The sequence below is a fragment of the Paenibacillus sp. FSL L8-0708 genome (genome assembly GCF_038009325.1).
GTDB lineage: Bacteria > Bacillota > Bacilli > Paenibacillales > Paenibacillaceae > Paenibacillus_AQ > Paenibacillus_AQ odorifer.
In genome coordinates, this window is the sequence record NZ_JBBPBC010000001.1 from 1,612,812 (window position 1) to 1,728,154 (window position 115,343).

The following is a 115,343-nucleotide window of genomic DNA, read 5'->3' on the forward strand; positions in this document are numbered from 1 at the left end:
CGTGCCGTTTTCCAGTGCTTCGCGTAATGTTTCACGGTCTACGCCTTCTTTAAGGCCGTAGATGATTTTTGCATCTGGCTTAGCGTCTAGTACGTACCACATCTCTGTTTTACCCAGTTCACCTTTAGGCAATCCTACATAATCATCCGTAGGGTGGACTTGAACGGAAAGGTTGTCGTTGCAATCCAACAATTTGATCAAGAGTGGAAATCTTCCGCCAGCTTCTGATATTCCCTTGCTTCCGAACCACTCATGACCAAATTGCTCACGAATTTGATCCAGACCTTGTCCAGCTAATTCTCCATTAACCACCGAAGATGTTCCATTCGCATGATCGGCAATCATCCAGCCTTCACCAATATGACCTTCTGGTAGATTCAGGCCGAATTTCTCCAGCGCGCGGCCACCCCAGACACGTTCTTTAAACTCCGGTTGAAATTTTAAAGGATATGGTTGTGTCATTCATAATCTTCCTTCCCAATTACAAGATTGTTTGATTGTTTACAAAGCTTAAGATGGGGAACCTTTTTTCTTCTCGAGGGCAATTACATACGGTGCGTCCGTGCGCTGCAGCTGGCGATATACAATGCTCTGCGCTACCTTAGGGGAAACAGTCGTTGCCCAAGCTTCAACAGCGGCGGCTTCGAGATCTCCGCCTGCATGGCCAGGATACAGTACAGCTGTAATAATTCCCCCCGGACGCAGCAGCTGAAGTGAAGCTTCCAGGGCTGCAATAGAGCTGTCCGGCTCAGTAATGATATTCTTGTCGGCATCGCCTGAAGGCAGATAGCCAAGATTGAACATTACAGCACCAACGGTGCCTGGCCAGTTAGCCGGGACGGCTTCTGCCATTTCGGCATGGCTGCGTTCCAGTAAGGTAACGCCAGAGAGTGAAGAAGTTTCCTCCCGCGCAAGCCGGAGACGTTCTTCTGCCAGCTTCAGCGCCGCAGCTTGAATGTCAAAGCCGTAGACTTTGCCACGAGCTCCGGTTGTTTTGGCTAGAAAAAGCGTGTCAGCACCAGTACCTACAGTTGCATCAATCGCACGGTCACCTAAAGTCAGCCGCTCAGAGATTAATTTATGAGCAAAGCTTAGAACGGACATAAAGCCCATTAGCCCTTCCTCCAATACTTACCCTGCCAAGTATCACGAGCAACAAGCTCATCGTCAATGGCATTTAGCACTTCCCATTTCTTGAGACTCCACATCGGTCCAACTAAGAGATCCCGTGGGGCATCTCCAGTCAAGCGATGAACAATCATCTCAGGGGGCAGAATTTCAAGTGAATCAGCAATCAGCTTCACATACTCGTCCTGTTCCATGAATCGGAGCAATCCTGCTTCATACTGCTTCACCATTGGTGTTTTGCGCATGAGATGCAGAAGGTGAATCTTAATTCCCTGCACATCCATGCGAGCTACAGCAGATACCGTTTCAAGCATCATTTCGTGCGTCTCCTGTGGGAGACCGTGAATGATATGGGTACAGATTCGAATATTGTGACGGCGCAGCTTCTCTACAGCCTCCACATAACACTGCGTATCATGCGCCCGATTAATAAGCTCAGAAGTGGAGTCATGTATAGTCTGAAGACCCATCTCTACCCAAAGATACGTACGCTTGTTGAGCTCTGCTAAATATTCGACTACATCATCGGGCAGACAGTCAGGGCGGGTAGCAATAGACAATCCAACGACACCAGGCTGCTGCAAAATAACTTCGAAATATTCTTTCAGTTCTTCGACCGGAGCGTACGTATTAGTATAGGCTTGGAAGTAACCGATATATTTAGCATTTGGCCATTTCAAATGCTGTCTGTCACGGACGTTATTGAATTGTGTGACTAGGTCATCTCGGCGGCTTCCGGCAAAATCACCAGAACCTCTGGCACTGCAAAATGTGCAGCCTCCCTTAGCGATGGAGCCGTCACGATTGGGACAGGTAAAGCCTGCATCAAGCATAACTTTGAATACCTTGGTGTTCATGTGTTCACGCATTTCGTAATTCCAAGTATGAAAACGTTTATCTCCCCAAAGTTGCGGAGGAGAAGTGTATTGAAGATTAGACACGAGAAGCCCCTTTCTGAAAATATAATTATGGATAAGTTCCCTTATCCTTATATTTTTCTGAGACAGATGGCGTCCTTATCCCAGAGAACGCACAGCCGTTTCTTATAATCCAATACATTGTATCAAAAAACCGAGCTCGGCGTAACATTGACTCCCCATAACGGCATGAAAAATAGGCAGGAAATAAGGCGCTTTCGGCTTGAAAATGCTTACATAGTATGTTATATTCAGAGTGTGAAAAGCTGCTGTGGCATAAAGAAATTCATCCAGGAGTTCATAATTTCGTGTCGTCCGATCCATAATAATAACCGTGAGGTGATAGCAATGAATTCTCAAACGGTATATGCTGAGGGTAAAGATTCGATTGAAGTGCATTTAACGCCAGATGAAGCCCTTGCACTAACGGGCGTGGAATTTAACGGCAACCCTAAGATCAAGACAGATGCGCAGCGTAAAATTCGTAGCGCATTCGAAAAAAAGACATTTGCCACAAACACAAAGTAAATCCTGATCTGCCAGACAAGAACGAAATTTATTTCCAATATACAACAACGAAGGAATTCCTCTGAACAGCTCATTTAAGAGCTGAACCAGAGAATTCCTTTTTCTTTTTTACCGCAATCCCTTTACTTTTTGGGACAATTTCGGCACAATATTGCAAGTGACAGTTATCGTATAAGAGATAATCGGAGGAATACCTATGCGTTTACGCGGAAGAAAAGGAATACGTGAAAGTTTGGAAGAACAGACGGATTTAGTCATTCTAGATCCTCGGAGTTATAAAGGTGAGTGGTCCAAGCTGTTCGGTAACGATCATCCGATCCATGTGGAGTTCGGAATGGGCAAAGGACAGTTTATCAGCCAAATGAGTTTTAAATATCCTGATATTAACTTTATCGGAGTGGATATGTATGATGAGCTGATCCGCCGTGCTGGAGATAAGGCTAGAGCAGTATGGGAGCCGGCAGGACATGAAACACCGCCTAACCTGAAATTGGCACTTGCAAATATCGATTATGCTGAGGAAGTATTTGCTCCGGGAGAGCTTGAACGGATTTATCTTAATTTCAGCGATCCATGGCCTAAAAGCAAGCATGCCCGGCGTCGTTTGACACATCCGCGTTTTCTTGACAAATATCGCGGTTTGCTTAGCGATCTAGGTGAAATTCATCTGAAAACAGATTCCCGCAGTCTTTTTGAGTTCTCATTAAATGCCTTTGCGGACTTTGGCTTGCAGATGAAAAATATTTCTTTGGACCTACATGCAGATGGCATCATCAACGAGGATCATATCATGACAGAATATGAGACGAAATTTGTCGGACGTGGCGTGAATATCCATCGTTGCGAGGCAATTGTAGGCGCAGAAGCACTCAAACAGTATCAGGCTACCCGATTGGATAAATATCGGTTGTAGTTACAAAGCACTGCTCCATAAGGCATGCTTCAATAAAAAAGCGGCAAGTCTCCATGTGGTTTGGAGGCTGCCGCTTTTTTTATTAACTATTCCAATAATTCGATGATACTCTGAGCACATTGTAACGGGTGATAGCGAGCGATTTCTTCAAGGTGGAGTTTGCGCTTGTTTTGCACATCCTCATAGTTGTTCAAGAGGCGCTCCATCCACATTTCTACAACCTCTAAAGATTCGATGGGTTCTCCGAAGCCGGCTGCAGTAAAGTAGCGGCAATTCTCCTCCTCCTGACCGGGAAGAGGGTGATGGAAGAGCATCGGAATACCCTTTGCCAGCCCTTCACTGCAAGTCATTCCACCCGGTTTTGTAACCAGCAGATCGGAGACCTCCATTAGCTTGTGGATTTCACGCGTAAAGCCGATTAAGGAAATATTAGGATGATTATAATGCGGGTCTTCTTTCATTTCCTTTAGCAGCAGCTCATTTTTGCCGAGACAGAAAACAATTTGAATCTTGTCACGCCATTCCGCCAGACAAGCATTTACCACTTGGTCGTTCATGATTCCCCAGCCGCCGCCCATGACTAGAACGGTTGGCATCTCCCGCAGATTGAATTGCTCTCGAATCTCCTGCTTTCCGGGATGCTTCCAAAAATTAGGGTGTATTGGTATGCCTGTTACCTGAATTTTTGTGGCAGGAATATTTCGGCTGCGCAATTTGGATTTAACCTCAGGTGTTGAAACCAGATAAAGGTCTACCTCTGGGCTAATCCAGGTAGCATGCGCATCATAATCTGTTATAACGGTGACGAGCGGCACTTTTAAGGTAGGATCTAGTCTCTTTAGGCGGGATACTACAGCACCTGGAATAAAATGAGTGCAGACAATTACGTCAGGTTTCAGTTGTCTCACAATATTTTTGGCATGCGTATAAAATATACGATGCAAGGCAAGCGTGGTAAGACGATTAAATGATTTCTGGTGACGGTAGACATAACCCATTAATTTTGGCTGTGTCGTTACCGTCTTTCGGTAAGCAGACAGAATAATAGGTGCCATCTTGGGGTTTAGAAAATTTCCAAGTTCTAGCACCTTCGTTTGTAAATTAGGCGATAATTGGCGCAGACTGCTCGACAACGCATAAGCTGCTTGTGTATGTCCGGCGCCAAAACCTTCCGAGAGTATTAAGATTCTTTTTTTACGCAATGTTGATTCACCTATTCTCAAGGGTTTTCCCGGTTATTAACAATAAATGCTTCACATCCATAAGGCTATAGTACCAGCTGCTACGCAGGAACCGATCACTGCGCCAGCTATAACATCTGATGGATAATGCAATCCAAGATAAATACGAGAAAATCCGACAATACAAGCTAGCGGCAGCAGAATAACGGTCATAGCAGGAAACGCCAGCATATAAGGGACCGTAGAAGCAAAGATAGCTGTAGTATGACCAGATGGAAAAGAATGATCCTTTAATGGATTACGAAAAGTATTGGTTTCCGGTAACGCCAGATATGGACGCATTCGCGGGTACAGCTTTTTGGCGATAGCTACGGGTATATGGCTGACAGCTAGTGCTGTCAAGGCTTGTAAACCTGTAGTTCTCCAAGGCTCAGGAGCTAATACCCATATCAGTATATTGATAACAATCGTGCTTGTAGCTCCACCCAAATGAGTAAGGTAAAAGAGCCAAAAGTTCAAAAAACGATTATGCATTCGTCCGTTGATCCACTTAAAAAGATGCCGCTCCCAGAGATGTAGTTTCATGAATAAATGTCTCATATCTAATTCCCTCCGCTAGTCCGGTTACCGTTAACAGATGTTAATGCAGTAATCCGTTCTATAGCTTAGATCTGTCTTAATCATACTTTTTAAAGGTAGTTCATTTCAAGGAAAAGCTCAGGTTTACTCGAAATTTGCCAGTTTTGACTTAGAGCACTATTACGCTTTACAATGATTCAAGCAGACTAAACCTGTTTAAAAGGGTAAGAGATAAATAAGGATTCAAAAAAAGGAATCCATAGAATTCTTTTAAACAGCATATATAAAAATTGTGAAGTCTGCCGAGAATAAGAATACTCTTGGTCTATTGTTAAGGGATGCAACAAAAGGGTCAGAAAGAACGTCAAGCAAGCTAGAGAGAAAAAAAAGAACACCAAGAGTGAAAAAAGGGGGCATCAAAAGGTCATGACAGACGCACTGTTTGTTACGCTCCAAGTGATCTTGGCAGCAATCGCAGTCTATCAGTTTACGTTTTCATTATTCGGGCTGCACAGGAAAAAGAAAAAGACGCAGTATAAGCCGGAAAAATCTTTTGCCGTACTTGTTGCCGCACATAACGAGGAAGAAGTTGTCGGCGCATTAATGGAGAATCTGAAGCAGCTTAATTATCCATCAGAACTGTACGATGTATTTGTAATTTGTGACAATTGTACAGATGGTACAGCTCGCATCGTTAGAGAACACGGCATGAACGCTTGTGTCCGCACCAATGCAAATCTGAGAGGTAAAGGCTACGCAATAGAATGGATGCTTAAAGAGCTGTGGGCTATGCCGCGGCAATATGATGCTGTTGTCATGTTCGATGCCGATAACTTGGCGCATACTGAGTTCCTGATGGAGATGAATAATGATCTTTGTTCAGGTGCACGGGTAATCCAAGGTTATATCGATACCAAGAATCCAGAGGATTCCTGGATTACAGCTGCTTATGGTATTTCGTACTGGTATATTAACCGTTTGTGGCAACTTTCACGCCATAATTTAAATATGGCTAACTTCCTTGGCGGAACCGGAATGTGTTTTGAGACCACACTTCTTAAAGAAATGGGCTGGGGAGCTACAAGTTTGGTCGAGGACTTGGAGTTTACGATGCGTAGTGCAGCACATGGTGTATATCCTAAGTTCAATTATGATGCAAAGGTATTTGATGAGAAGCCGTTAACCTTCAAGGCCTCCTCAAGACAGCGTCTGCGTTGGATGCAGGGGCACTTCACTGTTGCTCGCCGTTATTTTTTTCCATTGCTTTGGCAAAGTATTAAAGAACGCAGCTTAACGAAGTTTGACCTCGCGCTTTATGGAGCGAATGTATATATTGTATTGCTCACTTTTTTAATGACGGCGGTAATGTGGGTGGATATGGCGTTCTTTAACGGACCGAATATCGCTAACATTTACGGCAGCTTGCCGATCTGGCTCAGCTTCCTAGCTATTGGCGCCAATCTGGTGACTTTTGGTATTGCGATGGCATTGGAGAAGGTTACGTTCAAGAAAGTATATGCTTATCTTGTATTCTTCCCGATCTACTTGATCTCGTGGTATCCGATTACGTTCTATGCGTTCTTCACGCAGAACAATAAGCAATGGAGCCATACCAAGCATACTCGCGTAGTACGACTTGAAGAGGTACAAAGTAAGCAGGTATAAAGTTCACGAAATTTCTGCATAAAAGGATTGACACCCCAAATAGTGTGGTGTATAGTATTCAAGTACGCAAATCATAGGGATTGCAAGAAGAAGCACCTGCTTCTCACCTGACTGGCATATTCGCCGGCTGGTTTTGATCTCAATGCTTTATGAATGTTAATGTTCATGAACGTTGATCAAACACGGGGTGTCGGGTGTTACCGGCACCCCTTTTTTATGGAGTTACGTGAGAATAGTTGTTAAAAAGATCCGGAGGTGGAGAGTTATCAGTAAGGAACATATGATCAATGATGAAATTCGGGCCAAAGAGGTACGGTTGGTTGGTGCGGAAGGTGAGCAAATCGGAATTAAACCGATCCGCGAAGCGCTGCAAATGGCGATCGATCTTAATCTGGATCTAGTCAATGTAGCACCACAGGCTAAGCCGCCGGTATGCCGCATCATGGATTACGGCAAGTTCCGTTATGAAACGCAGAAGAAAGAGAAGGAAGCGCGTAAAAACCAGAAGGTCGTTGATATCAAGGAAGTCTGGTTCCGTGCTAACATTGAGGAACATGATTATCAAACTAAGTTCCGCAATGTGATCAAGTTCTTAGGTGAGGGCGATAAAGTGAAGTGCTCCGTACGTTTCCGCGGACGTGAGATTACACACGCGAATATCGGCCAAAAAATCCTCGAACGAGTGAAGAACGAAGTGGCTGATATATCTGTTGTTGAGCGCCAGCCAAAGCTGGAAGGCCGCAGCATGATTATGATTTTGGCTCCTAAAGCTCAATAAATCTGGAGTCACTTGCTTATCTGCAATTTGGCGCCGCATAATATTCAAGGAGGAAACACCATGCCTAAGATGAAAACACACAGCAGCCTGAAAGGCCGCTTCAAAATTACCGGAACTGGTAAAGTAACACGTTACAAAGCTCACAAAAACCACTTGCTGTCCCACAAATCTAAACGCGCTAAGCGCGTTCTGAACGGAAATCCAGTAATGGCCCCTGGGGATGTAAGACGTTTGAAACAAGGATTGGCTAACTTGAAATAGTTTATTACACATTTTTGGGAGGTTTATTAATATGGCAAGAGTTAAGGGCGGATTTGTAGTTCGTCGTAAACATAAAAAAGTGTTGAAATTGGCAAAAGGTTATTTCGGTTCTAAACACCGTATTTTTAAAACAGCTAAAGAACAAGTAATGAAATCGATGGTTTACGCTTACCGCGACCGTCGTCAAACTAAACGTAACTTCCGCAGACTGTGGATCGTTCGTATTAATGCAGCAGCTCGTTTGAACGGTCTTTCTTACAGCAAGCTTGTATACGGCCTGAAATTGGCTGGTGTAGAAGTTAACCGTAAGATGCTGGCTGATCTGGCTGTGAATGATCTTAACGCATTCAACTCCTTGGCTGGTATTGCTAAAGAGAAAATCAACGCGTAAGTGTTGTAATATAACCGAAAAGCACCGCCTGCGGGTTGCCCATGCAGCGGTGCTTTTTTGTGCGGTAAGATAGGTAGGAAGCAGCATTGGGTTTCCCTACATAAAAGAAAAAGCTCTGCGGATGCAGAACTATTCCCAATACTTTATGGTATTTAATTGAGCAGCGAGCTTTTTGCTGATGTTGCGGCGTACTTTTCGCAGCTCGGAACGTTCATTAGCGGATTCATTGATCAGCTTCTCTTCGTCTGTCTCTGGGATAATAGCTGGAACCGGAGTAGGTGTGCCATCCTCTTCGACTGCGACAAAGGTTAGAAATGAAGTGGCAGCGACAGCGCGCTCTCCAGTATATAGATTTTCTGAAATGATCTTTACAAACACCTCTATGCTTGTCCGTCCAGTCCAGGAGACGAAGGATTCAAAACATACGGAGTCAGTAGGCCGAATGGGTCTCAAGAAGTCTACAGAGTCTGTAGAGGCTGTGACGACGTTAGTTCGACAATGGCGCATAGCTGAAATGGAGGCTACTTCATCGATGCCGCTCATAAGCTTGCCGCCGAATAATGTTTTGTGATTATTGACATCATTAGGAAAAACGCGTCCGGTTTTGAAGACACGGGATTCTCGGCAATATTTGAAGGCCGGTGTTGTTTGTGGATGTATTTCTTCGGTCATGATCTGATAACTTCCTTTCAGTGCAATTACTAAGGAATCATAATAATAGAAAACACTTAAGTGTGCAATAATATTTGTAATGGGTTGGAATACTATACAGAGTAAAATCAGGGTTTCTGACATTAACCAGACATAACTGTAACATGCTATGTCATGGAAAGCGGTTACTTGCTAAAAAGTGCAAATTATTATTGACCTGAGGTCATTTATGCACTGGATTTTAGATTTTATTGCAGTTATAATTTGAACTAATGGAATGTCCAAGCAGAACACAGAAGACATCCAATATTTTAAGGGGGATTACATTCAATGAAAAAAGGTTTAAAGCTATCTCTTGCAATGTTGCTGTCTCTTACAGTCGTTTTGACAGGCTGTGGAAACAACAATAACAACGCCGCTAAAGGTGAAACTAATGCAGGAACCAATGCAGGAACAAACGCACCTAAATCCGATTTCAAATTTGGTATGGTTACTGACATTGGTGGCGTAAACGATAAATCGTTTAACCAATCCGCATGGGAAGCATTGCAAGCTCTTGAAAAAGAAACAGGTAGTGGCGTTAAGTACTTGCAAAGTAAATCAAATGCTGACTATGAGCCAAACCTTAACTCCTTCGTTAAAGATGGATACAACTTGACTTGGGGTATTGGTTTTGATCTTGGCGACGCAATTAAAAAAGTAGCTACTGAGAACCCAAATGCTAACTTGGCTATCATTGATAGCGTAGTTGAAGCTCCTAACGTAGCTTCCGTTACTTTCTCCGAAAATGAAGGTTCCTTCTTGGTTGGTGTGGTTGCTGGTCTGACTACAAAAACTAACAAAGTTGCATTCATCGGTGGTCTGGAAAGCCCTGTAATCAAACGTTTTGAAGCTGGCTTTAAAGCTGGTGTAGCAGCAGTTAACCCTTCAGCTAAAGTAACACCTACTTATGCTGGTGGTTATGACAAACCAGACGTTGGTAAATCTCTTGCAGCTACATTGTATAACGACGGAAACGACATTATCTTCCCTGCTGCTGGACAAACAGGAAATGGCGTATTTAACGAAGCTAAAGCTCGTAACAAAGCAGGCGGTTCTAAAGTATGGGTTATTGGTGTAGATAAAGACCAATCCATCGAGTTTGGTACTGACGTTACTTTGACTTCCATGATCAAACGTGTAGACGAAGCTGTTCTTAAAGTTTCTAAAGAAGTAATTGACGGTACGTTCAAGGGTGGTACTACAACCGTTCTTGGTCTGAAAGATAATGGTGTAGGTATTTCTGATACTAAGGACAACGTTTCTGAAGAGATCCTGGCTAAAGTTGAAGAATACAAAAAACAAATCATTGATGGAACAATCACTGTTCCTTCCGAGTAATAGTTAGTCTCCATTTATTGCATTACAATAAGGATCAAAGAATAAGGCCGGTGTTGTGCTGGCCTTATTCCTTGTTAAAGCACTGGTTATGATATGAGGAACATAGATATACCGCCTTACAAAGGGCGGTACATCCGTGTCTATAAGGTAGTTATATATTCTGTGATGAGGGTGATTCCATGAGTGCTGCGGCTCCTGTCGTAGAGTTGAAGCAAATCACAAAACGCTTTCCCGGTATTGTTGCTAACGATTCCATTAGCTTGACGCTTAAAAAGGGTGAAATTCTTGCATTGCTTGGTGAGAATGGTGCAGGCAAGTCCACTTTAATGAATATTGTATTTGGATTGTATCAACCGGATGAAGGCAGTATTGAAATCGACGGGAAACCGGTTATTATTGATAACCCCAATAAAGCTATTGAGCTTGGTATTGGTATGGTTCATCAGCATTTCAAGCTTGTGGAGCCTTTTACGGTGACCGAGAATATTGTTCTTGGGATGGAGCCGAAAAAAGGTCTTAAAATTGACTATAAATCCGCTGCGGAACAGGTTCGGAAGCTATCGGAGCAATATGGCCTGCAAGTGAATCCAAATGCCGTTATTCATGACATTTCGGTAGGTATGCAGCAAAGGGTAGAGATTATGAAGACCCTGTACCGTGGAGCGGATATTCTCATATTTGATGAGCCGACCGCAGTACTTACGCCTCAAGAAATTACGGAACTCATGGCGATTATGAAGCGGCTTGTTGCAGAGGGAAAATCCATTATTTTGATCACGCATAAGCTTAAAGAAATCATGCAAATATCTGATCGGGTCACCATTATTAGACGTGGGAAAGTAATTGATACTGTGAATACCGCAGAGACTAACCCTAATGAGCTAGCTGAAAAAATGGTTGGGCGTGGCGTAACTTTCAAAGTGGACAAGAAAGCTCCTGAGGTTGGTCAATCTGTACTCAAACTGAAGGATGTCAGCAGTAAGAGTAAAGACGGGGTCTCCGTACTGGATGGTCTTAGCTTTGAAGTTAAAGCAGGGGAAATTCTCGGGATTGCTGGCGTAGATGGCAATGGACAAAGTGAGTTGATCCAGGCCATTACAGGTCTGCGCAAAATTGATTCGGGTTCGATTACCGTGTCTGGCAATGAAATTGCTAATTTATCACCGCGGAAGGTTTCAGAGATGAATGTCTCTCATATTCCTGAGGACCGCCACAAGCATGGGTTAGTGCTTGATTTCACCATGAGTGAGAATATGGTTTTGGAAACTTATTATAAGAGTCCTTACAACAAAAATGGCTTTTTGCAAAATGATGTCATTGATAAGTACGCAGCGAAGCTTATAGAGCAATTTGATGTACGTACACCTTCAATAGAGACCAAAGCCCGTTCTTTATCCGGCGGAAATCAACAGAAAGCGATTATTGCGCGGGAAATAGATAAAAATCCGACATTGTTAATTGCCGCACAACCTACACGCGGTCTAGATGTTGGGGCTATCGAATTTGTTCAGAAGCAACTCATAGCTCAGCGTGATCAAGGAAAGGCTGTTCTACTTATTTCCTTTGAATTGGACGAGATTATGAACGTCTCTGACAGAATCGCTGTTATCTATGAAGGGAAAATTGTCGGTGAAGTGTTCCCGCAAGATACGAATGATCAGGAACTGGGTCTTATGATGGCAGGCAGCTTGCAGCGGGGAGGTAAGGCAGTTGAATAAGTTCAAAAAAATCTTCACAACTGACAGCTACATCGTTCCTCTGGTTGCCATCGTGCTTGGTTTTCTTGTGGGAGCAATAGTTATGCTTCTGGGCGGTTATGATCCGATAACTGCTTACTCCGCACTGTTCAAACGGGTGTTTGGTAATTTGTATAACTTTGGTGAAGCTGTGCGCGAAATGACACCATTAATGCTTACAGGGCTAGCCGTAGCTTTCGCATTCCGTTCAGGGATGTTTAATATCGGGGCAGATGGCCAAGTAATGATTGGTATGACAGCGGCAACAGTGGTGGGTATTAAGATGGCAGGTCTGCCGTCCTTCCTGCTTGTCCCGCTTGCTGTAATTATTGCGGGTCTCTGCGGTGGTTTATGGGCAGGGATTGCCGGTTATTTGAAAGCAAAACGTGGGATTAATGAAGTTATTACCACAATCATGTTAAACTGGATCGCTCTTTACCTGTCGAATTATATCGTTAGAAACTTTTTGTTGCTTCCAGGACAAAATCGTTCCGAGGATATTCCGGCTTCACTTTCCATGACCTTTTTGAATTCGATATTTGATAATGCACGTCTACACTGGGGTACAGCTATTGCTCTTGCTGCAGCGGTATTCTTCTATGTGTACTTATGGAAGACCAAGCAGGGCTACGAAATGCGTGCAGTTGGTTACAATCCACATGCTGCCGAATATGCAGGGATGAATGTTGGACGTAACGTTATGAAGGCAATGTTCATAAGTGGTGTATTCGCCGGTCTGGCCGGAGCAGGAGAGGTGCTTGGTGTATTCCATTATCAAGCTATTTTCGCGGCATCGCCAGGATATGGATTTGATGGTATCGCCGTTGCTCTTCTTGGTTTAACACATCCACTTGGTGTTATTCTGGCTGCGATTCTCTACGGTACGCTGACTTATGGTTCTGCGGGTATGAGTTTTGCTGCAGATGTTCCACCGGAGCTTATTCGTATCGTTATTGGTTCAATTATATTCTTTATTGCGGCACAAGGGATTGTGCGCTGGGTGCTTAAGCCCTTTTACTTCAAGCGCAAGAAAGAGAAGGTGTTATAGATGGATCTGCAGACGTTAGGTCAACTGCTTAATACAACGCTTGTTTTTTCCACAGCGCTCATTTTTGCCTCACTTGGCGGCATCTTCTCTGAACGTTCCGGTGTCGTAAACATTGGACTTGAAGGTTTGATGATGTTTGGTGCCTTTGCGGCAGCAGTAGGCGGTTATTATGCTCAGGACGCTGGAATGGGCGAATGGGCTCCTTGGGTTGGTGTACTCTGTGCTATAGCTGTTGGTGTGCTAGGCTCACTAATTCATGCGGTTGCATCTATAACCTTTAAATCTGATCAGACGATTAGTGGTACGGTTATTAACTTTTTAGCTGCAGGCAGCACGCTCTACATGGTAAAGCTCCTGTTTGATGGATCTGCTGAAACTCCGATCATTGACGGATTCAGCAAGGTTGCAATTCCTGGGCTCTCCAAAATCCCAGTGATTGGTGAAGGGATTTTTAATTCCTATCCTACAACTTATTTGGCCATTATACTGGTCATCGTTATTTATTTGGTTCTGTTTAAGACGCCATTTGGATTGCGTTTGCGTGCTGTAGGTGAGCATCCAAGTGCTGCAGATACACTGGGTGTAAAAGTTAATCGGATGAGATATATCGGTGTAATGTTGAGTGGATTGATGGCGGGTATTGGTGGGGCTACAATCACTTTAACAACAACCGGAACCTTTGGACATAATACAATCTCTGGTCAAGGTTTTATCGCCATTGCAGCGATGATCTTTGGGAAATGGAATCCACTTGGTGCCTTTGGTGCAGCGGTATTCTTCGGATTCTCCCAAGCGATTCGCAACTATGTTCAATTGTATGAGTGGTCACAAAATATTCCTCAAGAGTTTATCTTTATGATCCCTTATGTATTGACTATCATCGTACTGGTAGGGGCTGTAGGCCGTTCCTCTGCTCCTAAGGCATTAGGACAGCCATACGATCCTGGTAAGCGATAGACATGTAACTATTCAAAGCCGTATTTCCGGTCTTTTCCCGGAAATACGGCTTTTTTATTAGGATCAGCAAGGATAAACATTGAGGTAGGAGGGCAAGTGTATAGGCGAAGGTCCTTTCCAACGAATAGACTGTTTTGTAGATGATGCGAATGAGAGGCGTACAAAACATTTAGGAGGGGATCATATGACTAAGCCAGTTACGAAGAAGCAAGTTATGAGACTCGTAGGTAAGGAGATCATTGCAGTAAAAAAAGACGGTACTCAGGTGACAGGTAAACTGCTGCGTGTATCCGGAAATCGTCTGATATTACAACGCGTAAGTGGTAAAAAAGTACAAACCAAAGCAATCATTCCTTTAGTGTTGTTTGATTTGCTTGCCATTGGTACAGCACCTTATGCTTTTGGTGGTGGCTATGGCGGTGGAGTGCCTTATGGTGGAGGTCCTGGCTATGGCAATCCTTATGGAGGCTATGGGTACGGAGGCACACCCTATCCACCTTTCGGATTCTTTTAAGTTCAGTTGAGTTTTGATTTAATTAGATGAACCTTTTTTCCAGTTCGTAACAGAAGCTTAGGGATTGATAACGGGCTACGCTGTAGCCCAATTTTTGATAAAAGGCAAGAGCTGCTGTATTTCCTAAATCGACGGATACCTTAGCCCGATGACATCCGCGTGATAGTGCAAATCGTTCTGCTCGATCCATGAGCATATTCCCCAAGTGTTTGCGCCGTGCTGCGGGTGCTATGGCTAACATATCGATATAAAGTAAATCACCATGCAGCAGGAAATGGACAAACCCCATTGGATCACTCTCATAGTCGGGACAGGCGACTAAGGTGATACCGTGTCCCAGACGACGGGGGATATCTTTTTTGATTTTGGCAATTTCAGTCTTTGGCAAATGAGATAATGGTACAAGCTGTCGCTCGATTAAATCAAGGATAATGACGTCATCCTGCTTGGGCCGACGATAACGGATCATAGAGCGCCCCCTTTCTACGCATTGTCGTACATCATATGTCGGGAGCGGGGTGGGGGTTCCAAGCACGTAGAAGTAGGAGTTGTGACAATATTAAAAATAAGGGTATTGACTTATCCATGTTAGGAATCATATAATGTGTCTAAACATTTTATCGAACATACATGTATCGGCAATGATGAGGACGAAGTTTTAAGGGCTCTTTTGCTCAGAGAGTGTGAGGATCTGCTGCAACCTCCACCGAAATCCCTTATATACGAGCTCACCTCGGAGCTGTTTTCCTGAAAGGTCCACTGGCTAGAGTGGTGGAATTATTAGGGGAAATCGTTTAGTCCGCGTTAGGGACTTCAGGTTACAGAGATTAGGGCCCTTGCCTACATCGATGGATTTTTGTATACCTGATAAGGCGTTGCATCGCGAGATGTAATGCAAACATGGGTGGTACCACGGAAGATCAACCTTTCGTCCCTCACGCGCTAATACTGTGCGTGGGAGGCGAAAGGTTTTTTTGTTTTATAAGGAACCATTTGCTGATGTATAAAGGACGGTCCGTCATTTGCATAATGAATGTTAAATATCGGAGGAGGAATACTGATGAGCGCGCAAATACCGGAATTACGGTCTACTGAGCAGTTAAAAGAAAAATGGATGGAGCCGGAGGTCATTTCCGGTTCCGAGATATTACTCCGCAGCCTTGTATTAGAAGGTGTAGACACTGTATTCGGATATCCGGGTGGAGCTGTATTGTACATCTATGATGCATTGTACGGTTTTACGGATTTCAATCACGTGTTAACACGTCATGAGCAAGGCGCTATTCATGCAGCTGACGGTTACGCTAGAGCAAGTGGCAAACCAGGGGTATGTATAGCTACCTCGGGTCCCGGAGCAACGAATCTTGTAACAGGTATTGCTACAGCATATATGGACTCCACTCCATTGGTTGTAATCACAGGTAACGTATTCTCCAGCCTGATCGGTACAGATGCTTTCCAGGAAGCAGACATTACCGGGATAACGATGCCAATCACTAAGCATAGCTACTTTGTAAGAGATGTTGAGGATCTCCCGCGTGTTATACATGAAGCTTTCCATGTGGCGAATACCGGTCGTAAAGGTCCAGTGTTGATCGATATTCCGAAAGACGTGTCAGCAGCGAAGACGTTGTTCACACCAGTGAAAACAGTGAATCTTCGAGGCTACAATCCTTGTACAGTTCCAAACAAACTGCAGCTTGATAAATTGGTTCGTGCGATTGCGGTTGCTGAACGTCCGATTATCATTGCAGGTGGTGGAGTTATTTACTCCGGAGCACATGAAGCTATGTTCGAATTCGTGAAACGGACAGAGATTCCAATTACTACAACCTTGCTGGGTCTCGGAGCTTTCCCTAGTGCAGAAGAACTTTGGATGGGAATGCCGGGTATGCATGGTACGTATACCGCGAATAATGCAATTCAACAGTGCGATTTGCTCATTAATATCGGTGCACGTTTTGATGATCGTGTTACTGGCAGACTGGACGGCTTCGCGCCAAAAGCCAAAATCGTGCATATCGATATAGACCCTGCAGAAATCGGGAAAAATGTATCGCCTGATATTCCGATTGTAGGCGATGTGAAAACTGTATTGGAAATGCTGAATCCTGAGGTTGGACGCGCATCTAATGCTGATGCTTGGAGAACACAGATTGCTCAGTGGAAGCTAGATCAGCCGCTTCGGTATAAGGATTCAGAAACAGAGCTTAAACCACAATGGGTGATTGAAATGATCAATGACACCACTAAAGGTGAAGCGATTGTCACAACGGATGTTGGTCAGCATCAAATGTGGGCTGCACAATACTATAAGTTCAATCATCCGCGTTCATGGATTACTTCAGGTGGTCTTGGAACGATGGGCTTCGGATTCCCGTCAGCTATCGGTGCACAGATGGCACATCCTGAACGGTTGGTAGTATCGATTAATGGTGATGGCGGCATGCAAATGTGTTCCCAAGAGCTAGCAATATGTGCGATTAACAATATACCAGTCAAAATTGTAGTAATTAACAATCAGGTGCTTGGCATGGTTCGCCAATGGCAGAATCTTATCTATGATAAACGTTACAGCTTTACAGATCTCGCAGGCAGTCCGGACTTCGTTAAGCTGGCTGAGGCCTATGGCGTAAAAGGTCTACGGGCGACGAATAAGGAAGAAGCACGTGATGCATGGCAGAAGGCACTGGAAACACCGGGTCCAGTATTGGTAGAATTCGTTGTTCCAAAAGACGAGAATGTCTACCCGATGGTAACTCAAGGTTCAACCATCGATCATATGCTGATGGGGGATGAATAACAGTGACAAGACATACGATTTCTGTACTCGTAAATGACCAGCCGGGTGTGCTTCAACGGGTGTCGGGTTTGTTCGGTCGCCGCGGATTTAATATTGAGAGTATTACGGTTGGCCAGTCTGAAGAGGTTGGATTGTCCCGGATGGTTATCGTTACTCTTGGAGACCAGCATACGCTTGAACAAATCGAGAAGCAGCTCTACAAGTTAATTGATGTAATTAAAGTCGTTGATCTTGGATCTAAGCCAATGGTTGCTCGTGAGCTGGCTCTGATTAAAGTGAATGCTGATCCAAGTGAGCGTCCGGAAATTATGGGCGTTGTAGAAACCTTCCGGGCTTCAGTTGTTGATATTGGCAGCACTACATTGTTAGTACAGGTAGTTGGAGATACAGTGAAGATTGATGCGATGATCGAGCTTTTGAAACCTTATGGAATCAGAGAGCTGTCTCGCACGGGTATTACGGCTATGGTACGCGGTAACTCTTAAATATTTTATTTTGCGACTTTAACGGATTACTGCTTGATTGCATTAATCTGATATGATATGAATGAACTTCCCGCTAAAGAGCGGGAGCTTGAGGAGCAGCTAGATCTTCTATGAATCCAGTTCTCTTGAAGCACCCGCTCTTTATGATGGGTCTCAAATTAAAGGAGGATATTGACAATGGCAGTTACAACGTACTATGAACAGGATGCAGAACTTAGTGTATTAAAAGGAAAGACAATTGCGGTAATCGGGTACGGTAGCCAAGGACATGCCCAAGCACAAAACCTGCGTGACAGTGGTCTTCAAGTTGTCATCGGTCTTCGTGAAGGTAAATCTTTTGAAACTGCGAAAAATGACGGTTTTGAAGTATTGCCAGTAGCTGAAGCAGTATCCCGTGCAGATGTTGTGCAAATCCTAATGCCAGATGAAACACAGGCTTCGGTATATAAAAATGAAGTAGAACCAAACCTTAAAAAAGGCGCAGCTTTGATGTTCTCCCACGGCTTTAACGTACACTTTGGACAAATCGTTGCTCCTAAAGATGCAGACGTGCTGCTTGTAGCACCAAAATCTCCAGGTCACATGGTTCGTCGTACTTATGTTGAAGGCTTTGGCGTTCCTGGCTTGATTGCTATCGAACAAGATGCAACTGGAAAAGCTAAAGAAATCGGTCTTGCTTATGCAAAAGGTATCGGCTGTACACGTGCAGGGGTTATCGAAACTTCTTTCCGTGAAGAAACCGAAACTGACTTGTTCGGTGAACAAGCTGTACTTTGCGGTGGTGTATCTGCACTGATCAAAGCTGGCTTCGAAACATTGACTGAAGCAGGATATGCTCCTGAAATGGCTTACTTCGAATGTCTGCACGAATTGAAGCTGATCGTTGACATGGTATACGAAGGCGGATTGTCCAGCATGCGCGATTCCATCAGTAACACTGCTGAGTACGGTGACTATGTAACTGGACCACGCATTGTAACTGAAGATACTAAAAAAGCTATGAAAGCTGTTCTGACAGATATTCAAGAAGGTAAATTCGCTCGTGACTTTATCCTTGAAAACCAATCCGGACGTGCTTTCCTTACCGCTACTCGCCGCAACGAAGCTGCTCACCCAGTAGAAGTTGTAGGTAGCCAATTGCGTGAAATGATGCACTGGATTAAGAAATAATCATAATCATACTTATGATTAAATAGTATTACCTTCAAATGCGGCCGTGACTTTGCGAGCCGCATTTGAGAGTTTCAGCACAATTTTTGGGAGGTGCTTAGCATGCGGAAAATTTATGTGTTCGATACGACACTGCGAGATGGAGAGCAGTCACCAGGTGTGAACCTCAACACGCGTGAGAAAGTGGAGATCGCTTACCAGTTAGAGAAGCTGGGAATTGATCGCATGGAAGCGGGTTTTCCTGCAGCTTCTCCAGGTGATCTAGCTTCTGTTAATGCGGTGGCAAGAGCTGTGAAGAACGTCACGGTAATCGGCCTTTCTCGTTCTAGAGAGACAGATATTGATGCTGTAAAAGAAGCACTACAGGGAGCGCAGGACCCTTGTATTCATATTTTTCTAGCTACATCTCCTATTCACCGCCAGCATAAGCTACGGATGGATAAGGCTCAGGTGTTGGAAACTGCACAGTCTGCTATCCGATACGCTAAAAAATATTTCCCTAAGCTCGAGTTTTCATTAGAAGACGCGGGCCGTACGGAGTATGATTTCATGGCTGAAATGGTCGGCATGGCTATCCGGGAAGGCGCTAATGTTGTTAATATCCCGGATACTGTAGGTTATTTGAATCCTTCGGAGTACGGAGCTATCTTTAAATATCTAAAAGAGAATGTGCCTGATATTGAACGCGTACAGCTTAGTGCCCATTGTCATAACGATCTTGGTATGGCTACAGCAAATACGCTGGCTGCGATTCAGAATGGTGCAGATCAGATCGAAGGAACGATCAACGGTATCGGTGAACGTGCCGGGAACACAGCGATTGAAGAAGTTGCGCTAGCGCTTGAGACACGGGCTGAATTTTTTGGCGCAAAAACATCGCTTACGTTATCCGAGATCTCTCGCACAAGCCGTCTGGTCAGCAAGCTGACAGGTATGGTGGTTCCAGGGAATAAAGCGATTGTAGGAGCTAACGCATTTGCTCATGAATCGGGTATTCACCAGGACGGGATGCTGAAAGAGAAAACTACCTACGAGATCATGACACCGGAGACTATTGGACTTAAAGAGAGCAAGCTGGTACTCGGCAAACACTCTGGACGTCACGCTTTCCGCGATAAGTTGAGTGATCTAGGGTATGATGTGTCCGAAGAAGAGCTGAACACCGCTTTTTCTAGATTTAAGGATTTGGCAGATAAGAAAAAAGAAGTATCAGATGAAGACATTTTGGCTTTGATTGAAGAGAAATTAATTGATACGCCAGAAGTCTTTAAGCTGCAAACGATGTTCGTTACTTATGGTAATGAAGCTGTTCCAACCGCCAAGGTTATTATTGCGGGTCCGGAAGACCAGCCGATTGTAGCTGAGGCAGAAGGTAATGGTTCAGTAGATGCCATCTACAATGCTATTGATAAAGCCACGAATGAGGAAGTTACCCTTGGAGATTATTCGATTAAATCGGTCTCCCGTGGTAAAGATGCGCAAGGTGAGGTTCATGTAGTACTGTCGCAGGGAGAAGTAGCTGCACAAGGCCGTGGACTTAGCACCGATATTCTGGAAGCAAGTGCCCGCGCTTATATTGATGCGCTGAACAAGCTTCTGGAGAAGCGTAAGACTTACACCAAACGTGATCACGCTAGTCTATAAGATGTACAATGTTGTTATTTTTATTTTCCACTAAGTAGTAAATACGACAGGGATATGCGAGTTATTGCGCATATCCCTGTTTTTTTTTGCAATAAAAAGATCTCCAAGACTGTAATAGGATGCTGTTCAGATTATGTATAGATGGACTATTTACAATAGTTGTTAGGTTGCAAATTTATATCATGAAAAAGAGTCAAGGAGGTTAATGCGGGGGAGTAGAGTACGGGAATCAAAGGATAAAGCTTAGGAAAGCACGATAAACGGAGTGACAAAGGAGGCATTTTTAATAATGTTATCAAAAAAGAAAATTAGCGCATTGCTCGTAGTATTCTTGCTTGTGACGCAATGGGCTTACAGCTTTGGCTTTGGAGTCAATTCGCAGGCATATGCGAGTGGCAACGGTACTGTAATTGGAGATGACCTCATTACTAGTGTTACGCTTGCTGTATACACCGATGATAAATACACAAATACGGTTACAGAAAGCGTATATGAACTTGATTCCTATTCGGAATTGAACTATACATGGTCACTTCCAGATGGGCATGGATATAAGGATGGGTCCACCTATACCTTTGATCTTCCAACACAGTTTGAACTTTATAACGATCTGAATGGTGATCTTATTTTTGACGATGAACCTGTAGGAACTTATACCGTCGACAAAAATACTAACCGCGTTGTATTTACATTTAATGCTTATATCGAAACCCACGATAAGGTGGGAGGGACTTTCTCCGTAAGGTCACTTTTGAGCTCCAAGAAGATTACTGGCTCCACGAAGCAAACCCTGATTTTCCCGATACAAGGCGGTACTCAGACCATTGAGCTTAATTTTAAGCCGAAGGTTAGCTCTACTATAGAAAAAGACGGTTCGCCTAAGCCGCAGTATTATAACCCAACAAGCATCGCTTGGACGGTTGATGTGAATAAGGCACTGGAAAGCGTAAAAAATGCAGTTGTCACAGACACACTCCCTGCGGGATTATCACTGAATACGGTATCTATTGCTGTTTATGAGCTTGATGTGAAGGTCGATGGGACTGTGAGTCTTGGCAATATAGTGGACAGCAGCAAGTATGATGTGACAGGATCCACTTTGGGAGAGTTAAAGCTGAAATTTGCGGATAACCCGCTTACTAAGGCCTACCGGATTGGCTTTTCTACGGATATTACTGGTACTGGTGTAGATGCGAAAACCTTTTTGAATGAGGCAGTCTTAACAGGAGATAACGGATTTTCTAAAAAGGCTAGCACTACAGTTACAGTAGGACGTGGCAAACCACTATCGAAAGAGTCCACTAAATACGATGCAGCGAATCAGGTGATTTCCTGGGCTGTTAATTTCAATTACAATGAAAAAACAATTTTAGCGGCAAATGCTATTTTGAAGGATACATTCAATAACACCCAAGATCTGATTCTCAGCTCGGTTAAAGTTTATCCTGTAACGATCGACAGTAATGGCAACGGGGTTAAAAGCGCGGAAATCGCTTCAAGCGAATATACAATAACTCCAACAACTGCAACGGGATTAAATGGTTTTGATCTGAAATTTAACAATGATATTAATTCTGCCTACCGTATTGAATATCAGACAAAGGCAAATGGCAGAGTATTTGATGATGGCAAGATTACGAACAAGATTACTTATGATGGAAAAACAGAAACGGGTTACAGTGATATCAAGCAGCAAATTCTCCATAAAAATTATAGCAACGTTAATTATGCGACTAAGACCCTCGATTGGACTATCCAAATTAACGACGACAGCAAGACTATGGAAAATTTAGTGGTGACAGATACTTTTGGCAATGCCGGATTAAAGCTTGTCCCGGGTACATTAAAGGTTCAACCAACTAAAGGTGGAACTGCTACCGTCCATAGTGTTGTTTACAATGCGCATGATCCGGTTGCAGTAAACGATGGATTTGTGATTACTTTTAATGCGCCGATAAATGAGCCTTACACAATTACTTATACAACAAGCTTTAACTATGATTGGCTGGCTCCGGGCAAAACTCAATTCACTAATACAGGTGCACTCGATTGGAAAGAAACGGTTAATGGGGTGAAGGAGTCTAAGCATAAAGAAGCGACCGCAACCTTTAATCCAAGAGATGAGGTTAAAAACAATGGGAAGAAGAGTGGTTCCTACAATGCTGTAACTAAGGAGATCACTTGGAACATTGGGGCTAATTATAATCAGAAAACGTTAAGCCAAGCTCAACTGGTTGATACCATTTCAGCTGGCCAAGTTGTAAATATGGATTCTGTGAAAGTGAATAAATGGGAGTATGGAAAGGATGGAAATCCTTCTCCTCAAGCTAGTGTGAATTCCGCTGATTATAAAGTGGAGCTGGATGGCAGTGAGCTGAAGGTGACATTTAATAAAACGATTAATTATGCGTTCTACGTCACTTTCAAAACAACGTTCGCGGATCAAGCGATTGATTCAAATGAAATTAAAAATACAGCTACGTTATATGATGGTACGAAAGTAGAGTCCGCTAAACTGCAAGCTTCTGTTAATATCCCTCAGGGCGGGGAATATGTTAACAAAGAAGGTGCGCAGGATGGCAATAAAATACATTGGACGGTTTACATCAACCGTAACCAATCTTTTGTAAAAGAAGCGGTAATTACGGATATTCCAAGCGACAATCAAATCTTGCTGTCCAATACATTCCATGTCTACAAAACGAAAGTTGCAAGCAATGGGGATGTAACATCCACCAACCAAGAATTGGTGAGTGGTACAGATTATAAGCTGGAAATCACAACGGATAATGACGGAAAAGAAAGCTTTAAGCTTAGTTTCCTGAAGGATATTTCCGAAGCTTATATTTTAAAATATGATTCCCTGATCACAGCACAAAACAATGATAAGGTAACCAATCAGGTTAGTTTTGATGGTAAAAACATCAAGGTAGTTCCAGGTGTAAGCACCGAGGAAATTATCGTTAAGCTCTCTAGCGGCTCCGGTACAGGAAGCGGCGTAAGAGGACCGTTGACGATTACCAAAGTAGAAGACGGGAATACCAGCAAGGTGTTAAGTGGGGCCGTTTTTGATCTGTATCGCGTAGTTGATGCCGATAAGATCTGGATTAAGGAAGGCACGACGGATACAAACGGGATACTTGAATTTACCAAACTGACAGGTGGGAAATATGTATTAATTGAGAAAACAGCACCTGCTGGTTATGTTCTTGATCAAACACCACATGAAGTGACTATTTCTTCGACGACAGGGATAAGCCTTCAGGTTAAAAACAAAGTTCCGACACCAACAGCAACGCCTATACCGACCGTAACGCCAGCACCAACGGTAACACCAACGCCAGCGCCAACAGTAACACCAACGCCAGCGCCAACAGTAACACCAACGCCGACAGCAACACCAACGTCGACGCCGACAGCAACACCAACGTCGACACCAACAGCAACACCAACGTCGACGCCGACAGCAACACCAACGTCGACACCAACAGCAACACCAACGTCGACGCCGACAGCAACACCAACGTCGACGCCGACAGCAACACCAACGTCGACGCCGACAGCAACACCAACGTCGACGCCAACAGCAACACCAACGTCGACGCCGACAGCAACACCAACGTCGACACCAACAGCAACACCAACGTCGACGCCAGAGGAACCGACAGGTCCTATCTGGACACCATCACCGACTCCGGAAGTAGTCGTTACTTCTACGCCAACACCAACACCAGTTGTGGTGGCAACACCTTCACCAACACCGATGGTAACGCCAGTGTCGACAGCAACGCCAACAGCTACTCCAAGCCAGCCTGTGGCAACTAGTACGCCTGTTGTTCCGCAGGTAACTCCACCTGTGCAGAAAGAGATTACCAATGAAGATGTTCCTATTGAAGGTGAAATTCCACTTGGGGGAGTGCCAAGCCTGGGAGATGAGCCGGGACATGGTAAAGTAATTATTACTAAGGATGGCAAATGGGTCTACACACCTGATCCGGGCTATATTGGTAAAGATAAGTTCACCATTATTGTTACAGATGAGAATGGAAATGAAGAAGAAATCCTCATAGAAATTGATGTGGAGGAAGTACCAAAGGGTACAGTTACTAAGCCAGGAAATAACAGCAATAAACCGACTCAGCTTCCGAAAACGGGAGAAGACAGCGCATTTCCGATCTACTTGGTAGGTGGAAGTCTGGTACTACTAGGGTTTGTATTAACAAGACGATTCAAACGTAATAACTAGGAAGGTAATAATAAAGACACCCGGTTTTATCCGGGTGTCTTTATTATGTCTTGATAGGGTATTTAGCTCATCGCACTCTATGGTTAAACTGTTCCCATTGCTCGTACCAGTGCTCAACGCTGGCTGGAAGGCCAAGGTTAAGTTCCTTTTGGAACAAATCCTTGAGCAGCTTGTACTGCTCTTCCACAGCGGAACGTTCTCCAATACTGTCGTAGACCTTCATTAATCCTAAATGCCCTTGTTCAAAATAAGGCTGCAGCTGCACTACTCGTTGATAGACAGTAACGGCCTCGGCAATTCTGTTGCTTTCTATATAAAATTGGGCAATGCCCATTGCATGGTGCAGCCAAATGGTACGAAGGCGTTGCCGCTCACTTTCGGCCCATAAATAATCATAATCGTCAAAGTAATCTCCAGAATAAAGCTCGAATAAAACTTGATGCTCCGCACAATTAACTTCACTAATGGTTTCCAGAGCCAGAATCCCCTGTTCCCACTTATCTACATCGATCAACATTGATCCGGTTTCAAGGGTATAGCCTTCCCCCCCGCTAAGGTTGCTGATATGCAGGTCGACTTCATTCTGCTTTAAGCATTGCCGGACTTGATAAATTGTTGTATAGAGATGGGTAGAAGCCTTTTTCAGATTAAAGTCAGGCCACAGCAGTTCAATCAGCATGTCTTTACTTACAAAGCGGTTGCGATTATGGAGCAAAAAAGCAAATAACTCTTGGGCCTTAGAGGTTCTCCAACGCAGATTATTCAGAGATTGTCCGCCTCGTTCAAAACGAAGCGATTGAAGACAACGAATGGTTACCTCTTCTGTTGCAATGATGAGTTTTGGGGCAAGTGACAATCTTTCTTCTAACCGTTGGACGGCCTTCAGTAGTCGGTCATTTCGCACAGGCTTCAAAATATAATCGAGCGCATTGATCTCAAAGGCTTCCACAGCATAATGGTTATACGCGGTAACAAAGATAATATTTGCGTTTGGACAGGTCTCTTGGAGCATCTCCGCAGCTTGAAGACCATTAATTTCAGGCATTTCAATATCAATAAAAATAACGTCAGGATGATAAGACGGAGCCTCTTGAATGGCCTGCGAGGGGTCCGTATAGGAAGCGGCTATATGTATGGATGGTATTTTTTTTAACATAAACTCTAATTTCACAAGGGCAAGCCGTTCATCGTCAACTAATATTGCCTGAATCATTATTAATCACCACTCAGATATAGTATTTTAGCCAAAAATACGTCGAATCCTTACTTGATATTTGGGTTCACAATAGTTTGTCTGTTAATCAGAAAGTTTTCGAAGCGGATTTTTTTTGTCAGAAGGAATAATAAAACTCACAGAAGTTCCTTTCCCTTCGGAGCTTTTAATTTGCAGCCCTTTTCCGTAGACCCGCAACAGCCGTTTATGTGTATTTAAAAATCCGATTCCTCGTACATCATTAGACGGATTGCTGAGCAACTGCTGGAGTTGTTCGTTTTTCATGCCTTGGCCATTGTCTGATATCGTGATTTCAATATCGCCAGCTTGTTCCTTGATGGTTATGGACACCGTTCCTCCTTGGGAGCGACTCAAAATACCGTGCCGGACAGCATTTTCAACCAGTGGCTGTATAGTCAGAGGCGGCAGCTGAAAATGCAAGCTTTCCTCATAATCCCAATGAATGGTCATCCTATCTTCAAAGCGCTCCTTCTCTATGTAGAGGTAGGCACGAACAAGCTCAAGCTCTCGTTCAATCGGTATCATAGGCTCAGCATTCAGGAAATTGAAGCTTAAACGCAAATAAGAGCTGAAGGCATCCACAAGGTGACTCATTCTATTAATATCAAAAGAGGCCAGCGCGGATATTGAATTTAATGTGTTGAACAAGAAATGTGGTTGTATTTGCGCTTGAAGATAGGCAGCTTCCACACGAAGCCGTTCGTTTACGGACTGTTTTAGATCTGTTAAGGAGCGTACACGGGCCTTCAGCTCTATTGCATTCATAGGCTTCATTACATAGTCATTTGCACCTGAAATGAATCCGGTATAAATATCTTCTGGTTGGTTTCGTGCCGTCAGAAGCAAAATGGGAAGCTCAGCAATGGTGTAACGTTCACGAATTCTATGCGCCAGTTCATACCCGGACATTTGTGGCATCATTACATCTGTAATAATTAAATCCCACTGAGCGGTATCCAGCAATAGTAAAGCATCGTTTCCGCTGGTCACCGTAACGATTTCATAGTCCTTGATGGAAAGTACGTTGGTAAGTATTTTTAGATTAACCGGATCATCATCTACAGCCAGAAGCTTGGGTCTCCTTCCATGGGCTGATGAAACGATACCCGGCGCGGTTAATTTGGATAAAGTGATCATAGATGGCGTGTCCGAGAATTCAGTCATAGAGGGCAGTTCTGAATTCAATACCCGGCTGGTTGAATCGTATAACGGCATTGTGAATGTGAAGGTAGTACCTTCTCCAAGTGTAGAGACTACACTGATTTTCCCGCCGTGAAGTTCAACTAACTGCTTGCTGGTGCTTAATCCAAGCCCGATGCCACCGCTAACTTCGTTCATGCTGGAGTCGCCCTGTTCATAGGGCTGGAAAGCTCTGAGCAACGTCTCCTCGTTCATGCCAAGACCAGTATCCGTAATATGAATCTGCGCCGATTTTTTATGAATATCTGCATGGATTCTTATCGTGCCTACAGTCGTATATTTAACAGCATTTTGAAGCAGATTGAACAAGATCTGAATGAGTCTTTTTTCATCAGCCACAATAGAAGGGAATGAATCTGGTATTTCTGAGATTAAGGTTAAAGATTTCCCTTCTGTTAAGAATTTGAACATATCAAGCACACCCACTGCGAAGGATTGAATCTTAAGTTCTCTGAGCTGCAATTGTATATTGCTTTCACGGAGCTGGGATTGATCCAGCAGATCGTCTACCAGAAGGGACATACGTCTTCCAACAGTAATGAGCAGTTTTAAATTCTCAGCATTTTGATGCGTTACAGTGTCACGCTCGCTGTCCAGAACAGTTTCGGCAATGTTAATGATACTGTACAGCGGATTTTTTAATTCATGTGAGGTGTTAGCCAAAAAAACATCCTTTTGCGTAACACTTCTCTGCAGGCTGTGCGCCAGTTTTTCTGTCTCCTTAGTATTCCAGTGATATCGCTTAAATCCAAAAGTCGCAAAGCACAAAAAGGCGATAATTAGATCAAAAGGATAATAGGTAACGTTGACCCAGTTATAATTCTTGAACATTCCCCAAAGTGTGCTGTTAACGATGGCAAGCATGGATAACAACAGGAAAATAGAGCCTTCGTAATTTTTAACAATAGATCTCAGAAAAAGAATTACGACACCTAATGCTAAAACTAATAAATTTATGCCGAAAATCAGTGTGTGAAATTCATAATAGTGAACAACGGGTCCAAATAATATGAACAGGATGTCTACTATGGACAGGATGGTTAGGATACGAATACTTTTTATTTTTAAATCCGCGAACAAAAGATGTTTGCTTGTCTGCAGGATAAAAATAAATACAGCAATATAAGAGATAAAAAATAGTTTGAAATTCCATTGATAGTTCAAGGGAAATACGTGCAATAAAAGCCTGTCATCATCTATGAGTACGGTAGTTATAGCGGATATTACCAGCAGAAAAAAATAGATCAACATCTTTTGCCGCAGCCCAATTATATATAAAATAACAGCATATACAGCGTGCAGCAGTAGAACAACACATAATAGCAACTGTAGGCTAATAGATAGCAGTCTTTCCTGTGTTAAAGCTTTTTCGCTGCCAAATACAATCGTTTTAGAAATTCCCCCCGTTTGGGAGAAGGAATAGTTGGCTACATGGATCACAATTTCAATCTCACTTTTATCGGTTGTAAAGGATACTGAATAAGGCAGTATGTATGGGATATAGTGCTCTTTATTCTCAGCAGGAGTGCCAGAGCTGCCCAGCCGTTCACCATTGATATACACTTCTGAAGAAGAGCGAGCTCCGGAAATGAGAAGACTATAAGATTGCTTCTTATTATTATCTGTAAGCACACGTAGTCGATAGGAGCCGTAGCCATAAGCAGATTTATCACTATCGCTATCGCTAAGTGCATCTTTCCAGTTCCCCGGGACTTGTATATATTTTGTAGGAGCAGAGGTTAGAGATTGTTCGTTGAATGAAGGAAGCAGCATACCCGGGTAGAACTCCCACTGCCCATCTAAAATAAGAAGTTTGTCCGGATTCATATTTTGATCCCGTAAATCCAACACCCCATTGATCAATGTTGGTTGTGTGGTGTGTGGAGAAATCATTACCCATAGGATACGAAATCCAGTGAGTATAATAAGAAACAATGCGATAATTAAGAAGAGTTTTCTTTTAGTCATAATAGTTAAACATTATTCGACAACAAACTATATATTCCTCTCTTCGGCCTATTTCAAAAAATTCAAAAAAATTTATGCATAGGTTGCAGGGGGGAAGGATTGTCTGGCGTCTAACGTTATGAAGGTGAAGGAGGGGAGAAAGCTGGAAGAGGCAGAATGGATTGCTGCTGTGCTGAACGGTCAACATCAAGCCTTTGGGCATTTGGTGACACGTTACCAAGGCATGGTATACAGAGTATGCGTCAAAATCACAGGGGAAGCCGAATCGGCCAAAGATATGGCCCAGGAGGTTTTTATAAAAGCATATAAAGCGCTCCCCTCTTTCAGAGGACAGTCCTCCTTCTCGACATGGCTGTATCGGATTGCCTACCGCACCTGTCTGGACTGGAAACGGGCCAACGATAGGGAGTGGAAGTACCGAAGTGCAGCTGATTACACAGAAAATGATTGGGTAACGTCTCAAACTCCGGAGCATGAGGTACTTGAGCAGGAAACATCAGCTGAATTAGGAGAGAATGTGAACAGTCTGGCGGAACCGTACCGGTCGGTCGTCCAGCTGTACTATTTTCAGCGGAATTCCTACCAAGAGATTGCAGAGCAAAAGGGAGTTTCCGTGAAAACAATCGAATCGCAGCTTTATCGAGCCAGACAGATGATGCGTAAACAAAGGGAGGAATGGCGATGAATTGTGCAATAGTGAAGGAATGGATGCCACATTATATAGACGGCCTACTGTCTCCAGAGATGGAGCTGAGTATCCGATTGCACATAGAGTCATGTCCTGATTGCGCAGAGTGGCTGGAGGAAGCCAAAGCAATGTCGGAGCTGTGGTCGGAAATGGATGCTGACAGAGAACAGCTGCAGGCGCAGATGGACTTCCCGGATCTCGCAGCAGATGTTATGACACATATTGAGCAGCTCGAAACAGGGCGCAGATCACGAGCGACTAAGGCGACAAATGTAAGACGTCGTTCTGCCCCAAAAACCTCATGGATTCATTATGGAGTGGCTGCTTGCCTCAGTTTGTTATTGTTGCAGTTTGGGGTATTTGAGAATTTGGCCTATGGCATTACCGAAATAAACGGCCATATGTCGAATTCAGTAACCCAGTGGTTTGGTGGCTTTTGGGAGATAGAAATAAAATAATTGATCATTAATAGATGTTTAAATTGGCTAAAGTTTTGCTACCCAAATTTTAGGAGGATGTATTATGATTAAGAAGAGACGTTGGCTCACTTTTATGCTGGCTATGGTACCTGGAGTAGGTCATTTGTACTTAGGCTTTAAAAAGCAGGGTTTACAGTTTATGATCGGGGCGTCCTTATGTATAATGTTTATTCCGTCCGAGCCCTTGATCTTCCCGTTTGCCCTGGCGGCGCTGTGGTTTTATCAATTGTTTGATGCCCTGCAGAAGGCGGCTTGGATGAAAATAACTGCTGCTGAACACGAACGAATGATGTTTCATCCAGACAGCTTCGGAGCCCCTTGGACCATGGGGATGTCCTCTATGCCTGGATATCCGCATGAAGAGATCAATCCAGCTTGGGTGGGAATCGGCTGTGTTGTTGCTGGATTCCTCATGTTGGTAATCACAGCTTTCCCTACCCTTTGGGATATGCTGACTGAGATCAACATCGGCACGATCTTATTATCAGTGGGTCTGATTGCGTACGGACTGAAGATGTTAAGGAACAATACGAGAGCATAAGAAACGGGGATTTAACTATGGGGAGATGGAAAATAGGAAGTTTCACAGCAGCCTTGGGCTGCATTGCCCTTGGTGTCATTATCGTGATGGCTCAGTATGATATGATCAGCTATGAGGTGCTTGGTTTTTTATGGCCGGCGTTGTTGGTCTTATTCGGACTTGAGATGTTGATTAGACTTTTTATCAAATCCGATGTCAAAAGCCGTGTAAGCGGCTGGGCCATCCTGTTAATTATTGTGCTGATCGGAGCAAGTGGTGCTCAGACAGTAATGGCCGGAGGTTCACTCAGCAATCTGATCGGTAATACACATCTAACTCCGCTTAGTGGGAATGTGGAAGTGAAAGAGAATATTACGACGCTCAAAATTGTACTTCCAAGTGGAAAAGTAAAGGTTGAGGGTGTAGCTGGAAGCTCTTTGGATTATGAGGGAAGTTTACTGCTGCCTGGAAAATCGCAAAGTGATGCTGAAAGTGCACTAGAAAAGAAATGGAAGGTTAGTACTGAAGGAGATACACTGATTATGGAGCTTGATACCGATCATAATTGGTTCTCTAACATTCAGTTTGGATTCAATACCAAAAGTCCTTATCTAAATGTAAGTGCACCCAATAACCTTGCTGTTGAGGTTGAGACAAGTGATGGCTCTATAGAAGCCTGGAATCTAAAGTCAGGTATAGAGGTTGAGACAAGTAATGGTGCATTAAATATTCATGATATTGTCGGCGAAGTGGATGCGCATACCAGCAATGGGTCACTATCCGTACAGAATATCCAAGGTGAAGTTGAACTCGTGAGCTCTAATGGAGCCATAGTATTGGATAACATTGATGGGGCGTTGTCAGCCAAGAGCAGCAACGGCAAAATTACTATAAACTCAGCAGTGACCGGAAACTGGAAATGTACATCCAGTAACGGGAAGATTATAGTGGGCTTGCCGGCCGTGTCGGATGCGAAGATTATTGCAGATACAAGCAATGGCTCGCTGAAGGGGAATGTACCCTGGGATCGGGACGGCGATAGCTATGGTACCGCTGTGCTTGGTAAAGCCACTTATACTGTGGACTTAAGCACGAGTAATGGAAGTGTGACCGTGGACACAGCTGAATAAGAATGAATAAAAGGGAGCTGGGCTTCAGCGTATTGATTCTGCTGAGGCCTCAGCTCCTTTGTGATAGAACTTACCTACCAAGCATACGCTTTAGGGGCTTCACCGCCGGGTCCAGGGAATATTTCATCTAGTCGTTTAAGCACAGCTTCATCTAGCACAATCTCAAGACTGCGCAGCGCACTCTCAAATTGCTCCAGGGTGCGGGGGCCGATAATTGGAGCAGTTACAGCAGGATTAGCCAGTAACCAAGCAAGAGCGACATTATCCTGTGGTTCTCCCAGCTCCATACATAAGCTGGCAAAAGCCTCAAGCTGGCTCTTGTGCTGCTCTACACGATCTGCATTTCCGCCACTTCGGCTGCCCTCTATTTTTTTGAGTGCATTTCTTCCGAGAAGACCTCCATCGAGTGGGCTCCAAGGAATAATACCTAGCCCCAGATGGCGAGCGGCTGGCAAAACTTCAAGTTCAGGAAGCCGACAGGTCAGGCTGTATTTATGCTGCTCTGAGACTAGTCCAAGAAAACCACGAGCCTTAGCTTCTTGTTGAGCTATGGCGATATCCCAGCCTGCAAAGTTACTGGAACCGACATAACCAATCTTGCCTTGACTCACAGCCAGCTCGAAAGCCCCCCAGAGCTCTTCCCAGGACGTACTGCGGTCTATATGATGCATCTGGTACAATTCAATATGATCGGTCTGAAGACGCTGCAGGGACCCTTCAAGATGGCGGCGAATGATATATGAGGATAATCCTTCTTCATCATTAGGACCATCAAGGTTATCATTCATGGCTCCATAAACTTTGGTGGCTAGTACAACCTTTTCCCGCCGCCCGCCGCCTTGTTTAAACCAGCGTCCGATAATGGTTTCAGTCAGGCCAGAATTTTCGCCCCAGCCGTAAATGTTAGCGGTATCAAAAAAATTAACACCTGCATCCAGTGCAGCGTCCATGATGCGGAAGGCTTCTTTTTCATCCGTCTGCGGGCCAAAATTCATCGTTCCTAGACATAGGCGACTGACCTTCATGCCGGATTTGCCAAGCTTTGCATATTGCACTTCGCATTCACTCCTTTGATAGATGACTTCATATTAATTGTAAACATCTTCAGAACTAAGAGCAAATATGCTCAGCATTGAGGGTGGTGGTCTGATCCTGATTGTTTATAGGCTATACCTATCAGCTCAATAGAATCTATATCTTTGTCCTTTACGACTGGGTATGATACAACAATATAAAGAAGAACTATGTCTGTTAGAGCAGAAAACTTGAGGAGTGACTGAGATGAGTGAAGTTAAAAAAATCGCCGTAATCGCAGGGGACGGTATTGGACCAGAAGTTGTAGCAGAAGCGGAAAAAGTATTAAAAGTAACAGAAGAAGTATTCGGTTATGCTTTTGAAACAGAGCACGCATTATTTGGCGGTATCGCAATAGACGAGAAGGGGACTCCGCTGCCGGAAGATACACTTGAAATCTGTCGTAGCGCAGATGCTGTGTTATTGGGTGCTGTTGGTGGACCAAAATGGGATAATAATCCAAAGGAGCTTCGTCCCGAAACCGGACTGCTTGGAATTCGCAAAGCACTGGGGTTGTTCTCCAACCTGCGTCCAGCTGTCGTATTTGACTGTCTTAAGGATGCTTCGACTTTGAAGCCTGAAGTCCTGGAAGGCACAGATCTTATGGTAGTTCGCGAACTGACTGGCGGGATTTACTTCGGAGATAAATTGCGCCGTCAAGGAGAACATGGTGAAGAAGCTGTGGACACCTGTGTGTATAACGTAATGGAAGTAGAACGAATTGTCCGCCAAGCTTTTGAGATTGCCGGCAAGCGCCGTAATAAACTGGCGAGTGTTGATAAAGCGAATGTACTTGAAACTTCACGTTTGTGGCGTGAGGTTGTGAATAAGATTGCTCCAGAATATCCGGAGGTAGAGGTAGAGCATGTACTGGTTGATAACTGCGCAATGCAGCTGCTGCGCCGTCCATCTAGCTTTGACGTTATCGTTACTGAGAACATGTTTGGTGATATCTTGAGCGACGAGGCTGCTATGCTGACAGGTTCTATCGGTATGCTTGCTTCAGCTTCGATGGGTGACGGCAACTATGGTCTCTACGAGCCCGTTCACGGCTCTGCTCCTGATATTGCCGGACAAGGGCTTGCGAACCCGATCGCAACAATCTTGTCGCTGGCCCTGATGTTCCGCTTAACCTTTGGTTATGAGGATGCTGCTGCTGCAATCGAAGCGGCAGTTGCTGCAGTATTGGATGCAGGACACCGTACAAGTGATATCGCCGTGGATAAGAGCAAAGCGATCAGTACAACTGAAATGGGCGACCTGATTGTTGCAGCAATCCGCAAAGCCTAATACTTTATTTATAATAATTATAAATAAATAATTGATCTAATCTTGACTTTGATTTTGTGCGATGATACCATTTGTTAAGTAGACAAGATATTATCTATTTCAGCATTTTTCAGTATATTGAGAGATACAAATGGTATTTTTTCTTACATAATCAGAGGGAGGATTCTAGCAATGGCGGACCGTTTAGTAGGTAGACCGGCTCCCGATTTTACTATGGAAACCGTATCAGGTGATGGTAAGGATTTTGGTAAAGTAAGCTTGTCTGATTATCGTGGCAAATGGCTTGTATTCTTCTTCTATCCGCTTGATTTCACATTTGTATGTCCAACTGAAATCACAGCTCTCAGTGACGCAGCAGCACAGTTTGAAGCACTTGATACAGCGATTCTCGGCGCAAGCATCGATTCGATCCACAGCCACAAAGCTTGGATTAATACCCCTAAGGATTCCAACGGCCTGGGTCGTTTGAATTTCCCGCTTGCAGCTGATATTACGAAACAAGTCTCTAAAGACTATGGCATTCTGATTGAAGAAGAAGGTATCGCATTGCGTGGCTTGTTCATTATCGATCCTGAAGGCGAATTGAAATATCAAGTCGTTAACCACAATGATGTAGGCCGCAGTGTGGAAGAAACTCTTCGTGTTCTGCAAGCCTTGCAATCTGGTGGTTTATGCCCAATGAACTGGAAGCCGGGCGATAAGAATCTGTAAATTTTAGACCGTTATCATAGTGATCTTTGATATTCTGATTTCTACCTCCTTGCAGAAAATTTTCTGTAAGGGGGTTTTTTGCACCAAAAGATCTTGTATATCTAAATAGATTTGAAAATAGGCGCGAAAAGTTATATTATGTCCTCGAGTGGAGGAATCTCCATTGGGGTAATGTAATACAATAATAAACAATCAAAGGGTTATTTCTAAGGAGGGCGAACAAATATGAGCTTTTGCTGTGGAGCGAGTATGGTAGGAACAAAGGGGACCCTAAAACATTATCGCACGCAAGTCCATAATGTTCCCCTGCTTTTTTGTCCGGTATGTCATCGTGTGGAGGTTCACTACAAGGTCGAGAATGAATATGAGATCTTAGCGGAATATGCACATGGAGATGGTGTTACCGACGTGGACTTTCAGGACTATGTCATGGAAGACGAAACTGCAATTTTCGAGAACGTCATTAACGTCGAGAGTGAAGATCCTCTAGCCGTTGTACGCAATCAAATCGATATGGCGCTTGATCTGCTAGCTGTAGCCAAACAGATTGAGGATACCAAGTGGGAACGGGAATTGAAAAAAAGGTTAGCTGTGATGAGTCAGCGCCGTCTACGCCTGCAACAAAAGGCATAAGTTTATTACTAATTTTTTGGGCATGCCCCATTTCCATGTAAGCCTCCGCAATCGCGGGGGCTTTTTAGCTTTTTATAATCCTTTTTAGTTTTTCGTGATCCTTTTTAGATTTTTTTAAATCATTTAGGCGAATAAATAGCGATAAATATAATTTGATGTGATGTTTCATATGTCTTTGGAATCATTTTATGAATTTTTTTACCATTCGACAGTTTCTCCGATTGCGTTGTCTAGTTCTCTTGGATATGATTGGAATATAATTGAACCGGTTGGAAAAAGTGCAACGATTACCGAATGTTCTGGCGGCTTCGTCATACACTCAAATACATAGTAATTTGATGTCGCTTAAGCGTCTTCGTCAAATGCAGTAAAAGGGGGAACTTCGTATCGTGATTAGCCAATATCAAGAAAGTCTTCTATTACCGGGAAGAACCTATCAAACTGGACCTGTGGATACTACATACGAGGATGTTCTAGAGAATATTGACAGCGGAATCATGCTTTTTGATGAAGAGGGAGTTATAAGTTTTGTAAATAAGCAAATGTACGGGATGCTCGAGCTTACCCGTCACTCTCTTGTGGGCTGCACATTTTCCCATCTGCTGTCTAATGTTCGACTGAGCCGTTCCAAGAAAAAACAAGTAATGCAGAGCTACAGAGAGATGGTATACAAAGGAAAATCAAATTATGAGTTTCTAGACGAGTATGGCCGTTACTGGAAGGTTACTTTATGCTGCGGAGAGCAAATGAAAGGCTGTTATTTGTTCACTGTCAAGGAAATCTCGGATTATAAGTTAATCGAACAAACGGCTTACCAGAACGATAGCTTAGCTATGCTAGGCAAATTATCCGCATCTATTGCCCATGAAATCCGGAATCCGTTGACCGCGATCCGGGGATTTATTCAACTGCTTCATCCATACTTGCACCAACTGGGGAAAGAGGAATATGCCAAGATTATATTGGCCGAGATCGATCGTGCGAACGATATTATCCATGAATTTCTCTCCTCCTCTAAGCCGTCAGTTCCGCAGGTGGGGATGATACCCGTGTCCGCATTGCTCAAGGAGGTTGTTCTCCTTACAGAGAGCGAAGCTTTAATGAAGGGCTGCCAGATCAATCTTCATCCTCTTCAAGAGGACATGGTGATTTCTGGAGATGTCAAACAGATGAAGCAAGTTGTGCTTAATATGATTAGAAATGCGATGGAGGCTGTAGCGGATCGAGAAGATGATTCGATGGGGAAAATCGAGGTTGGTGCCCGCAGAGAAGGCTCTGAGGTCCGTATGTTCATATCTGACAACGGTAAAGGAATGGATATTCGTACACTGGACAGGTTATTTAATCCTTTCTTTACTACCAAAGAGAATGGTACAGGATTGGGTCTTTCCGTAAGTGACCGCATCATCAAAAATCATGGCGGATGCATTTCTGTTAGCAGCAGAGTTAACGAGGGTACTCATTTTGTGATCTCTTTGCCATTAATCCATTAGAATAAGTAATAAGAGGCTGATCCCTGCGGATAATACAGATGCGGAGATCAGCCTTTGCTTATGTTACAATGGGTGTTGGTTTTGGGAAACAAATGGAGGTAATCACAATGAATATAGAATACAACAGTGGTGTTGCCAACAATGTGCAGGGTGATGCCCTTATCCTTATTATTTCTGAGTCTGAGGTCGAGAATGGAGGCTTTTCCGAAGGATGGGATGACAGAATTCGCCTATTGGGAAAGGCAGGTCTATTTAAAGGCAAGCTTAATCAGACTTATGTACTACCTGCTGAGAATTCATCTGGTTGTCCTGTTGTTATTTTGGTTGGCAGGGGGGACCAACTTCTCACGACTGAGGATCTAAGGCAAATGGGGGCTCAGACAGCCCGTGCAGCGCTTCGTTTGAAGGCGCTCAAGCTGGTATTTGAAGTGCCGGACACCTTGCAGGAGCTTACCGTAGAGAAGGATGTGACTTCTATTGCTTATGCGCTGACGGAGGGGCTAATGCTAGGTTCCTATCGTCGGGCTACCTATAAGCAGGTGCAGTCTTTTTATACAGGCCCAACAGCAGTTGTTTTCACTATAAAAGAGAAATTAGAGGGTAATGCCGGACGGGATTGGACTCAAGGCATTCAGAAGGGGCTAGCTTTCGGTGAGGCCACGAATTTGGCGCGGAGCTTGACCAACATGCCTGGTAATCTATTGACCCCCTCAGACCTTGCTGTGGCCGCTATAGAGGTTGCTGAGCGATATGGCTTTCCTTCTGAGGTGCTGGATGAACGGGAAATTGAGCAAAAAGGAATGGGCGGATTGCTCGCAGTCGGAAAAGGAAGTGTAAACCCTCCACGAATGATCGTCATCCGTTATCAGGGGACAGGGAATTGGGATAACGTAGTGGGGCTTGTAGGGAAGGGAGTTACCTTTGACACCGGCGGGATCTCCTTAAAAAGAGCACCAGGTATGGAAGAGCTGATTAGTGATATGGGCGGGGCAGCGGCTGTACTCGGAGTAATGGAGGCGCTTGGCCGCTTACGTCCACGAATTAATGTCGTTATGGTTATTCCATCTGCGGAGAATATGCCATCGGCCAATGCTTTTAAGCCTGGAGATGTTATTACCTCCATGAGCGGACGAACGATAGAAGTGTTGAATACCGACGCTGAAGGCAGAATTGTACTGGGAGATGCGCTGACTTATGCTCGGGAATGGGGAGCGAAACGTATTATCGATGTAGCTACACTGACAGGCGCTGTGTTGTCCACTTTGGGAGATATAGCAACAGGTGCTGTAACTAATGATGAAGCGTTTCTGGAGCGATTTCTGGCCGCTTCAAGCTATTCAGGGGAAAAGGTATGGCAGCTTCCGGCATACCCGGAATTTCGTGAGATGCTAAAGAGCGAGGTTGCCGATATCCGTAACACTGCTGGAAGATATGGTGGAGCCACTACAGGCGGATTATTTGTAGGTGAGTTTGCTGAGGGCTTGCCATGGATTCATCTAGATATTGCTGGCACTGCATATGTATCTAAAGAACGTGGAGTTAATCCTAAGGGAGCAACAGGTGTCATGGTTCGTTCTATCATTCAGTGGCTGCTGAGCGAAAGCGAGATCTAAACATCCGGGGAGCTGTCCGTTCTAAACAACAAGGGGTGTTCCCTAAACCAGAGTCTGGTTTAGGGAACACCCCTTTATTGAAATCCAAGAGCAGAAGCTTAAACAGTACCACTGGATTTTTTGGCCTTCGATTGGGAAGTGTAAGATTGAATGCCGTTCATAATTTTATCGCGAGTTCCCTTATTCTTCAGTAAATATGCTGCTCCCAATGCGACCGTTGTAAATAATGTCTTTTTGGTATTCATAGGAATTACCTCCTTGGTATTGTCTGTAGTTGCTTATAACAAACATACCCGTTAGTTAAGGAGGCTAAACGATAAATCACTATTTATTGCCCATTTTACAAGCCTACTTCTTGTTGTTAACCGGTGTTGAACAACAAGAAAGCGGGGAATCCATCGATGCTGCCGAGCAGCTTTTTCCTTTATCACAGCCTGCACAAGCGCCCTGCTTTCCCTTTTGCACATGTCGATAGATGGTCCAGCCAGAATAACCGAAAATTAAGGCGACAATCACAACATTTATCATAATGGTACCCCACTTTCATCATGAGAATCTTATAATTTACAAGTCTACGACCATCCTAATAACCGTCCGCCTTGAAAAATAATTAAAGATACGATATACGCCAGAACGAGAGAATACCCCATGGAGAAGAAGGTCCATTTCCAAGACGCTGTTTCTTTTTTGATAACCCCTACAGTAGCCAAACAAGGAATATAAAGCAGGATAAAGGCCATGAAGCTGATCGAACTTAGCGGTGTGAAGACTTGAGAGATTTGATTTTCTAAACCAGCAGCATCTGGTGCATGATAGATGATATTCATGGTAGAGACTACTACCTCTTTTGCCAAAAATCCCGGAACCAACGTAGAGCCAGCCTGCCATGTTCCGAAACCAAGCGGTGCCAGTAGCGGTGCGATCATACCCCCAAACTTAGCCAGGAAGCTGTGATCCATGTCCACATCAAACCCGCCAGGACCGGCATAAGACATAAACCAAATAATTGCTGAGCCTGCAAGAATAATAGTTCCAGCTTTTCGCAGGAAACCCTTGCCCTTTTCCCAAGTGCTGCGCGATAAGGTCTTGATCTGCGGCATACGATAAGGTGGAAGCTCGATCATGAAAACTGAGGATTCATTTTTGAATAAATATTTAGAGAATACCTTACAAAGAATCAGAGCAAACACAATACCCATCACATACATGGACAGAACTGCTACGGCCTCTTGCGCCGGAAAAAACACAGCTGCGAATAAAGCGTAAACAGGCAGTCTCGCAGAACAGGACATCAGCGGCATTAGCAAGGTGGTCAGCATGCGGTCTTTGGGCTGTTCGATGCTGCGCGCCGCCATTATGGCAGGTACATTGCAGCCGAAGCCAATGATGAATGGAATAAATGCTTTTCCGTTTAGTCCCATACGTTCCATCGTGCTGTCCATTAATAAGCAAACCCGAGCCATGTATCCTGAATCCTCCAAGAAGGAAATGATCAGGAAGAGAATGAAGATTTGCGGGACAAAGACGAGGACGCCACCTACACCGCTAATTAATCCATCGACAATCAGGGCATGCGTGAAGCTGGATGCTCCAAGCGTCTGAAGCAGGGAATTGGCTCCATCACTAATCGGTCCGGAGATCAGGCCATCGAGGAGATCTGATAGAGGTCCGCCGACCCAGTCAAATGTGGTCTTAAAGAGAGCATACATAAAGAAGATAAATAAGGGCAGTCCTAGAAAACGATGCGTCAATATGGAATCTAATCTTTCTGTTAAGTTATGAGGTTTCTGCGTTGTTGTATCAAGTACAACCTCACAAATGGAGTGGATATAATCCATCCGCTGTGAGCGAATCCATTGGGGGAGCGTCAGGGCCAGCTTTTTGATCTGTAGCTCACTCTGACAGGATTCACAGATGTTTAGCAGGCGAGTGGTGTCCATACGTGTCTTCAGAAAATGAAGAATAACCGGATTCTGCTCCATAAGCTGTAAAGCAATCCAGCGGTGATTGGGTAAGTCCTTGATAGGAAGTAATTCCTTTTCTATAGAAGATATCGCATGCTCTACAATCTCACCGTAGTTCAACTTGAACTTTACAGCGGGAATCGCAGAGGATTTCTCTAAAATACTGAGGACTTGTGCGCAGCCTTTTCCCGTTCTTGCAACAAGCGGGAGGACAGTTATACCCAGTCGTGATTGTAAGACTTCATGATTGATGCGAATTCCACGTGCATTAGCGACGTCAATCATATTCAGTCCGAGTAAGGTAGGTTTGCCATACTCAAGTAATTGAAGCGTGAGCAGCAGATTTCGTTCCAGCTGTGAAGCATCCACGATATTAATTAAGGCTTCTGGAGATTCTTCTATTAGATACTGGGCAGCAACCCCCTCATCGCGTGAGAGTGGGTGCAAGGAATAGATGCCCGGCAAATCAATGAGCTTGCCAGCGCCGTTCTTCAGGCTGCCGATCTTCTTTTCTACAGTTACCCCTGACCAGTTACCAACATATTCGTATGAGGAGGTTAACGTATTGAAAAGAGAGGTTTTACCTGTATTGGGGTTACCTACAAGAGCTATTGAACTCAAGACACGTTCACCTCAATCAATGAAGCTTCCTTCCGGCGGATGGCGAACAGTTGTCCATTGCACTCTAAGGTAATAGGTCCTAAAAAAGGTCCTTTTCCTTTCAGGCGAATGCTCACACCCTCGGACACTCCAAGATCAGCCAGACGACGGCGTAGGATAGGATTGATTCCTTCTATTTTATGAATATATCCGGTCGAACCCGGTTGTAGTCGCAGCAATGAGCAAGAGGTAGAAGCCATTTTTATCCCTCCAAAAGAGACTGATAATCAATCTCAATGATTTTCTTGTAATGTAGCATTTTTAGGGCTTATTTACTGTGATCATTGTCGCTGACACGATGTGGTAATAGCATTAAGGAGAAGAAGATGAAATTCCTTTACATTTTATTCTTCATTAAAGTATGATTATACGATATAAATTGCATAGTAAAGCTATATTCGCGGTTATAATGATTGCAATAGTTGAAGGGAGATAATTATGAAGACTAATCAATGTAAGATTGTTGACTGCACCATCCGAGATGGGGGCCTAGTGAACAACTGGGATTTTAGTGTGGAATTTGTACAAAACTTATATGCCGGCTTGAATGAAGCTGGTGTTGATTATATGGAAATCGGTTATAAAAATTCACCAAAATTGCTCAAAGGAGCAGAGGGTGCCGGACCATGGCGTTTTCTGGACGATGATTTCCTGCGTAAAGTGATTCCGCAAAAAGGTCACACCAAGCTATCTGCTTTGGTTGATATCGGCCGCGTGGATGAGAATGATATTTTGCCCCGCAGCGAAAGTATGCTGGATTTGATTCGTGTGGCATGCTACAGCAAAGATGTAGAAAAAGCCCTCCAATTGGTACAAACTTTCCATGATCTAGGCTATGAGACAACGATCAACATTATGGCTTTGTCTAATGTTATGGAGAATGAATTGTTGGAAGCTTTTGAAATGATCCGTGAGAGCGTTGTTGATGTGGTATATATTGTAGATTCATACGGCAGCTTGGATCACAATGACATGAATTATCTGGTTGAGAAGTTCAAGACACATCTGCCAAACAAACGTCTAGGCGTACATACTCACAATAATCTTCAGTTGGCGTTCTCCAACACGTTGATTGCTGCTGAGAATGGTGTAGAGTTACTGGATGCTTCTTGTTATGGGATGGGACGAGCTGCAGGAAATTGCCCTACAGAGCTGTTAGTAACTCATTTGAAGAATACACGTTACTCCTTGCGCCCTGTGCTTGATATTATTGAACGCCTGATGATTCCTTTGCGTGAGAAAGAGGAGTGGGGCTATATCATTCCTTATATGATCACAGGTACACTTGATGAGCATCCACGTTCAGCAATGGCACTTCGTGCATCTGCAGACAAGGATAAATCCGTTGATTTTTTTGATAAGCTTACAACACCAGAAGTAACCTTTGGTGACAAATAAACCTGAGTTTCTTAGAAGCACTGAACCCTTTCGTAGGGGGAAGTGCTTTTTTGGTTGCCTGCTAGCAGAAAATGGTTTATATTTATGCAAGATTTATGAATATATAACTTATAAACGCGCCTTCCATTTGAATGCCGATAAAAGAAATGTAACTTAAAAGTCCTATCCCGCCGATATTTATACGTAGGACATAACTATACTTGAATGTTAATTAATAGATATTATTTTCAGACGCGAGGGACTTATGAGACAAGAAGAGAAAAAGACAATTCAAGCAGCTGCTGTAGGCGCCTTGCTGTTCCTTTTAATTCAAATTTTCCATACATCGCTTAACCGATTGGACGATTGGGATATTATTTCTTCTCTCTATCTCATTGTCGGCTGCTGTAATGTTGCTTTTGGATTTGCAATATTTGCACAGGGCTGGTTATTCTTCTCTAGCAGATTATCTAAAGGAAGATTATATGCCGCTGCTCTTTTTGGTGGAATATGTATTATTGATTTTTTGCATACACTGGGTTTTGTGGGCATCCCGTTGATTTCATCATTCATAACTTTTGAAGAATCGTTGTGGCTGCGAACCCTCTCACGACTAATCAGCGGTTTAGGAATGTTGTTTATTTTTAGCAGGGAAGATAAGCCCGTGTCTGTCTCTGAAAAAAGAAAGTTGTTTAGAATAGCCTTCATGCTGATTGTGCTTTCCATTGTTTTGTTTATATTCAGCCACTCGGCGTTACCTCAGTTTTTAACTAAACCTTGGATGAATCCTTTGAAGCAGATTGCTGATTTGGCAGTTCTTTTTGTTTACTTGGCAGGTGTTGCAGTTATTGTATTTCCTGAAAAAAGTGAAAAGTCAGCCTCCCTGCTTATTATTATTCGAGCACTTATCTTTTTCTCTTTGGGCCAAGCCTTTTTTATGAGTCCGTTCAGTAGTGGCAATATAGATGATCTTTTTGGAATGGTGTGTAGCGGTGTTGCATACTATTTGCTTCTTACTGGAGTATATCGTCTGACGATTGAAGAACCCTTTTACGAAAAGCAGTTGGCTGAGGAGCGGATCAATTATTTAGCCTATCATGATGATTTAACGGGACTTCCCAATAGACGTCGACTGACGCAGCGTGTAGAAGAAATGATTATTGCTGGGGAAAAGAATACGAGCGATAAATTCTCAGCGTTAGCTATTATGAATATTAATCATTTCAAGAATATAAATGACTCCCTGGGCCATTTTGCCGGAGACCATTTATTGAAGCTGGTGTCTGAGCGGCTTGTGAATGAGGCCAAATCTACTGAAGAGCTTTATAGTATGGGGGCAGATGAGTTCGCTTTTCTTATGATGGAGAGAGCAAGTCTTGGAGAATGTTTGGTTCGAGCTACGGAGCTGCATCGATTGTTTGAGGTACCTATTGCCTTAGAGTCGGGGGAGTACCATATTTCGCTTAGTATGGGGTTAAGTATTTATCCCGGTGACGGTGAAACTGCGGAACATCTAATTCAGAATGCTGATACGGCGGTACATAATGCCAAGGAACAGGGAGTGGAGATTCGCCGGTATATTCCAGCTATGCAGATGAAAGCAAAGGAACGTCTAAAGCTGGAAAATGACCTCCGCAGAGCGCTTGAACGCAATGAATTCTTTCTGGTGTATCAGCCAAAGGTTTTGCTGGAGACGGAAGAGATCGTAGGAATGGAAGCTCTGCTCCGCTGGAATCATCCGAAACGTGGTCTGGTCTCTCCTGCGGAATTTATCCCGTTAGCTGAGGAGAGTGGACTCATTGTTCCGATTGGGGAATGGGTACTCAAAACAGCTTGTCTGCAGAATAAAAAATGGCAGCTGGCCGGCTATGTGCCGATTTGCGTCTCCATCAACCTATCTATGCGGCAATTCCTTCAGCCTAATCTAGCAGGGAGGATTCATACCATCTTAACCGATATTGGTTTAGATCCGTGTTATGTGGACCTTGAGATTACTGAGAGTATGACCTTGGATAAAGAAACAGCCTTTGATCAGCTGAAACGTCTGAAAGAGCTTGGTGTCTTCATCAGTATTGATGATTTTGGTACAGGCTACAGCTCCCTGCATTATCTAAAGAACATGCCGATCGACAGATTGAAAATCGACAGGTCGTTCGTATCAGAGGTTATGGAGGACAGCAACAATGCTGCTATAGTCTCTACAATCACTTCTATGGCGCATCATTTGAAGCTGAAGGTTACGGCTGAGGGTGTGGAGAACAAGGAGCAGCTGCAATTTCTGCGGGAGCAGCATTGTCATGAAGCTCAAGGATTTCTGTTCAGCAAACCTATTCAACCAGCAGAGTTTGAGGCGATATTTTTAAAAAAGGCACCCCTCGGCGCTTCCCTGTAAACTAAAAAAATGTTGATTTTTACTTGTAGAGATGATACAATAACTCTTGTATTCACTTTCTAGTGCGGGTGTAGTTCAATGGTAGAACTTCAGCCTTCCAAGCTGATAGCGTGGGTTCGATTCCCATCACCCGCTCCATAATTCAAACTTCCAAATCCTTGCGATGCAAGGGTTTTTTTATATCCCATCAGCCTATATTGGTTGGTGGGATTTTTTTTGTTTATACTATTTGCCTAATGGAAAAACTTTAATATAGCGTACTTTTAAGAAAAGGTTGTGAAAATTTTGAATGGTGCAAAGATTGCGTTCCTATCTGTACTTAGCAATACATTTATCGTTTCTTTAAAGCTTATAGTCGGAGTACTTACAGGTTCAGTAGCAATTATCTCGGAAGCGATCCACTCCTCCTTAGATTTAGTTGCTTCGTTGATTGCTTTTTTCTCGGTCCGATGGTCAAGTCGTTCTGCGGATAAAACTCATCCTTATGGTCATGGCAAAGTGGAGAATATCTCAGGGACGATTGAAACGTTGCTTATTTTTGTAGCTGGATTCTGGATTATAGATGAGTGTGTTCATAAAATAAGGAATCCAACCGCGATCGAACTTCCCTTTTTGGGCATTATTGTGATGGTGGTCGGAGCGGGGATCAATTATATGGTTTCACGCAAGGTTAAAAAGAAGGCAGACGAACTTCACTCTGTGGCTATGAAATCGAATGCTCTGCATTTGCTTACGGATGTTTTCACCTCTTTGGGTGTTGCATTCAGTTTATTATTGGTTACCCTCACTGGATGGACGATACTCGACCCTGTCATTGGGATTGTGTTGGCTCTGTATATTATGGGTGAAGCCTATAAGCTTCTAAAGGAGTCATTTCCTCCGCTGTTGGATGCACGATTAACTGAGGCAGAAGAAAATGAAATATTACATGTCATAAAGTTATTTCAAGGGCGATATATTGAATTTCATGATTTTCGTACCCGCCGATCTGGTCCAGAAGAGTATGTCGACTTTCACCTTGTGATTCCTTCTAAAATGAGTGTTGCTACTGCGCATCAATTATGCGACGAAATTGAACTAGCCATTCAAGGCATATTTGAACGTGCCCAGGTGTTGATTCACATTGAACCCGAACATGAACAGTTGGCTAACAAACCTATATTACATGAAGGCTAATATTTGTGATAGCAATGGTATGGTGGTTTTATAAATGGACTAAGCAATGATGCTCTTTTGTTTGGCCGCATACTAAAAAGCCAGGCTCCCAACTTAGGGAACCTGGCTTTATTTGTTTGTAGCTTGTGTAGCTTAAACAGTCTTTAGGAACTCAACAATGGTGAGTAATCCCTTGTCGAAGTTCTCTAGGTTGAAATGCTCATCCGGTGCATGCAGGTTCTCATCATCGAGACCAAAGCCCATCAGAACGACAGGTGCTTCCAGCACACGGGAGAAGCTCTCCATGATCGGAATGGAGCCGCCGTCTTTGGTGAAGAGGGCACGGGTTCCATATACTTTGCCATATGCGTCTGCTGCAGTTTGCAGAATAGGATTCGACGGATCGATGTTAAAGGCACGTGCCTTCTCCATTTGCTTAACATGCACTTTCGCTCCGGTCTGAATATTAGCCTTCAGATGTGCTTCAACGGCATCGAGGATATGCTGTGGATCCTGATCGCCAACTAAGCGGCAGGTAATCTTCGCATGTGCTTCTTTAGGGATAACCGTCTTACTGCCTTCCCCTTGGAAACCGCCGTATACGCCGTTAAGCTCAAGCGTAGGACGAGCGCCAATCCGTTCTACAAAGGAATAACCTTCTTCGCCGTATAACGATTCCAATCCAAGACCTTCGCGGATTTTATCTTCATTCACACCTTGCTTCACGAATTCTTCCCGCAGCATTGGGGAAAGTTCAGGAACGCCATCATAGAATCCGTCTACAGATACGCGTCCTTTGTCGTCATGAAGCGAGCTTAGCAAAGATACTAGGGCATGCAATGCATTCGGAACGCCACCGCCGTAAGAACCAGAGTGCAGGTCTGTCAAAGCGGTAGTTACATCAACTTCAAGGGAAGCTAGACCACGTAGCCCAGTGCAGATGGCAGGACGACCGCGTTCCAATAGGGATGTATCGGAGACTAACACCGCATCCGCAGCGAGCTTTTCTTTATTGGCTTCAAGGAACGGAGGCAGATTCACACTGCCGATTTCTTCTTCACCTTCGATGCAAAGCTTGAGATTCACAGGAAGAGTACCTTCTTGTTTCAGGATCGCCTCAATGGCTTTGAGGTGAACGAATACTTGTCCTTTGTCATCTGTTGCTCCGCGTGCATAAAGCTTGCCATCACGAATCTCTGGTTCAAATGGAGGTGAGGTCCATAGGTTTAATGGATCTACTGGTTGTACATCGTAGTGACCATACACGAGAATAGTTGGTTTGCCTGGAGCATGAAGATAATCGGCATATATAACGGGATGTCCCGCTGTCGGATGCAACTCAATGTTCTCAAGTCCGGCTTTTTTCAGGGTGTCTGTCAGCCAATGGGCTGCCTTCAGTACATCGTCCTTATGTTCAGATAAGGCAGAAATACTTGGAATTCTGAGCCATTGTTTTAGTTCTTCGAGATGTTCATCCCGGTGGGTTGAAAAATACGTTTCGTATGACATAGTGAGTATGTACCTCCTTAAGTTTTGCTGCGCAAAACCGGCTTTGTAAGCGCCTGGGCATAAGCTTATTGGCCATGCGTGACCGTCTTGTTTAGCATTCTATAGGAACCATTATACTGGAGAACTCACTATGGATCAAAAGCGATGGGGCAAACCTCTCACCAGATGATTGTAGCCGGTGTCACACCTTGGGGAAAAGTATCCTCAGCTTTGCTTTTGTTCATATACATCTCATACCAAACATTAGCGATGAGTTCTGGATCTGTAGCGGTGCCGGGTTTAATGAATACACCAAGTGCTAAATGACCTACATAGATTCCTTGTGGAGCCAAATCTGCATGCAGGTTAAGTGCGTAGTTTCTTAATCCGCTAAGCGCAATGCCTACATTACCCATCATCTGCATGGGATAGATGGAGGACAATCCGGTTGTGAACAGCAGTGCGCCGCTGCGTTTCTCCAGCATCTCAGGCAAGACCTGTGCTACGCTGCGGATAGCGGCTACAACCAGTGCCTGAAAGGCATCCTGTGCATTTTCTTCTGTTACTTGTGAAGCAGGAGTAGGAGGGTAATTTCCACTTGTCGGGCTGAACTCGAGCACATCGATAAAGCCGTATTTTTTCTTGATATTATCGAAGGCTGTGGCTACTTGTTCTTTATTGTATACGTCGGCAGGAAAAGCAGCAGCCTCGATATTCAGTGCTTGCAGTTCCTGAACAAGGGTGTTCAGCTTCTCTTCATTTCGAGAGATTAATGCCACTTGAAATCCGTTGGCTCCGAATTTTTTGGCGATTGAGAGTCCTAAGCCGGGTCCAGCACCTATGATGGCAATGGTCTTTTTCATGATTTATTAGTTCCTTTCCGGTTGTTGATTACTAACAGTAACCATGATAAGCTGAATAGGCTTGAGGGACAAGAAGGCACTATTACATGCTTAAGTTACATGGAGGTAACCACAGTTGGAACATTCAAAGGAAGAACCCACCCGGTTCATGCCGATGCTGGAGGATTGCTCCATTACCCGCCAGATTCTGGACAGGGTCGGAGATAAATGGAGTGTACTGATCATAGTCAATTTAGGTGCTGAAGCTTTGCGGTTCAAAGAGTTGCAAAGGCGCTCTGGAGGGATATCACAACGGATGCTGACCCAGACCCTGCGCCATTTGGAACGGGATGGATTAGTTTGGCGTAAAGCGACGCCTACAGTCCCATTGACTGTGGAATACGGTCTGACGAGCATAGGAGAATCATTGTTGGGACCTTTAACCTCGCTTGTGGACTGGGTCAACAAAAACAATGGGAAGATCGCCAAAGCGCGTATAGATTATGACCACCAGCACGACACACAGGAGTAACAAGACAGCAGAACAATTCACTGGGATAGAGGATGGATTATATTGCATAAGGAAAGTGGAACAAACACATTTATTTATACTTACACCTGTTCAGAGGACGAGTTATCGCTGTGTCAGATGGAGCTGCGATGTCTTTTTGGTGAGCAGGTGCCGACTGTTCTTTTTAAGAGTGAGGTTGAGGTGGATGTCAGCCGCAGTCCCTTCATTAAAGAGCGGATAGATGTAATGTATGAAGGGGACAGTCTGCCTGAGATTTATGATCAAACGGAGCAGGTGGAGCTTGGCGGCAAGACGTTTAAGGTTATTTTTGTGAAGACCAACGATCTGGGCCCTGCAGACAAAATAGAGTATGATGAGCGCAGAGTGATCGAGCGGGAAATTGGGTTGCGGATTGAAGGAGAAGCGGATGTTAACCATCCGGAGCTGGTATACGGCATTGTTACGCTGGGTGGACGCTGGTACTTCGGATCTTATCATAAAAACAAGGCAACTTGGTTCCGCCAAATGAAGAAGCCACGCAGCTATTCTATCGCGCTTAGTACACGTGTTGCCCGTGCCGCGGTTAATATGGCTATTCCGAATCCTGAAGGTATACGTGCTATAGATCCTTGCTGCGGTATTGGAACTGTAATGGTAGAAGCCTTGTCAATGGGAATCGATATGGTTGGACGTGATATTAACCCTATGATTGCTATCGGTGCGAGAACAAATATTGCCCATTTTGGATTCACCAGTGAGGTTACGCTCGGGGATATTGCGGATATCACTGATCATTACGATGTAGCCATTGTAGATATGCCATATAATCTATATTCTAGTATTACACCTGAGGAGCAGTTCGCGATTCTAGTGAATACGCGCCGGATTGCAGATCGGGTGGTTATCGTTGCGATTGAACCGATGGACGAGATGATCACTGAAGCTGGATTTACAATCATAGACCGTTGTGAAGCTAAAAAAGGAGCCTTCTCGCGTCATTTAATGCTTTGCCAGTAATCCTAATCAAGGTACCGAAAAAGGGGTGCAGCAATGGAGCAGAAATGGTTAACGTGGGCCAAAGAAATTCAGGCCATCGCACAGACTGGATTAACTTATGCTAAGGATGTTTATGATATAGAACGGTATCAAGCTTTGCGTGAGCTCAGTGTAGATATCCTCGCTAATTATACCTTCGAAAGCAAGGAGAGAATTAGACTCTCCTTTGCGGGTGAAGGGGGTTATGCTACCCCAAAAGTTGATGTCCGTGGTGTTGTATTCCGGGAGGATAAAATTCTACTTGTTCGAGAGAAGTTGGACGGGAATTGGGCGCTTCCTGGTGGCTGGGGGGACATTGGGCTGTCGCCGAGCGAAGTTGTTGTGAAAGAAATCAAAGAGGAATCGGGTTTTGAGGCAGAAGCAGTTCGCTTACTGGCTGTACTGGATAAGAAATTTCATAACCATCCGCCGGAGCCTTATCACGTGTACAAGTTCTTTATTTTATGCCGCATCGTGGGCGGAGAGGCAATGGAAGGGGTAGAGACAAGCGAAGTTTCGTTTTTTGCTGAAGATAAACTGCCTGAGCTTTCAGCAGAGCGGAATACAGAGGCACAGATTCGGACGATGTTTGAATATTTACGAAATCCGGAAAAAGTAGTAATATTGGACTAAGAATCTGCATATACTGTATGACTTCCGCAAATTTAAGTTTTTAATTATTCAAAATTTGGTTAATAACTAATATGTAAGCACTTACAACGGTTTGGCCGCTGAGCCTTTATATCTACCAAAATTCAAAATTTTAATTTTTTGGGTCGAGCGGTCTACATTTTTTCCTCTACTGTGACGATAAGATATTTTAGGAGGGGATCGCATGGAACAAGAAGAATTGAGCATTCCATTGAAACAGGAAAATGTGGTGCGTCCTGCAGAAGGCAATATTGCCACTGGGCTGGTTTGGGGTATTTTAATCAGCATTCCGTTATGGATCTCTGTTATTGGCTGGATTTTGGGATTTTGGCACTAAACCATAAATTAATGAGGATCTAATTCTGTTGATTTTATAGTATACACAAAAGGCTGTCCCTTCCTTGTGGAAGAGACAGCCTTTTGCGTTTTCTGAAGATCTTAGTCTTTTGTATATACCACTCTAAAGTTCTCACAAACAACTTTCATCTTTGGATCAAAGGGTTTGTTTAAGAATTTTAAGGATTCTCTGGTGAAGAACTGCTCATGATCATGACGCCATGACTTAAGCGTCCGGTCACCTTCTCCTTCAGTATAGGCAAACTCAGCGCTAACCTCATCAAAAGGTATAATTTGTACATTTGTAGTAACAATTATTGCCCGCGGATCACCAGATCCATCCAGCACGATACTGTGACCGCCAACTTGCGGAAACGTCTCGTCACAAGTTTCAAATATATCATAATTTGAAGCAGTTCCTGTCTTGATCCCACGAATCACCAGATCGAGCAGTTCATCGGCCATCTGGGGACTATCACCAAAGGCCCAGGCGTCATAGTTATCCGCTGTTTGTGGATGAAGCTGGGTGTATTCTTTCCACAATAACTTAATCTTCTCTTTGTTGCTCATATGCTCATCTCCTTATAGATCAATCTATTCTATAGACCAGTTGTCTCCATCCATCCTGTATAGAGCTCATCCAACTGTTCCTGTATCGCATCACGTTCTTGTTGCAGCTTAGCAAGTTGAGCTGCATCGCTGCTGATCAGGGGATCTAACATCTTAGCATCGATCACGCCAAGGCGTTCCTCTACCTCTGCAATGGCCGTTTCCCAGTCGAAGGTGGTGTTTTTCCTACGGGAACTGGTGGATTTAGCGTTGGTTTCTTTCCCTGAATCGTTAGATTGAGGCTTATCAAGGCGTGAACTTGTTCGTTCTGCAGAGACAGGTTTAGCTTGATCCGCAAAAGAGGGAGCTAGTAATGCTTTTTCAGCTTGTTTTTCCTTGTAATATTCATAGTTTCCGTTGAACACTCCAAACCGCCCGTCTTCAATGGACCATAGTTTGTGAAATAGGCGATTGATGAAATAACGGTCATGAGATACCGCCAGAACCGTGCCTGGAAATTCCTCTAATGCTTCTTCGAGTGCTTCACGAGAATCTATGTCCAGATGATTGGTCGGCTCATCCAGAATCAGCAGATTTGGCTTGCGATGCATTAGTACAGCGAAACGCAGGCGGGTCCATTCACCACCGGACAGATTCGTAATGTCTTTGAATACATCGGGACCATAAAATAGGAAACGTGCAAGCTGCCCGCGTGCTTCACCTTCTTCAAGTCCAGCTTCTTCGCGGAAGTAGCGGAGTACAGACTGTTTGTTATTTTCAGGAACAGCCTCTTGTGCGAGGTAGCCGACCACAGTTCTTGAGCCGAGTGTACAGCTTCCGCTGTCCGGGGTTTCCTGTCCTAAAATAATTCTTAAAAGTGTACTTTTACCTGCCCCGTTACCGCCGATGAGTGCCGTAGTCTCTCCGTAGCGAAGCACTTCGTTTGCCTCTGCGAAAAGGCTTCGCTGACCATATGCTTTTCCGATATCCTCCAAAATGACAACCTGATTACCGGAACGGTCATTTTGCTGTAGCTGCAAATCCATCGATTTGCGCTCCAGTATAGGACGTTTAACCTTCACCATACGATCCAGTGCTTTTTGCATGGATGCTGCTCTCCGGTAAAAGGAAGGGTTAGGAGGTGTCCCGCGATTGCCAAATTCAATGAGACGTTTGATGCTTTCCTGCATTTGTTTTATTTTTTTCTGCTGCTCTTGATAATCGGCAAATTGTTGAAGAAGTCGTGTTTCCTTCTCCACTTGGTAGCCGCTGTAGTTGGTATGGAAGGTAAAGGCCTCGCCATCCTCAATCTCGATCACTTTCTTGACTACAGCGTCCAGAAAGTAACGGTCATGGGAGATCGCAAGCACTGTTCCATCATAACTCTGTAAAAATTGCTCCAACCATTCAATGGCGTTCATATCGAGATGATTGGTTGGTTCATCCAATAGAAGGATGTCTGGACGGCGCAGCAGCAGCTCCGCTAGTCCGACTTTTGTTTTTTCTCCTCCTGAAAGAGAGGCGAACAATCGGCTGTATTGTCCGGTTCCGATCCCGAGACCCGAGGCTACGCGCTGAATAGAGGATTCGATCTCGTAACCTCCGGCATCCTCGAACTTATCCTGCAAGCTGCCATATTCTTTCAGCAGCCGATTCCAGAGGGTTTCATCCGTTCCGCTGTTAAAGCTGGACATTTCCAGCTCAAGCTCCCGCAGGCGGTGCTGCCATTGCAAAGGTTCGGCAAAGCTGCGCTGCAGAACATCATATACGGTTTCTTTTTCGTTAACTTCTTGAATTTGAGCTAACAGACCTACTACGCTGCCTTTGCGTATTGAGATTTGCCCTTCATCGGGGCGTTCCTCCCCGTTCAGCAGGTGGAATAGTGTCGTTTTGCCACAGCCGTTGCGGCCGATCAGGCCGATTTTTTCCCCTTGGCGGATATCGAAGGTAATGCTATTCAGCACGAGTTGTGCCCCGTGGTATTTTTGAACATTTTGGCATTGGATGATCATATATATTCTCCTTTAAGAATGCCCTTCGCACCGCCAGTACCCTAAATGGCTCCGAAATCCTGTAAAAAACCATAAAAAAAGACCGTAGGGAAATTTCCCCACGGCCTTATCATTCTCCGGTTAACTGATCCGTCCGGGTGATGGCAGGAAAGGCATTTCACAATTGTGTAGTGTTATTAAATTCATACAAATGGACAGACTTCTCCCGTTATCGCCATTTACATGAGCAATGCCAGCTATCGCTTTAGGTAGCCGACTCATAACACTGTTGGTCCAATTGTGATCCATTCCTTCCACACCCCTCTCTTAGTAAATTTAATGACAGTGTAATCAAAAATCAGAAAATAAGCAAGTAAAAAGATGTCAGAGAGTATTTTTACACAGCATAGAATATGAAAAATAGAATAATATGGTTCTGTAGTGGGGGGCAAGTGGCTAAATTTAACGGATGAAAAGAGGAAGAGATATGGCACTTTTTGACGGATTAATGGGCAATGCATCACAAGTAAATCTTACGGAGGTCCAGCGGGAATACGCACAAATTCTTGCTCCTCAGGAGAAAATCGAACGCGCCTATAAGCTGATTAGAGATATGTTCATTTTTACGGACAAGCGGCTTATTCTGGTGGATAAACAAGGTCTGACGGGCAAGAAAACAGAATATCATTCGATCCCTTACAAAAGCATCTCGCATTATTCCGTGGAGACGGCAGGGCATTTTGACCTGGATGCGGAGCTATGTATCTACATTTCCAGCAGCACGCTTCCGGTGAAGAAGACCTTCAATAAATCCGTAAATATTTACGAGGTGCAGGCCGTGTTATCGCAATATATTTTAAAATAAATTGTTTATTCGGTGTTTCAAAGCACAAGCCCCCCTCTAAAAGTGGCTAAGATTACTAAGGTTAGATGCAGCTATACATATTTGAGATAGGTAGCCACTAGACATAACCGAGATAGGTAGCCATTTGGTGGCAAAAGGTGACTAGACATATCCGAGATAGGTAGCCATTTGGTGGCAAAAGGTCACGGTAGTACGCCATGGTAGTATGCGGCTCCCTGTAATTAAAATGATTTTATAATATTCGTAGGCGTGAATCTACAAGGTTAAACAAAGATGACCTCTTATTTGTGCATAGCTCACAAAAAGAAGAGGTTTATTTTGCGTTTCAGCGTAACCGATTGACAAAGGATTTTCGTGTAATGTTAAATGACACTAATTAAGTCAGAAGTTATAGGGGGCTCGCAGAGGAACCTGCCGCAAAAGATAGGAAGATTGAATATGTTGAAGAAACCCGCCGCAAAAAATAAGGAGTTGGGACATGGCGGAGCGGAGAAACCCGTAAAAGATAGGGGGACGGAACATGGCGGAGAAACCCGTAATAGGCACAAAAACTATGGTAGTTAGCCCCCATTATTTAGCCTCGGCTGCTGGTGCACGTATGTTGGAAAAAGGGGGTAATGCCTTTGATGCAGCGGTGGCGATCAGTGCGACACTAGCTGTTGTATATCCGCATATGACGGGGCTAGGCGGAGATTCCTTTTGGTTGACCTATAACACGCAAGAGGCGCGTGTTCGGGCCTATAACGGAAGCGGGCGCTCCGGGTACGGAGTCCGCAGAAGCAGCTATGCCGGGGAAGCTTTCATCCCGCGGCGGGGGATTCGCAGCGCCATTACGGTGCCGGGGATGGCGGACAGTTGGGATGCCATACTGAGTAAGTATGGCCGCTTTATGCTGGCGGAGGTACTGGAGCCTGCCATTGGTTATGCTTTGGAGGGATTTCCGCTGTCGCCGGATCAGCGGAATAACACGGCTGTTGCGGGCTCTGCGCTGTCGCCGGAGGCGGCAGCGATTTACACGCCAGGCGGCGTGATTCCTTGTGCTGGATCGCGATTCCAGCAAAAACAGCTGGCGGCCACCCTGCGGACATTGGCGGCGGGTGGGCGGGATGCTTTTTATAAGGGGAAGATTGCGGAGGACATCTGTGACTATATGCTGGCAACTGGCGGGTATTTGACTCGGGATGACTTTGCGGATCATCAGGGGGATTGGGTCGAGCCGATTCATACGGATTATCACGGGCATACGGTATATCAAGTGCCGCCTAATTCTCAAGGTTTCACTGGACTAATGAGTCTTAATTTATTGGAACATTACAATTTTGAAGCAATCGGGCATGGTTCGTATGAATATTATCACCTGCTTGTTGAAGCGTTGAAGCTAAGCTTCCGCGATCGGGATAGGGTGCTTACAGATCCGGATTTTAGTGCTATTCCTTTGGAGCAGCTGCTGGATAAACGTTATGCAGGACAATTAGCGTCTACCATCTCGATGCAAAAAGCTGCGCAACTGACAAGTCAGCCTATCGGCAGTGATACAGCTTATGCTGCGGTTGTGGATGAGGACGGGAATGCGGTCTCTTTTATTCAGAGTCTGTATTTTGAATTTGGTTCGGGTGTGGCCGCTGGGGATACTGGGATTCTGCTGCAGAATCGAGGTTCGTTTTTTTCGCTGGACCCCGGGCACATCAATACGCTTGAGCCGCATAAGCGCAGCTTCCACACACTGATGCCAGCGATGGCCTGCCGCGAGGGCAAACCTGCGATTCTGTACGGGACGCAAGGTGGCGAAGGTCAACCACAGACTCAAACCCTGCTGCTCACACGGATGCTGCATTATGGCATGAATCCACAAATGGCTGTGAATGAGCCGCGTTTTGTGTGGGGGAGAACGTGGGGAGAGCCTACGCAAGAACTGAAGGTGGAGAGCAGGGTAGCTGATGAGGTGCTGGCAGATTTGGCCGCAGCCGGTCATATTGTCCGGAAAGTAGATGACTATGATGGGATTATGGGTCACGCTCACATGATTTCGATAGATGACAATGGATACCGCAGTGGGGGAACGGACCGACGCTGCGATGGTGCGGCGATTGGGTGGTAGGTATAGGTGTGATGGAAGGATTGGAAGAACTCTGAAGGAATCGTAGGTGGAATGATGGATGGAAAAGCTGCTGATGGGGTCGTAGGAGGAAAGATGGAGAATTGGAAGGACTGCTGGAGGAATCGAAGGCGGGATGGTGTGGGATCCGAAAGGCTGATGGAAGAATCGTAGGTGGAATGATGGATGGAAAAGCTGCTGATGGGTCGTAGGAGGAAAGATGAGGAATTGGAAGGAACGCTGGAGGAATCGTAGGAGAAGCGTGGGATCCGAAAGGCTGATGGAAGGATTGTAAAAGTAATGGTCTAGGGAGGAGGGGGATTATGGTTTTGGATAATCGGTATGGTGCGTTTATAGATCCTGAGCTTACGGTTGAGAGTTTAGAAAGCGGGATATTGGATGGACTGACCTTTGCAGTAAAAGATGTATTCGCTGTAACTGGACACAGCTCTTCTGCAGGTAATCCTGATTGGCTGCGTAGCCACCATCCGTCCACGGAGCATGCGGTGGCTGTACATCGTTTACTGTTGTCGGGTGCTACACTTCGTGGTGCTGCCCATACGGATGAGCTGATGTATAGTCTGGGCGGCGAGAACCATCATTATGGAACGCCGATTAATCCGCGTGCTGTAGGTCGTATCCCAGGCGGATCTTCAAGTGGTTCGGCAGTAGCGGTAGCTTCTGGTAGTGTTGATTTTGCGCTCGGAACAGATACCGGTGGCTCAATTCGAGTACCTTCCTCTTATTGCGGAGTATATGGCTTCCGGCCAACGCATGGAGCTGTGGATTTTCAAGGTGTTATTCCATTATCTCCGGCTTTTGATACAGTTGGCTGGGTGTCGGATCGCTTGGATGTGCTCCAGAAGGTAGGGGAAGTGTTACTTGTGGCTGGGAGTACATCTGTGAAGACGTCGAAGAAAATAGGAAGTAGTCTAGAAGAAACTGTAGGGAAGAGCATAGAGAAGAATGTATTGGAAAATTTAGAGAACAACTTAGAGGGAGACATGGTGAAGACTGATAAAAATAATTTAGAAAAGAGCCAGAAGGAAGGTTTAGAAACGATTTTGGAGAAACGTATTGAGAAGAGTACTGAGAAGAGTACGGAGAAAATTTTAGAGATTGGCCCGGAAAACAAGGTAAAAAAGAATATGGAAGACAAAAATAAAATGGGTACTTTATTTGTTGCTACTGACTGCTGGGCTTTGGTTAATCTGGAGAATGCAGCTATTTTATCGGAGGGATTAAGTTGTTTGCGATCCGGGGCAGATCATCTCATGGAGATAGAAATTGCTTTGGAGGGGTTAAGGGTCTGGATGGATGTTTTTAGAGAATTGCAGGGGAATGAAATTTGGGAAACTCATGGCGTTTGGATTGAGAACGAGAAACCAGTCTTTGGACCTGATATTGCAGCGCGATTCTCGTGGGCTGCCAGTTTGGCGGAAGAGGATCATAGCGTTGCACAATGTAAGCAAAAAAAGATTTCTAATCATTTGCGCTTGCTGCTAGGAGAGGACAATTGTCTTGTGATTCCGACAGTTCCGGGACCAGCGCCGCTGCGTGGAGGGGATTTGCGCCAATTGGAGGTGAATCGTAGTGGTGCGATGATGTTGAGTTGCATAGCTGGGTTGGCAGGTTTGCCTCAGGTAACATTACCTATGCTCTCCACAAGTGGATTGCCACTGGGATTATCCGTTATTGCCGGACATGGTCAGGATCTCCGGTTACTCTCTTGGGTGAATGAAGTGTGGCAGCAGTCTTGAGAGGCTGAGTGCAGTGGTCTTGAAAAAGCAGCGATACTAAACAGACCGTAGCTACGAACAACATATCTTGACACTTTTCTAGTTACATTTCTAGTTACTTTTCTAGTTACTGTTAACCGATACTCCTCCATTATTCTCTTGGAATACACTCTAGAAATACATTCTAGGAAGACGCTTTAGGATTACACTCTAGAAATACACTCTGGGAATACACTATAGGATTACACTCTAGGATTACATTCTAGCAATACACTCTAACGCCACACTCACTTATTGATTCACAAATTAACGAAATACACATGTCATTCCCTCCTACTCTTAGTTTTATTTACACCGGGGAGCCCAGTGGAGTTGCTTTAAAAACTAAGGTAGCTTAAGTTGGCTCAATATTGGAGTGGTAGAGTGAAAAAGATAAATTCAGCGCTCGATTGTGTTGTGTAAGACCAGTTGAATTAAGTGAATACGTCGCTGGAGAGAAAAGAACGGTATAACTCCCGCAGAAATCGGGGGAAGTGCTTAAGTAACTAAAAAGAACGGTATAAATCCCGCAAAATCCAGGAAAGTGGAACAAGTAGCTAAAAAGAACGGTATAAATCCCGCAGAAACCGGGAAATGGCACAAGTAGCTAAAAAGAACGGTATAAATCCCGCAGAAATCGTGGGAAGTGCTTAAGTAACTAAAAAGAACGATATAACTCCCGCAAAATCCAGAAAAGTGGCACAAGTAGCTAAAAAGAACGGTATAAATCCCGCAAAATCCAGGAAAGTGGCACAAGTAGCTAAAAAGAACGGTATAAATCCCGCAGAATCTGGGGAAATGGCTCAAGTAACTAAAAAGTACAGTATAAATCCCGCAGAATCTGGGGAAATGGCTCAAGTAACTAAAAAGAACGGTATAAATCCCGCAGAATCTGGGAAAGTGGCCCAAGTAGCTAAAAAGAACAGTATAAATCCCGTAGAAATCTGGGAAAGTGGCCCAAGTAGCTAAAAAGAACGGTATAAATCCCGCAGAATCTGGGAAAGTGGCATAAGTAACTAAAAAGAACGGTATAAATCCCGCAGAATCCGGGGAAATGGCTCAAGTAGCTGAAAAGAACGGTATAAATCCCGTAGAACCCAGGAAAGTAGCATAAGTAACTAAAAAGAACAGTATAAATCCCGCAGAATGTGGCGAAGACGCCTATGTAGTCAAAAAGAAGGGCAAAAAGGCCCTTCATCCCGGCAATTCCGGCCAAACAGCCAAAAAGAAGGGCAAAAGTGCCTTTCACCTCTACCGGCAGCAGTGGATCTATAATAGCTTGTACCTCCGCCACAGCTATAGTGGGGTGGTATTATCTCTGCTCGTACGGATCTCATACACCGCTCAATTCCCCGTCTTGCAGCGCTGGTGTGCCTGCGACTTCGATCCGATGGCCAATTCGAATAGCGTGAGAATACCCTGCCACCTATTCCGACTCCCTATTCAGATTCCCGCGTGAACCCGTAAAAACTTGTTTTTACTCGAAAGCCCTCCCTCAACTCCACCTACTATTTTCCAATCCCCTTATACAGTTCACATGAACGATATGAGCTAAATTTCAATAATTAATAATTAATAATTAATAATTCATAATTCATAATTCATAATTCATAATTCATAATTCATCATTCATCATTCATAATTAATAATTAATAATTCATAATTCATGATCCATGTTCATTTTGTGTTAAGTTTATTTACATACAATCATGGAATTTTAACTTTCCTCTATTCAACACGGTTCATTTTAATTATAATGTTACATAAAATAACATTATAAATCAGAAATGGTTCTATTGATCCTAATAAGGAGGGGTGGCATGCATCTTACGGTTGAAGAAGCGTTGTCCATTTATCCTTTGTCCGAGGCGAAGCTTATCGCTGGGTCTAAAGGGAAACATCGAATTGTGAAGTCAATTAATGTGATGGATGCCCCCGATATTTCGGATTGGATCAAAGAAGGCGAGATGCTGCTAACGACAGCCTACTTGATAAAGGACAATATGGAGGAAGCCTCTGCCTTGCTGCAGACTTTAAATCGCCGGGGATCTTCGGCCTTGGGCATTAAGCTGGGGCGGTTTTGGGATGAAGTACCAGAGCAACTGGTCGCAGAAGCGGAGAGTCTTAACTTCCCTCTAATCCAGCTGCCGTTCGAGTTTACTTTTTCGGATCAGATGAATGGTCTGTTTCGCGCCGAGCTTAGCCGCAGCACTCACGTTCTGCAGAGCATTATGGAGAAGCAGAAAAAGCTGATGCAATTCGCCTTAAGATCTGTCCGCAGCCGTCCGTTGTTTGACTCGGTGTCTGAAGTGATTGGTCATTCACTTGTGGTGGTTAGCGCACGGGGGGATGTGATCTACAACAACTCTGAATACCATCCTTCACAGCTGCTGGAGGGGTGGCCATGGCAGAAACGGAATCAGCGCTTTCGTGTTGGAGATCATGTGGGCTACCGTACACCACTTTTGCAAGGAGAGAAGTGCTCCGGATATCTATTGTTTTGTGCCATCGACCCTTTATTGCTCCCAATGGAAGAAAGTTTGTTCGTTCAGGGAGCTGAACTTATTTCATATCATATTCATTCAGGATACGAAGATTATTTTGAACAGGCAGAACACAGGGAGTTTAGCGGATTGCTGAGACGTTGTTTGAGCGGTAATTTATCTTACACAGATTTGGCGCAGGCTGCTCTCGACTTGGAGATTGAGCTGCTTCAATCACCATTTTTTCTCTTATTGACCGATACAGCTGCGACTGGGGAAGAACGCCAAGGTGAGCTGCTCAGACTAAAAGAAGAATATCTTGAACATCCCGGGCTACGGGAAGTAAAGGGAATTCATGTGATCATAGATCAAGGACTTTTGTCTATATATCCGGGAGATCGTCAGCGTCCTGAACAATTCCGGGATATAATCCAGGTTTGTTTTAACAACATGAAGTTTGATAAGGGATATTATCCGCGAGCTGCGATAAGCAGTTGTAAAGCGAAGCCGGAGGGGCTGAAGGAGGCTTTTGCGGAGGTAAAGGATTGTATGGGAATGCTTCAGGGCGGGGGAGTAAAAGGGAATGTTGTGCATTACCGGCAGCTTGAGCTTAACCTGCTACTCGGGCAAATTCCGGCAGAGGTTATGGAGAAATATTGTAATGGAAGTCTTAGAGGGTTGCTTAACCGAGAACCGGAGTATGTCAGGGAAATGCTGCGGACGCTGGAAGTTTATCTAGAGAACGATGGTCATGTTAATGAGACGGCTAAGAAACTGTTTATTCATCGAAACACGGCTACCTACCGGATCGAGAAGCTTAGTGAGCTGCTGGACGTCGATTTTAAAAAAATAAATGATCTAATGAGGTTGAAGTTAGTATTCATGTTTCGGAGGATGCTCGGAAGGGACTAAGGTCTAAGGTCTAAGTTCTAAGTTCTAAGTTCTAAGTTCTAAGTTCTAAGTTCTAAGGTCTAAGTTCTAAGTTCTGGGTTGAAATGCAAACACGGAGGAGGGGAACCTCGTGAATACACATGAAATCGCAATGCATATTCAAACCCATCAGGCGCCTGCGGTGCTGGCAACGCTGATAGAGGTGGAGGGACACTCGTATCGTAAAGCCGGAGCGGTGATGTTGTTTTTTGAAGAAGGTACGATTGGGAGCCTGAGTCCAGGTTGTCTGGAAAACGATCTGCAGCTGCGAACTTCTGAGATCTGGGAACGAGGGCTGCCCGAAATTGTGGAATACAACATGCTGTCTCCGGATGATCTGTCCTGGGGTGAGGTTGTCGGCTGTGGAGGCAAAATCAAAATAGTGCTAGAACCCGTGCAGGGACAGCTCTACAAGCTTTTAGTGCAGGCGAGTGACAGATTGGCTAGGGGAGAGAAGCTAATTTTGTTCCGCGAAGCAGTGGAGAAAGGTTTTATCTATAAGCTGGAGCTGGATCCAGACATTGTACTGCCGCAGAGCAAGAAACATCCGAAATTATCCCACTCGGCAAAAGAAAGCCTGGCGGCAGGTCGCTTTATGGCCGCTCCAGCAGAATTGACAGCATTCCATACGTCTTTCGTGCCCAAACCGCGGCTTGTGATTTTTGGCGGGGGATTTGATGTGGTTCCTATTGCGGAACTTGCTGACAGAGTTGGCTTTCGGGTAGCGGTTGCGGATTGGCGTGAAGGAAGCTTGCACAATAAGTTTCCTCGAGCTGAACAAGTAATTTGTTCCCCTATGGAGGTTGTTCAGCGATTGGGCGTAGCTCGGGAGGATTATGTATTGATTTGCAGTCATCAACTTGGGCGGGATAGACAGTTCCTGGAGAGTGTGATTCCGCTTGCTCCTCTATATATAGGGATTATCGGTTCGAAGGCGCGGATATCTCTTTTACTGGAAGGGCTTGAGGCTCCTGCATCTTTGCATGCACCTGTAGGGTTGCCGATTGGAGGAGAAGGTCCGGAGGAGATTGCGGTCAGTATTATAGCGGAAATTATTCAAATTAGAAGGGTGGGCTCACGAGAGCTGCCCAAAGGAGCGGATAGTATTGAAAGTAGCAGGAATATATTTGGCAGCGGGGCAGAGCAGGCGGATGGGCGTGTCCAAGGTTTCACTGAAATTGTCGCAGGAGGTCTCACTCGGGAGCGTCGCGCTTAGTGAATTGGATCGTTGCAATCTAGAACCGCTAATCGTGGTAGTGCGTGCGGATGACAACTTGGAATGGCTGCCACCCGCGATTGAACCGCAAGCATCCAGACGTACCGAAACTTGCTTAACCGCACATCTAGGATTGTCTTTTTCACTGCGCTGCGGCCTTAATGCGGTATTACCTTTGCAGCCCGATGCAGTAGTTGTGGCGCTTGCGGATCAGCCATTTATTACTACAGCATTAGTGAACCGTCTAATACAAACGTTTGAACAATCTCCGGAGATGGACTATGTCGCTAGCGTCAGCAATGGGTCGGCTATGCCCCCGGCTTTGTTCTCGAAGACGTTGTTTCCAGCACTACAGGGATTAGATGGAGATCGAGGAGCGGCGGGGATATTGCGTTCACCTGATTATAAGGGGATTGTTCTGGAATCTGAGTCTGCCCATTATTTCATGGACGCAGATACAAAAGAGGATTTTGGTGAGATCCAGGAGCAATGGATTCTGAGAAATGGAAAGTGAAGTAAAGAATAGTCTGGAAGGTAATCTGAAAAGTAATCTGAAACAGTGTTCCTTTTCCACTTCTGGTCATATAATGTGACACGAAACTCACCATACAAAAACCAATTAGTGCATTACACACAAAAAAAGTTCTGATTCTTATATTCATATACAAACGTATGTTATATAAATTTACGCCAAGGCCACCTCTAAGTATAGTAGAAGTACATTAATGGTTGCAGCCATGATGAGAGATGATTTGGAGGAGGAGAATTATGAAAAAAAGGGGTCAGTTCATAACATCTTGTCTTGCATTAATGGTTCTAATGACGGTGGCTTTGGTGGGGTGTGGCAGCAATAATAATACTTCTACAAATGCAACGGGGGCACCAGCGACAACTACAACGGCAACAGAGGCAACTGCAACAACAGAACCGGCTGCAAAGAAACCGACGGTTGCTTTTGTTTATATCGGACCTCCAGGGGATGGCGGCTACACGTACCAACATGATCAAGGACGGCTGTATATGGAGAAGGAGCTTGGGATTAAAGCTGACTTTGTAGAAAATGTCCCTGAAAGTGCTGACGCCGAACGAATCATCACCGAGCTTGCACAATCACACGACATCGTGTTTACAACGAGCTTCGGATATATGGATTTTACATTAAATGTAGCGGGCAAATTCCCCAACGTGAAGTTCCTGCATGCTTCGGGTTACAAAACCGCAGAGAACATGGGAACCTACTTCGGGAAAAACTATCAGGCCAGCTATCTGAGCGGCATAGCGGCAGGAAAAATGACCAAAAACAATCAGCTTGGTTATGTGGGCGCTTTTCCGATCAGCGAAGTGATTTATAACTTGAATGCTTTTACCCTTGGAGCACAAAGTGTCAATCCTGATGTAAAGGTGAATGTGGTATGGACGAATACATGGTATGACCCGACGACTGAACGTCAAGCGGCAATCAGCTTGCTGGATAAGGGTGCGGATGTGCTTTTGGCCTATCAGGATTCACCTGCAACACTGCAGGCTGCTGCTGAACGAGGGGCTTTTGCCGGGGGGAATGACTCGGATATGAGCAAATACGCTCCGGACAATTATTTGACGAACCCGGTATGGAATTGGGGGCCGTATTACGTAAAAGCTGTGCAGGCAGTTATGGATGGAACCTGGAAGAGCGAGCAATATTCCGGTGATATGGCTGACGGTATGGTGGAGCTGGCTCCTTTCGGGAACAAGATCCCAGATGATGTGAAAAAGCTTGTCGAAGACGCCAAAGCCAAAATTATCAGTGGTGAGCTGGAGGTTTTCACAGGTCCGATCTCAGATAATCAAGGGAATGTGAAGGTTCAGGAGGGTCAGAAGCTGACCTTGGAGGAAGTGCTGGGCATGAACTGGCTCGTAAAGGGTGTGGAAGGAACTATCCCGCAATAATGTTTAAAAATAGGGAATAAGATGTGCACAATCTATGGGTGGGGCGGGTTCCGTTAAGCGGAAACTTCCCCACCCGTACTACAACTTGAAGGAAGGAGGGGTTCAGGCCATGCGGGGAACTTCAGTTGAAATGCGGGGGATTGTGAAAAAATTCGGCTCGGTAACCGCCAGTGATCAAGTCGACTTTTCGGCAAATGCGGGTGAGATTCATGCGTTGCTTGGGGAGAATGGGGCCGGAAAGAGCACGGTGATGAGCATGCTGTCAGGGGTGTATAGAGCAGACGAAGGAGAAATTTTCATTCAAGGGAAAGGTACTCAGATCCGTTCTCCTAAAGATGCTGCGCAGCTGGGTGTAGGTATGGTGTTTCAGAACTTTAGGCTGGTGCAAAGCCTCACAGCAGCAGAAAATATCGTGCTTGGCGAAAAGTCGTCTTTCTGGCGCGGCCGTAAGTGGATGAAGAAGAAACACAAGGAGATCGAGGCATTAGCGGAACGGTTTGGACTGAATTTCCCGGTGGATCGCCCGATCTGGCAGTTGTCCGTGGGTGAGCAGCAGCGTGTTGAAATCGTTAAGACGCTGTATCGCGGGGCTGACATTATTATTCTGGATGAACCAACCTCTGTACTGACCCCGGGAGAGGTGGAACAGCTATTTGAAACGCTGCGGGTCATGAAGCAGGCAGGAAAAACGGTCATTATGACTACTCATAAAATGAAAGAGGTTATGGCGTCCTCCGATCGGATTTCCGTCATGCGCAAAGGAAAAATGATCGCCACGCTGACCACAGCAGATACAGATGAACTGGAGCTGGCTCGTCTGATGGTGGGCAAGGAAGTAACCATCACCCGTCAAGAACGGGAAGCCACTGAAGGGGATTCTTTATTAGAAGTGAAAGATGTGGACGTATATGCCGATCACGGGCGAAAAGCACTGGATCACTTCTCTCTGAACGTATGTAAAGGAGAGATTGTAGGCGTAGCTGGGGTAGCTGGCAATGGGCAAAAGGAACTGGCTGAAGTGTTAACTGGTCTTAGAGGCTGGAAAAGTGGTGAAATCACGTTTGATGGAAAGACGGTGAAATCGGCTTCGGTTAGAGGGGCAATTGATTCAGGAATCTCCCACGTGCCGGAGAACCGGATGAAGAGCGGTTTAGCTGGACGCCTCGGATCGGTGGATAATCTTTTGTGTAAGTCTTACCGCTCAGAGGAGCACTCCAAATTTGGTTTCTTGAAGTCCGCGAAGAACCGTTTGTGGTCACAGGAGCTGGTCCAGCGCTTTAACGTCAAGACACCTGAGCTGGAGACGCCAGTACAACAGTTGTCAGGTGGTAATCAGCAGAAGCTGCTCTTTGCACGTGAGATCAGTCATCGGCCTAAGCTGATGGTCGCCGTTCATCCGACACAAGGGCTGGATGTAGGTGCCACGGCAGGTGTTCACCACCTTCTTATGGAGCTGCGTGGTTCAGGTAGTGGCGTGTTGTTAATTTCGGAGGATTTAGATGAATTGCTTCAGTTGTCCGACCGGATTCTAGTGATCTATAACGGCTCAATTATTGGTGAGAGTACACATGAGGAAGCGAATCGAGAGAGCATCGGACTACTAATGGCTGGTATTCATAATAGAGAGGAGAGCGCCGTATGAGTCTGGAGAATGGAAGAAATACCGCAGCAGCTGTACTGGAACCCCTCCCCTCCCACTCCGGAAAACGATTCTCTCTACGTTTCGAATACGATGCCAGCCGCATCCGTTCTCCTTGGTGGACACCTATTGTATCTATAATTTTAGCGCTATTGTTGTGTGCCCTATTTATTGCGGCGAATGGCATGAATCCGGTGCTGGTCTATGAAAAAATGTTCCGTGGCGCATTTGGCACTGCGTATGGGCTCACGGAAACGATGGTTAAAGCGATCCCGCTTCTTCTATGTGGGCTTGGGATTGCTGTGGCTTATCGCATTTCGGTATGGAATATTGGAGCAGAAGGTCAGCTAACTGTTGGGGCTATGGCGGCCACAGCGGTCACGATTTATTTTCCTGACTTACCTTCATTCTGGTCCCTGAGCTTAATGCTGCTGTTCGGGATTGCCGCGGGTGCGCTTTGGGGATTGCTGACTGCTATTCCGCGGACACATTTTGGAGTGAATGAGCTAATCACTTCATTAATGCTGAATTATGTTGCCCTATTGGCGCTCGATTACGTGGTATTCGGACCCTGGAAAGATCCTAAAGGATTTAATTTCCCGGGATCACCTATGTTTACTGCGGCTCAGTCGCTGCCTGTTCTCGGAAGTACAAGATTGCATATTGGATTGTTATTTGGACTTATCGCCGTTGTGATTTATTACTTAATGATTCGTTTTACCAAGTGGGGTTACGAGCTCCGGCTGATTGGGGCCAATCCTGTTGCAGCCAGATACGCGGGGATTCCTATCAAGCGCCATATTATTATCGTCATGCTGATCAGTGGGGGGCTCGCCGGGATCGCTGGCATGGCGGAGGTCTCCGGTGTTACACACAAGCTGATGCAGGGCATTTCACCGGGTTATGGATACACCGCCATTATTGTAGCTTGGCTGGCCAAATTGAATCCACTCGGTCTAATCGTTACTTCTATTTTATTCGGTGGCTTAATTGTTGGCGGATATAGTGTTCAAACCATCGGGCTGCCCTCATCGATATCAGAAATGCTGCAGGGCTCCATCCTGTTTTTCTTGATTGCTGGCGATATGATCTATCGTTTCCGCATTCGCCGTAGCCGGGTTCAGCTGAAAGGGGGGAGATAGGCAATGGATTTTACAACACAGCTACTTATTGCCGCTATTTCCGCAGGGACCCCGCTGCTGCTGGCTACGCTGGGAGGCATTCTAAATGAACGAGCCGGCATTATACAGCTTGGGGCTGAAGGTCTGATGCTGATGGGAGCGGTCATCACTTGTATCGTGTATATTCGCTCCGGAAACCTGCTGCTCGCTCTGTTGGCTACCGTAGCTGTAACGGCTGTGCTTGGTTTGCTGCATTCTTTTCTCTGTGTGACCTTGCGGGCGAATCAAACGATGTCCGGTCTTGCGATGACCCTGTTTGGCAGTGGGTTGAGCGCTTATCTTGGTAAACCGATCAGCGGCATTCCTTTGCCGGGAACCTCCCCTAAGCTGCATCTGGCTTGGCTGGAAAATGTACCGTTCATCGGAAAAATATTCGGCAACATGGACTACCTAACCTGGTTCAGCCTGCTGCTAGTGCTTGCTCTGCATCTGCTAATTCACCGCACTTCATGGGGCCTGCATTTGCGGGCAGTCGGAGACAGTCCGGCTACCGCAGATGTGATGGGGATCCGTGTACAGCTTATCCGCTACAGCTATGTGATCACCGGTGCTGCTCTCATCGGCCTGGCCGGAGCGGATATGGTATTGGCCTACGCGCCAACCTGGAATGAAGGGCTGACAGCCGGCCGGGGCTGGATTGCGGTAGGGCTGGTGATTTTCGCCAGATGGAATCCGCTGCGTGCCTTGTTCTGCGCCTACTTTTTTGGGGCATTGGATTCACTTGGCTTCCGTATTCAATTGCTGGGCAGTGCAGTTCCGCCCTATTTTCTCAAAATGATTCCGTACCTTGTGACCATTCTGGTCCTGATGTACCTGGGGTACCGCAATCGCAACAAACCATCCGGCACACCGGAGGCGCTCGGAGTTCCTTATATTCGGGAACAAAGGTTTTAAGGCAGGCTATACGAGAAGGGAAGCGGCAATCTGGTACTCAAAAAGGGAGGCGGAGTGTATGGGAGCTATACGGGAAGAGGAAGGAAGGCTACCTGAAGTAATTCAACCCCGCAGCCTGCACGAAGCTTGGGAGAGAAAGACGGCGTTTGGAGACAGTGCCCGATATGTTGCAGGGGGAACACTGCTGAGAACAGGGTGGGAAAATGGAACGACTCATATGCCCAAACAGCTGATTGATCTTCGGCAAATTACAAATCTCGGCGACATTACCTTAACGGAATTTCACTTATCTCTGGGCGCTCTTGTTCCACTCTCCCAGTGCCGCAGTAATGAGCATTTGCAGGCCGTAGCTCCTGCGCTGCAAGAGGCTGCACGTTGCATAGCGGCTCCGTCGGTGCGTAATCTTGCCACGCTCGGGGGCAATATCGCTTCTGGCTTCGGAGATATTCTACCTGCGTTACTGGTCTATGACGCGGAGTTAATCTCCTTTGACGGCAAATTTATGACGGCACTACCTTTGATAGAGTGGCTAAACAATCACTGGAGCGGGATAAAATCTGCGGCGGATCTTGTGGCTGAGATTCGCATCTCACCTACTCGCTTAGAGAGTCCGTTAACGGATAGGCTAGAAATTTTTCGTAAGGTTGGCCGCAGGGAAGCGTTCACCCCTTCACTTGTAACGGTAGCAATCTCAGCATCAATCGATGAGGAACACCGTTTCCGTGAGGTGCGTATCGCCGCAGGTGGGGGCTCTGGTCGGCCACAGCGACTAAGTAGGGCTGAAGTTATGCTTGAAGGTGTGAGGTATACAGATGAGCTGTTGGCTTCTTTATATGAAGGGGTTGAGAACAGCTTTGAGACGTATAGTGATCCCTTTGCAACAGAACTTTACAAGAAAAAGACTGCTGGGAATTTGGTTGTATCTGAGCTGTGGAAGGCTATGAATATACGGAGTTTAGAGGTGAATAACCCGACGAAAGGAGAGAGGGAAAATGCTGCTGAATAAGGAATCCAGCGGTAGCCGCTGGCGTACACGACCTGATGGAGAGGGCAAGGTATCCGGTAAGCTGCAGTATTTGACCGACATGAGGGCAGAAGGAATGTTGATCGGCCGCGTGCTCCGCAGTGAGCAGGCACATGCTCGTATTTTGTCCATACGCATTGAGAAGGCCATTGAAGTCCCTGGTATACACGCTGTAATCACTCATGAGGATGTGCCCGGACTTAACGGCTTTGGCATAGCTTTGCCGCATCAACCGGTATTTTGCAGTGATCGTGTGCGTTACACTGGCGATGCGATTGCGGCAGTCGCGGCTGAGACGGACGAAATTGCGGAATACGCCTTATCTCTTATCGAAGTGGATTATGAGCTTCTACCCTTGCTGGAGAATCCGGAAGAGGCGATGAAAAAGGACGCAATTTTGCTGCATGCCGAGGGAAACGTGCTTCATCATACGGAATATCGGAAAGGGGAGCCGGAAACGGTATTTACGGATTGCTGTCATGTGGTAGAGGAGACTTACTATACACCACGCCAAATGCACACCTATATGGAGACTGAAGGTGGACTGTTTATCCCAGAGGATAACGGACGGCTTACCGTATATTCAGCTACACAACATGGGTTGATGGATCGCCTGCAGCTATCCAGAATTCTGGCTATTCCTCAAGAAGATATTCGCGTCATCTCGAGTCCTATCGGCGGGTCCTTTGGAGGAAAAGACGAGCTGAATGTACAGCCGTATGGAGCGCTGCTCGCCTTGCGGACACTCCGTCCGGTAAGACTGCATAATTCGAGAGCTGAATCGGTACGTGCAGGACTAAAACGCCATCCCATGAAAATCACCATGAAGACTGGCTGCGACCCCGAAGGAATCATCAGGGCACATCAGGTCAGAATTATTTCGGATACGGGAGCTTACGCAACACTGGGGGCGGAGGTGCTCAACTTTGCGACAGAACATGTGATGGGCCCCTATATCATCGATCATGTGGATGTGAAGGGTTTTGCTGTATATACCAATAACGGTGTATCTGGTGAATTTCGCGGGTTTGGCGGCAATCAGGCGATTTTCGCTTTGGAGGGACAAATCGATCGGTTGGCTGAGCGATTGCAGATCGATCCGTGGGAAATGCGCCGCCGCAATTTGCGTAAATATGGAGATCTGGGGCCACTGGGTCAGGAAATTGCTCAGACCGATGGTGCCTTTCAGGTGTGGGAAGCGCTGGCGGGTTCGCCTCTTATGACTGAGGCCGCATCTACAGACAGTGATTCAGGTGTTGTGGAACCTTGGATCGTAACTGGAACGGGTGCTGCTATAGCTATGCATGGTGCAGGACTTGGTTATGGTATTCCCGATCCGGCGGGTGGCAGGCTCTCTTTGACGCTAGAGGGCAAGATTGAGGCGGTGTTTGGTTACGAGGAGTTTGGTCAGGGGTTAATCGCAACAATGGAACAAATGCTGATTGAACAGTTTGGCTTGGCGGCAGAGGATCTAAGCATCGTCATTGGCGATACGGATGTTGTGCCTGATAGCGGATCTAGTACGGCTTCCCGATCAACCAGCATGATGTGGATGGCCTTGAAACGGCTGCGTCCAGACTTCACCGCTCGAGTGCTGCAGGCAGCTGCGATGATAAAGCCAGAGCTGGATAACTATGAAATGAAGCTCGGCCCTGGCGGCATTTGGCTAAAAGACGGCGGTCTGCTTCTGACTTACAAGGACTTGGCACAGCGTATTTCAGAACCCATTGTCTGTAATACAAAGTTTACTTATCCAACCACACCCTTTAAAAGAGTGGGGGCACATTTCCTATACACCTATTCTGCAATCGCAGTCCGCGTGGAAGTTAATCTACTTACTGGACGTGTCCGTGTACTGGACCAATATCATGCGGTAGCGGCGGGACCGGTGGCTAATCCGCAAGGTTATCTCGGGCAGATCGAAGGTGGCAGCAGTATGGCGGTAGGCTTCACCTTGTCAGAGGATGCTGTGATGTCAGGCGGCAGCTATGTCACCAAAAATTTAGACACCTATTTGGTGCCGACCATTGCCGACATGAATGGCAGCATTCAGGTGCAGCCGATAGAGGATTTGCCGGATCATGACACGTACGGTCCTCGCGGCATTGGAGAGGTGGGTTCCGTCAATTTAGCTCCGGCAGTCGTGTCAGCCATATTTCAGGCTGTAGGGAAGCATGTAACCAAGCTGCCCATTGATCCCGAATGGCTGCAGTCTACACCGTTTATTCCACAAAAGGTGGTGAACATCCATGCCGAGTCATAATTCAGATCACAATCTAGATGAAGAGAACCCAATCCCAGCTTCGTCTGAGGAAGCCTTCACAGAAGAGAGGTTCACCTTTAATTGCAATCTTAATGGGAAAGCGATATCCATGGAGATTCCACCCTCCCGCCGGCTTTTAAATGTCATACGTGAAGATTTGGAGCTGACCGGCACAAAACGTTCTTGTGAGATTGGCCGCTGCGGGGCATGTATGGTGCTGGTGGATGGACGTCCAGTGAATTCATGTCTGGTCATGGCCTATCAATGCTCAGGTGCGGAAATTACAACGATTGAGGGTCTTAGTGAAGTAGGCCTGCACCCCGTTCAACGGGCTTTTTTAGAAGAGGGGGGGTTCCAATGCGGTTATTGTACACCAGGGATGGTTATCTCGGTGGTTGCTCTGCTGGAAGAGAACCCGCATCCTACTCAGGGTGAAGTGGAAGAAGCTTTATCGGGTAACATTTGTCGCTGTACAGGGTACGGAGGCATTTTACGGGCTGTTAACAAAGCTATTGGAGGTTGAGTGGATGGTCGTTTCTGAAGGCAGGTTTACGTTGGAAGAGATAAATGCCATGAGTATAACGGATTTTGTGAAGCATCTAGGCGGCATTTTTGAACATTCACCGTGGGTAGCAGAGGAGGCGTATAAGCAGATTCCGTTCCATTCTTTAGAGCATTTGCATAGCACAATGATGCAGACCGTACTGAGTGCTGACCGGAGCCGAATGGAGGAACTATTAAAAGCTCACCCAGATTTGGCGACTAGGCTTCAAGTTACGGCTTTATCTGCCTCAGAGCAGCAGGGAGCTGGACTGGATCGGCTAACAACGAAAGAGTTCAATCTATTAAATGATCTGAATCGAAAGTATACGGACAAATTTCATTTCCCTTTTATTCTAGCTGTTCGTGGCAAAAACAAAGATGACATTATCAGCGCCATTGGAGTGCGAGTAGAGCGTTCCCCTCAGGAGGAATGGGTTCAAGCCTTTTCTGAAGTCGGTACAATTACGAGATTTCGCCTAAGTGATTTAATTATTTAATCATTCATTCATTCATTCATTCATCATAAACGGGGAGGGTGTCAGCCATGCTGGAACCAATTAACGGACGTACAATGTTTTATGGAAAAAGTGATGTGCTAACTTATCGTACCTATGCTAAACCGCTGGCCGTTACCCCCGTTCCCGAATCTTCCTTCACGGGCTGCGACAACATTATATTCGCACATAATATTACATTCGCAGTCACGGGCGAAGCGTTTCTTCCTTCTTTTTCAGAGGGGAATAATTCCATGGTCGTTGCTACCGATTCTATGAAAAATTTCATCCTGCGCAATACCGCGGACTACACAGGAAGCACAACGGAGGGGTTATTGCAGCTTCTAAGCAGCCGTTTTCTCGATAAATACGATCATGTCACCGCAGTTTCAGTTTCCGCAGACCGGTTACCTTTTGAACAGGTGATGGTGCCCGGGGTTGACGGGCTTAAACAGAGTCATTTAGTACTGCGTCACTCCAATAATGAATCTTATTCGGCTTCGTTAACTATAAAACGTGGAGAGAATGGGACTGAGGTTATCGCTCATGAATGCCGATTGAAGAATTTACAGCTGATAAAAGTAAGTGGAAGCTCGTTTTATGGATTCGTCCGTGATGAGTATACAACATTGCCGGAGAGCTTTGACCGTCCGCTTTATATTTTTCTGAATATTAACTGGACCTACAGTGATGTTGAGCATGCTCTGGATGGAGATTTAGGCCAATATGTGGCTGCGGAGCAGGTTCGCGATATCGCCCATAGCGCTTTTCATGAGCTGAACAGTCCTTCAATCCAATCGTTGATTTATCAAATTGGGCTGCGCGTATTGTCCCGTTTTCCACAGCTGGCTACCGTTTCATTTGAGTCCAATAACCGGACTTGGGAAACCATTGTTGAGCCTGAAGAAACTAAAGGTGGAGTCTTCACCGAACCTCGTCCACCCTATGGTTTTCAGGGCTTTTCTGTCAGCCGTGCAGATCTGGCCGGAGAGACAGCGTAATGAGCGGGCGTCTTACCACCCATGTGCTGGATCTGTCGCGGGGGATTCCTGCTACAGGTCTGACGCTTCAGCTCTGGAAGCTTACGGATGGGATGAGCAAGCTTCTGTGTGAAGAAGTCACGAACAGTGACGGGAGGCTGGATGCTCCGCTGCTGGAGGGAAACGAAATGGAGGCTGGATGTTACGAACTGCTGTTTATGGTTGGCGATTACTACCGTAGAGCTGATGCCAAAGCGTCAGCAGCTGGCATAGAAGTAACAGAAAGCTCAGTAGACACTCAACGTGAGATGTCTTTTTTTCTAGAACAGATACCTATTCGCTTTCATATAGAGAGCTCCATGCAACACTACCATGTACCTTTGCTAGTAGCTCCTGGTGGATATAGTACGTATCGGGGAAGTTAGGAGAAAGTTGACGACCGGAGGAGGTGGCAGCTCATGAAGGAATCCTATGAACTTGTGATTAAGAACGGGAATGTAGTGCTGCCCGATCAGGTACTCAAGCTGGATATTGCAGTATCAGAGGGTAAGATTGTCGCACTTGGAGAGGAACTTTCGCTTGCGCCGCTAACCAAAGTCATCGACGCAGATGGGTTCTATGTCCTCCCCGGTATGATTGATATGCATGTCCACTTTAATGAACCAACGTTTGGACATTGGGAAGGTTTTCGCAGCGGTTCTGCGGCGTTGGCAGCTGGCGGCTGCACAACCTATGCAGATATGCCGCTTAACGGCAATCCACCGACTGTGAACGAGGCTGCACTTCGTCAAAAGGTAGATGCTGCGGCTGGAAACTCTGCCGTTGATTATGTGCTGTGGGGTGGGCTCGTTCCCGGCAATCTGGATGATTTAGAAGTTTTGGCAGCCTCTGGTGTCACTGGGTTTAAAGCCTTTCTCTCCAATCCTGGAGGGGAGGGCGAAGGCAGATTCCGTGAAGTGGATGAGGATACACTCTATCAAGGGATGCTGCGAATCGCTTCTCTGGGCGGGATTTTGGCGCTGCATGCAGAAAGTGAGGCTATCACGGCGGTGTTGACCGCAGATGCAGTGCGAAATGGCAGAACCAGTGCAAGTGATTTTGCGGCTTGCCGCCCTGCTGAAGCAGAGCTGGAGGCAGTGTCCAGGGCGCTGCTGTACAGTGAACGAACGGGCTGCCGGTTGCATTTTGTTCATATCAGCACGGCCGCCGCCATTGAGAAAATCTATGAAGCTAAGCTTCGAGGTCTGGACGTTTCGGCAGAAACCTGTCCACATTATCTGGTCCTCACTGAAAATGATATGAAGGCTTTAGGTCCTGTGGCGAAGTGTGCGCCTCCGCTGCGAAGTGCGGTGGAGCAGGAGAAGTTATGGGAGATGCTGGCCCAAGGCAAAATCGATTTGATTGCTTCGGATCATTCCCCCTGTCCAACGGAATTGAAGGTGAAGCCGGACTTGTCTTTTTTTGCAGCGTGGGGTGGGATCTCGGGTGCGCAGAGCAGTCTGGAGCTTATGTTCCATGAAGGCGTGAATGTGCGGGGGTTGGCTGTTACATTAATTTCTAGTCTACTCGCAGGGCAACCCGCAAAACGTTTTGGAATAGAGCATCGCAAAGGCGCTATAGCTCTAGGTCTAGATGCCGATCTAGTTCTGCTTAATCCAAGCACAACCTATACGCTGACTGCGGAGGATTTATTGTATCGCCACAAGCACAGCCCCTACATTGGAAGAACTTTATCCTGCAAGGTAGTTGCTACGATCTGTCGCGGGAATGTGATCTATACCTCTGAAGAAGGAGTGATCAGTGAGGGGGGTGGACAGTGGCTGCGAATTAGGAAGGAGCAGTACAGCCTATGAATGATTCTAGAGTTCAAGCATCGACTCAGAAACTGCTGGACCTGCTGGAGGAGCTGGCGGCATTCAGCACAGCTGGGCCAGGAGTTACTAGACTGCTATATACGGAGGAATGGAGCCGGGCGCAGATTTTTTTGCAGGAAAAAATGGCTGGGCTCGGCTTAGAAGTTTCCGTAGACAAGGTTGGCAATGTATATGGACGATTGAGTGGACGCGATCCGCAGCAAAAGGTTATTTTAACCGGATCGCATATCGATACTGTAGTCAATGGCGGAAAATATGATGGTGCCTATGGGATCGCTGCGGCTATGATTGCGTTTCAAGATTTGCAGAGGAACTTTGGCCAGCCGCAGCGGACGCTTGAGGTCGTATCTTTTTGTGAAGAAGAGGGGAGCCGATTTCCGCTTGCTTATTGGGGTTCGGGCCATGTCACGGAAAGGTATGACGGAAGCGAGGCCGAGACCTGTATGGATGCAGAGGGCGTGACGTTAAAAGCAGCAATGGCACAATCCAGCTTCTTACAGGACATAACGGGGGAGAAAGCTTCTAAGCGGACTGGAGTCAGAAATGATATTGGTGCTTTTGTAGAACTGCACATCGAGCAGGGGATTATTCTGGAGAAGACGGACACTCAGATAGGCGTAGTTCAGGGGATTGTTGGCCAGAGACGATATGTGGTCAAGGTCAGTGGTATTGCTAATCATGCGGGCACGACACCGATGTTTATGCGGCAGGATGCACTGGCTAGTGCGGTTGAAATGCTGTACGTGCTTGAAAGTTCTGCTAAAACGGCTGGTGAACCTCTTGTAGCAACCTCGGGTAAGCTTGAGGTGAATCCGAATACGCCAAATGTGATCCCGGGTGAGGTTCTTTTTACATTAGATATCCGCCATAGTGAAGAGGACGAATTGGAACGTTTCTGTGAGAAGCTTCTTGCGGAATGTAATGAAATTGCCGTTAAACGTGGGGTAACTCTGGAGGTTACATCCGTGCTCCACACAGTCCCTGCGCCTATGGATATGAAGCTATCTGCAATGCTGGAAAATATCTGCCGCCAACAGGGGAAGACGTACCGCACGATGGTAAGTGGAGCGGGACATGATGCCCAGCTATTGGCGCCGCGTTGCCCTACTGCGATGATATTTGTGCCAAGCCGAGCTGGCATCAGCCATTCTCCGGAAGAGTATACCTCCCCTGAGCAGCTCGCGGCTGGGCTTGAGGTTCTGACTGCGATGTTATATGAGTTAGCTTATTAAAAAGAGTTCGCCGAACTTTTAAGGGAGGATCATCATGAAGCGTTACGAAGATTTGTCGCCGTCCCAACGCTGTATTATGACTCCGGGTCCGGTCGAGGTAGATCCGCGTGTACTGCGGGCGATGTCTTTTCCGGTGCTGGGTCAGTTTGATCCAGAGTTCACCTCTATTATGAATGAAACGATGGAAATGCTGCAGGAGCTGTTCGCTACTCGTAATTCATGGGCTTACCCTATCGATGGTACCTCCCGTTCTGGAATTGAAGCCGTGATGGTTAGTTTGATCCTGCCGGGTGAGCGTGTGCTGATTCCGATCTTTGGCCGCTTCGGACATCTATTGCATGAGATTGCTGAAAGATGTGGCGCTGAGGTGTTCGTGCTGGAAAAGCCATGGGGGAGTGTGTTTGAGCCGGATGAAGTGATAGCAGCTATGGAGACTTTTAAGCCACATGTGGTGGCAATGGTTCATGGGGAGACCTCTACAGGACGTGTGCAGCCACTCGCGGAAATCGGTAGAGCTTGCCGCCGGATGGATGCTTTATTCATAGTTGATGCAGTTGCAACCATTGGGGGCCTTCCTGTCGAGACAGATGCTTGGATGTTGGATGCCGTCGTTGGCGGTACACAGAAATGTCTGTCCGTCCCTTCCGGAATGGCACCGATAACGTATAATGATCGTGCTGAAGCTAAGCTCATGACCCGAAAACGAGTAGAACGAGGGATTAGAACAAGTGATGTCCAGCCAGGTGACTTATCTTTTGTCCGCAGCAATTATTTCGATCTCGGCATGCTTCAGGATTACTGGAGTCCACAACGTCTCAATCATCATACAGAGATGACCTCAATGCTTTATGCACTGCGGGAGGGCTTGCGGCTTACCCTTGAAGAAGGACTGGATGCCAGATTCGCCAGACATATCCTCCATGAAAAAGCACTTGTAGCTGGATTAACAGCTATGGGTTTAGAACTATACGGGGATCCTTCCTGCAAGCTTACTGTTGTTACCTGTGTGCTGATCCCTGAGGGGATAGATGGGGAAGCTGTCCGTTCGCTGCTGCTGGGGCGGTTCGGAATTGAAATTGCCAGTTCTTTTGGACCGTTAAAGGGAAGGATCTGGCGCATCGGTACGATGGGTTTTAGCTGTCGTGAGAATAACGTGTTGCGGCTGCTTGGAGCGCTGGAAGCCGCATTACAGCGTCATGGATTTAAGGGGCCTTGCGGGTTTGGGGTTCAGGCAGCACTTGACGTATATGAGGCAAAAGTAAGATAATCGTTGGAATAGAGCGGATGGCGGGAGAGTAAAAACAGGGGCATGTCCGGATGGTTTGGACAATCTTTGGGAATAAGTAAACGGCTATCATCTACAGGGATGATTGAGCCGTTTTTTCTTACAAATACAGACCTGCGCAACTATATTATCCTAGGCTTAATAGTTAGGCAATCCTCTATGATTACGGATCTATTCACTACATCAAGACAACACTTGGATACTAACGGGGGAGAGATGAAGATGACAACTTTTACAAGAAAGCCTTTAGCAGATTGTGTACCTGAGCTTGTGGCTACGGCAAGAGGCGATAAACCGGCAACACTGGTAATTACAGGTGGAAAGCTGGTCAACGTATGCTCTGGTGAAATTCTAGAAGGAATGTCTGTTGGTGTTCAAGGTGTACGAATTGCTTATGTTGGTAAAGATGTGACACATATGATTGGCGAAGGAACGCAAGTTATTGATGCGAACGGCAAGTATATAGCTCCGGGATTGCTCGATGGCCACTGCCATATTGAGAGCACCCAGCTAACCGTTACTGAATTTTCCCGCGCTGTTTTGCCGCTTGGCACAACAGGTGGTTTCTTTGATGCGCATGAGATTGCTAATGTATTCGGGCTGAAGGGTATTCAATTGATGCTGGATGAGATGCGGGGTACGCCGTTAGCTGCTTACATGCAGGTGGCTTCTTGTGTGCCTGCGGCAGGTGCGGAATTCGAGACAACGGGTGCCTCAATGGGTCCTGAAGAAGTTGCCGAAGCTTTTACTTGGGGCAAAGATGTGATTGCTCTGGGCGAAGTGATGAATTTCCCTGGCGTTGTTTACGGCGATGAGAAAATGCTTGGAGAGATTCAAGCTACGCTGCGGGCAGGCAGATTTGTTGACGGTCATTTCACATGGCCTTCCAGCGACTGGAGACTGCCAGTGTATGCTGCGGCAGGGGTGACTGGTGATCATGAGTGTGTTACAGCAGACGATGTGATTGAGCGCGTTCGACTGGGCATGTATGCCAAAATGCGCCGGGGCTCGGCTTGGCATGATGTTGCCAAGACCATCACCGCTCATACAGAGCGTGGACTTGATCCGCGCCGCATGATGCTGGTAACTGACGACCGCAGCTCGGAATCGTTACGCGACGAAGGTCATATGGATTTCGTTGTTCGCCATGCGATTGCTCAAGGCGTGAAACCAGTAACAGCCTTCCAAATGGCAACTATTAATACAGCAGAGCGTTTTGGGTTGTCTCAGGATATCGGATCTATTACTCCAGGTTCTTTTGCGGATATTATTCTGCTGGACGGGAATTTGGCCGATGTTCACGTGGTACTTACGATTGCCGCGGGTGTAGTAGTTGCCGAAAATGGTGTGATGACGGCAGAGCTTGCTAAATTCACTTATCCAGAGGAAGTTTTGGCTTCGGTTCATTTGCCACAGCGTCCTACCGCCGAAGATTTCATTATCGCGGCTCCAATTGAAACAGGTGAACTTACTGCAAGAGTTATTAAAGTAAGAGAAAATCATGTAGAGACCATTGAACGTATAGTTTCGGTACCTGTAGTGGCAGGGCAGTTGGATGTAAATGCTGTGGAGGGTCTGTGTAAAATCGCTGTGCTCGAACGGCATAAAGGAACAGGAAATAAATCAGTGGCTTTTGTGGAAGGCATCGGTTTTAAAGAGCCGGCTGCTATCGCAATGACTGTTGCTCATGATAGTCATAATGTACTCGTCATCGGCAATGATAATGAGTTAATGGCTAAAGCTGCGAATGCGGTGGCGGACGCTCAAGGTGGGGTTGCCGTAATTACTTCTAGTGGAGAAACGTTATTCCCGTTGGCCATTGCAGGCCTAATGTCTACAGAGCCATTTGAAATTGCTGCTGAGAAATCAGCTGCGATCAGCAAAGCGTTGTATGATGCCGGCTGTACTTTGAATTACGCGTTTATGACTTTATCGCTGCTTGCTCTGGCGGTTATCCCAACGTTACGTATCACCGATAAAGGACTCGTGCGGATTTCACCTGAGGGAATACAGTTAGTGCCACTGTTTGTTTAAGTAAATTAACTGAAGCATAATCCTAATGCGAAAAACTGTTCTGAGGTCGTAATGACCATTCAGAACAGTTTTTTTTGTTTAAATATAAGAAAGTAAAAGCTTCACATGATGCGTAATCTTTATACATCTTATTGTAATGAACAATAATATTAAACAGATTTTTAGAGAATGAAACATTTTTCTGAGCGAAATCCTAAAAAAATATAAATAAAGCATAGTCAGGTGACGATAATAATGTTAAATTAGATAAAATTAAAGTGAATTAATGGAGTTAATTTTACAATAATGGCATATAAAGAATTATAGATAATGGCAGGTTTCGAATAACCCAACTAAGAGGGACGAGGTGCATGGAGAGATGATCAGACTAGAAACGCAAGATATTTTGAATATTAGCATGAAGCAAATTGCTACTATTTTTAAGATGAAGCCGCTTGAACTGAGATTTGTCACCGATTTTCAGGGTGAGAAATATCTCTTAACTAATGATAAGTTACACCTCAACAACCAGCAATATTGGGCAAAGGTTATGGAATGTGTCTTTGATGATCATGTTAGACCTGTGTTAATGTGTGAGGTATTATATTTCCTTCGTAATGAATTTCTGGAAAGTGACATTAAGTTATGTTTTTCTTATGATTACGCAGAGGATGGGAATGGCGCAGCTACAGCTATGGCTGAAGTATCCTTTAATGACTCAGCAGATTTACAGCCGAGTGAGATTGCCGAGCTGATTGATTTTGCGTTGACCTTACAGGACAAGCAGTGGTTCCATGAACTGACTACGAAATATAAGCAGCTTACAGCATAAGTATCCTTTCGATTCTTCATGCTTAACAATTGATATAGCTAACCGTCTTGTCTGCAACAGAGATGATCTGTGGACAAGACGGTTTTTGTTTTACCACCCTTGGGCATTTTTTTCTACAAGTTCAGCCAAAAAATCAAGCCAATCCTCATGGTTATTCAAACAGGGAATTGCCATAAATTCCTCTGCTTGTCCTCCACCAGCCTCGAATTGTTCTCGTCCTTCTATGGCTAGCTCATGCAGCGTTTCCAGACAATCGGTCACAAGACCCGGTGAAAAAATCAGAGGTCTACGTATTCCTCGTCCGGCAAGCTCTCCCAGAACATCCGCTGTAGACGGTCCTACCCATTCTTCTCGCCCGAAACGTGATTGAAAACTAAGCTGCCAGCGTTCGGGCTCCCAATTCATAGCAGAAGCAAGAAGACGTGCGGTTTCCATACATTGCTGCGGATAAGGATCACCGGTATCCGCATACCGTTTGGGAATCCCATGGAAGGTCAGTACAAAATAATCAGGTTCTATGCTCAGATTCTCCATTTGACGCAGCAGGTGTGACTTCAAGGCTGAAATATAACCGGGCTCATTATAGTAGGCATCAATAAATCTTAGAGCCGGAATCAGACGTTTAGTTACAGGTCCAGTGGAGCTTTGGCGACCTAAGGCTGCAAAGCTGGCCTGATCGAATACGGATGCGGTAGTCGTGGACGAATATTGCGGAAACAGCGGCACAATGATAATTCGGGTAACTCCGGCCGTGTCGAATTTCGCCATCGCTTGCTCCATGCTGGGTTCGCTATAAGCCAATCCAAGCTCTACCTGATACCTTGGACCCAGCAGTTCTTGCAATCCAGATTGCTGAGCTGAAGAATGAAGGAGCAGTGGTGATCCTTCGGTTGTCCATATTTGACTGTACAGCTCAGCGGACCGGCGTGGACGTGAACGCAGAATCACGCCTCGCAGCAAAGGCTGCCACAGCAGAGGAGAATAATCTATGATTCGGCGATCTGATAAAAAACGTTTCAGATAAGGCCGTACAGCTTTTGCAGTTGGTGCAGTAGGGGTGCCGATTTGGGCGAGTATAACTCCAATAGGTGGCTGTTTGCTCAAAGCACAGAACTCCTTTCCCATATAAGAGATCGTTCTAAAATAGCATAGCTAACCTTGAATGCACAGTTATTGAGATCACTTTGCGTGTATAAATTAATTTTAATCGCAAATAGTGATGTTTCTTATAGGGTGTGTGATTTTCGATACAGAAGAACCGCAGAAAGGTCTGGTAGTATCAAACCAGAAATTGATGGAAAACGGGTGTAAGTGTTTTTATAATAACTTATGTGAATTATTTCACCTTTTATGCAGCTTTGTGTTAAAAGGAAGAAATGAAATAGATTCAAGATATTTTTTTTATTGAAAATCGAGCGTGCAAAAGCATGAGAGGGGGGATGAGTTCTTATGAAGAGAGAAGTTATGCTTCATAAGAAGAGAAGGGGCGCATCGTACGAAAAAGGTTTGGTTAACAAAAAGCTACATATCACTGGGGTTTGGTAAAGGAGAATTTTCATTGAAAAAACTAATTTCTTTAACGGTTAGCGCGGCTATATTGTTAGCGCCGTTTGCTTACACACTTAATGTGCCTGCTGTAAACTTGAAGGTGGATGCAGTATCGGCAGCCTCCGAAGAAGCGGATGCACCGGCAGCAAAACCAACAGCAAAACCAACGGCAAAACCAGCAGCAACACCAAAAGCAACGGCAAAACCAGTAGCAACACCAAAGCCAACAGCAAAACCAACAGCAACGCCAAAGCCAACGGCAAAACCAACAGCAACGCCAAAGGCAACAGCCAAACCAGCAGCAACCCCAAAAGCTACAGCAGCACCAGTAGCAACCCCAAAAGCAACCGCTGCACCAGCAGCGACAGTAGTACCAGCAGAAACTGTTAAGCCTGTGGCTACAGCAAAGCCTGTTACAGTTAATGAAAACGTATACCAAGATGGAGTTTACGTAGCTTATGGCGATGCATACTCCAAAGGCACGGAAGGTGCCAAGATCGAAATTAAAGATGGCAAAATTACTAGCATTGAGCTTTTGAGAACCAGTCCTAAGCTGATTGATAGAGATGCCCGTAACAATTATAGTGCTTTATGGCAAGCTTATGGATTGATGAAGGATAGATTGCTTGGCAAAACAAGAGATGGAGCAGCGGCAGTTGATGCTGTTTCGGGAGCTACCCGCTCCAGTAATGGCTGGAAATTGTCTGTAGATAGAGCGTTTGAAAGAGCTCTAACAGTGAAAGATACAAATGCCGTTTACTTTGATGGAGTTCATATGGGCGTAGATCCTACAGGTAAATATTCTGTATTTGCGACCTACGAATCCAACAAGCTCACAGATGTTAAAGTGTATCCTATGAACAGCGCTGGTGATTTCATTGAGGAGAAAGCTTACACAGCTGAGCAAGCGGCAGCGGTTGCAGCTATAGCTCCAGCCTTGCTGGCCAAAGGAACAGAGGCACAACCTGCTGGAGGTCTTGAAGCCGACTTTAAAGCAGCGATTAACGCTTTCTGGGATGCTGAGCAGAATGCAATAATCAACAATACATCTGCTTATGTAGACGGATTCTATTCCTCTTATGGTACGGCAAGAAGTGTTGGCGTTGAAAGAGCTGACATCGTGATTCGCAACGGTAAGTTGGTTGATGTGAAGCTGTTTAGACTTGGCAACAACCTGATTGACAGAGGGGCAACAGCTTATGCGGAAGTAGTAAAAGCAAATGCTCCTATGACAGCTAAGCTGCTAGCGAATGGTTCATATATCGCTAACTATGATGAAAAGGTTGACGGAATTTCCGGAGCTACGGAAAGTAGTCACAGCTGGAACCAAGCTGTAGAAAGAGCATTTGAGAAGGCGCTGAAGGTTCCTGCTGAAGGTCAATATTTTGACGGCAAATTTGCCGGAGTAGATAACCAATCTAAAGTGCTGCTGCTAGTTGATGTTGATGCAGATGCGGTAACAGGCATTAAAGTAAGTCTGTTTGGAGCTGACGGCAAGCTGATTGCTGACGATAAACTGAGTGCAGAACAAAAAGGATGGGTAGCTACACTCACATCCGGGCTGTTAGAAAAAGGTGTGCAAATGGCCGATATTACAGGCCAAGAAGCATTGTCGGCAGCAGCTAAAGCAGCACTGACAGATGCTTTGACCAATGCATCCAAAGTCCAAGGAACCTATAAAGACGGAACCTTTACTGCATTTGGTGATGCTTATGATAAAGGAACGAACAGAGCGGACGTTACCCTGCGTAACGGCAAAATCGTAAATGTAGCATTGTATCGTGTAGGAATGAACCTTGTAGATAGAGGGAACGCTGCTTACCCTGAGGTGGTAAAAGCAATTCCTCAGTTGACGGCTAGCTTCCTCGCAGCAGGTACTAGAGAAGGCGTGCAGGAAGTAGATGCTGTGTCCGGTGCAACTAGCAGCAGCGTGGCTTTAAAGACTGCGGTGGATAGAGCATACGGAAAAGCTGAGGTTGTAGAAGCTAATAAAGCGGCTTATTTCGATGGAATCTTCATTGGTGTAAGTGCCGATAAGCTTGTAAATGTTATGGTGAATGTAGAGTACGGTGTTCCTGTCAAAATGCTTGTTTATTATTTGGATAAAAACGGAAGTGTAAGAACAATCAATCAGTTAACGGACGCGGAGCTGGCAGTGAAAGGTGAAATCGAGTCGACATCGACCGGATATAGCCTGCACAAATATGGTTACCGTCCAGCAGTCTTCGGAAAAAATGATGCAGAGAAAGAAATATCCGCTAAAGCGGTAGAAGCTATTAAATCAGCACTTGAATCGGCTGGTAAATAATTATCGTTTTATAATAAAAGGAGGATATTCCAGTGCCAGAATATGGCCGGGGAGTAGCCTCCTTTTTCAAATATTCTTGGCTTGTACATAAATATGAAAATAGATCGTATAGTGATTTAAAGGGATTTTGGAGGTGAGTGTCTAAAGTTTAATATAGAGAGCAGGCCGAAAGCCTGTTATTAATAGGAGGCTCCAACATGACACAAATTAAACAGCTCGCTCCACAAGATGAATTTGTTGGCTTTTATCTTTTAAGAGAGCTGGCAATTAAACAAACGAACGGCACTCCTCCAAAAGATTATTTTGACATCGTCCTGGGGGATTCCACTGGACAATTATCCGCGAAATATTGGGATGCCAGCACAACTGATAAAGAAACTTTTTTTCCTATGGCGCTTGTGAAGGTACGCGGGATTGCTCATACTTATCGTGAGAAATTACAAATAAAAATTACTAAAATCAGGTTGGTTAACGATGAGGATGGCGTTGCACTTACGGATTTCATCCGTTCTGCCCCAATTCGTCCAGTAGACCTTATTCATACGATTAAAGGGGTTATGGCAAGTATTTCGGATCCGGAAATTGCTTCAATTGTCTCTTTTTGTGTGGGTAAAGTGGAAGAGAAATTGATGCATTATCCGGCAGCCAAAACACATCATCATGCTTATTTTGCCGGACTTGCTTATCATATGGTGCGTATGCTGGAAATCGGTGATTTTCTGTGCAAGCAGCGTCCGTTCTTGAATCCAGATCTAATGAAGGCCGGGATCATTCTGCATGATATCGCGAAGCCGGAGGAGATGGTCTCCCAGCTTGGGATTGTCTCGGAATATAGCGTTCAGGGCAAATTAATTGGCCATATCTCGATGGCGTCTAATTGGATCACGGAAGCGGCTATCCGCTTAGATATTGATTTGAATTCGGAAAAGGTTATGGCGTTACAGCATCTCGTATTGTCACATCATAATCTGGGCGAATGGGGGAGTCCTGTTCAGCCACAGACAGCTGAGGCAGTCGCTCTGCATCATATCGATGCGATGGATGCGAAGCTGCAAATGGTGGAGGATGCTTTGGATACCACACCGGAGACCGAGGAATGGACACCGTTCATCAGAGGTCTAGAGAATAAGGCTGTGTATCGTTTGAAGATTTAAGTGATGTTCTGTAAAACCAAACCCCCAATCAGCAGAAAAGAGCTGGTTGGGGGTTTTTAATGTTCTTGATTATTTCGACAAAGTGGCGCGGCTGCTATAAATGGAGGGTTTATGTTTAGTGCCTTGTTTCTTAACAGGCTTTTTCGCGCGAGTCGAAAATGGGGTATACCCACCGGCAAATATCGTTCCGCTAGTATATCCTTGACTGGCAGAGAGCAATAGAGGATCATAGTGCTCCTCCTGCTCCATAAGTTTTACTAGAATTGCAGCGGCTGCGCGTGCGTCATCCAAGGCATCATGGTGCTTTAGCGTAATGCCGAAAAAATCGGAGACTACATTAAGTTTATGGGAGGGCAGGTCGGGCAGCATTTTTTTGCCTAATAAATAGGTACATAAGTATTGAAAGCTTGGGTAGCTCAGGGACATTCCATCGAGACAATAACGCAGGACGCTCATATCAAAAGCAGCATTATGCGCCACGACGATTTGTCCGTGTAGTAAAGGTTCAACGGTGGGCCATAGCTCTTGAAAAGTAGGTTGGCCGATTACCATTGATGGTGTGATGCCGTGTATCGAAATGTTCATGCCATCAAACCGCTGCTGCGGGTCAATTAGCCAAGAATGCTCTGCGGTTATATTTCCAGCTTTAACTTCCACAAGTCCCAAGGCACATGCGCTGGATCGACTGGAGTTCGCGGTCTCAAAGTCAATTGCTATAAAGTCCATTCGTAAAGCTCCTTATCTATCATATATACGTTTCATATTAAAGTAGTAAAATGATAAATACAATCTAGTGAATCACAATGAGCTGTTCAGTAAAAATAAGGAGATGGTAGAGTGCGGCTTATAAAGGGGCAAAAGGTGGATATTACGAAAGGGAGAAACGTGAACAAGCTTTTGCTGAAATTTGGGTGGATGACTGCTGATATTAGGATTGGCATAGACTCTGCTGCTTTTTTACTGTCAGAACAGAACCGTTGCGAACGCGATGAGAACTTTATCTTTTATGGCAATCCGTTGTCTATAGACGAAGCTGTAACTCATTCTGTCTTACAACAAGGGGATAAAGAAGCTATCGCCATTACGCTTTCTCGACTTCCTAAGGATATTACTAGAATAGCTTTAACTTTAACGATCTATGAAGGAGAAAAATTAGGACACTCTATGAAGCAAGTAACCTCTCCTTATCTGCGCTTAGTGGATGCTGCTAGCGGTGAGGAATTATTCGTTTTCGAGTATGGCTCTGACCTGTCGACGGAGACAGCTATTGTGGTTGGAGAGCTATATCGCTATGGTTCAGAGTGGAAATTCAGTGCAATTGGAAGTGGCTTTGAGGGAGGATTGGCTGCTTTATGTACAAACTATGGGCTCGTTATTGAAGAAGACGAAGGAAACCTTGAGGTAGCGGCCACAGCTGAGTTAACCTTACCTTTAGAGACGATCCGTTATGAAGAGAAGAATGTACTGTCCTCTATTGATTTACGTAAAAAAATTGTTCAGATCACCTTAGAAAAAAAGAATCTGACAGGAGTCATCGCAAGGGTAGGCGTTGTCCTGGATATTACAGGATCTATGAGAAATCTTTATAATAATGGAACCGTTCAAGAAGTAGTTGAGCGTATATTAGCCGTTGCCTGCAAATTTGATGATAACCAATCGTTAGATGTGTGGGTGTACGATACGGAGTTTAGCCGGCTGCCACCTGTGACAGAGCAGGATTTAGGAAGATATGTGTTTACACATATTTTAAATAATCGTACCATTCATAAGTTTGGCCGCAATAATGAACCGCCAGTAATGGAGGATATCATTAAAAAATATACGGAGGAAGAACCCGATTCTACACCGGTATTTATCATATTTATTAACGATGGTGGTGTAGTGAAATCCACTAAAAATGTGATTATGGCTGCTTCGGTCCAACCAATTTTTTGGCAGTTTGTCGGAATCGGTAACTCGGATTTTGAAGTATTGAAGCAACTTGATACGATGAAGGGACGTTTGGTGGATAACGCCAATTTTATTCATCTGGACCAAATTGAAAAGGTGACTGATGAAGATCTGTATGATCAGCTACTGAATGAATTCCCCATGTGGCTAAGGGCAGCGAAAGAAAAAAGAATCCTGCGAGCATAAAAATACATTATTCAGAATGAATAAGCCTATGCGCTACAATAAGCCATAACCACCTATCTTAGGGATGTTATGGCTTTTTCCAGTTTCGCTATCTTGCTATTCTATTCAACAATCCGTACACTGCCAAATAGGTATTGTATATTAGGATTAGGGTCATCACTATCAGATACGGGAGGAAACACTTTGAGCAGCGTAATTACTAAGTTTTTTGATTATGGGCAAGAAGACATAGATTATCTCCGAAGTGTGGATCCAGTACTTGGCGCAGCTATGGCACGGATGGGCAGAGTGGAACGTGTAATTATACCGGATCTTTTTACTGCGCTTATCTATGCTATAGTAGGACAGCTTATTTCAGTAAAAGCGGTTCGGACCATTTGGAACAGAATGTTGGCTCAGTTCAGAGACATCACTCCGCAGCAGTTAGCGTTACATACGGCGGATGAGATTCAAAGCTGTGGGATGACGATGAAAAAGGCACTATGTATCCATGAGATTTCCAATTTGGTCGCTCAGGGTGATTTTAAGCTGGAGGAATTGCCTGGGTTATCAGATCAAGAGGTTATACAAAAACTTATGACGTTAAAGGGCATTGGCAAGTGGACGGCAGAAATGATGTTAATCCATTCTATGGAACGACGGGATGTGGTCAGCTGGGGAGATATTGCGATTCGTCGGGGGATGATGAAGCTGTATGGACTTGATAAGCTTACCAAAGATCAATTTGAACAATACCGGCTAAACTATTCTCCTTTGGGTTCTGTGGCTTCTATATATTTATGGGAAATTTCATTTGAATAATGGACGGGTAAGGAGTACTACTATGGAAAAAACAATAAGAGAACAGCTATTGAATTTGGCAGAGGTGGACTACCAAAAGTTTTCTGCGGCCTTAATTCCGACGATAGATAATGTTATAGGCGTCAGGCTACCGGAATTGCGCAAGCTTGCTAAAATCATTGCAAAGGGTGATTGGAGAGCCTATTTGGAGCATGCCGAGACAGATTATTTTGAAGAAGTGATGCTGCAAGGTATGGTGCTTGGCTACGTGAAGACAGATCTTGAAGAAATCCTACGTTATATCGCAGACTTTATTCCCAGAATTGATAACTGGTCCGTATGCGATAGCTTTTGCACAGGCCTGAAGTTTACCGTAAAGAATAAAGAACGGGTGTGGGAGTTTATAATGCCTTACCTATTGTCAGATCAAGAATATGAAATCCGTTTTGCTGTGGTAATGATGCTTAATTTCTTTATTGAAGAGGCGTATATCAGCCGGATTTTACAATTGCTCGATAAGGTCAGTCATGAAGGCTATTATGTAAAAATGGCGGTTTCTTGGGCGCTTTCGATTTGTTATGTGAAATTGCCAGAGCCTACGATGAGTTATTTGAGAAACAACAGCTTAGATGATTTCACTTACAACAAAGCTTTGCAGAAAATCACTGAGTCTTATCGTGTGGATCCAGAAACGAAAAAATGGATTCGCGGGATGAAAAGAAGTAAAAAACAAGCCCCTTATTCAGCTCAATAGCTGAGTAGTAAGAGGCTTGTTGTCCTATTTATTTTTTCTCAGTGTTTACTTCAGTGTTGGTTTTACGGTTGCGGATTCGCTCGATTTCGATGTCAACGGCGCTACGCAGGTTAGGATCGATGGAAGGACTTATTCCTGTGCCTATATTGAATTTATTTTTGGAGTTTTCCGCCAATGCTTCCCACTCGAAAATCTTTTCTTCCATTCGTTCGAAACCTTGTGAAGCTGATCCTACATTTAGACCTTTCGTAGAAGAACGTGGAGCAGAGTTGAGTGTTTCTGTCGCTTGTTGAGCGCGAGCGATAAGTTCAGTTCTTTTCGCTTTGAGATGTTCACGCTCTTCTTTTGCTCTAGCGATATTGATCTCAAGCTCTGCAAGGGATTGCTTAGTTTGTACTTGGCTATTTATGGACTCTTCCAACTGTTCTACGTACCGTAACTTGGCTATGAGTGCCAGACGAGCTCTTTCTTCATTTCCTTGTTCAACTGCTTGAACGGCTTCGGCTTCACTTTGCTCTACTAACTGAGTATATTCTTGCTTACGGCGTTCCAACACACTTGCTGTAACTTGCAGATCACGCTCATTGCGTTCCGCCTTAGCGATATCATTTTCAAGATCACGTAAATACTGACCTGTCAGCAACACCGGGTTTTCTAATTTGTTTAAACCTTCGTGTAGGGCTGCTTTAGTAATTGTGGAAATTCTTTTTAATAGACTCATGTTCTATCTCTCCTTTTTTATGGTTGGATTAGGGTTAGTTTGTATTAAACGACGATTTATTAATAGAAATCATGTCCATCTGAAAAGCTGTTAAAAGGTTCTTTAGGAACGATGATACTAGCGATGACGTAGAAGATAAGTACTGTTCCGAAGCTGAACAATGCTGCGGCAACAGCAACGAGACGGATTACTGTAGCATCAATACCAGACCAACGAGCAAGACCTCCGCACAAGCCACTTATCTTCTGATCACTTTGGGAACGATATAATTTTTTCATTTATTGTTTTCTTCCTCTCGTATGGGTGTGATTGTTATTGAATCCTGCAACCCGTTTGCTTATGTACTCATTCTAATGTCTTTTTGCATGCGAAAAAACGGCCTGGAGGCGGTTTTGTATACCAGACCTGAGTCGAGGTTCGTTCCCGCAGGAAGGCGGGGAAAGGGTTAGTAAATCGGTTATAGGCTACAAACCATGGACGAAGTTAGGTACAATAAAGAAAGGAATACTTCTGGCGGTGTCGAAATATGCTTATATATGACTACTACGGAATTGGGGGCTGAATATGAGTTTTTTTAACAAAGTAAAAGCAGGGGTAAGCGAGGCTGGGAATAAAGCAAAAACAGTGGTGGAGATTAACCGGTTGAAGCTGCAAAATAACGGTAAGCAAAATGATATTGACCAGCAGTATCAGGTTATGGGCAAACTGTTATTTGAAGCCGTAACTCAAGGTGCAGGACCACTGCCAAGTGAGCAAATCGAGACTAATATCAATCGTATTCTCGAATTGAAGGCTGAGATTGAGACGAACCTTCAGCAAATTGCTGAGTTGTCCGATGTAAAGCATTGCAAAGCATGCGGTGGGAATGTGGCGATCGAGGCACGCTTTTGTCCGGCCTGCGGATCCACTTTTGAAGTGGCAAAAGAACCTGTCAGTGATGTAACTCCGTCCTCGATTTCTTTGGATAAGAAGGAATAGATTTACTTCATACAAGAAACTTATGAATAAAGAGGCTGTCTCAAAAGTAGTGAATACTACTTATGAGGCAGCTTCTTTTTAGTAAAAAGGCTATAAGCGGATTCTTGCTGTAGCCAATAGACTATGGGCTACGCACACAAAGTATTCTATGCCATTAGGTTGGGCGGCGGAATATTCATTTTGTGTGATACCTGTTGGGGACGATATCTATTGGACGGTGCGATAAGCAGTATGCGGGGGCCGTTTGTGTTGTCTGCGTTTATGAGTGTGCGAAGCCGGCCTAAAACTAATTAGTTATGATGAACGAAAGGCAGCCCCTGTTTCGCACACCGTAGGTTAAAATGGAAGTTAAAAGGACAACCATTACAGAGCTACATGCGAAAGGAGCTGTTACTATGAAGAATACCATAAAATACGTCGGTTTGGATGTGTCTAAAGAAAAAATTGCGGTGGCGATTGCAGATGAGGGTCGGGAACCCGCACGATATTATGGAGCCATCCCCCATACCCCAGATGCAGTGGCTCGAATGATTCGGAAACTCAAAGGTTCAGGGATTACACTGGAGGTCTGCTATGAAGCCGGGCCTACGGGGTACGACTTATACCGCTGGTTGACGAAGATGGGAATTTCCTGTGTGGTAATTGCACCTTCGCGTATGCCACAGCGTCCCGGAGATGCCATAAAAACCGACCGACGGGATGCAGAAAAACTGGCTCAGTTACACCGGGCTGGAGAATTGACTGCGATCTATGTGCCAACGCCAGAACTCGAAGCTTTACGAGATCTCATTCGTGCACGAGAAGATGCTAGGCAAGACCTACATCGGGCTCGGCAACGGCTCATTCATTTTCTATTGCGCCACCAAATTCACAAGCCAGAGGGTATGAAAAAACGCTGGACCAAAAGGTACCGGGAATGGCTCTCTATGCTGAAGTTTAATAATGTAGCTCAAGAACGGGTATTTACCGAATCCCTGCAACAGCTCCGGGAAGTGGAGGAGCGAATCAAGCGACTTGAAGCCGCAATGCGAGAAGAAGCACAGATCTGCCCTTACGCACCTGTCATTCAAGCGTTGCAAGGCCTGAGGGGAATCGCCCTGCTGACAGCTATGACTTTAGTTGTCGAGATTGGAAATTTCGAACGTTTTCGTTCACCGGCTCAGCTCATGAGTTACCTGGGACTCGTGCCACGGGAATATTCCTCGGGAGCAAGTACCAAAAGAGGGAGTCTTACAAAAGTCGGAAATTCCGGAGTGCGGCGCGCACTGGTGGAGTCCGCATGGAGTTACCGTCACCGCCCTGCCGTCAAGGGAGATTTAGCAGTGCGTCTTGAGGGCCAGAGTATTCATGTCCATGAAACGTCGTGGAAAGCCCAAGAACGGTTACACAGCAAGTATTTAAAATTAGTCAGACGCGGGAAACACCGAAATTTAACCATGGCAGCAGTGGGTCGTGAGTTAATTGGATTTATCTGGTCGATTGCGGTAGAGGCAGAACGAAAAATGGCGTAGGTGAAACGAAAAAAAATAAAAACATACCCAAAAGATTTGAATCCTTGGGGCATGGAGACAAAGAGAAAGGTTCGAGGAGAATCCGTGAATTCCCTGTGCACAGGATCCCTGATCTAACGTGCGAAATTAGTTTACGGAAGCTCCTTCGACGTAGGCATAATATGTGGTAACCAACCCACGGATAGCAGATTGCCAGCCGACGACTCGCATTTTGTCTCTGTGCCCAAGGGATTGAAAACCCTCTAGTTAAAGGGGAAAACAGGGGAATTGACTAATTCGTTCATAGCAGGGAAAAAATCCCTGGAAATAACCAATATTCGCTCTAAATGAACGAATTTAGGGAATTCCTCCCTAATAATAAGGGGAATTTCTTTAATTGCTAACGAATCAGCTGAAATTTAGGGAGGTTTTCCCTGATCATTAGTCTAATGAACGAAAATCCCAGAAATTTCAGGGAGAAATTCCCCAATTATTTTAGCGGAGCGTAATTAGATCATTAAGCGGGATTCGTATCTACAATCTTAATTTCACTTGTCCATAATCTAATGTCGTTTAAACCTTAGAAGCACGGCGTTTCTTAAATTGATACACAATTAGCAACATAAGCGGCAGAACAAATGCACAGGTGAAATCCCAATCTACCCAGTAGGCGGGGATCTCCTTTACATAGAAAATGATGTCTTTGGCAATCAGTTGTGACATACCGAATAGCAAAAATCCAGTAGGTATGATCAGAGGACGGTGGCTTTTGAGTTTAAATAATTGGGCTGTACCTAAGGTTAAAGCATAGTAATAAACTGCTGTTTTGAAGTACGTGCTGATAATCCATGCTGTAGCCATAAGCGCTTCAATACGTTGCAGAGAATTAGCAATATTAATTTTTTGAGCAAGAATATAAGCGGCATAAAATTGATGTTCAGAAGCGTAAACACCTAGAACGGTAAGGGAAAACAATAAGATGAGGTTAAGGCCCAGAGCTCCGATGATCAAGGCTATGAAAATATCCCGGCTTGTTTTGCTATTTTTCTGAGCATAAGGATATATCATTAGAAACACGCACAATTCGCCAAAAGGATAAAAAACACCATACATCAAAGTATGAAGCATGTCCGGTACTGGTGTGTTCAAGATGGGGTATAAACGTTCCATTTTGACATCGGGGGTCAGCAGGAGCAGCAGACCGATCAAAAAAACTGCAAATAAAGGGAAAAAAAGCTGAGCTGCCCGGCCCAATGTTTCTAGGCCAAGTCGTACCCCATATACCAGCAGGAAAATGGCCATGAAACGAATAACCCCACCGGGTGTTTTCTCGTAAATCTGTGTACACATGAAATCTTCAATTTCTCTTATGTAGGTGGAGGCAGCAATCAGGAAGAACCCTAAATAGAATAAGGCCACAGCAGTTCCGACCCATTTCCCTAAAATTTGTAGGCTAAGCTCGATAATATTCTTGTTGGGTTCAAGGTCTGCTAAGCAGAGTAACAGTTTTATGGTCACTAGACCCAAGGGAATACTAATCAAAGCAGCAATCCATGCATCTTGTTTCGCTCCTGATATCATTAACGCCGGATACACAAGCGCCATATCCCCAATAAATGTGAATAGCCCGAGTATAATCATTTGATTGGTACTAATTCGATCTTTCTCCAAACTCATATACCCCCTCAAATTTATTGGACTAGTTTTAGTATGGTTGTAGTTACCAGAATTATGCCATCCCGATTTTTTAATCCGAAGGAATAATTATCATAATTAACATCAAACTATACTCATCTATCTATGGAGAAGTGGAGGCTGCATCATGAAAGATACGGAGATTGGTACATTATCAAGCCGGTTGGAAGTTAATATTGCTAATTTGTACCAATTGATGGGTGAAAGCTCTGATGTAGTGATAAAAGAGTTGCAGATAGAAGAGAACACTCATATTTCTTTGATTTACATAGATGGTCTTGTGGATACTCAGGTGCTGCATAATTCAATTTTGTATTCCTTGCAGGAACACATTCCTTACGAACAGCTGAGGGGGCTTTCTCCCGAGCAGAAGTTTGAGATGATTAAGAAACAGATATTAATAGCCGGCGATATAGCCGTCATTGACGATTACAGCCAATTTATTCATCATTTATTGTCCGGTAATATAATGCTGCTGCTTGACGGGTTATCCAGTGCTCTGCGGATCGGCTTACCAGGCTGGGAAGATCGTAATGTAGGGGAGCCTAGCTCACAGTCGGTTGTTCGGGGTCCAATGGAAGGATTCACTGAGAATTTACGGACGAATACGGCACTGGTTCGGCGAAAAATCAAAGATAGCCATTTATGGCTGGAAACCGTTCAGATCGGAAGGGTGACTCAAACCAGCGTATCCATTATGTATCTAAGTAACATCGCCAATAAGGAACTGGTGCAGGAGGTAAAGCGCCGTCTGAATAAAATAGATACGGACAGTATTCTCGAGAGTGGATATATTGAAGAGTTTATTCAAGAGACGGCAGTTACACCTTTTCCTACCGTATACAACAGTGATCGTCCGGATACGATTGCAGCGGGTATTTTGGAAGGAAAAGTGGCCATTCTTGTTGATGGAACTCCTTTTGTACTGCTGGTGCCCACATTTTTTGTGGCATTTTTCCAGTCAGCTGAGGATTATTACCAAAGGGCCGATATTGGAACATTGCTGAGATTAGTTCGTTTTATTTCATTTTTTATTACTTTGCTTGCCCCTTCATTGTATGTTGCGATTACTACCTATCACCAGGAGATGATACCGACCAATCTTGTAATCAGTTTAGCTGCCCAGCGGGAGAGTGTTCCTTTTCCTGCTTTTGTTGAGGCGCTGATCATGGAAATGACTTATGAGATTTTGCGGGAAGCCGGGGTGCGGATACCCAAAAATATTGGTCAGGCGATTTCCATTGTCGGAACGTTGGTGATTGGACAAGCCGCGGTAGCAGCGGGTTTTATTTCATCCGCAATGGTCATTATTGTATCGCTAACAGCCATTTCTAGTTTTGTTATTCCGGAGACAGGAATGTCTATAGCTGCGCGGATGATCCGTTTTGTGCTTATAGCTTTGGCCGGATTTATCGGATTATATGGAATTCTCTTCGGTATTTTCATCATCGTATTGCATTTGTCGAGTCTGCGTTCTTTCGGAATGCCTTATATGAGTCCGCTCGGACCGTATAATTCCAAAGATTTAAAAGACTCTATTTTTCGCTTTCCGTGGCCGTTTTTAAAGACAAGGCCTGCTGAGAATAAGACGCAGAACCTGTTTCGTCAAAGCACATCCAGTGATAAGGAACCAACCAAATGAATAAAAAATTAGTTAGAGGCGTTCTTCGATTAATGATAGATCTCCAATTTACGTTAGTGCTAAGCGGCTGTTGGGAAAGAAATGAGCTGAATGAGATAGCTTTTGTCTTGGGGATAGGGATTGACAAGGCAGAAAAAGGTTATACCGTTTCGATGCAGGTCGTTATTCCATCTGCGATTTCCTCCCAAACGAATGGAGGAGGGGGAGGCAGTGGAGTCCCAGTGGTTGTATATAAATTTACTGTACCTACGTTTTATGATGCGCTGCGTAAGCTGAATCTGGATAGCTCTAGGTCAAGTTATCTCGGTCATATCCGGGTGTTGGTGATTGGGGAGGAGCTTGCCCGCACCGGAGTGGGTGAGATACTCGATGTATTTAAAAGAAGTCGGGAACCCCGGATGGATTTCTACGTTATGGTTGCCAGAGATACAACCGCCAGCAATGTCTTGAATGTCCTTACACCTATGGATAAATTACCAGCGAACAAATTATTTAGCTCTTTGGATAATTCTTATAAAGATTCAGCAAAAACAGTCGCTGTCACGCTGGATGATTTTATTGAGAATTTATTGTCTGAAGGTGAGAATCCTGTGCTAACCGGAGTGAAAATTATAGGAGATCCCAAAGATGGAGAAGACAAAAGCAATGTAGAGCGAACAATGCCTAAGGCAAGATTGGAATACCATACTGTAGCTGTGTTCAAAAAAGACAAGTTGATCGGTTGGCTAAACGAGGGAGAAACGATTGGTTACAATTATATCAACGATAAGGTAACCGCACATTCTGGCTCGATCGCAGGGGAAGACGGAAAGCCCATAGTAATCGAAGCGATCCAGGCTACAACTAAACGCAAAGTGAAAATCATTAATGGGGAGCCGCATATTTACCTTAGTGTTAAGACGCTTTGCAATATTGAAGAAGTGCAAAGTGTAGAAAATTTGGAATCGGAAAGCACTATAAAACGTTTGGAAAAGGAAACAGAGGAGCGGATTATAGAGCGGATGCAAAAAACTGTGGAGCATGTAAATGATCGTTTCAATGTTGATATTATGGGATTCGGACAATCGATCTACCATGCCAGCCCTAAAGCTTGGGCAAAGCTGCAGCAACAAAAGGGTGACGATTACCTTAAATCATTGCGCATCCATTACAAAGCCTCAGCAGTTATTAACCGCGTGGGTCTCACAGATAATTCTTTTCTTGAAAAAATCAAGGAGTGAAGTCAAATGCTAGTACTGTTATTCTTGGTGATTGCTGTAGGTTGTATGGCACTTGATTTGCCTAAATTAATGCGAAAGCGCCGAGTGCGTGATCTTAGCGTATATTTTATTTTTTGGATTTTGGGTCTTGGCGCGACCTTCTGCTCGTTGTTAAAATTGAACATCCCCAGTCCGCTGTTTCTTATTATCTTTATCTATAAGCCAATAAATAATTTATTTGGCTTATTGTTTCATTAACAATGAAGCTGCAATTATCGCGGCTTTTTTTGTTTTATCATGTAGAAGTTCTTGTCCTTAACTTAAGAATATTTCATAGAATGAAAATGAGAGGTTGACCATATTTGTCGGTGGGGCATATTATTTGGAATGAACAATTTTTAAGTAAGCTTACGGCTTTACTTGTACAGGAGCTTGCTCCTTGTTGGATGTATTGTATACTAACGAATAAAAAGAAAACGGTTACAAAGAGATTTTCAATTCAAGGAAAAAGGCATAATCATTCTCAGGGCTGCAAGGGGGAAGAAATGAAACCAATATTCAAAATTATGATTGTTGATGATGAGATGCTTGTAAGACAAGGAATCAAACATCTTTTGGATTGGGAAAATGAAGGGTATCGAATTGTTGGTGAGGCTGCTAACGGTCTTGAAGCACTAAATATGATGGATGAGGTTAATCCTCATGTGATCATTACAGATATTGTTATGCCAATAATGGGCGGGGAGAAACTGGTCAAGATCGTTAAGGAGAAATACCCTCATATTGAAGTAATCGTCTTAAGTAGTTTCAGTGAATATGATTATGTCCGATCCACATTTCAAAGTGGTGTAGCGGACTACATTCTGAAGCCAAAGTTGGAAGCTGATTATCTGTTAACCATCCTAAATAAAACCACTGCTAAATTGGTAGGGATGGAGATGACCGATCAAGGAAAGGATCCTGGGGAAAAGCAAGTTTTGCTAGTTATCGAGAAGCTTATGACCGGATATGAGTCTGGGCTTGAGTCTGCTTTGCTTCATGCAAAGTTTCCACACACACTATTCGCGTTTTTCGGAGCGGATATGAAACATATTAAAGATTCTGGGGATAGGTTAACTTTCACACAAAAAATAGAAAAAGGGCTTAGTAAGCTCCCTTTGGGCGATACAGTGTTTATTCGGCTGAAGTTTGTCAATGATTCGGTTATATATTTGCTTAATGCAAAGCCGGAACAGTGGGACGAGCTTGTTATAGAGCTCCGATATCTAGTCTCGGAGATGGACCATTGGGCGAGAGAAACACATTTCGTTATCAGTCAAAGCTTTACGGATTTTAATAAGCTGGGGGAGATTTATCGAGACAATTATTTAAAGCTTATACGATACAGTTTCTACTTGCCGGATCGAAGCTTAATTGAAAATGATCATTTGCCCAGCCTTCCGAGTGCATATCAGGAATATGATATGGGCGAATTAATGGAACAACTGAAACGTAAGCAATACCAGAAGGCATTCACTGGATTTCTGGAATATGTTCATCTCCGTTCGATGGATTATCGGACCGATATTTTCGAATTCAAATCGTTATTGGGGAATTTTATATTTAACGTAGCGACCACACTTGGAAAAATGAAGTATGAGACCGGAGGCTTGGAGGAATCCAAATACGACTTCTTTCGAAAAATAGATGAAGCGATGTATGCCGGAGATGCAATCGCTGTTGCTGAAGCTTTTATTCGCGAAGCTGAACGTGCGATTGGTGAGACGAACCTAACGATCAATCCAAATATGACCCGCTTGCTTGAATACATTCAGGATCATTACGCTGATCCCATCACGTTGACTGGGGTTGCGCGGCAGTTTCATTTCAACGCTTCTTATTTATCGAGCCATTTCACAGCTCAGAATGGTGAAGGATTTAATGAATATCTGAACAAAGTCCGTTTGGAGAAAGCCATGGAGTTACTCGTGACAACGGAAAAAACAATTTCTGATATTAGCGCTAGTGTGGGCTATTCGGATCAGAGTTATTTCACTAAAGTGTTTAAGAAGCAGGCTGGCATTTCTCCGAGCCAGTACCGAAGACGGGACGTAGAGCGACCATGATTGGAACAATCATCAACAAGATTAGAAAACAGGGCTTATTTCTCAAGCTTTTTCTTGTGACCCTCATAAGCATTGTTGCCGTATCCCTTCTGACTTTGTCTATTACCATCCGTATGTCAGAAAATTTATTCTTAAAGACCTTCAGCATAACGAATGGCAAACTACTGAACCAGATGAAGACAAACTTGGAGTCCTACAACAACGTTGTAGCTACGGGTGCTACAATGACAGCTCAGAATGGTGCCATCCGCAGCTATTTGTCCGGGGGAGAGACGGATTCATTGACGCTTGCTATCAAAACCTACCAGATGACAGAAAGCATGCGTGCAGTCCGCTCCAACCTGAGTGCCTTTGATGTGGGTATTATGATTGTAGGTGCGAATGGCAGAAGTTATTCAACCGATCCTTGGTATTGGTCTGCTACTGCTGATGAACTGAAGAACCACCCGATTACGAAAGCGACAGTGGCCCATCCACAGCAAATTCTGTACCAGCTTTATCAAAAAGAGGATGGTCAAACCAAAAAGAAAGAGATCCTGTTAGTGGCTTCTAAAGCTCTATTTGATCATTCGACCGGCCGTATCTATGGCACTATGTACATTGCAATTCGTGATAGCGATTTTAAGGCCTTCTATGCCAATTTTACGAGTGAAGGTAATGATGTTGTTTTGCTGAATGCAAAAGGGCAAATTGTATCCAGCAACAGGACAGAGCTGATTGGGCTGACCGATCAACAGCTGCTTCATGAAGTAGTTGATGAACAGAGCACAGGAGACAATGGAGAATCTGTCTATGTGATGGGGAATGAACGGGTAGTATTCTCGGAATACTTGCCTGAATTTGATGTTTATTTGGTGAATCTGATCGATAAGAAAGCTGTAACGGGTCAGATGGTAAATGCTAAAGCAGTGTCGTTGACGATCATGGCTATCGTAGCCATTTCGCTTATTATTGTATTTTTAATTACCAGGAAAATGACGAAGTCCCTGCGTGTACTCGTTGAACAGATGTCGAGTATTCCTAAGGGGGGATTTGATAATCATGTGGATGTCGCCACTAGTAGTTATGAAGTTAAGGAGCTAGGAAATGCCTTCAATTTTATGCTTGATTCCCTACATGATTATGTTGATCGGTTGATGGAGACCCAGAAGCAGCAGCGTAATGCGGAGCTGGCCGCCCTTCAAATGCAGATCAATCCACATTTTTTATATAATACGCTGGCTTCTATCAAATTTCTGGTGCAACAGGGCAACAAGGAAAAAGCAGCTGGAACAATAAATTCGCTAATCTCACTCCTGCAAAACACTGTCAGTGATATTCAATCCACTATACCTGTTAGTCAGGAATTAGAATCGCTGAAGCATTATGTGTATATCAATCATGTAAGGTACGGTGAAAAGATTCGCGTCAATTATTTTGTGGAGCCTGAAAGCTTGGATTATCATATGCCAAAGCTAATTCTGCAGCCTTTTATCGAAAACGCGTTCTTTCATGCATTCAATCTTAAAGATGAGGGAAGAATTCTGATCATGATCGCCGTTCAGGAAGATCAGCTTGTATGCGAAGTTGTAGATAATGGTGATGGGATGGACCTTGATCCGAATTTGATGAAAGAAGAACAGCTGCCAGCCTCGAAGCACAAACGACAATTATTCTCCGGGATCGGTATACGGAATGTTGATGACAGAATCAAATTGTTGTACGGAGAGCGCTATGGTATTAACATTACAAGCAAACGAAATGAAGGTACGAAGATCATAATTACGCTTCCATTGTTAAAAAGCTAAAATTTTTACAAGAACCTAAAAATAGTACCAGAGTCGATCTTAGAGTAAAAATAGAATCCAATAATAACACCAAAGCTAACAAAGATACTGCCAAAGAAAGCGAATACAAAATGATAAGATGGAAGCGTAGCAGAGAAAACGCTTCCATCTTTATTATTTTACAGATTATCAAGGGGGTTACGAAGTGAAAAAATTATTATCCGTAATGCTGGCTAGTGTGGTTCTACTTTCGGCATGTTCCTCAGGTGGAACGAAAAACGAAACGAGCAACTCCGGAAGCGAAGGTAGCAGCAAGCCACAAGAGATCACAGTTTGGGCTTGGGACCCAGCGTTTAACATTGCAGCCATGAATGTTGCTAAAGAAGCTTATGCGAAAGTCAATCCAGACGTAACGGTAAACGTCGTTGAGAACGCGCAGGCTGATATCGTGCAAAAGCTGAACACAGGACTGAACTCTGGATCTACGAAGGGTCTTCCTAACATTGTATTGATTGAGGATTACCGTGCGCAAAGCTTTTTGCAAGCGTATCCGGATTCCTTTTATGAATTGACGGATGTTGTAAAAGCTGCTGATTTTGCGGATTACAAAATTGGCCCGACCAGTGTTGACGGCAAGCAATATGGTGTTCCGTTTGATTCTGGTGTAACTGGAATGTATGTACGTACAGACTATCTTGAGCAAGCAGGCTATAGCCTGGATGCACTACAGGATATCGACTGGAAGCAATATATCGAGATCGGTAAGGCTGTAAAAGAAAAAACCGGCAAAAGCATGATCACACTGGATCCCAATGATCTTGGACTTATCCGGGTCATGATTCAATCGGCGGGTGCATGGTATACGGGTGAAGACGGTCAAACTCCGACCATTGCAGACAACGCTGCTTTGAAAGAGGCGCTTGTATTGTACAAAGAAATGATGGATTCCGGCATCGTGAAAGTTAACTCAGACTGGAGTCAATTTGTAGGCGCATTCAATAGTGGTGAAGTGGCTACTGTGCCAACGGGTAACTGGATTACACCTTCAATTAAAGCCGAAGCTTCCCAATCCGGTAAGTGGGCAGTAGCTCCACTTCCTAAGCTGGCAGCCACAGCAGGCTCCGTCCATGCATCCAACCTTGGGGGCAGCTCCTGGTATGTAATGAATGTAGATGGTAAAGAAGCTGCTGCGGAGTTCCTTGCAAAAACATTTGCTTCTGATGCGGAATTGTATCAGACGTTAAATACAAAAGTTGGTGTTATCGGCACTTTAAAAGCTGCGGCAAGCGGAGAAGCTTATTCAGCTGCGGATGAATTTTTCAAAGGTCAAAAGGTCGTATCCGATTTTGCGGCTTGGACCGAACAAATTCCTAACGTCAACTATGGCATGAACACTTACGCAATAGAGGACATTATGGTTGTAGCAGTGCAATCTTATCTTGGTGGAAAAGATGTAGATACTGTTCTGAAGGATGCCCAGAAGCAAGCAGATACCCAAGTTCGCTAATCACACTTAGGCTGTACAATCTAGGCCCTTGCTTCTTCTTCTCCTGTAAATTGGATTTCTACAGAAGGATGGGTAGCAGGGGCTTTCATCTCTAATTTATCAGACAGAAGGGTGTGGAGTGGAGTGGAAACTGTAAAGCCAGGGCTAAGCCCTCAAAGACATAAGAGCACTAAAGGTCAACGGCAAATCCATCTGACAGGCTGGTTATTCGTTCTTGTGCCGGTCATTATGATCAGTATTTTCTATTTTTATCCAATGATTCAAGCCTTAATTCTATCCTTCAAGACAGGCAGAGGCAACAATCTTCAGTTTACCGGCCTTGATAACTATATTCGTCTGTTTAGCGACACCACTTTCCTTACAGCCGTCAAAAACACTTTTATTTACTTGATTATTCAGGTCCCAGTTATGCTGGTGCTGGCGCTCTTTATCGCTGTGCTGCTAAATGACGAAAGACTGAAATTTAAAGGATTTTTCAGAACGGCGATATTTCTGCCAACGGTAACTTCACTTGTAGCGTACTCCGTTGTTTTCAAGTACATGTTTGGAGCCGAAGGTATCGTCAATAAATTTCTGGTGAATCTGCATCTAATCAGCGAACCGATTCAATGGATTACCGATCCCTTCTGGGCCAAAGTTACTATCATTATCGCTATCACTTGGCGCTTTACTGGCTATAATATGATTTTCTATTTGTCCTCACTGCAAAATGTCGACAAATCAATATATGAGGCTGCTCATATAGATGGAGCGAGTGCATTTACACAATTTTTCAAAATTACAATTCCCCTATTGAAGCCGATTATCTTGTTCACGACGATAACATCGACCATTGGAACACTTCAGTTGTTTGACGAGGTGGTTAACATCACGAAAGGTGGACCCGGCAATGCAACCATGTCGATTTCCCAATATATTTATAACCTTTCCTTTGAATACACACCTAACTTTGGATACGCTGCAACCGTCTCCTATTCGATTGTTGTAATGGTGCTCATTCTGACGCTTATTCAGAACAAACTAGGAGGGGATAAGAGATAATGAAAACCAAACGCATGTTTACTTACGTATTTCTAATCATCGCTGCGCTGATCTCTATCTTTCCATTTATCTGGATGGTTATAAGCGCCACGAACCAGTCGGTTGATGTAACCAAAGGGACATTGTTGCCGGGTGCACATTTAGTGGAAAATATAAACAATCTATTTAGTTCAGTGGATATGTGGCAGGCTCTCTGGAACTCTGCAAAAATCTCTGTGGTGACTACTGTGCTTTCACTGCTAGTAGCATCGGCGGCTGGATATGGTTTTGAAATGTACCGCAGCCGGAGTAAAGATATCGTATTCAATATTTTGCTGGCTTCAATGATGATTCCATTTGCGGCGATTATGGTACCTCTATTTCAAATGTTCGCCAAAGTATCTAGTGTAGTGCCGTTTCTCGGTATCGATACAGCATCGGCAGTCATTCTTCCGACATTTACAACAGCATTCCTAATTTTCTTCTTTCGTCAAAGTACAAAAATGTTTCCTAAGGATATGATGGAGGCTGGGCGCATCGATGGGCTCTCGGAATTTGGTTTGTTCTTCCGCATTTATATGCCAACGATGAAATCAACTTACGCCGCCGCTGCGATTATCACATTTTTAAACAGCTGGAACAATTATCTGTGGCCTTTGATCGTATTGCAATCACCAGAAAATATGACTGTGCCCCTTCTTATCTCGAATCTAGGCTCAGGTTATGCCCCTGACTATGGTCTGATCATGTCAGCGATTGTCATTACGACCTTACCGACAGCATTAGTGTTTTTCATGATGCAAAAGCAATTTGTAGCTGGGATGACGGGTTCGGTTAAATAAGTTAGCGTTCATGTGAAGAATAGAGGAGGAAGTATAGATGAAGCAGCAGGTTGAACGAAACCTCACTCCAAGTCTGGAATGGTTATCAGACCCGTCCATTTATGCAATAGGCAGAGTGCACGCGCATTCTGACCATCGATATTACCAAACGAAAAATGAAGCCGAAGCGCTTGGAGAAATGCCCTGGCGCCATAGCCTGAACGGCAGCTGGAAATTTAGTTATGCCCAAAATGCCATGGAACGACAGGTTCATTTTTATAAGGAGGACGTGTCTTGCAGAGGCTGGAAGGATATTAAAGTTCCCGGTCATATCCAACTTCAGGGTTATGGGCAGCCTCAGTACGTGAATACGATGTATCCATGGGACGGTCATGAGCATCTTAGACCTCCGATGATCTCTGAGGACCACAATCCTGTAGGCAGCTATGTCAAATATTTTGAAGTTCCTGCGGGCTGGGAGCAACGTCCGGTGTATATATCTTTTCAAGGAGTTGAATCGGCTTTTTATATATGGCTAAACGGGGAGTTTGTTGGCTATAGCGAAGATAGCTTTACACCGAGTGAATTTGATTTAACATCGTACTTGACGGAAGGCGAAAATAAGCTGGCGGTTGAAGTCTATCAGCGCAGCACGGGGAGTTGGTTGGAGGATCAGGACTTCTGGCGTTTTTCGGGAATTTTTCGTGAGGTGTATCTATACACCGTGCCGGATGTTCATGTGCGGGATCTCCACGTTCAAACCGATTTGGATGAAAAGTTTGAGCAAGGAACGCTGACGGCTGTCATGCAATTGATAGGTAAGTCTGCCTCAAAAGTGCTCCTTGAGCTTAAGGATAGAGCAGGTAATCTTGTGGCTAGTACTGAAAGTGAAGTTTCAGGAGATTCCCTTTCGCTTACGCTTGCGGCAACAAAGGTGCAGCTGTGGAGCGCAGAAGCTCCTAATCTGTATACCCTTTACGTATCAGTTTACAACGCATCCGGGGATCTTGTAGAAGTTGTGCCGCAAAAAATTGGTTTTCGGAAATTCGAAATGATAGATAAGATTATGCACTTAAACGGCAAACGTATTGTATTTAAAGGCGTTAACCGGCATGAGTTTAATCCGCGCTTTGGACGCAGTATTACAAAAGAAGATATGCTGTGGGACATAAAAACCTTGAAGCAGGCGAACATCAACGCGGTTCGGACCTCGCACTATCCGAATATGACACTGTGGTATGAGTTGTGTGATGAATACGGAGTCTATGTCATTGACGAGATGAATTTAGAGTCGCATGGATCATGGCAGAAAATGGGGGCAGTTGAGCCGTCTTGGAACATCCCCGGCAATAAGCCTGAATGGCAGGATATCGTGATGGATCGTGCGATTTCCATGGTGGAGAGAGACAAAAATCATCCCTCCATTCTAATTTGGTCCTGTGGGAACGAATCTTTTGCAGGAGAAGTAATTCTGAACGTAGCCAATTATTTTCGAGAGAAGGACCCTACTCGGTTGGTTCATTACGAAGGGGTGTTCCATAACCGTGAATATGATGATTCGAGCGATATGGAGAGCCGGATGTATGCGAAAGCAGCAGATATCGAAAGGTATTTAACAGAAGATCCGCTAAAACCATATATTAGCTGTGAATACATGCATGCGATGGGCAATTCCGTCGGGGGGTTGCATAAATACACAGAGCTAGAGCAGAAGTATCCAATGTATCAGGGTGGATTTATCTGGGATTATATGGATCAGGTGATTGTGAAAAATGATCGATACGGTAAGCCCTTCATGGCTTATGGAGGAGACTTCGATGACCGTTCAACCGATTACAACTTCTCTGGTAACGGAATTGTGTATGCGGATCGGAGATGGTCGCCAAAAATGCAGGAAGTGAAATTTCTGTATCAGAACTTCAAGCTGCTCCCGGACAGTCAGGGTTTTACAATCAGAAATGAAAACTTATTTGTGGGCTTGGATGCTTATGAATTACAATACGCTCTGAACTATGAGGGTAGGGTCATCCAGCGTGGAACTGTCTTCGCTCAGGTTAATCCGGGCGAGGAAAAATATGTAGAAGTTGATCTACCCGATATTAAGAATCAGCCTGGCGAGTATAGCTTGGATGTTTCTCTTGTTCTGAAGGAAGATTCTTTATGGGCGAATAGCGGTTATGAAATCGCTTTTGGCCAGCATGTTTTTCAAGTGGCAAATACGTCAGCCGAGGAGTCTTTAACAGATGCTAAGATAACATCTGTCGTGAATGATTTTCGCGTGGTTGAAGGAGATGTGAATATTGGCGTACATGGTCGTGACTTCTCCGTAATGTTCTCAAAGCAGGCGGGTACATTAATTTCTGTTAAATATTCAGGGCAGGAAATGATCTCTTCACCGCCGGCACCGCTCTTCTGGAGAGCAATGACAGACAATGACAAGGGGGCGGGAATGCATTTCGACTCTTCCCCTTGGTATGCAGCAAGCTTGACCCGTAGAACGTTAAGCTTCGAGCTCGTGGAGGAGAAGGACCGTGCGACGGTGACTTACGTGTATAAGCTTAGTGTATCAGAGGGAGTACGGGTAAGTGTAACTTACACAGTGTTCTCCGATGGAAGCATACAGGTGAAATCAAGCTACCATGGAGCAGCGGGTTTACCAAAGCTTCCGCTCTTCGCTTTAAGCTTTAAGGTGCCAGCGGATTATCATCAGCTGAATTGGTATGCAAATGGGCCGGAAGAAAATTATATCGACCGTGCGTATGGGGCGAGATTGTGTCGCTTCCAGAATCATGCGATGGATAATGTGTCGTCCTATTTGGTGCCGCAGGAATCGGGCAACCGCACAGGTGTGCGCGAAGTATCCATAATGAATGATTATGGCCAAGGCATTATAATATCTGCACCAGCTACAGCCCCTGTTGAAGCCAATATCTCGCCTTACTCGGCAATGGAGCTGGAGAATGCGACACATCATTATGAGCTGCCGAACGTTCACTATACCGTTGTTACCATTGCTGGACGTCAAATGGGCGTAGGCGGGGATGACAGCTGGGGAGCTCCAGTTCTTGATGAATATCAAATCAATCCATCCTTAGATATGGATTTTGAATTTACAATTCGCAGAGCATGATTTTTTTGCAATATTTGAAGTTCATGTATTAGATGATAAATATTCCAGGCTCGGTTCAACGTTAAATTTGAACCGAGCTTTTTTATGCTCGTTATAATCCCGTATAATTTGAGCTCAGTAAAACCTTATAAAGTCCTTAGATTTGCTATATATGATCAACGTATAGCAAATGAGAGGATGATAAAGGATGGGAGAGTATATTTTACAAACTAATAATTTATGCAAGAATTTCAGGGGGCAGCGTGCGGTTAACGATATCAACATAACCGTAAAAACTAATTCGATTTATGGACTGTTAGGCCCAAACGGCGCAGGTAAATCGACGACTCTAAAAATGATAACAGGAATACTTCGAGCGACGTCAGGACAAATTTTATTTGACGGTCATCCATGGACACGTAAGGATTTACTACACATTGGAGCGCTGATTGAGTCCCCGCCACTTTATGGGAATCTGACTGCTGTCCAAAATTTGAAGGTACACACGACAATATTAAACTTACCGGATTCTCGGATTCGGGAAGTTCTTGAAATTGTTGATTTAACAACAACAGGCAAAAAAAGAGCGGGACAATTCTCTATGGGCATGAAGCAACGTCTCGGGATTGCGATCGCTTTGTTAAATCAACCTAGACTCTTGATTCTGGATGAACCGACAAATGGGCTTGACCCGATTGGAATTCAGGAATTACGTAAGCTTATACGCTCATTTCCTGCACAAGGGATTACAGTTATTTTATCGAGTCATATTCTTCATGAGGTGGAGCAAATTTCCGATCATATTGGAATCATTAGTAATGGTGTTCTAGGGTATCAGAATGCAATATTTCCTGGTGATGATTTGGAGAAATTGTTCATGGAAGTCGTGAGTCGGAACAGACAGGAGGTAACCAGATGATCCACTATCTTTTATCCGAAAATATTAAATTCAAACGAACATTTTCGCGAAAATTGATTGTCGTGGTGCCACTGTTTTTTCTTCTATTTTCATTTTTCACACAACAGAACCTGCAAACTGAAGACCACTATTTTATGGAAATGGTCTTTAATTGGTGGCCGCTGTTATTCATGACCATAGGATCTGCTTTGTTGTCTACACTATCGAATAACAAGGATCGTAAGGCTGGAGGATACCGCAGCTTAAGCAGTCACGGAATTAGCATCGTTAAACTTTGGCTCAGTAAAATTATTGTGGTGTCATATTATTTGCTGTTGTCTTCGCTGCTCCTTATTGCAGTAATGTACCTATCTGGTCTTTTGTTTCCTTTGGGTGCAGCACCCTTATCTGAAATTACAACAGCCGCTATGGTTGTTTGGTTGACCTCTTTGGGGATGATTCCAATCTATCTATTCTTAGCTGAACAATTTGGGTCTGTAGTATCTATTCTTGCAGGTCTGTTTGGGATGATTGTGAGTGTACTAGCAGCGGATCAACCTTCATGGATTTATGTTCCGTGGAGTTGGGCTTTAAGGTTAATGTGTCCCATTGTTGGTGTACGTCCAAATGGTGTGGCTCTTTCAGCACAGGATGCTCTAAGAGACTCTTCGGTTATTTTACCTGGAATTGTGGTGTCGCTTGTATTCTTTTTGGTAACCCTCACCTTAACTAGCTGCTGGTTTAGTAGAAGAGAGGTGCGATAGAGATGGTGATACTCCGGCTATTACAAGCTGAATGGTTGATGACTAAGCACACTGCAATTCGTTGGTTGATATTCCTTGTTCCTGTTCTATATCCGATGATGGTACTTTGGTATTTTTCACAGCGTGCGGATCAGTTTCACATCTATGATGGTTATTTTTCATTAATAGCCTTTGGGTTACCTGTTGGGATAGGATTATTCTCTGCTTTAATGAGTGGTTTAGAGGAGGGGGCAGGGGGATTCTATAATCTATTAAGTGCTCTTTCACGTCCGAAGTGTTATATAAGAAAACTCGGGTTCATAATCTTGGCGATGATATGGATCGTATTCGGTTCAACATCAATTCTAATACTGGGCATGAAACAAATTTTGCATATAGAGCAGATACAATATCTAATATTCTGGCAAGGAGCTTGTTGGGTTGTAGGCACTGCTCTAATCTTAATGATCTTTCATCTCATCTTAAGTTATGCTGGAGGTTTGGGACTTTCTCTAACGGTGGGTAGTGCAGGTACGCTAATTGCAGCTATCGTAGGTGGAACCATTGTAGGAGATAAAGTGTGGTTATACATACCGTGGGCCTGGTCGATGCGGATGATTCAACTTCCCTTGTTTTATGCACAACCTAACGGGTTCATTGAAACGGAAGTATTGAAGCTGCAACTTCTTCATTCCGTACCTGCTATACTTATTAGTACAATGATAATGGCAATGTTAGGCTTGATATGGTTTCATTACTTTCAGGGTAGGAAATCATATGAATAAATAGGAGTGAGGTCACTGGCTAATATTTTAATAATAGATGATGAACCTGATATTTTGGCGCTAGTAAATAATATTCTTAGCAAAGATCACCATAGGGTTACGGTAAAAACAAGTGCACGACATATGCCTTTGAACGAGTACTCGACATTTGATTTAATCCTGTTGGACGTGATGATGCCAGATATCGATGGTTTTGAGCTCTGTACTCAAATCAGGGATATCGTAGACTGTCCGATTCTGTTTCTTACAGCTAAATCAATGGAGACAGATATTATGTTTGGACTTAGTGTAGGGGCAGATGACTATATCGTGAAGCCTTTTCGCGCAGGCGAGTTGAAGGCTCGGGTTAACGCTCATTTGCGGCGTGAGAATCGAGGGAAAAATCATATGTTAAGCGCATCTGGAGTGAAATTCAATCTCTCGGCAAAGGAGATTTCTATTGATAAAGAGAAAATAAATCTCACTAAAAGTGAATATCAGATATGTGAATTTCTTGCTAGAAATAAAGGTCAGGTTTTTTCCAAAGAACAAATTTATGAATCGGTTTATGGCTATGACAGAGAAAGCGATAGCTCAACTATTACAGAACATGTAAAAAATATCCGCAGTAAGCTGAGTGCGAGGGAGGTTTCACCGATTGAAACCGTTTGGGGGATAGGTTACAAATGGGTGTGAAACGAATACGGCTCCGTTCAGTCTTCATTCAATATTTATTATCATTAGGTGCGTGTACTCTATTATTGGCATTTCTGTGTTTAGGGGTATTTACTCTATTAATGCAGTATGGAATGATTGTTCCAGCAAACCATACTGAGCAATCCATTGCAAAGTCTTGGGATGTTTTGCAGCGTGCGCCAGAAATTACGCAAGAAATGATCCCTTGGGGAGCGGAACATGCGGTATTGGATCAGCAAAAGAACTATATTTCAGGAAATATTCCTAAAGAACGCGCTCTAGATATATTGCAGAAGAATCAAAGCAGTTGTAATCTCATGGGTACAAACTGCACCGATGTGATTGAGCGGGAGCATGAGGTTATCGTACTGCAATATGCAATCGTACCGCAGTTCACCTCGAATTTTCTGCATAACACGCTGCCTAATCCGCAATTAACGTTATTGCTGTTTTTTGTAGTTCTGATGTTACTGGAAGTTATTCTGATTTCTGGATTTTTCGCTCGAAGACTGAGTCAAAAAATGGCTTCCTTGCAAGAAGCTGCACATCACATTGAAGCTAAGAATTTGGATTTTACTGTCGTGTATTCTGGGGTCAGTGAAATTGATGAGGTGCTATCATCCCTGGAACAGCTGAGAGAGGAATTGAAAAAGTCGCTAGAACAGCAATGGAATTTGGAACAAATGAAAAAAGAGCAGATTTCTGCGCTTGCCCACGACATTAAGACTCCTCTTACGATTATTCAAGGAAATGCAGATTTGCTGATAGACTCAGATTTAGCGGAGAATCAGCAAGAATATATAGGGTATATTTCCAAAAATGCGGATCAAATCGAACAATACATGGCAACACTTATTGAGATTTCTAATACGAGGAAACAAATTTCTCCCCGCTCTAAATGGGTTAGAACGGAAGCTTTTATCCAGCAAATTCGTACGCAGTTAGATGCGTTGGTTGTCCCTAAGCATCTTCGGATAGAATTCCACCAGGACAATAATCTGCCCCCTGAGGTGTTGATAGACAATGAGCTACTTCATCGGGCTGTGATGAATGTACTCGCTAATGCGGTAGAGTATTCCCCGTATGAGAGTGTGATTTATTTGCAGGTTGAGGCAAAACAAGATTGGTGGAGTATAACGGTAGCAGACAGTGGATCAGGATTTACGAGTGAAGGACTCCAATCTGCAGTTAAGCAGTTTTATCGAGGGGACAGTAGCCGTACCTCCAAAAGTCACTATGGATTGGGACTTTATATTGCCGACACCATTGTCAGGCAGCATCAGGGCAGTCTGCATATTAGCAATTCTCCCCTGACGGGTGGAGGTCAAGTTCGAATCGACGTCCCAGTTCGTGGAGTTAGGTAGAGGTTTATTACACCTCTTAGAATAACATTGGATAAAACTTCTGGTTTATCTGATGAAATTCTAAGGGGTGTATTTTTTATGACGATCAAAACCAAATTCTCAATTGTTGGAAAAGTAGATTAAAATATTGATTGCTATATACAATTAAATACAATAAAGTTGTCATATAGAGGATAATTTTGTCGATTTTTCTGCAAAAATGTTCCAATCCACACTGTATCAGGTGACATTAGGGTCTATGAGGTTCAAATCCTCTTCCTGAAAAAGACATAAGAAAGTGGTGCGCATAATGAGTAGCAACAGATTTGAAAACAAAGTAGTTATTATTACGGGTGCTGGTACCGGAATCGGAAAAGCTACAGCATTGAGAGTAGCAAGAGAGGGTGGTACTGTAGTAGTTGCCAATCGATCAGATGCTGGCGCTAACACAGTCGAAGAAATCAAAGCTTTAGGTGGAGAAGCACTGTTTGTGCGGTCAGACGTTTCAGTTGAAGCAGACTGCAAAAATATCGTAGATCAAACCTTAGCAGCTTATGGAAAGATTGATTGCCTTTATAATAACTCAGCAATTACAGGAGATAATGCGGATGTTACAGAATATGATCCGATATTGTTTCAAAAGGTGATTCAGACAAATCTTAATGGCCAATTCTACATGTTGCATTATGCATTACCACATATGAAATCCGGTGCTTCCGTTCTAAACTGTTCCTCCTTGCATGGTATTTTTATTGGGATGGCAAATGATGCAGCTTATTCAGCAAGTAAACACGCCATTGTGGGCATGACTAAATCGGTTGCTAAAGAAGTGGGTCACCGTAATATCAGAGTAAATGCTATTTGCCCTGGTCCTATCCCTACACCAACCATGAACAGATACGAAAAGCTGTTGTCTGATGATGTAGAGATGCTTCAATCTCTTATCGCTTCTGGAACGGCTTTGGGCAGATATGGTACGCCTGAGGAAGTAGCTGCTTTTGCATGTTTCCTTCTAAGTGATGAGGCTTCATTTATTACAGGTACAGCACATGTGATTGACGGGGGCTACTCCGCAACTAAGTAATTAGTCGGATTAATTTACTTATATAAGCATCTAGTATCGAAGGCTTTGCGGCGTATTCCTGTTCGGAAATCCTGTAGGATAAATGGACTGGAGTTGAAGGCGCACGCAGAGCCTTTTTTAGTTGTTTCTAAATGATAACGGAATTACACAAGTGTGAATGAAATTAAGGCAAATATAACCATGGATATGTTGGAATTTGTAGAAATTTGTATTTTAATATAAATAAAAAAAGAAATTTGTCGATAATAATATAGGTAATAGGTATGAGTTAAAATATATTAGAAAGGATGTTGCAATAAAACGATACAGGAAATAGATGTCATTTACTATTGATTGTAACGATATGGCATCATTTAAACAAGGCAGTTTGTTCCAAACCCAGTTGCCAAAAGTAGAAGTTACTAAAAAGCCTGGGCAGAAATTTTTTGTCTGTTGGAGTTACATACATTTCTTTCTATTATTAAAAAATAACTATTAAAACTTGGAGGAATACAATTATGTCATACACAATTAAATACAACAAAAGTGAAAACCACATCGATGTAGTATCTATCGATTTTTCTGCTGAGGATGTTCCAGGATACTTGAAAGATTTTGAGAATATCATGAAGCTTGTTAGTCCTAAATTTACGGGTACAACTGATGTAACTGAATCTGCAAGTGTACTTTCTCCTGAAGTTGCAGCAATGTTGGCTCCAACAGGTGAGATGGCGAAAGCAGCTGGTCAAGCAGGATGGGCTTATGTAACTAAAAACCCAATTTGGAAAATGCAATTGAAACGTATTTTTGGCAGAGATTTTGCTGATGCTTACGATACCTATGAAGAAGCTAGAACAGTTCTGAAAAAATTGCAATAATCTAATAAATAGAGTTAGCAAAAAGTGCGGAGAGCTTTCTCCGCACTTTTTGTTTTATCTATATTTAAAATTGAAAATCTTCATCCTTCAGTGGCTCCACATTAAGCGCCCGGACATATCCGTTGCCTTTCTTCGAGAAGAAGTCATGCTGCTTGGTGTGGGTGCTGATCCCGTTCTGAACAATCGGGTTGATCTCTTCCTCGTCAAATAGCGGATCATGGCCCAGATTCATCATCGCTTTATTGGCATTGTATCTTAGGAAAGTCTTAACCTCGTCCACCAATCCGATAGGGGCATAGATCTGCTCGGTATAATGCTCTTCATTCTCATGCAGCAGTCGAAGCAATTCTACCAGCGTATGGTGAAGTTCGCGTTGCTCGTCTTCTGGGAGCCCGTCAAAGATCTCTTGTGCCAGCACGCCGACATATACCCCATGGATGCTCTCATCCCGTAGAATAAGGTCGATGATCTCACCGCTGCAAGTCATTTTGCCCTGCCCAGCCAGATATAGGGGATAGAAGAAACCACTGTAGAACAAGTAGCTCTCGAGCAGGACGGAGGCTGCCATGGCAAGGTACAGGTCTTTAGGTGAGTCTATGTTTTTGTAATATTGTGATATGGTCTCCGCTTTGAACTGGAGGAAGGGGTTCTCTTCTACCCAGCGGAATACACTGTCGATCTCCTCTGTAGAGGACAAAGTGGTGAAAATACTGCTG

101 protein-coding genes, 1 tRNA gene and 1 pseudogene (2 of these 103 cut by a window edge) are annotated in these 115,343 nt (G+C 44.5%); 79 read left to right on the forward strand and 24 right to left on the reverse strand.

Annotated features, from left to right (window positions below; genetic code table 11):
• The 3 genes in view from NYE58_RS07510 to NYE58_RS07520 are tightly spaced (at most 48 nt apart) and all read right to left on the reverse strand, a layout consistent with a single transcriptional unit that may run on beyond the window.
• On the reverse strand, positions 1–462 hold the beginning of the coding sequence (locus tag NYE58_RS07510; RefSeq protein WP_038569207.1) for a type I phosphomannose isomerase catalytic subunit. 507 nt of this gene lie to the left of the window's left edge; the window shows 462 of its 969 coding nt (coding positions 1–462); its start codon is at positions 460–462; its stop codon lies beyond the left edge, outside the window.
• Positions 463–510: 48 nt separating this feature from the next.
• On the reverse strand, positions 511–1,113 hold the full coding sequence (locus NYE58_RS07515; protein WP_341001521.1) for a class I SAM-dependent methyltransferase: 603 nt from the start codon (positions 1,111–1,113) through the stop codon (positions 511–513).
• Positions 1,113–2,069 (reverse strand): TIGR01212 family radical SAM protein, encoded by a 957-nt coding sequence (locus NYE58_RS07520; RefSeq protein ID WP_038569209.1) that lies wholly within the window; start codon positions 2,067–2,069, stop codon positions 1,113–1,115. Before NYE58_RS07520 ends, NYE58_RS07515 begins: the two co-directional genes overlap by 1 nt.
• Before the next feature lie 324 nt (positions 2,070–2,393).
• On the opposite strand from NYE58_RS07520, the gene NYE58_RS07525 reads away from it, so the two are divergent.
• On the forward strand, positions 2,394–2,573 hold the full coding sequence (locus NYE58_RS07525) for a hypothetical protein (protein WP_036679526.1): 180 nt from the start codon (positions 2,394–2,396) through the stop codon (positions 2,571–2,573).
• Between the two features lie 196 nt (positions 2,574–2,769).
• Complete coding sequence (gene trmB, locus NYE58_RS07530; protein ID WP_036679523.1) at positions 2,770–3,486, forward strand: tRNA (guanosine(46)-N7)-methyltransferase TrmB; 717 nt, start codon at positions 2,770–2,772, stop codon at positions 3,484–3,486.
• A gap of 86 nt (positions 3,487–3,572) precedes the next feature.
• On the opposite strand, the gene NYE58_RS07535 is transcribed toward trmB, so the two are convergent.
• Both NYE58_RS07535 and NYE58_RS07540 read right to left on the reverse strand, forming a co-directional pair.
• Positions 3,573–4,688 (reverse strand): UDP-N-acetylglucosamine--LPS N-acetylglucosamine transferase, encoded by a 1,116-nt coding sequence (locus NYE58_RS07535; RefSeq protein ID WP_038569210.1) that lies wholly within the window; start codon positions 4,686–4,688, stop codon positions 3,573–3,575.
• 51 nt (positions 4,689–4,739) lie between these two features.
• Positions 4,740–5,267, reverse strand: a complete 528-nt coding sequence (locus NYE58_RS07540) for a phosphatase PAP2 family protein (RefSeq protein WP_036679516.1) — start codon at positions 5,265–5,267, stop codon at positions 4,740–4,742.
• A 405-nt stretch (positions 5,268–5,672) separates the two neighbouring features.
• Here NYE58_RS07540 and NYE58_RS07545 point away from each other — a divergent pair, with 405 nt between their 5' ends.
• The 4 genes from NYE58_RS07545 to rplT all read left to right on the forward strand — a co-directional run bounded on the left by NYE58_RS07545 (position 5,673) and on the right by rplT (position 8,341).
• Entirely contained in the window at positions 5,673–6,911 is a 1,239-nt protein-coding gene (locus NYE58_RS07545) for a glycosyltransferase family 2 protein (protein ID WP_036679513.1), read from the forward strand.
• Between the two features lie 280 nt (positions 6,912–7,191).
• On the forward strand, positions 7,192–7,689 hold the full coding sequence (infC, locus tag NYE58_RS07550) for a translation initiation factor IF-3 (RefSeq protein ID WP_036679510.1): 498 nt from the start codon (positions 7,192–7,194) through the stop codon (positions 7,687–7,689).
• Positions 7,690–7,749: 60 nt separating this feature from the next.
• Positions 7,750–7,950 carry a 50S ribosomal protein L35 gene (rpmI, locus tag NYE58_RS07555; RefSeq protein WP_036679507.1) on the forward strand — a complete coding sequence of 67 codons (201 nt, stop codon included), beginning with the start codon at positions 7,750–7,752 and terminating at the stop codon, positions 7,948–7,950.
• A 31-nt stretch (positions 7,951–7,981) separates the two neighbouring features.
• The gene (gene rplT / locus NYE58_RS07560; RefSeq protein WP_036679505.1) at positions 7,982–8,341 is read left to right on the forward strand and encodes a 50S ribosomal protein L20; all 360 of its coding nucleotides are present in this window, start codon (positions 7,982–7,984) and stop codon (positions 8,339–8,341) included.
• 129 nt (positions 8,342–8,470) lie between these two features.
• On the opposite strand, the gene NYE58_RS07565 is transcribed toward rplT, so the two are convergent.
• The gene (locus tag NYE58_RS07565; RefSeq protein WP_341001523.1) at positions 8,471–9,013 is read right to left on the reverse strand and encodes an acyl-CoA thioesterase; all 543 of its coding nucleotides are present in this window, start codon (positions 9,011–9,013) and stop codon (positions 8,471–8,473) included.
• A 309-nt stretch (positions 9,014–9,322) separates the two neighbouring features.
• Here NYE58_RS07565 and NYE58_RS07570 point away from each other — a divergent pair, with 309 nt between their 5' ends.
• The 5 genes from NYE58_RS07570 to NYE58_RS07590 all read left to right on the forward strand — a co-directional run bounded on the left by NYE58_RS07570 (position 9,323) and on the right by NYE58_RS07590 (position 14,627).
• On the forward strand, positions 9,323–10,372 hold the full coding sequence (locus NYE58_RS07570; protein ID WP_036679503.1) for a BMP family lipoprotein: 1,050 nt from the start codon (positions 9,323–9,325) through the stop codon (positions 10,370–10,372).
• Between the two features lie 179 nt (positions 10,373–10,551).
• Positions 10,552–12,090, forward strand: a complete 1,539-nt coding sequence (locus NYE58_RS07575; RefSeq protein ID WP_036679500.1) for an ABC transporter ATP-binding protein — start codon at positions 10,552–10,554, stop codon at positions 12,088–12,090.
• Entirely contained in the window at positions 12,083–13,156 is a 1,074-nt protein-coding gene (locus tag NYE58_RS07580; protein ID WP_036679498.1) for an ABC transporter permease, read from the forward strand. The genes NYE58_RS07575 and NYE58_RS07580 overlap by 8 nt, the downstream gene beginning before the upstream one ends.
• Positions 13,157–14,113, forward strand: a complete 957-nt coding sequence (locus tag NYE58_RS07585) for an ABC transporter permease (protein ID WP_036679496.1) — start codon at positions 13,157–13,159, stop codon at positions 14,111–14,113.
• Positions 14,114–14,297: 184 nt separating this feature from the next.
• Positions 14,298–14,627, forward strand: a complete 330-nt coding sequence (locus tag NYE58_RS07590) for a hypothetical protein (protein ID WP_341001525.1) — start codon at positions 14,298–14,300, stop codon at positions 14,625–14,627.
• A gap of 22 nt (positions 14,628–14,649) precedes the next feature.
• Here NYE58_RS07590 and NYE58_RS07595 read toward each other — a convergent pair whose 3' ends face one another.
• On the reverse strand, positions 14,650–15,096 hold the full coding sequence (locus NYE58_RS07595; RefSeq protein ID WP_036679492.1) for a GNAT family N-acetyltransferase: 447 nt from the start codon (positions 15,094–15,096) through the stop codon (positions 14,650–14,652).
• A 591-nt stretch (positions 15,097–15,687) separates the two neighbouring features.
• On the opposite strand from NYE58_RS07595, the gene ilvB reads away from it, so the two are divergent.
• The 5 genes from ilvB (at position 15,688) to NYE58_RS07620 (ending at position 24,975) form a co-directional block, all read left to right on the forward strand.
• Positions 15,688–17,430 carry a biosynthetic-type acetolactate synthase large subunit gene (ilvB, locus tag NYE58_RS07600; protein ID WP_036679490.1) on the forward strand — a complete coding sequence of 581 codons (1,743 nt, stop codon included), beginning with the start codon at positions 15,688–15,690 and terminating at the stop codon, positions 17,428–17,430.
• Positions 17,427–17,915, forward strand: coding sequence for an acetolactate synthase small subunit (ilvN, locus tag NYE58_RS07605; RefSeq protein WP_170914191.1), 489 nt, complete (start codon positions 17,427–17,429; stop codon positions 17,913–17,915). Before ilvB ends, ilvN begins: the two co-directional genes overlap by 4 nt.
• A 177-nt stretch (positions 17,916–18,092) precedes the next feature.
• Entirely contained in the window at positions 18,093–19,085 is a 993-nt protein-coding gene (ilvC, locus tag NYE58_RS07610) for a ketol-acid reductoisomerase (RefSeq protein WP_036679485.1), read from the forward strand.
• 102 nt (positions 19,086–19,187) lie between these two features.
• Positions 19,188–20,729 carry a 2-isopropylmalate synthase gene (locus tag NYE58_RS07615; RefSeq protein WP_036679482.1) on the forward strand — a complete coding sequence of 514 codons (1,542 nt, stop codon included), beginning with the start codon at positions 19,188–19,190 and terminating at the stop codon, positions 20,727–20,729.
• Between the two features lie 289 nt (positions 20,730–21,018).
• Positions 21,019–24,975 (forward strand): collagen binding domain-containing protein, encoded by a 3,957-nt coding sequence (locus NYE58_RS07620; protein WP_341001527.1) that lies wholly within the window; start codon positions 21,019–21,021, stop codon positions 24,973–24,975.
• Between the two features lie 67 nt (positions 24,976–25,042).
• On the opposite strand, the gene NYE58_RS07625 is transcribed toward NYE58_RS07620, so the two are convergent.
• A complete protein-coding gene (locus NYE58_RS07625; protein WP_051491105.1) occupies positions 25,043–26,188 on the reverse strand; it encodes a response regulator in 1,146 nt (381 codons plus the stop codon).
• Between the two features lie 84 nt (positions 26,189–26,272).
• Entirely contained in the window at positions 26,273–29,377 is a 3,105-nt protein-coding gene (locus NYE58_RS07630; RefSeq protein ID WP_076317134.1) for a hybrid sensor histidine kinase/response regulator, read from the reverse strand.
• 118 nt (positions 29,378–29,495) lie between these two features.
• Between NYE58_RS07630 and NYE58_RS07635 the strand changes: the two genes are divergently transcribed.
• From NYE58_RS07635 to NYE58_RS07650, 4 genes are all read left to right on the forward strand, one after another.
• Positions 29,496–30,062, forward strand: a complete 567-nt coding sequence (locus NYE58_RS07635; protein ID WP_051491104.1) for an RNA polymerase sigma factor — start codon at positions 29,496–29,498, stop codon at positions 30,060–30,062.
• Complete coding sequence (locus tag NYE58_RS07640; RefSeq protein WP_036680116.1) at positions 30,059–30,523, forward strand: anti-sigma factor family protein; 465 nt, start codon at positions 30,059–30,061, stop codon at positions 30,521–30,523. The genes NYE58_RS07635 and NYE58_RS07640 overlap by 4 nt, the downstream gene beginning before the upstream one ends.
• Before the next feature lie 64 nt (positions 30,524–30,587).
• Positions 30,588–31,085 (forward strand): hypothetical protein, encoded by a 498-nt coding sequence (locus NYE58_RS07645; RefSeq protein ID WP_036680114.1) that lies wholly within the window; start codon positions 30,588–30,590, stop codon positions 31,083–31,085.
• Between the two features lie 17 nt (positions 31,086–31,102).
• On the forward strand, positions 31,103–32,194 hold the full coding sequence (locus NYE58_RS07650; protein ID WP_036680112.1) for a DUF4097 family beta strand repeat-containing protein: 1,092 nt from the start codon (positions 31,103–31,105) through the stop codon (positions 32,192–32,194).
• A gap of 74 nt (positions 32,195–32,268) precedes the next feature.
• Here the strand turns inward: NYE58_RS07650 and NYE58_RS07655 are convergent, their stop codons facing one another.
• Positions 32,269–33,249 carry an aldo/keto reductase gene (locus tag NYE58_RS07655; protein ID WP_036680109.1) on the reverse strand — a complete coding sequence of 327 codons (981 nt, stop codon included), beginning with the start codon at positions 33,247–33,249 and terminating at the stop codon, positions 32,269–32,271.
• Between the two features lie 226 nt (positions 33,250–33,475).
• On the opposite strand from NYE58_RS07655, the gene leuB reads away from it, so the two are divergent.
• The 5 genes from leuB to NYE58_RS07680 all read left to right on the forward strand — a co-directional run bounded on the left by leuB (position 33,476) and on the right by NYE58_RS07680 (position 39,008).
• Positions 33,476–34,558 (forward strand): 3-isopropylmalate dehydrogenase, encoded by a 1,083-nt coding sequence (gene leuB / locus NYE58_RS07660; protein WP_036680106.1) that lies wholly within the window; start codon positions 33,476–33,478, stop codon positions 34,556–34,558.
• 171 nt (positions 34,559–34,729) lie between these two features.
• Complete coding sequence (locus NYE58_RS07665; RefSeq protein WP_341001529.1) at positions 34,730–35,269, forward strand: peroxiredoxin; 540 nt, start codon at positions 34,730–34,732, stop codon at positions 35,267–35,269.
• Positions 35,270–35,494: 225 nt separating this feature from the next.
• Positions 35,495–35,902, forward strand: coding sequence for a hypothetical protein (locus NYE58_RS07670; RefSeq protein ID WP_036680100.1), 408 nt, complete (start codon positions 35,495–35,497; stop codon positions 35,900–35,902).
• 389 nt (positions 35,903–36,291) lie between these two features.
• A complete protein-coding gene (locus NYE58_RS07675) occupies positions 36,292–37,395 on the forward strand; it encodes an ATP-binding protein (protein ID WP_038569226.1) in 1,104 nt (367 codons plus the stop codon).
• Between the two features lie 107 nt (positions 37,396–37,502).
• Positions 37,503–39,008 carry a leucyl aminopeptidase gene (locus NYE58_RS07680; protein ID WP_341001531.1) on the forward strand — a complete coding sequence of 502 codons (1,506 nt, stop codon included), beginning with the start codon at positions 37,503–37,505 and terminating at the stop codon, positions 39,006–39,008.
• 98 nt (positions 39,009–39,106) lie between these two features.
• Here NYE58_RS07680 and NYE58_RS07685 read toward each other — a convergent pair whose 3' ends face one another.
• From NYE58_RS07685 to NYE58_RS07700, 4 genes are all read right to left on the reverse strand, one after another.
• Positions 39,107–39,253 (reverse strand): hypothetical protein, encoded by a 147-nt coding sequence (locus NYE58_RS07685; protein WP_176462669.1) that lies wholly within the window; start codon positions 39,251–39,253, stop codon positions 39,107–39,109.
• Positions 39,254–39,356: 103 nt separating this feature from the next.
• Positions 39,357–39,536: a FeoB-associated Cys-rich membrane protein gene (locus tag NYE58_RS07690; RefSeq protein ID WP_038569228.1), complete on the reverse strand. Its 180-nt coding sequence runs from the start codon at positions 39,534–39,536 to the stop codon at positions 39,357–39,359.
• A 44-nt stretch (positions 39,537–39,580) separates the two neighbouring features.
• Entirely contained in the window at positions 39,581–41,593 is a 2,013-nt protein-coding gene (gene feoB / locus NYE58_RS07695) for a ferrous iron transport protein B (RefSeq protein ID WP_036680095.1), read from the reverse strand.
• Positions 41,590–41,832 carry a FeoA family protein gene (locus NYE58_RS07700; RefSeq protein WP_036680093.1) on the reverse strand — a complete coding sequence of 81 codons (243 nt, stop codon included), beginning with the start codon at positions 41,830–41,832 and terminating at the stop codon, positions 41,590–41,592. Before NYE58_RS07700 ends, feoB begins: the two co-directional genes overlap by 4 nt.
• Positions 41,833–42,070: 238 nt before the next feature.
• On the opposite strand from NYE58_RS07700, the gene NYE58_RS07705 reads away from it, so the two are divergent.
• The 4 genes from NYE58_RS07705 (at position 42,071) to NYE58_RS07720 (ending at position 46,577) form a co-directional block, all read left to right on the forward strand.
• Complete coding sequence (locus tag NYE58_RS07705) at positions 42,071–43,030, forward strand: aldolase catalytic domain-containing protein (RefSeq protein ID WP_170914180.1); 960 nt, start codon at positions 42,071–42,073, stop codon at positions 43,028–43,030.
• A 244-nt stretch (positions 43,031–43,274) separates the two neighbouring features.
• Complete coding sequence (locus tag NYE58_RS07710; RefSeq protein WP_076274974.1) at positions 43,275–45,401, forward strand: putative bifunctional diguanylate cyclase/phosphodiesterase; 2,127 nt, start codon at positions 43,275–43,277, stop codon at positions 45,399–45,401.
• Positions 45,402–45,465: 64 nt separating this feature from the next.
• A tRNA-Gly gene (locus NYE58_RS07715) sits at positions 45,466–45,539 on the forward strand.
• A gap of 147 nt (positions 45,540–45,686) precedes the next feature.
• Positions 45,687–46,577, forward strand: a complete 891-nt coding sequence (locus NYE58_RS07720; protein WP_341004237.1) for a cation diffusion facilitator family transporter — start codon at positions 45,687–45,689, stop codon at positions 46,575–46,577.
• 132 nt (positions 46,578–46,709) lie between these two features.
• On the opposite strand, the gene NYE58_RS07725 is transcribed toward NYE58_RS07720, so the two are convergent.
• The gene (locus NYE58_RS07725) at positions 46,710–48,065 is read right to left on the reverse strand and encodes a dipeptidase (protein ID WP_076147558.1); all 1,356 of its coding nucleotides are present in this window, start codon (positions 48,063–48,065) and stop codon (positions 46,710–46,712) included.
• Between the two features lie 158 nt (positions 48,066–48,223).
• Positions 48,224–48,907, reverse strand: coding sequence for an SDR family NAD(P)-dependent oxidoreductase (locus NYE58_RS07730; RefSeq protein ID WP_076100968.1), 684 nt, complete (start codon positions 48,905–48,907; stop codon positions 48,224–48,226).
• 115 nt (positions 48,908–49,022) lie between these two features.
• Between NYE58_RS07730 and NYE58_RS07735 the strand changes: the two genes are divergently transcribed.
• The 4 genes from NYE58_RS07735 (at position 49,023) to NYE58_RS07750 (ending at position 51,420) form a co-directional block, all read left to right on the forward strand.
• The gene (locus NYE58_RS07735; RefSeq protein ID WP_244886429.1) at positions 49,023–49,418 is read left to right on the forward strand and encodes a winged helix-turn-helix transcriptional regulator; all 396 of its coding nucleotides are present in this window, start codon (positions 49,023–49,025) and stop codon (positions 49,416–49,418) included.
• Positions 49,419–49,460: 42 nt separating this feature from the next.
• The gene (locus NYE58_RS07740) at positions 49,461–50,414 is read left to right on the forward strand and encodes a TRM11 family SAM-dependent methyltransferase (RefSeq protein ID WP_076100966.1); all 954 of its coding nucleotides are present in this window, start codon (positions 49,461–49,463) and stop codon (positions 50,412–50,414) included.
• Positions 50,415–50,447: 33 nt separating this feature from the next.
• Positions 50,448–51,065, forward strand: a complete 618-nt coding sequence (locus NYE58_RS07745) for an NUDIX hydrolase (protein ID WP_076147563.1) — start codon at positions 50,448–50,450, stop codon at positions 51,063–51,065.
• A 202-nt stretch (positions 51,066–51,267) separates the two neighbouring features.
• Positions 51,268–51,420 carry a hypothetical protein gene (locus tag NYE58_RS07750; RefSeq protein WP_155288093.1) on the forward strand — a complete coding sequence of 51 codons (153 nt, stop codon included), beginning with the start codon at positions 51,268–51,270 and terminating at the stop codon, positions 51,418–51,420.
• A gap of 101 nt (positions 51,421–51,521) precedes the next feature.
• On the opposite strand, the gene NYE58_RS07755 is transcribed toward NYE58_RS07750, so the two are convergent.
• Together NYE58_RS07755 and NYE58_RS07760 are read right to left on the reverse strand one after the other, a co-directional pair.
• Complete coding sequence (locus NYE58_RS07755) at positions 51,522–51,989, reverse strand: ASCH domain-containing protein (RefSeq protein WP_076215022.1); 468 nt, start codon at positions 51,987–51,989, stop codon at positions 51,522–51,524.
• 29 nt (positions 51,990–52,018) lie between these two features.
• On the reverse strand, positions 52,019–53,980 hold the full coding sequence (locus tag NYE58_RS07760) for an ABC-F family ATP-binding cassette domain-containing protein (RefSeq protein WP_341001533.1): 1,962 nt from the start codon (positions 53,978–53,980) through the stop codon (positions 52,019–52,021).
• 466 nt (positions 53,981–54,446) lie between these two features.
• On the opposite strand from NYE58_RS07760, the gene NYE58_RS07765 reads away from it, so the two are divergent.
• From NYE58_RS07765 to NYE58_RS07870, 22 genes are all read left to right on the forward strand, one after another.
• On the forward strand, positions 54,447–54,824 hold the full coding sequence (locus tag NYE58_RS07765; protein WP_036680049.1) for a PH domain-containing protein: 378 nt from the start codon (positions 54,447–54,449) through the stop codon (positions 54,822–54,824).
• A gap of 520 nt (positions 54,825–55,344) precedes the next feature.
• Positions 55,345–56,922 (forward strand): gamma-glutamyltransferase, encoded by a 1,578-nt coding sequence (gene ggt, locus NYE58_RS07770; protein ID WP_339211569.1) that lies wholly within the window; start codon positions 55,345–55,347, stop codon positions 56,920–56,922.
• Between the two features lie 320 nt (positions 56,923–57,242).
• On the forward strand, positions 57,243–58,679 hold the full coding sequence (locus NYE58_RS07775; RefSeq protein ID WP_445670856.1) for an amidase family protein: 1,437 nt from the start codon (positions 57,243–57,245) through the stop codon (positions 58,677–58,679).
• A gap of 714 nt (positions 58,680–59,393) precedes the next feature.
• Positions 59,394–59,666, forward strand: a complete 273-nt coding sequence (locus NYE58_RS07780; protein ID WP_076141109.1) for a hypothetical protein — start codon at positions 59,394–59,396, stop codon at positions 59,664–59,666.
• An 851-nt stretch (positions 59,667–60,517) separates the two neighbouring features.
• Complete coding sequence (locus tag NYE58_RS07785) at positions 60,518–62,092, forward strand: PucR family transcriptional regulator (RefSeq protein WP_341001534.1); 1,575 nt, start codon at positions 60,518–60,520, stop codon at positions 62,090–62,092.
• A 109-nt stretch (positions 62,093–62,201) separates the two neighbouring features.
• Positions 62,202–63,326: an XdhC family protein gene (locus tag NYE58_RS07790; RefSeq protein ID WP_340889124.1), complete on the forward strand. Its 1,125-nt coding sequence runs from the start codon at positions 62,202–62,204 to the stop codon at positions 63,324–63,326.
• A complete protein-coding gene (locus NYE58_RS07795; protein WP_063829796.1) occupies positions 63,262–63,840 on the forward strand; it encodes an NTP transferase domain-containing protein in 579 nt (192 codons plus the stop codon). The genes NYE58_RS07790 and NYE58_RS07795 overlap by 65 nt, the downstream gene beginning before the upstream one ends.
• A gap of 254 nt (positions 63,841–64,094) precedes the next feature.
• A complete protein-coding gene (locus tag NYE58_RS07800; protein WP_340889129.1) occupies positions 64,095–65,255 on the forward strand; it encodes a BMP family ABC transporter substrate-binding protein in 1,161 nt (386 codons plus the stop codon).
• A gap of 109 nt (positions 65,256–65,364) precedes the next feature.
• Complete coding sequence (locus NYE58_RS07805; protein WP_341001535.1) at positions 65,365–66,897, forward strand: ABC transporter ATP-binding protein; 1,533 nt, start codon at positions 65,365–65,367, stop codon at positions 66,895–66,897.
• Complete coding sequence (locus NYE58_RS07810; RefSeq protein WP_038569246.1) at positions 66,894–68,036, forward strand: ABC transporter permease; 1,143 nt, start codon at positions 66,894–66,896, stop codon at positions 68,034–68,036. Before NYE58_RS07805 ends, NYE58_RS07810 begins: the two co-directional genes overlap by 4 nt.
• A gap of 3 nt (positions 68,037–68,039) precedes the next feature.
• Positions 68,040–68,969 (forward strand): ABC transporter permease, encoded by a 930-nt coding sequence (locus NYE58_RS07815; protein WP_038569247.1) that lies wholly within the window; start codon positions 68,040–68,042, stop codon positions 68,967–68,969.
• 58 nt (positions 68,970–69,027) lie between these two features.
• Positions 69,028–69,975, forward strand: coding sequence for an FAD binding domain-containing protein (locus NYE58_RS07820; RefSeq protein ID WP_038569248.1), 948 nt, complete (start codon positions 69,028–69,030; stop codon positions 69,973–69,975).
• Complete coding sequence (gene pucD, locus NYE58_RS07825) at positions 69,962–72,256, forward strand: xanthine dehydrogenase subunit D (protein WP_038569249.1); 2,295 nt, start codon at positions 69,962–69,964, stop codon at positions 72,254–72,256. The genes NYE58_RS07820 and pucD overlap by 14 nt, the downstream gene beginning before the upstream one ends.
• The gene (locus NYE58_RS07830) at positions 72,243–72,779 is read left to right on the forward strand and encodes a (2Fe-2S)-binding protein (protein ID WP_080742422.1); all 537 of its coding nucleotides are present in this window, start codon (positions 72,243–72,245) and stop codon (positions 72,777–72,779) included. Before pucD ends, NYE58_RS07830 begins: the two co-directional genes overlap by 14 nt.
• 4 nt (positions 72,780–72,783) lie before the next feature.
• Entirely contained in the window at positions 72,784–73,296 is a 513-nt protein-coding gene (uraD, locus tag NYE58_RS07835) for a 2-oxo-4-hydroxy-4-carboxy-5-ureidoimidazoline decarboxylase (protein WP_038569250.1), read from the forward strand.
• 47 nt (positions 73,297–73,343) lie between these two features.
• Positions 73,344–74,294 carry a factor-independent urate hydroxylase gene (pucL, locus tag NYE58_RS07840; RefSeq protein ID WP_341001536.1) on the forward strand — a complete coding sequence of 317 codons (951 nt, stop codon included), beginning with the start codon at positions 73,344–73,346 and terminating at the stop codon, positions 74,292–74,294.
• Positions 74,294–74,698, forward strand: a complete 405-nt coding sequence (gene uraH / locus NYE58_RS07845) for a hydroxyisourate hydrolase (RefSeq protein ID WP_038569253.1) — start codon at positions 74,294–74,296, stop codon at positions 74,696–74,698. Before pucL ends, uraH begins: the two co-directional genes overlap by 1 nt.
• Before the next feature lie 33 nt (positions 74,699–74,731).
• Positions 74,732–76,126 carry an allantoinase gene (locus tag NYE58_RS07850; RefSeq protein ID WP_076275376.1) on the forward strand — a complete coding sequence of 465 codons (1,395 nt, stop codon included), beginning with the start codon at positions 74,732–74,734 and terminating at the stop codon, positions 76,124–76,126.
• Entirely contained in the window at positions 76,123–77,379 is a 1,257-nt protein-coding gene (locus NYE58_RS07855; protein ID WP_076275375.1) for a Zn-dependent hydrolase, read from the forward strand. The genes NYE58_RS07850 and NYE58_RS07855 overlap by 4 nt, the downstream gene beginning before the upstream one ends.
• A 34-nt stretch (positions 77,380–77,413) precedes the next feature.
• Positions 77,414–78,646 carry a pyridoxal-phosphate-dependent aminotransferase family protein gene (locus NYE58_RS07860; RefSeq protein ID WP_076099510.1) on the forward strand — a complete coding sequence of 411 codons (1,233 nt, stop codon included), beginning with the start codon at positions 77,414–77,416 and terminating at the stop codon, positions 78,644–78,646.
• Between the two features lie 234 nt (positions 78,647–78,880).
• The gene (locus NYE58_RS07865; RefSeq protein WP_036680124.1) at positions 78,881–80,698 is read left to right on the forward strand and encodes an adenine deaminase; all 1,818 of its coding nucleotides are present in this window, start codon (positions 78,881–78,883) and stop codon (positions 80,696–80,698) included.
• Positions 80,699–81,056: 358 nt separating this feature from the next.
• Positions 81,057–81,509 (forward strand): IDEAL domain-containing protein, encoded by a 453-nt coding sequence (locus NYE58_RS07870; RefSeq protein WP_036680123.1) that lies wholly within the window; start codon positions 81,057–81,059, stop codon positions 81,507–81,509.
• Between the two features lie 90 nt (positions 81,510–81,599).
• On the opposite strand, the gene hemH is transcribed toward NYE58_RS07870, so the two are convergent.
• Positions 81,600–82,613, reverse strand: a complete 1,014-nt coding sequence (gene hemH, locus NYE58_RS07875; protein ID WP_036680010.1) for a ferrochelatase — start codon at positions 82,611–82,613, stop codon at positions 81,600–81,602.
• A gap of 454 nt (positions 82,614–83,067) precedes the next feature.
• On the opposite strand from hemH, the gene NYE58_RS07880 reads away from it, so the two are divergent.
• On the forward strand, positions 83,068–85,365 hold the full coding sequence (locus NYE58_RS07880) for an FMN-binding protein (protein WP_036680007.1): 2,298 nt from the start codon (positions 83,068–83,070) through the stop codon (positions 85,363–85,365).
• A gap of 197 nt (positions 85,366–85,562) precedes the next feature.
• The gene (locus tag NYE58_RS07885; protein ID WP_036680004.1) at positions 85,563–86,519 is read left to right on the forward strand and encodes a 3'-5' exoribonuclease YhaM family protein; all 957 of its coding nucleotides are present in this window, start codon (positions 85,563–85,565) and stop codon (positions 86,517–86,519) included.
• A gap of 69 nt (positions 86,520–86,588) precedes the next feature.
• Here NYE58_RS07885 and NYE58_RS07890 read toward each other — a convergent pair whose 3' ends face one another.
• Positions 86,589–87,245, reverse strand: coding sequence for a 3'-5' exonuclease (locus NYE58_RS07890; protein WP_038569262.1), 657 nt, complete (start codon positions 87,243–87,245; stop codon positions 86,589–86,591).
• 111 nt (positions 87,246–87,356) lie between these two features.
• On the opposite strand from NYE58_RS07890, the pseudogene NYE58_RS07895 reads away from it, so the two are divergent.
• From NYE58_RS07895 to NYE58_RS07910, 4 genes and pseudogenes are all read left to right on the forward strand, one after another.
• A pseudogene (locus NYE58_RS07895) lies at positions 87,357–87,872 on the forward strand (TerD family protein); the annotation flags it as partial.
• Between the two features lie 111 nt (positions 87,873–87,983).
• The gene (locus tag NYE58_RS07900) at positions 87,984–88,655 is read left to right on the forward strand and encodes a vWA domain-containing protein (RefSeq protein WP_036680121.1); all 672 of its coding nucleotides are present in this window, start codon (positions 87,984–87,986) and stop codon (positions 88,653–88,655) included.
• A 183-nt stretch (positions 88,656–88,838) separates the two neighbouring features.
• Entirely contained in the window at positions 88,839–89,456 is a 618-nt protein-coding gene (locus NYE58_RS07905) for a DNA-3-methyladenine glycosylase family protein (RefSeq protein WP_038569263.1), read from the forward strand.
• A 22-nt stretch (positions 89,457–89,478) separates the two neighbouring features.
• The gene (locus NYE58_RS07910) at positions 89,479–90,189 is read left to right on the forward strand and encodes a DNA alkylation repair protein (RefSeq protein WP_036679998.1); all 711 of its coding nucleotides are present in this window, start codon (positions 89,479–89,481) and stop codon (positions 90,187–90,189) included.
• Between the two features lie 28 nt (positions 90,190–90,217).
• Here the strand turns inward: NYE58_RS07910 and NYE58_RS07915 are convergent, their stop codons facing one another.
• Positions 90,218–90,910, reverse strand: coding sequence for a PspA/IM30 family protein (locus tag NYE58_RS07915; RefSeq protein WP_038569265.1), 693 nt, complete (start codon positions 90,908–90,910; stop codon positions 90,218–90,220).
• Positions 90,911–90,969: 59 nt separating this feature from the next.
• A complete protein-coding gene (locus NYE58_RS07920; protein ID WP_038569266.1) occupies positions 90,970–91,188 on the reverse strand; it encodes a PspC domain-containing protein in 219 nt (72 codons plus the stop codon).
• 286 nt (positions 91,189–91,474) lie between these two features.
• On the opposite strand from NYE58_RS07920, the gene NYE58_RS07925 reads away from it, so the two are divergent.
• Together NYE58_RS07925 and NYE58_RS07930 are read left to right on the forward strand one after the other, a co-directional pair.
• Positions 91,475–91,888: a zinc ribbon domain-containing protein gene (locus tag NYE58_RS07925; protein ID WP_036679993.1), complete on the forward strand. Its 414-nt coding sequence runs from the start codon at positions 91,475–91,477 to the stop codon at positions 91,886–91,888.
• 395 nt (positions 91,889–92,283) lie between these two features.
• Positions 92,284–93,399: an IS110 family transposase gene (locus tag NYE58_RS07930; protein ID WP_036683961.1), complete on the forward strand. Its 1,116-nt coding sequence runs from the start codon at positions 92,284–92,286 to the stop codon at positions 93,397–93,399.
• Between the two features lie 552 nt (positions 93,400–93,951).
• On the opposite strand, the gene NYE58_RS07935 is transcribed toward NYE58_RS07930, so the two are convergent.
• Complete coding sequence (locus NYE58_RS07935) at positions 93,952–95,055, reverse strand: GerAB/ArcD/ProY family transporter (protein ID WP_038569268.1); 1,104 nt, start codon at positions 95,053–95,055, stop codon at positions 93,952–93,954.
• Positions 95,056–95,200: 145 nt separating this feature from the next.
• On the opposite strand from NYE58_RS07935, the gene NYE58_RS07940 reads away from it, so the two are divergent.
• The 16 genes from NYE58_RS07940 (at position 95,201) to NYE58_RS08015 (ending at position 114,627) form a co-directional block, all read left to right on the forward strand.
• Positions 95,201–96,715 (forward strand): spore germination protein, encoded by a 1,515-nt coding sequence (locus tag NYE58_RS07940; RefSeq protein ID WP_076125412.1) that lies wholly within the window; start codon positions 95,201–95,203, stop codon positions 96,713–96,715.
• Positions 96,712–97,935 (forward strand): Ger(x)C family spore germination protein, encoded by a 1,224-nt coding sequence (locus NYE58_RS07945; RefSeq protein WP_341001537.1) that lies wholly within the window; start codon positions 96,712–96,714, stop codon positions 97,933–97,935. Before NYE58_RS07940 ends, NYE58_RS07945 begins: the two co-directional genes overlap by 4 nt.
• 6 nt (positions 97,936–97,941) lie before the next feature.
• Positions 97,942–98,172, forward strand: a complete 231-nt coding sequence (locus NYE58_RS07950; RefSeq protein WP_036675888.1) for a hypothetical protein — start codon at positions 97,942–97,944, stop codon at positions 98,170–98,172.
• A 287-nt stretch (positions 98,173–98,459) separates the two neighbouring features.
• On the forward strand, positions 98,460–100,019 hold the full coding sequence (locus NYE58_RS07955) for a response regulator transcription factor (protein ID WP_341001538.1): 1,560 nt from the start codon (positions 98,460–98,462) through the stop codon (positions 100,017–100,019).
• Positions 100,016–101,806 (forward strand): sensor histidine kinase, encoded by a 1,791-nt coding sequence (locus NYE58_RS07960; RefSeq protein WP_036675887.1) that lies wholly within the window; start codon positions 100,016–100,018, stop codon positions 101,804–101,806. The genes NYE58_RS07955 and NYE58_RS07960 overlap by 4 nt, the downstream gene beginning before the upstream one ends.
• A gap of 184 nt (positions 101,807–101,990) precedes the next feature.
• Positions 101,991–103,292, forward strand: coding sequence for an ABC transporter substrate-binding protein (locus tag NYE58_RS07965; protein WP_036675885.1), 1,302 nt, complete (start codon positions 101,991–101,993; stop codon positions 103,290–103,292).
• A gap of 228 nt (positions 103,293–103,520) precedes the next feature.
• Positions 103,521–104,333: a carbohydrate ABC transporter permease gene (locus tag NYE58_RS07970; protein ID WP_235219373.1), complete on the forward strand. Its 813-nt coding sequence runs from the start codon at positions 103,521–103,523 to the stop codon at positions 104,331–104,333.
• Positions 104,333–105,154: a carbohydrate ABC transporter permease gene (locus NYE58_RS07975; protein ID WP_036675882.1), complete on the forward strand. Its 822-nt coding sequence runs from the start codon at positions 104,333–104,335 to the stop codon at positions 105,152–105,154. Before NYE58_RS07970 ends, NYE58_RS07975 begins: the two co-directional genes overlap by 1 nt.
• A 37-nt stretch (positions 105,155–105,191) precedes the next feature.
• Positions 105,192–108,263: a glycoside hydrolase family 2 TIM barrel-domain containing protein gene (locus NYE58_RS07980; RefSeq protein ID WP_038569274.1), complete on the forward strand. Its 3,072-nt coding sequence runs from the start codon at positions 105,192–105,194 to the stop codon at positions 108,261–108,263.
• A gap of 187 nt (positions 108,264–108,450) precedes the next feature.
• On the forward strand, positions 108,451–109,161 hold the full coding sequence (locus tag NYE58_RS07985; RefSeq protein ID WP_036675879.1) for a lantibiotic protection ABC transporter ATP-binding protein: 711 nt from the start codon (positions 108,451–108,453) through the stop codon (positions 109,159–109,161).
• Entirely contained in the window at positions 109,158–109,904 is a 747-nt protein-coding gene (locus tag NYE58_RS07990; RefSeq protein ID WP_036675878.1) for a lantibiotic immunity ABC transporter MutE/EpiE family permease subunit, read from the forward strand. Before NYE58_RS07985 ends, NYE58_RS07990 begins: the two co-directional genes overlap by 4 nt.
• Before the next feature lie 2 nt (positions 109,905–109,906).
• Positions 109,907–110,668 carry a lantibiotic immunity ABC transporter MutG family permease subunit gene (locus NYE58_RS07995; protein ID WP_076144450.1) on the forward strand — a complete coding sequence of 254 codons (762 nt, stop codon included), beginning with the start codon at positions 109,907–109,909 and terminating at the stop codon, positions 110,666–110,668.
• A 15-nt stretch (positions 110,669–110,683) separates the two neighbouring features.
• Entirely contained in the window at positions 110,684–111,343 is a 660-nt protein-coding gene (locus NYE58_RS08000) for a response regulator transcription factor (RefSeq protein ID WP_036675961.1), read from the forward strand.
• 113 nt (positions 111,344–111,456) lie between these two features.
• Positions 111,457–112,707 carry a HAMP domain-containing sensor histidine kinase gene (locus tag NYE58_RS08005; protein ID WP_178944342.1) on the forward strand — a complete coding sequence of 417 codons (1,251 nt, stop codon included), beginning with the start codon at positions 111,457–111,459 and terminating at the stop codon, positions 112,705–112,707.
• A 289-nt stretch (positions 112,708–112,996) separates the two neighbouring features.
• Positions 112,997–113,770: an SDR family NAD(P)-dependent oxidoreductase gene (locus tag NYE58_RS08010; protein WP_036675873.1), complete on the forward strand. Its 774-nt coding sequence runs from the start codon at positions 112,997–112,999 to the stop codon at positions 113,768–113,770.
• A gap of 497 nt (positions 113,771–114,267) precedes the next feature.
• Positions 114,268–114,627 (forward strand): hypothetical protein, encoded by a 360-nt coding sequence (locus NYE58_RS08015; protein ID WP_036675871.1) that lies wholly within the window; start codon positions 114,268–114,270, stop codon positions 114,625–114,627.
• Between the two features lie 64 nt (positions 114,628–114,691).
• On the opposite strand, the gene nrdF is transcribed toward NYE58_RS08015, so the two are convergent.
• Positions 114,692–115,343, reverse strand: partial view of a class 1b ribonucleoside-diphosphate reductase subunit beta gene (gene nrdF, locus NYE58_RS08020; protein ID WP_036675865.1) — the 3' portion only. Its footprint extends 308 nt past the window's final position; the window shows 652 of its 960 coding nt (coding positions 309–960); its start codon lies off the right edge, out of view; its stop codon occupies positions 114,692–114,694.

Excerpts from the sequence above, each read along its gene's own strand:
- NYE58_RS07990 (WP_036675878.1), top strand. The coding sequence starts at position 109,158 with ATGATCCACTATCTTTTATCCGAAAATATTAAATTCAAACGAACATTT.
- ggt (WP_339211569.1), top strand. The coding sequence starts at position 55,345 with ATGGCGGAGAAACCCGTAATAGGCACAAAAACTATGGTAGTTAGCCCC.
- NYE58_RS07540 (WP_036679516.1), bottom strand. The coding sequence starts at position 5,267 with ATGAGACATTTATTCATGAAACTACATCTCTGGGAGCGGCATCTTTTT.
- NYE58_RS07820 (WP_038569248.1), top strand. The coding sequence starts at position 69,028 with ATGGGAGCTATACGGGAAGAGGAAGGAAGGCTACCTGAAGTAATTCAA.
- NYE58_RS07700 (WP_036680093.1), bottom strand. The coding sequence starts at position 41,832 with ATGGCTTCTACCTCTTGCTCATTGCTGCGACTACAACCGGGTTCGACC.
- NYE58_RS07850 (WP_076275376.1), top strand. The coding sequence starts at position 74,732 with ATGAAGGAATCCTATGAACTTGTGATTAAGAACGGGAATGTAGTGCTG.
- NYE58_RS07925 (WP_036679993.1), top strand. The coding sequence starts at position 91,475 with ATGAGTTTTTTTAACAAAGTAAAAGCAGGGGTAAGCGAGGCTGGGAAT.
- NYE58_RS07955 (WP_341001538.1), top strand. The coding sequence starts at position 98,460 with ATGAAACCAATATTCAAAATTATGATTGTTGATGATGAGATGCTTGTA.
- NYE58_RS07745 (WP_076147563.1), top strand. The coding sequence starts at position 50,448 with ATGGAGCAGAAATGGTTAACGTGGGCCAAAGAAATTCAGGCCATCGCA.
- NYE58_RS07800 (WP_340889129.1), top strand. The coding sequence starts at position 64,095 with ATGAAAAAAAGGGGTCAGTTCATAACATCTTGTCTTGCATTAATGGTT.
- NYE58_RS07885 (WP_036680004.1), top strand. The coding sequence starts at position 85,563 with ATGACACAAATTAAACAGCTCGCTCCACAAGATGAATTTGTTGGCTTT.
- NYE58_RS07755 (WP_076215022.1), bottom strand. The coding sequence starts at position 51,989 with ATGAGCAACAAAGAGAAGATTAAGTTATTGTGGAAAGAATACACCCAG.
- NYE58_RS07830 (WP_080742422.1), top strand. The coding sequence starts at position 72,243 with ATGCCGAGTCATAATTCAGATCACAATCTAGATGAAGAGAACCCAATC.
- NYE58_RS07515 (WP_341001521.1), bottom strand. The coding sequence starts at position 1,113 with ATGGGCTTTATGTCCGTTCTAAGCTTTGCTCATAAATTAATCTCTGAG.
- NYE58_RS07630 (WP_076317134.1), bottom strand. The coding sequence starts at position 29,377 with ATGACTAAAAGAAAACTCTTCTTAATTATCGCATTGTTTCTTATTATA.
- NYE58_RS07670 (WP_036680100.1), top strand. The coding sequence starts at position 35,495 with ATGAGCTTTTGCTGTGGAGCGAGTATGGTAGGAACAAAGGGGACCCTA.
- NYE58_RS08015 (WP_036675871.1), top strand. The coding sequence starts at position 114,268 with ATGTCATACACAATTAAATACAACAAAAGTGAAAACCACATCGATGTA.
- NYE58_RS07940 (WP_076125412.1), top strand. The coding sequence starts at position 95,201 with ATGAAAGATACGGAGATTGGTACATTATCAAGCCGGTTGGAAGTTAAT.
- NYE58_RS07935 (WP_038569268.1), bottom strand. The coding sequence starts at position 95,055 with ATGAGTTTGGAGAAAGATCGAATTAGTACCAATCAAATGATTATACTC.
- NYE58_RS07805 (WP_341001535.1), top strand. The coding sequence starts at position 65,365 with ATGCGGGGAACTTCAGTTGAAATGCGGGGGATTGTGAAAAAATTCGGC.
- pucD (WP_038569249.1), top strand. The coding sequence starts at position 69,962 with ATGCTGCTGAATAAGGAATCCAGCGGTAGCCGCTGGCGTACACGACCT.
- pucL (WP_341001536.1), top strand. The coding sequence starts at position 73,344 with ATGCTGGAACCAATTAACGGACGTACAATGTTTTATGGAAAAAGTGAT.
- NYE58_RS07680 (WP_341001531.1), top strand. The coding sequence starts at position 37,503 with ATGAATATAGAATACAACAGTGGTGTTGCCAACAATGTGCAGGGTGAT.
- NYE58_RS07565 (WP_341001523.1), bottom strand. The coding sequence starts at position 9,013 with ATGACCGAAGAAATACATCCACAAACAACACCGGCCTTCAAATATTGC.
- NYE58_RS07590 (WP_341001525.1), top strand. The coding sequence starts at position 14,298 with ATGACTAAGCCAGTTACGAAGAAGCAAGTTATGAGACTCGTAGGTAAG.
- NYE58_RS07810 (WP_038569246.1), top strand. The coding sequence starts at position 66,894 with ATGAGTCTGGAGAATGGAAGAAATACCGCAGCAGCTGTACTGGAACCC.
- NYE58_RS07615 (WP_036679482.1), top strand. The coding sequence starts at position 19,188 with ATGCGGAAAATTTATGTGTTCGATACGACACTGCGAGATGGAGAGCAG.
- NYE58_RS07795 (WP_063829796.1), top strand. The coding sequence starts at position 63,262 with ATGGGCGTGTCCAAGGTTTCACTGAAATTGTCGCAGGAGGTCTCACTC.
- NYE58_RS07710 (WP_076274974.1), top strand. The coding sequence starts at position 43,275 with ATGAGACAAGAAGAGAAAAAGACAATTCAAGCAGCTGCTGTAGGCGCC.
- NYE58_RS07930 (WP_036683961.1), top strand. The coding sequence starts at position 92,284 with ATGAAGAATACCATAAAATACGTCGGTTTGGATGTGTCTAAAGAAAAA.
- ilvB (WP_036679490.1), top strand. The coding sequence starts at position 15,688 with ATGAGCGCGCAAATACCGGAATTACGGTCTACTGAGCAGTTAAAAGAA.
- NYE58_RS07640 (WP_036680116.1), top strand. The coding sequence starts at position 30,059 with ATGAATTGTGCAATAGTGAAGGAATGGATGCCACATTATATAGACGGC.
- NYE58_RS07785 (WP_341001534.1), top strand. The coding sequence starts at position 60,518 with ATGCATCTTACGGTTGAAGAAGCGTTGTCCATTTATCCTTTGTCCGAG.
- NYE58_RS07865 (WP_036680124.1), top strand. The coding sequence starts at position 78,881 with ATGAAGATGACAACTTTTACAAGAAAGCCTTTAGCAGATTGTGTACCT.
- rplT (WP_036679505.1), top strand. The coding sequence starts at position 7,982 with ATGGCAAGAGTTAAGGGCGGATTTGTAGTTCGTCGTAAACATAAAAAA.
- NYE58_RS07570 (WP_036679503.1), top strand. The coding sequence starts at position 9,323 with ATGAAAAAAGGTTTAAAGCTATCTCTTGCAATGTTGCTGTCTCTTACA.
- NYE58_RS07730 (WP_076100968.1), bottom strand. The coding sequence starts at position 48,907 with ATGAAAAAGACCATTGCCATCATAGGTGCTGGACCCGGCTTAGGACTC.
- NYE58_RS08010 (WP_036675873.1), top strand. The coding sequence starts at position 112,997 with ATGAGTAGCAACAGATTTGAAAACAAAGTAGTTATTATTACGGGTGCT.
- NYE58_RS07870 (WP_036680123.1), top strand. The coding sequence starts at position 81,057 with ATGATCAGACTAGAAACGCAAGATATTTTGAATATTAGCATGAAGCAA.
- NYE58_RS07775 (WP_445670856.1), top strand. The coding sequence starts at position 57,243 with ATGGTTTTGGATAATCGGTATGGTGCGTTTATAGATCCTGAGCTTACG.
- NYE58_RS07760 (WP_341001533.1), bottom strand. The coding sequence starts at position 53,980 with ATGATCATCCAATGCCAAAATGTTCAAAAATACCACGGGGCACAACTC.
- NYE58_RS07595 (WP_036679492.1), bottom strand. The coding sequence starts at position 15,096 with ATGATCCGTTATCGTCGGCCCAAGCAGGATGACGTCATTATCCTTGAT.
- NYE58_RS07620 (WP_341001527.1), top strand. The coding sequence starts at position 21,019 with ATGTTATCAAAAAAGAAAATTAGCGCATTGCTCGTAGTATTCTTGCTT.
- NYE58_RS07690 (WP_038569228.1), bottom strand. The coding sequence starts at position 39,536 with ATGATAAATGTTGTGATTGTCGCCTTAATTTTCGGTTATTCTGGCTGG.
- NYE58_RS07750 (WP_155288093.1), top strand. The coding sequence starts at position 51,268 with ATGGAACAAGAAGAATTGAGCATTCCATTGAAACAGGAAAATGTGGTG.
- NYE58_RS07860 (WP_076099510.1), top strand. The coding sequence starts at position 77,414 with ATGAAGCGTTACGAAGATTTGTCGCCGTCCCAACGCTGTATTATGACT.
- NYE58_RS07585 (WP_036679496.1), top strand. The coding sequence starts at position 13,157 with ATGGATCTGCAGACGTTAGGTCAACTGCTTAATACAACGCTTGTTTTT.
- NYE58_RS07625 (WP_051491105.1), bottom strand. The coding sequence starts at position 26,188 with ATGATTCAGGCAATATTAGTTGACGATGAACGGCTTGCCCTTGTGAAA.
- NYE58_RS07650 (WP_036680112.1), top strand. The coding sequence starts at position 31,103 with ATGGGGAGATGGAAAATAGGAAGTTTCACAGCAGCCTTGGGCTGCATT.
- NYE58_RS07635 (WP_051491104.1), top strand. The coding sequence starts at position 29,496 with ATGAAGGTGAAGGAGGGGAGAAAGCTGGAAGAGGCAGAATGGATTGCT.
- leuB (WP_036680106.1), top strand. The coding sequence starts at position 33,476 with ATGAGTGAAGTTAAAAAAATCGCCGTAATCGCAGGGGACGGTATTGGA.
- NYE58_RS07815 (WP_038569247.1), top strand. The coding sequence starts at position 68,040 with ATGGATTTTACAACACAGCTACTTATTGCCGCTATTTCCGCAGGGACC.
- NYE58_RS08005 (WP_178944342.1), top strand. The coding sequence starts at position 111,457 with ATGATTGTTCCAGCAAACCATACTGAGCAATCCATTGCAAAGTCTTGG.
- NYE58_RS07545 (WP_036679513.1), top strand. The coding sequence starts at position 5,673 with ATGACAGACGCACTGTTTGTTACGCTCCAAGTGATCTTGGCAGCAATC.
- NYE58_RS07910 (WP_036679998.1), top strand. The coding sequence starts at position 89,479 with ATGGAAAAAACAATAAGAGAACAGCTATTGAATTTGGCAGAGGTGGAC.
- trmB (WP_036679523.1), top strand. The coding sequence starts at position 2,770 with ATGCGTTTACGCGGAAGAAAAGGAATACGTGAAAGTTTGGAAGAACAG.
- NYE58_RS07985 (WP_036675879.1), top strand. The coding sequence starts at position 108,451 with ATGGGAGAGTATATTTTACAAACTAATAATTTATGCAAGAATTTCAGG.
- NYE58_RS07920 (WP_038569266.1), bottom strand. The coding sequence starts at position 91,188 with ATGAAAAAATTATATCGTTCCCAAAGTGATCAGAAGATAAGTGGCTTG.
- NYE58_RS07960 (WP_036675887.1), top strand. The coding sequence starts at position 100,016 with ATGATTGGAACAATCATCAACAAGATTAGAAAACAGGGCTTATTTCTC.
- NYE58_RS07950 (WP_036675888.1), top strand. The coding sequence starts at position 97,942 with ATGCTAGTACTGTTATTCTTGGTGATTGCTGTAGGTTGTATGGCACTT.
- NYE58_RS07975 (WP_036675882.1), top strand. The coding sequence starts at position 104,333 with ATGAAAACCAAACGCATGTTTACTTACGTATTTCTAATCATCGCTGCG.
- NYE58_RS07915 (WP_038569265.1), bottom strand. The coding sequence starts at position 90,910 with ATGAGTCTATTAAAAAGAATTTCCACAATTACTAAAGCAGCCCTACAC.
- NYE58_RS07725 (WP_076147558.1), bottom strand. The coding sequence starts at position 48,065 with ATGTCATACGAAACGTATTTTTCAACCCACCGGGATGAACATCTCGAA.
- NYE58_RS07665 (WP_341001529.1), top strand. The coding sequence starts at position 34,730 with ATGGCGGACCGTTTAGTAGGTAGACCGGCTCCCGATTTTACTATGGAA.
- NYE58_RS07995 (WP_076144450.1), top strand. The coding sequence starts at position 109,907 with ATGGTGATACTCCGGCTATTACAAGCTGAATGGTTGATGACTAAGCAC.
- uraD (WP_038569250.1), top strand. The coding sequence starts at position 72,784 with ATGGTCGTTTCTGAAGGCAGGTTTACGTTGGAAGAGATAAATGCCATG.
- NYE58_RS07705 (WP_170914180.1), top strand. The coding sequence starts at position 42,071 with ATGAAGACTAATCAATGTAAGATTGTTGACTGCACCATCCGAGATGGG.
- NYE58_RS07855 (WP_076275375.1), top strand. The coding sequence starts at position 76,123 with ATGAATGATTCTAGAGTTCAAGCATCGACTCAGAAACTGCTGGACCTG.
- rpmI (WP_036679507.1), top strand. The coding sequence starts at position 7,750 with ATGCCTAAGATGAAAACACACAGCAGCCTGAAAGGCCGCTTCAAAATT.
- NYE58_RS07980 (WP_038569274.1), top strand. The coding sequence starts at position 105,192 with ATGAAGCAGCAGGTTGAACGAAACCTCACTCCAAGTCTGGAATGGTTA.
- uraH (WP_038569253.1), top strand. The coding sequence starts at position 74,294 with ATGAGCGGGCGTCTTACCACCCATGTGCTGGATCTGTCGCGGGGGATT.
- NYE58_RS07645 (WP_036680114.1), top strand. The coding sequence starts at position 30,588 with ATGATTAAGAAGAGACGTTGGCTCACTTTTATGCTGGCTATGGTACCT.
- NYE58_RS07890 (WP_038569262.1), bottom strand. The coding sequence starts at position 87,245 with ATGGACTTTATAGCAATTGACTTTGAGACCGCGAACTCCAGTCGATCC.
- NYE58_RS07945 (WP_341001537.1), top strand. The coding sequence starts at position 96,712 with ATGAATAAAAAATTAGTTAGAGGCGTTCTTCGATTAATGATAGATCTC.
- NYE58_RS07685 (WP_176462669.1), bottom strand. The coding sequence starts at position 39,253 with ATGAATACCAAAAAGACATTATTTACAACGGTCGCATTGGGAGCAGCA.
- NYE58_RS07765 (WP_036680049.1), top strand. The coding sequence starts at position 54,447 with ATGGCACTTTTTGACGGATTAATGGGCAATGCATCACAAGTAAATCTT.
- NYE58_RS07575 (WP_036679500.1), top strand. The coding sequence starts at position 10,552 with ATGAGTGCTGCGGCTCCTGTCGTAGAGTTGAAGCAAATCACAAAACGC.
- infC (WP_036679510.1), top strand. The coding sequence starts at position 7,192 with ATGATCAATGATGAAATTCGGGCCAAAGAGGTACGGTTGGTTGGTGCG.
- ilvC (WP_036679485.1), top strand. The coding sequence starts at position 18,093 with ATGGCAGTTACAACGTACTATGAACAGGATGCAGAACTTAGTGTATTA.
- NYE58_RS07525 (WP_036679526.1), top strand. The coding sequence starts at position 2,394 with ATGAATTCTCAAACGGTATATGCTGAGGGTAAAGATTCGATTGAAGTG.
- NYE58_RS07970 (WP_235219373.1), top strand. The coding sequence starts at position 103,521 with ATGATCAGTATTTTCTATTTTTATCCAATGATTCAAGCCTTAATTCTA.